101 protein-coding genes and 6 pseudogenes (1 of these 107 cut by a window edge) are annotated in these 114,234 nt (G+C 69.8%); 60 read left to right on the top strand and 47 right to left on the bottom strand.

Annotated features, from left to right (window positions below; genetic code table 11):
* The 5 genes and pseudogenes from ACGFNP_RS47330 to ACGFNP_RS47310 all read right to left on the bottom strand — a co-directional run.
* Positions 1-12 (bottom strand): annotated as a pseudogene (locus tag ACGFNP_RS47330) (IS701 family transposase) (its annotated part extends 120 nt beyond the left edge of the window); the annotation flags it as partial.
* Between the two features lie 361 nt (positions 13-373).
* The gene (locus tag ACGFNP_RS47325) at positions 374-3,277 is read right to left on the bottom strand and encodes a BTAD domain-containing putative transcriptional regulator (protein WP_393329620.1); all 2,904 of its coding nucleotides are present in this window, start codon (positions 3,275-3,277) and stop codon (positions 374-376) included.
* A 647-nt stretch (positions 3,278-3,924) separates the two neighbouring features.
* Positions 3,925-5,037: a Tn3 family transposase gene (locus tag ACGFNP_RS47320; RefSeq protein WP_393330127.1), complete on the bottom strand. Its 1,113-nt coding sequence runs from the start codon at positions 5,035-5,037 to the stop codon at positions 3,925-3,927.
* A complete protein-coding gene (locus ACGFNP_RS47315; protein WP_393329618.1) occupies positions 4,940-5,449 on the bottom strand; it encodes a Tn3 family transposase in 510 nt (169 codons plus the stop codon). The genes ACGFNP_RS47320 and ACGFNP_RS47315 overlap by 98 nt, the downstream gene beginning before the upstream one ends.
* Positions 5,422-5,871, bottom strand: a complete 450-nt coding sequence (locus tag ACGFNP_RS47310) for a DUF4158 domain-containing protein (RefSeq protein ID WP_393329616.1) — start codon at positions 5,869-5,871, stop codon at positions 5,422-5,424. Before ACGFNP_RS47310 ends, ACGFNP_RS47315 begins: the two co-directional genes overlap by 28 nt.
* A 1,064-nt stretch (positions 5,872-6,935) precedes the next feature.
* On the opposite strand from ACGFNP_RS47310, the gene ACGFNP_RS47305 reads away from it, so the two are divergent.
* Positions 6,936-7,634: a hypothetical protein gene (locus ACGFNP_RS47305; RefSeq protein WP_393329614.1), complete on the top strand. Its 699-nt coding sequence runs from the start codon at positions 6,936-6,938 to the stop codon at positions 7,632-7,634.
* Positions 7,635-7,694: 60 nt separating this feature from the next.
* On the top strand, positions 7,695-8,090 hold the full coding sequence (locus ACGFNP_RS47300) for a VOC family protein (protein ID WP_393329612.1): 396 nt from the start codon (positions 7,695-7,697) through the stop codon (positions 8,088-8,090).
* Between the two features lie 333 nt (positions 8,091-8,423).
* Here ACGFNP_RS47300 and ACGFNP_RS47295 read toward each other — a convergent pair whose 3' ends face one another.
* The 3 genes from ACGFNP_RS47295 to ACGFNP_RS47285 all read right to left on the bottom strand — a co-directional run bounded on the left by ACGFNP_RS47295 (position 8,424) and on the right by ACGFNP_RS47285 (position 11,454).
* On the bottom strand, positions 8,424-9,383 hold the full coding sequence (locus ACGFNP_RS47295) for a LysR family transcriptional regulator (protein ID WP_358327204.1): 960 nt from the start codon (positions 9,381-9,383) through the stop codon (positions 8,424-8,426).
* Positions 9,380-10,075: a hypothetical protein gene (locus tag ACGFNP_RS47290; RefSeq protein ID WP_358327202.1), complete on the bottom strand. Its 696-nt coding sequence runs from the start codon at positions 10,073-10,075 to the stop codon at positions 9,380-9,382. Before ACGFNP_RS47290 ends, ACGFNP_RS47295 begins: the two co-directional genes overlap by 4 nt.
* A 734-nt stretch (positions 10,076-10,809) precedes the next feature.
* Complete coding sequence (locus ACGFNP_RS47285; RefSeq protein ID WP_393329608.1) at positions 10,810-11,454, bottom strand: TetR/AcrR family transcriptional regulator; 645 nt, start codon at positions 11,452-11,454, stop codon at positions 10,810-10,812.
* Between the two features lie 92 nt (positions 11,455-11,546).
* Between ACGFNP_RS47285 and ACGFNP_RS47280 the strand changes: the two genes are divergently transcribed.
* From ACGFNP_RS47280 to ACGFNP_RS47270, 3 genes are all read left to right on the top strand, one after another.
* Positions 11,547-12,512, top strand: a complete 966-nt coding sequence (locus ACGFNP_RS47280) for a ketopantoate reductase family protein (protein ID WP_393329607.1) — start codon at positions 11,547-11,549, stop codon at positions 12,510-12,512.
* Positions 12,513-12,671: 159 nt separating this feature from the next.
* Positions 12,672-13,877 (top strand): cytochrome P450, encoded by a 1,206-nt coding sequence (locus ACGFNP_RS47275; RefSeq protein ID WP_393329605.1) that lies wholly within the window; start codon positions 12,672-12,674, stop codon positions 13,875-13,877.
* 38 nt (positions 13,878-13,915) lie between these two features.
* Positions 13,916-14,110, top strand: coding sequence for a 4Fe-4S domain-containing protein (locus ACGFNP_RS47270; protein WP_358327194.1), 195 nt, complete (start codon positions 13,916-13,918; stop codon positions 14,108-14,110).
* Positions 14,111-14,545: 435 nt separating this feature from the next.
* Here the strand turns inward: ACGFNP_RS47270 and ACGFNP_RS47265 are convergent, their stop codons facing one another.
* Together ACGFNP_RS47265 and ACGFNP_RS47260 are read right to left on the bottom strand one after the other, a co-directional pair.
* The gene (locus ACGFNP_RS47265) at positions 14,546-15,715 is read right to left on the bottom strand and encodes a cytochrome P450 (protein ID WP_393329603.1); all 1,170 of its coding nucleotides are present in this window, start codon (positions 15,713-15,715) and stop codon (positions 14,546-14,548) included.
* A gap of 12 nt (positions 15,716-15,727) precedes the next feature.
* Positions 15,728-16,444, bottom strand: coding sequence for a helix-turn-helix domain-containing protein (locus ACGFNP_RS47260; protein WP_393329602.1), 717 nt, complete (start codon positions 16,442-16,444; stop codon positions 15,728-15,730).
* 1,215 nt (positions 16,445-17,659) lie between these two features.
* Here ACGFNP_RS47260 and ACGFNP_RS47255 point away from each other — a divergent pair.
* Genes ACGFNP_RS47255 through ACGFNP_RS47220 form a run of 8 tightly spaced genes read left to right on the top strand, consistent with a single transcriptional unit; the run spans position 17,660 to position 39,512 of the window.
* A complete protein-coding gene (locus ACGFNP_RS47255) occupies positions 17,660-19,684 on the top strand; it encodes a S8 family serine peptidase (RefSeq protein WP_393329601.1) in 2,025 nt (674 codons plus the stop codon).
* A complete protein-coding gene (locus tag ACGFNP_RS47250) occupies positions 19,681-21,621 on the top strand; it encodes a S8 family serine peptidase (protein WP_393329600.1) in 1,941 nt (646 codons plus the stop codon). Before ACGFNP_RS47255 ends, ACGFNP_RS47250 begins: the two co-directional genes overlap by 4 nt.
* Positions 21,618-23,591 carry a S8 family serine peptidase gene (locus tag ACGFNP_RS47245; RefSeq protein ID WP_393329598.1) on the top strand — a complete coding sequence of 658 codons (1,974 nt, stop codon included), beginning with the start codon at positions 21,618-21,620 and terminating at the stop codon, positions 23,589-23,591. Before ACGFNP_RS47250 ends, ACGFNP_RS47245 begins: the two co-directional genes overlap by 4 nt.
* A 17-nt stretch (positions 23,592-23,608) precedes the next feature.
* Positions 23,609-28,240 (top strand): DUF6603 domain-containing protein, encoded by a 4,632-nt coding sequence (locus tag ACGFNP_RS47240; protein WP_393329596.1) that lies wholly within the window; start codon positions 23,609-23,611, stop codon positions 28,238-28,240.
* The gene (locus ACGFNP_RS47235; protein WP_393329594.1) at positions 28,237-29,421 is read left to right on the top strand and encodes a Kelch repeat-containing protein; all 1,185 of its coding nucleotides are present in this window, start codon (positions 28,237-28,239) and stop codon (positions 29,419-29,421) included. Before ACGFNP_RS47240 ends, ACGFNP_RS47235 begins: the two co-directional genes overlap by 4 nt.
* Entirely contained in the window at positions 29,418-32,501 is a 3,084-nt protein-coding gene (locus tag ACGFNP_RS47230) for a hypothetical protein (RefSeq protein ID WP_393329592.1), read from the top strand. The genes ACGFNP_RS47235 and ACGFNP_RS47230 overlap by 4 nt, the downstream gene beginning before the upstream one ends.
* On the top strand, positions 32,498-37,723 hold the full coding sequence (locus ACGFNP_RS47225; RefSeq protein WP_393329590.1) for a hypothetical protein: 5,226 nt from the start codon (positions 32,498-32,500) through the stop codon (positions 37,721-37,723). Before ACGFNP_RS47230 ends, ACGFNP_RS47225 begins: the two co-directional genes overlap by 4 nt.
* Positions 37,716-39,512, top strand: coding sequence for a hypothetical protein (locus ACGFNP_RS47220; RefSeq protein WP_393329588.1), 1,797 nt, complete (start codon positions 37,716-37,718; stop codon positions 39,510-39,512). The genes ACGFNP_RS47225 and ACGFNP_RS47220 overlap by 8 nt, the downstream gene beginning before the upstream one ends.
* Positions 39,513-39,640: 128 nt before the next feature.
* Here the strand turns inward: ACGFNP_RS47220 and ACGFNP_RS47215 are convergent, their stop codons facing one another.
* Complete coding sequence (locus tag ACGFNP_RS47215) at positions 39,641-40,951, bottom strand: MFS transporter (protein WP_393329586.1); 1,311 nt, start codon at positions 40,949-40,951, stop codon at positions 39,641-39,643.
* A gap of 133 nt (positions 40,952-41,084) precedes the next feature.
* Here ACGFNP_RS47215 and ACGFNP_RS47210 point away from each other — a divergent pair, with 133 nt between their 5' ends.
* From ACGFNP_RS47210 to ACGFNP_RS47160, 11 genes are read left to right on the top strand one after another with little or no spacing between them, the layout of a single operon-like run.
* The gene (locus tag ACGFNP_RS47210; RefSeq protein WP_358327163.1) at positions 41,085-41,879 is read left to right on the top strand and encodes an alpha/beta fold hydrolase; all 795 of its coding nucleotides are present in this window, start codon (positions 41,085-41,087) and stop codon (positions 41,877-41,879) included.
* 49 nt (positions 41,880-41,928) lie between these two features.
* Positions 41,929-42,891, top strand: a complete 963-nt coding sequence (locus ACGFNP_RS47205) for a PDR/VanB family oxidoreductase (RefSeq protein ID WP_393329584.1) — start codon at positions 41,929-41,931, stop codon at positions 42,889-42,891.
* Positions 42,892-42,929: 38 nt separating this feature from the next.
* Positions 42,930-44,114, top strand: a complete 1,185-nt coding sequence (locus tag ACGFNP_RS47200) for a Rieske 2Fe-2S domain-containing protein (RefSeq protein WP_393329582.1) — start codon at positions 42,930-42,932, stop codon at positions 44,112-44,114.
* Positions 44,104-44,955 (top strand): alpha/beta fold hydrolase, encoded by an 852-nt coding sequence (locus ACGFNP_RS47195; protein ID WP_393329580.1) that lies wholly within the window; start codon positions 44,104-44,106, stop codon positions 44,953-44,955. The genes ACGFNP_RS47200 and ACGFNP_RS47195 overlap by 11 nt, the downstream gene beginning before the upstream one ends.
* Complete coding sequence (locus ACGFNP_RS47190) at positions 44,945-45,094, top strand: hypothetical protein (RefSeq protein WP_393329578.1); 150 nt, start codon at positions 44,945-44,947, stop codon at positions 45,092-45,094. The genes ACGFNP_RS47195 and ACGFNP_RS47190 overlap by 11 nt, the downstream gene beginning before the upstream one ends.
* Positions 45,094-46,404 (top strand): M20 family metallopeptidase, encoded by a 1,311-nt coding sequence (locus tag ACGFNP_RS47185; protein ID WP_393329576.1) that lies wholly within the window; start codon positions 45,094-45,096, stop codon positions 46,402-46,404. The genes ACGFNP_RS47190 and ACGFNP_RS47185 overlap by 1 nt, the downstream gene beginning before the upstream one ends.
* Entirely contained in the window at positions 46,401-47,342 is a 942-nt protein-coding gene (locus ACGFNP_RS47180) for a hypothetical protein (protein ID WP_358327149.1), read from the top strand. Before ACGFNP_RS47185 ends, ACGFNP_RS47180 begins: the two co-directional genes overlap by 4 nt.
* 2 nt (positions 47,343-47,344) lie before the next feature.
* On the top strand, positions 47,345-48,193 hold the full coding sequence (locus ACGFNP_RS47175) for an alpha/beta fold hydrolase (RefSeq protein ID WP_358327147.1): 849 nt from the start codon (positions 47,345-47,347) through the stop codon (positions 48,191-48,193).
* Positions 48,190-49,233, top strand: coding sequence for an LLM class flavin-dependent oxidoreductase (locus ACGFNP_RS47170; RefSeq protein WP_358327145.1), 1,044 nt, complete (start codon positions 48,190-48,192; stop codon positions 49,231-49,233). The genes ACGFNP_RS47175 and ACGFNP_RS47170 overlap by 4 nt, the downstream gene beginning before the upstream one ends.
* Positions 49,230-50,489 (top strand): MmgE/PrpD family protein, encoded by a 1,260-nt coding sequence (locus ACGFNP_RS47165; protein WP_393329574.1) that lies wholly within the window; start codon positions 49,230-49,232, stop codon positions 50,487-50,489. Before ACGFNP_RS47170 ends, ACGFNP_RS47165 begins: the two co-directional genes overlap by 4 nt.
* Before the next feature lie 48 nt (positions 50,490-50,537).
* Positions 50,538-51,227 carry a TetR/AcrR family transcriptional regulator gene (locus ACGFNP_RS47160; protein WP_393329572.1) on the top strand — a complete coding sequence of 230 codons (690 nt, stop codon included), beginning with the start codon at positions 50,538-50,540 and terminating at the stop codon, positions 51,225-51,227.
* Between the two features lie 29 nt (positions 51,228-51,256).
* Here the strand turns inward: ACGFNP_RS47160 and ACGFNP_RS47155 are convergent, their stop codons facing one another.
* Genes ACGFNP_RS47155 through ACGFNP_RS47145 form a run of 3 tightly spaced genes read right to left on the bottom strand, consistent with a single transcriptional unit; the run spans position 51,257 to position 52,209 of the window.
* Entirely contained in the window at positions 51,257-51,760 is a 504-nt protein-coding gene (locus tag ACGFNP_RS47155; RefSeq protein ID WP_393329570.1) for a hypothetical protein, read from the bottom strand.
* A gap of 27 nt (positions 51,761-51,787) precedes the next feature.
* Positions 51,788-52,045, bottom strand: coding sequence for a Tn3 family transposase (locus tag ACGFNP_RS47150; RefSeq protein WP_393329568.1), 258 nt, complete (start codon positions 52,043-52,045; stop codon positions 51,788-51,790).
* Positions 51,964-52,209 carry a Tn3 family transposase gene (locus ACGFNP_RS47145; protein WP_393329566.1) on the bottom strand — a complete coding sequence of 82 codons (246 nt, stop codon included), beginning with the start codon at positions 52,207-52,209 and terminating at the stop codon, positions 51,964-51,966. Before ACGFNP_RS47145 ends, ACGFNP_RS47150 begins: the two co-directional genes overlap by 82 nt.
* Before the next feature lie 57 nt (positions 52,210-52,266).
* Between ACGFNP_RS47145 and ACGFNP_RS47140 the strand changes: the two are divergent.
* Both ACGFNP_RS47140 and ACGFNP_RS47135 read left to right on the top strand, forming a co-directional pair.
* Positions 52,267-52,914, top strand: a pseudogene (locus ACGFNP_RS47140) (Tn3 family transposase); the annotation flags it as partial.
* 200 nt (positions 52,915-53,114) lie between these two features.
* A complete protein-coding gene (locus ACGFNP_RS47135) occupies positions 53,115-53,912 on the top strand; it encodes a maleylpyruvate isomerase family mycothiol-dependent enzyme (RefSeq protein ID WP_393330124.1) in 798 nt (265 codons plus the stop codon).
* A 138-nt stretch (positions 53,913-54,050) separates the two neighbouring features.
* Here the strand turns inward: ACGFNP_RS47135 and ACGFNP_RS47130 are convergent, their stop codons facing one another.
* Together ACGFNP_RS47130 and ACGFNP_RS47125 are read right to left on the bottom strand one after the other, a co-directional pair.
* On the bottom strand, positions 54,051-54,284 hold the full coding sequence (locus tag ACGFNP_RS47130; protein ID WP_393329564.1) for a Tn3 family transposase: 234 nt from the start codon (positions 54,282-54,284) through the stop codon (positions 54,051-54,053).
* 271 nt (positions 54,285-54,555) lie between these two features.
* Positions 54,556-55,308: a DUF6461 domain-containing protein gene (locus ACGFNP_RS47125; RefSeq protein ID WP_393329562.1), complete on the bottom strand. Its 753-nt coding sequence runs from the start codon at positions 55,306-55,308 to the stop codon at positions 54,556-54,558.
* Between the two features lie 331 nt (positions 55,309-55,639).
* Here ACGFNP_RS47125 and ACGFNP_RS47120 point away from each other — a divergent pair, with 331 nt between their 5' ends.
* Complete coding sequence (locus ACGFNP_RS47120) at positions 55,640-55,801, top strand: hypothetical protein (RefSeq protein WP_358327127.1); 162 nt, start codon at positions 55,640-55,642, stop codon at positions 55,799-55,801.
* A 181-nt stretch (positions 55,802-55,982) separates the two neighbouring features.
* On the opposite strand, the gene ACGFNP_RS47115 is transcribed toward ACGFNP_RS47120, so the two are convergent.
* Positions 55,983-56,912: an alpha/beta hydrolase gene (locus ACGFNP_RS47115; RefSeq protein ID WP_393329561.1), complete on the bottom strand. Its 930-nt coding sequence runs from the start codon at positions 56,910-56,912 to the stop codon at positions 55,983-55,985.
* 113 nt (positions 56,913-57,025) lie between these two features.
* On the opposite strand from ACGFNP_RS47115, the gene ACGFNP_RS47110 reads away from it, so the two are divergent.
* Positions 57,026-57,439 carry a MarR family winged helix-turn-helix transcriptional regulator gene (locus tag ACGFNP_RS47110; RefSeq protein WP_358327123.1) on the top strand — a complete coding sequence of 138 codons (414 nt, stop codon included), beginning with the start codon at positions 57,026-57,028 and terminating at the stop codon, positions 57,437-57,439.
* A gap of 758 nt (positions 57,440-58,197) precedes the next feature.
* Here ACGFNP_RS47110 and ACGFNP_RS47105 read toward each other — a convergent pair.
* Positions 58,198-58,503 carry a hypothetical protein gene (locus tag ACGFNP_RS47105; protein WP_393329559.1) on the bottom strand — a complete coding sequence of 102 codons (306 nt, stop codon included), beginning with the start codon at positions 58,501-58,503 and terminating at the stop codon, positions 58,198-58,200.
* 343 nt (positions 58,504-58,846) lie between these two features.
* On the opposite strand from ACGFNP_RS47105, the gene ACGFNP_RS47100 reads away from it, so the two are divergent.
* Positions 58,847-59,692, top strand: coding sequence for a sugar phosphate isomerase/epimerase family protein (locus tag ACGFNP_RS47100; protein WP_393329557.1), 846 nt, complete (start codon positions 58,847-58,849; stop codon positions 59,690-59,692).
* Between the two features lie 28 nt (positions 59,693-59,720).
* Here the strand turns inward: ACGFNP_RS47100 and ACGFNP_RS47095 are convergent.
* From ACGFNP_RS47095 to ACGFNP_RS47075, 5 genes and pseudogenes are all read right to left on the bottom strand, one after another.
* Positions 59,721-60,020, bottom strand: a pseudogene (locus ACGFNP_RS47095) (phosphotransferase); the annotation flags it as partial.
* Positions 60,021-60,055: 35 nt separating this feature from the next.
* A pseudogene (locus tag ACGFNP_RS47090) lies at positions 60,056-60,166 on the bottom strand (phosphotransferase family protein); the annotation flags it as partial.
* A 73-nt stretch (positions 60,167-60,239) separates the two neighbouring features.
* A complete protein-coding gene (locus ACGFNP_RS47085) occupies positions 60,240-61,976 on the bottom strand; it encodes an ABC transporter permease (RefSeq protein WP_393329555.1) in 1,737 nt (578 codons plus the stop codon).
* Between the two features lie 3 nt (positions 61,977-61,979).
* A complete protein-coding gene (locus tag ACGFNP_RS47080; protein ID WP_393329553.1) occupies positions 61,980-63,137 on the bottom strand; it encodes an ABC transporter ATP-binding protein in 1,158 nt (385 codons plus the stop codon).
* Between the two features lie 97 nt (positions 63,138-63,234).
* On the bottom strand, positions 63,235-64,296 hold the full coding sequence (locus ACGFNP_RS47075; RefSeq protein ID WP_358327112.1) for an extracellular solute-binding protein: 1,062 nt from the start codon (positions 64,294-64,296) through the stop codon (positions 63,235-63,237).
* A 135-nt stretch (positions 64,297-64,431) separates the two neighbouring features.
* Between ACGFNP_RS47075 and ACGFNP_RS47070 the strand changes: the two genes are divergently transcribed.
* From ACGFNP_RS47070 to ACGFNP_RS47055, 4 genes are all read left to right on the top strand, one after another.
* Positions 64,432-65,253, top strand: coding sequence for a glucose 1-dehydrogenase (locus ACGFNP_RS47070; protein WP_358327110.1), 822 nt, complete (start codon positions 64,432-64,434; stop codon positions 65,251-65,253).
* A 67-nt stretch (positions 65,254-65,320) separates the two neighbouring features.
* Positions 65,321-65,944: a TetR/AcrR family transcriptional regulator gene (locus tag ACGFNP_RS47065; RefSeq protein WP_393329551.1), complete on the top strand. Its 624-nt coding sequence runs from the start codon at positions 65,321-65,323 to the stop codon at positions 65,942-65,944.
* A gap of 30 nt (positions 65,945-65,974) precedes the next feature.
* Positions 65,975-66,172 (top strand): hypothetical protein, encoded by a 198-nt coding sequence (locus ACGFNP_RS47060; RefSeq protein WP_393329549.1) that lies wholly within the window; start codon positions 65,975-65,977, stop codon positions 66,170-66,172.
* Between the two features lie 29 nt (positions 66,173-66,201).
* The gene (locus ACGFNP_RS47055) at positions 66,202-66,378 is read left to right on the top strand and encodes a hypothetical protein (RefSeq protein ID WP_393329547.1); all 177 of its coding nucleotides are present in this window, start codon (positions 66,202-66,204) and stop codon (positions 66,376-66,378) included.
* A gap of 32 nt (positions 66,379-66,410) precedes the next feature.
* On the opposite strand, the gene ACGFNP_RS47050 is transcribed toward ACGFNP_RS47055, so the two are convergent.
* Positions 66,411-67,451, bottom strand: coding sequence for an NADP-dependent oxidoreductase (locus ACGFNP_RS47050; protein ID WP_358327102.1), 1,041 nt, complete (start codon positions 67,449-67,451; stop codon positions 66,411-66,413).
* Positions 67,452-67,679: 228 nt separating this feature from the next.
* On the opposite strand from ACGFNP_RS47050, the gene ACGFNP_RS47045 reads away from it, so the two are divergent.
* The 4 genes from ACGFNP_RS47045 to ACGFNP_RS47030 are packed head-to-tail and all read left to right on the top strand — an operon-like array spanning position 67,680 to position 72,241.
* On the top strand, positions 67,680-68,852 hold the full coding sequence (locus ACGFNP_RS47045; protein ID WP_393329546.1) for a thiolase family protein: 1,173 nt from the start codon (positions 67,680-67,682) through the stop codon (positions 68,850-68,852).
* Positions 68,842-69,252 carry an OB-fold domain-containing protein gene (locus ACGFNP_RS47040; RefSeq protein WP_358327098.1) on the top strand — a complete coding sequence of 137 codons (411 nt, stop codon included), beginning with the start codon at positions 68,842-68,844 and terminating at the stop codon, positions 69,250-69,252. The genes ACGFNP_RS47045 and ACGFNP_RS47040 overlap by 11 nt, the downstream gene beginning before the upstream one ends.
* Positions 69,249-70,037, top strand: coding sequence for an enoyl-CoA hydratase-related protein (locus ACGFNP_RS47035; protein WP_358327096.1), 789 nt, complete (start codon positions 69,249-69,251; stop codon positions 70,035-70,037). The genes ACGFNP_RS47040 and ACGFNP_RS47035 overlap by 4 nt, the downstream gene beginning before the upstream one ends.
* Positions 70,022-72,241 carry an acetate--CoA ligase family protein gene (locus ACGFNP_RS47030; RefSeq protein WP_393329545.1) on the top strand — a complete coding sequence of 740 codons (2,220 nt, stop codon included), beginning with the start codon at positions 70,022-70,024 and terminating at the stop codon, positions 72,239-72,241. Before ACGFNP_RS47035 ends, ACGFNP_RS47030 begins: the two co-directional genes overlap by 16 nt.
* An 8-nt stretch (positions 72,242-72,249) precedes the next feature.
* Here the strand turns inward: ACGFNP_RS47030 and ACGFNP_RS47025 are convergent, their stop codons facing one another.
* Complete coding sequence (locus tag ACGFNP_RS47025; RefSeq protein ID WP_358327092.1) at positions 72,250-73,359, bottom strand: NAD(P)-dependent alcohol dehydrogenase; 1,110 nt, start codon at positions 73,357-73,359, stop codon at positions 72,250-72,252.
* A 69-nt stretch (positions 73,360-73,428) separates the two neighbouring features.
* Here ACGFNP_RS47025 and ACGFNP_RS47020 point away from each other — a divergent pair, with 69 nt between their 5' ends.
* Complete coding sequence (locus ACGFNP_RS47020; protein WP_393329544.1) at positions 73,429-73,887, top strand: aldehyde dehydrogenase family protein; 459 nt, start codon at positions 73,429-73,431, stop codon at positions 73,885-73,887.
* Between the two features lie 363 nt (positions 73,888-74,250).
* On the top strand, positions 74,251-75,408 hold the full coding sequence (locus tag ACGFNP_RS47015; protein ID WP_393329543.1) for a serpin family protein: 1,158 nt from the start codon (positions 74,251-74,253) through the stop codon (positions 75,406-75,408).
* A 621-nt stretch (positions 75,409-76,029) separates the two neighbouring features.
* On the opposite strand, the gene ACGFNP_RS47010 is transcribed toward ACGFNP_RS47015, so the two are convergent.
* Entirely contained in the window at positions 76,030-76,179 is a 150-nt protein-coding gene (locus ACGFNP_RS47010; RefSeq protein ID WP_393329541.1) for a hypothetical protein, read from the bottom strand.
* Between the two features lie 843 nt (positions 76,180-77,022).
* Entirely contained in the window at positions 77,023-77,925 is a 903-nt protein-coding gene (locus tag ACGFNP_RS47005; protein ID WP_358342336.1) for a LysR family transcriptional regulator, read from the bottom strand.
* A gap of 77 nt (positions 77,926-78,002) precedes the next feature.
* Here ACGFNP_RS47005 and ACGFNP_RS47000 point away from each other — a divergent pair, with 77 nt between their 5' ends.
* From ACGFNP_RS47000 to ACGFNP_RS46990, 3 genes are read left to right on the top strand one after another with little or no spacing between them, the layout of a single operon-like run.
* Positions 78,003-79,121 carry an aminotransferase class V-fold PLP-dependent enzyme gene (locus ACGFNP_RS47000; protein WP_393329539.1) on the top strand — a complete coding sequence of 373 codons (1,119 nt, stop codon included), beginning with the start codon at positions 78,003-78,005 and terminating at the stop codon, positions 79,119-79,121.
* Positions 79,118-80,740, top strand: coding sequence for an APC family permease (locus ACGFNP_RS46995; protein WP_393329538.1), 1,623 nt, complete (start codon positions 79,118-79,120; stop codon positions 80,738-80,740). The genes ACGFNP_RS47000 and ACGFNP_RS46995 overlap by 4 nt, the downstream gene beginning before the upstream one ends.
* A gap of 30 nt (positions 80,741-80,770) precedes the next feature.
* Entirely contained in the window at positions 80,771-81,835 is a 1,065-nt protein-coding gene (locus ACGFNP_RS46990) for a Leu/Phe/Val dehydrogenase (protein ID WP_393329537.1), read from the top strand.
* A 1-nt stretch (position 81,836) separates the two neighbouring features.
* Here the strand turns inward: ACGFNP_RS46990 and ACGFNP_RS46985 are convergent, their stop codons facing one another.
* A complete protein-coding gene (locus ACGFNP_RS46985) occupies positions 81,837-81,974 on the bottom strand; it encodes a hypothetical protein (RefSeq protein WP_393329535.1) in 138 nt (45 codons plus the stop codon).
* A 135-nt stretch (positions 81,975-82,109) separates the two neighbouring features.
* Here ACGFNP_RS46985 and ACGFNP_RS46980 point away from each other — a divergent pair, with 135 nt between their 5' ends.
* From ACGFNP_RS46980 to ACGFNP_RS46970, 3 genes are read left to right on the top strand one after another with little or no spacing between them, the layout of a single operon-like run.
* Positions 82,110-82,580 carry a SigE family RNA polymerase sigma factor gene (locus ACGFNP_RS46980; RefSeq protein WP_358342343.1) on the top strand — a complete coding sequence of 157 codons (471 nt, stop codon included), beginning with the start codon at positions 82,110-82,112 and terminating at the stop codon, positions 82,578-82,580.
* Positions 82,577-83,827 (top strand): TolB family protein, encoded by a 1,251-nt coding sequence (locus ACGFNP_RS46975; protein WP_393329533.1) that lies wholly within the window; start codon positions 82,577-82,579, stop codon positions 83,825-83,827. The genes ACGFNP_RS46980 and ACGFNP_RS46975 overlap by 4 nt, the downstream gene beginning before the upstream one ends.
* Positions 83,828-83,854: 27 nt before the next feature.
* The gene (locus ACGFNP_RS46970) at positions 83,855-84,112 is read left to right on the top strand and encodes a MaoC/PaaZ C-terminal domain-containing protein (protein WP_393329531.1); all 258 of its coding nucleotides are present in this window, start codon (positions 83,855-83,857) and stop codon (positions 84,110-84,112) included.
* 553 nt (positions 84,113-84,665) lie between these two features.
* On the opposite strand, the gene ACGFNP_RS46965 is transcribed toward ACGFNP_RS46970, so the two are convergent.
* A complete protein-coding gene (locus tag ACGFNP_RS46965) occupies positions 84,666-85,052 on the bottom strand; it encodes a transposase (protein ID WP_393329529.1) in 387 nt (128 codons plus the stop codon).
* Between the two features lie 15 nt (positions 85,053-85,067).
* Here ACGFNP_RS46965 and ACGFNP_RS46960 point away from each other — a divergent pair, with 15 nt between their 5' ends.
* Positions 85,068-85,493, top strand: coding sequence for a hypothetical protein (locus ACGFNP_RS46960; protein WP_393329528.1), 426 nt, complete (start codon positions 85,068-85,070; stop codon positions 85,491-85,493).
* A 342-nt stretch (positions 85,494-85,835) separates the two neighbouring features.
* Here ACGFNP_RS46960 and ACGFNP_RS46955 read toward each other — a convergent pair whose 3' ends face one another.
* Both ACGFNP_RS46955 and ACGFNP_RS46950 read right to left on the bottom strand, forming a co-directional pair.
* Positions 85,836-87,428, bottom strand: coding sequence for a hypothetical protein (locus ACGFNP_RS46955; protein WP_358342364.1), 1,593 nt, complete (start codon positions 87,426-87,428; stop codon positions 85,836-85,838).
* The gene (locus ACGFNP_RS46950) at positions 87,425-88,339 is read right to left on the bottom strand and encodes an ATP-binding cassette domain-containing protein (RefSeq protein ID WP_393329526.1); all 915 of its coding nucleotides are present in this window, start codon (positions 88,337-88,339) and stop codon (positions 87,425-87,427) included. Before ACGFNP_RS46950 ends, ACGFNP_RS46955 begins: the two co-directional genes overlap by 4 nt.
* Positions 88,340-88,421: 82 nt before the next feature.
* Between ACGFNP_RS46950 and ACGFNP_RS46945 the strand changes: the two genes are divergently transcribed.
* Positions 88,422-88,889 (top strand): MarR family transcriptional regulator, encoded by a 468-nt coding sequence (locus ACGFNP_RS46945; protein WP_358342367.1) that lies wholly within the window; start codon positions 88,422-88,424, stop codon positions 88,887-88,889.
* Between the two features lie 822 nt (positions 88,890-89,711).
* On the opposite strand, the gene ACGFNP_RS46940 is transcribed toward ACGFNP_RS46945, so the two are convergent.
* A complete protein-coding gene (locus ACGFNP_RS46940) occupies positions 89,712-90,437 on the bottom strand; it encodes an acyl-CoA dehydrogenase family protein (protein WP_393330121.1) in 726 nt (241 codons plus the stop codon).
* A gap of 190 nt (positions 90,438-90,627) precedes the next feature.
* Here ACGFNP_RS46940 and mihF point away from each other — a divergent pair, with 190 nt between their 5' ends.
* Positions 90,628-90,939 carry an integration host factor, actinobacterial type gene (mihF, locus tag ACGFNP_RS46935; RefSeq protein WP_393329524.1) on the top strand — a complete coding sequence of 104 codons (312 nt, stop codon included), beginning with the start codon at positions 90,628-90,630 and terminating at the stop codon, positions 90,937-90,939.
* Positions 90,940-90,963: 24 nt separating this feature from the next.
* On the opposite strand, the gene ACGFNP_RS46930 is transcribed toward mihF, so the two are convergent.
* The 6 genes from ACGFNP_RS46930 to ACGFNP_RS46905 form a co-directional block, all read right to left on the bottom strand.
* The gene (locus ACGFNP_RS46930; protein WP_393329522.1) at positions 90,964-92,070 is read right to left on the bottom strand and encodes a recombinase family protein; all 1,107 of its coding nucleotides are present in this window, start codon (positions 92,068-92,070) and stop codon (positions 90,964-90,966) included.
* Positions 92,071-92,672: 602 nt separating this feature from the next.
* Positions 92,673-93,365 carry a TetR/AcrR family transcriptional regulator gene (locus tag ACGFNP_RS46925; protein WP_358342372.1) on the bottom strand — a complete coding sequence of 231 codons (693 nt, stop codon included), beginning with the start codon at positions 93,363-93,365 and terminating at the stop codon, positions 92,673-92,675.
* A gap of 40 nt (positions 93,366-93,405) precedes the next feature.
* Positions 93,406-94,161 (bottom strand): SDR family oxidoreductase, encoded by a 756-nt coding sequence (locus ACGFNP_RS46920; RefSeq protein WP_358342374.1) that lies wholly within the window; start codon positions 94,159-94,161, stop codon positions 93,406-93,408.
* Between the two features lie 72 nt (positions 94,162-94,233).
* A complete protein-coding gene (locus tag ACGFNP_RS46915) occupies positions 94,234-94,350 on the bottom strand; it encodes a hypothetical protein (RefSeq protein WP_364006868.1) in 117 nt (38 codons plus the stop codon).
* Between the two features lie 305 nt (positions 94,351-94,655).
* Positions 94,656-95,024, bottom strand: a complete 369-nt coding sequence (locus ACGFNP_RS46910) for an MmcQ/YjbR family DNA-binding protein (protein ID WP_358342375.1) — start codon at positions 95,022-95,024, stop codon at positions 94,656-94,658.
* Complete coding sequence (locus tag ACGFNP_RS46905; protein ID WP_358342377.1) at positions 95,021-95,416, bottom strand: MmcQ/YjbR family DNA-binding protein; 396 nt, start codon at positions 95,414-95,416, stop codon at positions 95,021-95,023. The genes ACGFNP_RS46910 and ACGFNP_RS46905 overlap by 4 nt, the downstream gene beginning before the upstream one ends.
* A 527-nt stretch (positions 95,417-95,943) precedes the next feature.
* Here ACGFNP_RS46905 and ACGFNP_RS46900 point away from each other — a divergent pair.
* A complete protein-coding gene (locus ACGFNP_RS46900) occupies positions 95,944-96,474 on the top strand; it encodes a helix-turn-helix domain-containing protein (protein ID WP_393329520.1) in 531 nt (176 codons plus the stop codon).
* 54 nt (positions 96,475-96,528) lie between these two features.
* On the opposite strand, the gene ACGFNP_RS46895 is transcribed toward ACGFNP_RS46900, so the two are convergent.
* A complete protein-coding gene (locus ACGFNP_RS46895; protein ID WP_393329518.1) occupies positions 96,529-97,521 on the bottom strand; it encodes an aldo/keto reductase in 993 nt (330 codons plus the stop codon).
* 124 nt (positions 97,522-97,645) lie between these two features.
* Here ACGFNP_RS46895 and ACGFNP_RS46890 point away from each other — a divergent pair, with 124 nt between their 5' ends.
* Positions 97,646-98,266, top strand: coding sequence for a TetR family transcriptional regulator (locus tag ACGFNP_RS46890; RefSeq protein ID WP_393329517.1), 621 nt, complete (start codon positions 97,646-97,648; stop codon positions 98,264-98,266).
* 250 nt (positions 98,267-98,516) lie between these two features.
* Here ACGFNP_RS46890 and ACGFNP_RS46885 read toward each other — a convergent pair whose 3' ends face one another.
* Both ACGFNP_RS46885 and ACGFNP_RS46880 read right to left on the bottom strand, forming a co-directional pair.
* Positions 98,517-99,539 (bottom strand): alcohol dehydrogenase catalytic domain-containing protein, encoded by a 1,023-nt coding sequence (locus ACGFNP_RS46885; RefSeq protein ID WP_393329515.1) that lies wholly within the window; start codon positions 99,537-99,539, stop codon positions 98,517-98,519.
* Between the two features lie 72 nt (positions 99,540-99,611).
* Positions 99,612-101,048 (bottom strand): carboxylesterase family protein, encoded by a 1,437-nt coding sequence (locus tag ACGFNP_RS46880; RefSeq protein ID WP_393329514.1) that lies wholly within the window; start codon positions 101,046-101,048, stop codon positions 99,612-99,614.
* A 940-nt stretch (positions 101,049-101,988) separates the two neighbouring features.
* Here ACGFNP_RS46880 and ACGFNP_RS46875 point away from each other — a divergent pair.
* The 7 genes and pseudogenes from ACGFNP_RS46875 (at position 101,989) to ACGFNP_RS46845 (ending at position 106,721) form a co-directional block, all read left to right on the top strand.
* Positions 101,989-102,834 (top strand): DUF4158 domain-containing protein, encoded by an 846-nt coding sequence (locus ACGFNP_RS46875; RefSeq protein WP_393329512.1) that lies wholly within the window; start codon positions 101,989-101,991, stop codon positions 102,832-102,834.
* A 294-nt stretch (positions 102,835-103,128) separates the two neighbouring features.
* Positions 103,129-103,488: pseudogene (locus tag ACGFNP_RS46870) on the top strand (carboxymuconolactone decarboxylase family protein); the annotation flags it as partial.
* Between the two features lie 563 nt (positions 103,489-104,051).
* The gene (locus ACGFNP_RS46865; RefSeq protein WP_393329510.1) at positions 104,052-104,591 is read left to right on the top strand and encodes an ABC transporter transmembrane domain-containing protein; all 540 of its coding nucleotides are present in this window, start codon (positions 104,052-104,054) and stop codon (positions 104,589-104,591) included.
* Positions 104,592-104,908: 317 nt separating this feature from the next.
* Complete coding sequence (locus ACGFNP_RS46860) at positions 104,909-105,148, top strand: hypothetical protein (protein ID WP_358341578.1); 240 nt, start codon at positions 104,909-104,911, stop codon at positions 105,146-105,148.
* Entirely contained in the window at positions 105,055-105,477 is a 423-nt protein-coding gene (locus ACGFNP_RS46855; RefSeq protein ID WP_393330118.1) for an ATP-binding cassette domain-containing protein, read from the top strand. Before ACGFNP_RS46860 ends, ACGFNP_RS46855 begins: the two co-directional genes overlap by 94 nt.
* A gap of 55 nt (positions 105,478-105,532) precedes the next feature.
* Positions 105,533-105,964: a DUF4158 domain-containing protein gene (locus ACGFNP_RS46850; protein WP_393329509.1), complete on the top strand. Its 432-nt coding sequence runs from the start codon at positions 105,533-105,535 to the stop codon at positions 105,962-105,964.
* Positions 105,965-106,067: 103 nt separating this feature from the next.
* Complete coding sequence (locus ACGFNP_RS46845; protein ID WP_393330156.1) at positions 106,068-106,721, top strand: hypothetical protein; 654 nt, start codon at positions 106,068-106,070, stop codon at positions 106,719-106,721.
* A 102-nt stretch (positions 106,722-106,823) separates the two neighbouring features.
* On the opposite strand, the pseudogene ACGFNP_RS46840 reads toward ACGFNP_RS46845, so the two are convergent.
* From ACGFNP_RS46840 to ACGFNP_RS46825, 4 genes and pseudogenes are all read right to left on the bottom strand, one after another.
* A pseudogene (locus tag ACGFNP_RS46840) lies at positions 106,824-107,087 on the bottom strand (class I SAM-dependent methyltransferase); the annotation flags it as partial.
* 185 nt (positions 107,088-107,272) lie between these two features.
* Entirely contained in the window at positions 107,273-107,971 is a 699-nt protein-coding gene (locus tag ACGFNP_RS46835) for a DUF998 domain-containing protein (RefSeq protein WP_393329507.1), read from the bottom strand.
* 141 nt (positions 107,972-108,112) lie between these two features.
* Positions 108,113-109,528 (bottom strand): tyrosine-type recombinase/integrase, encoded by a 1,416-nt coding sequence (locus ACGFNP_RS46830; RefSeq protein WP_393330116.1) that lies wholly within the window; start codon positions 109,526-109,528, stop codon positions 108,113-108,115.
* The gene (locus ACGFNP_RS46825) at positions 109,500-110,159 is read right to left on the bottom strand and encodes a hypothetical protein (RefSeq protein ID WP_393329505.1); all 660 of its coding nucleotides are present in this window, start codon (positions 110,157-110,159) and stop codon (positions 109,500-109,502) included. Before ACGFNP_RS46825 ends, ACGFNP_RS46830 begins: the two co-directional genes overlap by 29 nt.
* Before the next feature lie 84 nt (positions 110,160-110,243).
* On the opposite strand from ACGFNP_RS46825, the gene ACGFNP_RS46820 reads away from it, so the two are divergent.
* The 3 genes from ACGFNP_RS46820 (at position 110,244) to ACGFNP_RS46810 (ending at position 112,462) form a co-directional block, all read left to right on the top strand.
* A complete protein-coding gene (locus ACGFNP_RS46820) occupies positions 110,244-110,795 on the top strand; it encodes a TetR/AcrR family transcriptional regulator (protein ID WP_393329503.1) in 552 nt (183 codons plus the stop codon).
* Positions 110,796-110,802: 7 nt separating this feature from the next.
* Positions 110,803-111,180, top strand: a complete 378-nt coding sequence (locus ACGFNP_RS46815; RefSeq protein WP_393329501.1) for a DUF5360 family protein — start codon at positions 110,803-110,805, stop codon at positions 111,178-111,180.
* 178 nt (positions 111,181-111,358) lie between these two features.
* The gene (locus ACGFNP_RS46810) at positions 111,359-112,462 is read left to right on the top strand and encodes an IS5 family transposase (protein ID WP_393330113.1); all 1,104 of its coding nucleotides are present in this window, start codon (positions 111,359-111,361) and stop codon (positions 112,460-112,462) included.
* A 7-nt stretch (positions 112,463-112,469) separates the two neighbouring features.
* On the opposite strand, the gene ACGFNP_RS46805 is transcribed toward ACGFNP_RS46810, so the two are convergent.
* Both ACGFNP_RS46805 and ACGFNP_RS46800 read right to left on the bottom strand, forming a co-directional pair.
* A complete protein-coding gene (locus ACGFNP_RS46805) occupies positions 112,470-112,841 on the bottom strand; it encodes a hypothetical protein (protein ID WP_393329499.1) in 372 nt (123 codons plus the stop codon).
* Positions 112,838-113,911 carry a tyrosine-type recombinase/integrase gene (locus ACGFNP_RS46800; RefSeq protein ID WP_393329497.1) on the bottom strand — a complete coding sequence of 358 codons (1,074 nt, stop codon included), beginning with the start codon at positions 113,909-113,911 and terminating at the stop codon, positions 112,838-112,840. Before ACGFNP_RS46800 ends, ACGFNP_RS46805 begins: the two co-directional genes overlap by 4 nt.
* Between the last annotated feature and the right edge of the window lie 323 nt (positions 113,912-114,234).

The raw sequence follows: 114,234 nt of genomic DNA, 5'->3' as shown, positions 1-114,234 counted from the left end.
CAACCAGAGGTCCCACGCGTACGAGTACGCGACGGGGTTGTTGGCGACCGTGCCGGTGGGGCGGTCGTCGAGCTACCGGCCGGCAGCGAGCCGAGCGCGATGGACCCGGCCTGGGTGACGTAGATGTGACGGACCTGGTCCCAGGGCGTGTATCACTCCGTCCGTTCCGACCACCTGGGCGGCTGGCGCGCCGGCCGCTGTCAAGTCCTGGTCGGTGAAGTGTCCTTTGCCGGCGTGCGCTGCAGCGGCGGTCGCCGTCACCTGGCCGGCCGTTACCAGCCCGATGGCGAGGAGTCTCCGCCCGATGTGGACTCGGCGCGGTGCGTGGAGCAAGGTCGCGGTCCGCTTCCAAGCCGCTCCACCATTGCCATCATCACCGAGTGGCTCTGACCGGCTTATGAACACGCCTTGGCTGTCCGGCCGGGGACGTCGCCCTGCCCGTGGGGCCGAGTTTGGCGCGAAGCGATTCGACGTCCGGCAGCTTCTTGTAACCGTCGGATGCGCCGAGACCGGAGGATTGGTGATCGAGTGTTTCGATGATGTCCAGCGCCTGCTGCCAGGCGTCGCGGGCCAGCTCGGGTTCGCCGGCCGCGTCGTGGGAATCGCCGAGGTGGGCCAGTGCGACGGCCCCGTCGTGTCGGTTGCCGACCTGCTGGCACAGGTCCACGACCTCCCGGTAGTAGTCCTGCGCGAGCTGGTATTGAGCGAGGTGATGGTGGGCGCCGGCGATGGTGTCGAGGATGGACGCCTGGCATTGCCAGTCCCGAGTGTGTCGTGGGATTGCCAAAGCCCGCTGGCTGTAGACGAGCGCCTGCTCATATTCTCCGGCCTGGACATGTATCCAGCCGAGGGCGTTGAGGGCGATCGCCTCACCTCGTTGGTCACCCGCGTGCCGAAAGCCTTCAAGCGCTTGCCGTGCACTCTCCAGCGCGTCTTGTCTTCGACCTTGAGACGTGAACACGATGTCCAGGTTGTGATGACAGTACGCTTCATGAACCGGGTCACCGAGCCTGCGGTAGAGTGCAAGGGCGCGCCGGAGGTGGTGTTCGGCCAGTTGATGGTGACGGAACAGCGTCTCGGCGTAGGCGAGCGCGCGGTGCGCCATGGCCTGTGCCGCGGGGTCGGCTGCCCGTTCGGCCGCATCGAGCGCGAGCTGCTGGACCTGGCGCAGATCGTGCCAATGTCCTTGCAGGGCCAGGAAGTCCTGTAGAAGACTGGCGAGTTGCCAGCAGTGGGTGAAGAACGCGTTGTCCCTGGCCTGCGCGATCGCGGCGACCAGGGACGCGCGCTCGGTGACGAGCCACGTCAGCGCGGGCTCAGATCCGGTGAACTCCTCCGCGTGGTCTCCCGGTTGGGCCGCCGCCCAGGCTTCGAGACTGGGAACGGTGTGTTGCAGTGCGACGGTGGCCGCGTGCGTGGTGTGCAGGTAGTGGTCAAGCAGGCGCTGCAGCGCGGCCCGCCGGCCCCGTTCGCTGTCGATCTGACCGGCCAACTCGGCGGCGTAGGCGCGCAGCAGGTCGTGGAAGGCGAACCGGCCGGGGGCCAGTTCGATCAGCAAGTGCATCCGGGCGAGCTGAGTGATCAGCGGTCGGACGTGCGTCGACGAACGGCCGGTGAGGTTGGCGACGGCCGCGATCGCGATTTCGGGGCCGGAATGGAGACCGGCCAGGCGGAACAGTCGTGCGGCGTCCTCGCCCAGGATCTGGTAGGACCACGAGAATACCGTGCGCACGTCTGTGGCCGCGTCGTCGCCGGCGAACAGGTCCAGGCGTTCCCGCGTGTGGGTCAACTCATCGGCGACGGCGGTCAGGGACAGGTTCGGATTGGTCGCCAGGCGAGCTGCCACGATGGACAGAGCCAACGGCAACCCGGCGCAGCTTTCGATGAGCTGCTCGGTGGCGGACGGGTCGCTCGTCAGCCGGTCCACGCCGAGGCGGAGGGACAGCAGGTCGTGCGCCTCCACGACGGAGAGCAGGTTGAGGGTCATCGGACGGGCGCCCTCGGCGGTGACCAGGCCGACGAGTTTGTTGCGGCTGGTCACCACCACCAGGCAACCAGGGGCCCCGGGCAGCAGCGGACGGACCTGTTCGGCGTCGCGCGCGTTGTCGAGCACTACCAGCACCCGCCGCTCGGCCAGCAGCGTGCGGTACAGGTTGACCTGAGCCTCCAAGCCATCTGGGACCTGTTCCGCCGGCACCCCGAGCCCGGCCAGGAAACCCTGCAGCACCGCCGACGGGCTTTTCGGCGCGGCGGCCGGGTCGAACCCGTGGAGGTTGGCATAGAGCTGGCCGTCCGGGAACCGGTCCTGAACCCGATGGGCCCAGTGCACCGCCAGCGCGGTCTTGCCGATGCCGCCGGCGCCGCCGATGGCGGCGATCGGCATGGCACCGTCGCTGGTCGGGATCAGCGCGTCGAGCTCCGCGAGCGACGCCGCGCGGCCGGCCAGTCGGGCAACCGGGGCCGGAAGCTGCCGCGGGATCAACGCGCGGGCCGGCTCCGGTCGGCTCGGAACGGGGGCGCCGATCTCGGCCGCCGCCTGCAGTGTCGAGTCGTCCCGGAGGATCGACAGGTGCAGCTGCCGTAGCTGCGGGCTCGGTTCCAGACCGAGCTCGTCGGCGAGGACGACGCGGGTTGCCTCGAAGGCCGCGGCTGCCTCAGCGCTCCGGCCGCCCGCGGCCAAGGCGCGCATCAGCTGTCCGGGGAAGGTCTCGCGCAAGGGGTGTTGACTGATCAGCCCACGGAGCTCCGCAACGATTCCGTCGTGCCGCCCGAGCGCGAGTTCGACCTCGAAGCGCTGCTCCAGCGTTTGGAGCCGCAGCTCCTCCATGCTGGCGGCATCGGCGGCGAGCACCGGTGCGGACTGAAGACCGGCCAGCGCGGGCCCGCGCCACAGATCTAGCGCCGCGTGGAACAGCTCGCCGGCCCGGACCGGCTCCTCTGCCGACACCGCGCGCCGCCCCTCGGTGACGAGCGCTCGGAACCGATCGACGTCGAACTCGTCGGGCGCCAACCGCAGGACGTAGCCTTCCGTGCGTCGATCGATCCGGGCGGTGCCCACCGCTCGCCGCAGATGGTGCACATAGACCCGGAGACTCGCCTCCGCCTGCCGTGGGGGAGTCGGTCCCCACAGCGAGTCGACGAGCACCTCGGGGGACACCGGACGATTGGCACGGCACGCCAGCACCGCCATGAGGACCCGCGGTTTCCGGCCGGGAAGCTCGACCGCAGCGCCGTCATCCGCGATGATCTCCAGCGGTCCGAGCAGGCCGACCTTCATCGAACCACTCCTTTCGGTCACCGTTAACGCAAAATTGTCCGGACCGATCGCCAAGCAGGATGACGGACGTTTCTGGCAAATCTCTGGCAAAGGCGTGGGATCCGGCACCAACGCAGCCCGCTTCCGCTCTTGGTTTCGGGGGGTGACGTCAGCTTCCGGGTGTTTAGGCAGTCCTGGGCGCGGGCCTCGCGGCGGGGCCGCCACCACGCCCACCAGGGGCGGCGGGGGCGGATGGCGGGCCCGCCTTCCCTCATGGGCGGGTGGCGCCACCTCGAGCACCCTGGCTCCGCGCATTCCTGCCACGGGTCGCCGTGGCGGCGGGAGATCATCCAGTGGCATTCCTGGCCGGGGTGGGGGTGGGTGGCGGGGTAGTCGTCGGCCAGGACCTGGTCGCCGTCCGCGAGTGTGGGCAGCATGCTGGGCCCGTCGATGCGTACCGGGACGAGATTGCGACGGGCCCACCACAGCGCCAGGAGTCCGGCCGTCACTTGACGAGCAGGGTCTGGGCGACCGGGAACAGGACGCGGTCCTCGCCCTGGCCTGCACCGGAGGAATCGAGCCGAACACCGAACCCAACGCCGAATGGCGCTACTTCGAGGGGCAACACCGTGTGGCGGCCCAACTCGACCAGGGGGTGCGGCAGACCCTCATGCAACGGTGGGAGCCGTTCGACCCCGCCACCGGCCTGCCGATCCAGTAGTAGCGATCCGGCAGTACACGGCGGGACCGACAGGGCTGAGCGGTGCCGCCATGTCGGCCCCGTGCGTCACGGGGCGCTGGATCCGCCCGAACGGAACGCCGTCCAGCTCCAGGTGGCGACTCATGTCGAGCTCGAAGCGGCCATACAGGTTCAGATGGGACCAGAACAGAGCCGTCAGCCCGCGCCGGTCGGCCGGGCTCAGCCGTTTTCGCCATGCCGGATCGCGCAGAACGATCTGGATCAGGTGCGTGTTGAGGTAGGTGATGGCCGCGGCGATGAGGTGCAGCGCCAGTGCGGAGACCTCGACATTCTCGCGGTCGTCGCCGGTCAGGTCGCCGGCCTTGCCGTAGAACAGGTCCTTGCTGGCGGAATTGAAGTTCTCCACCACGTTCAGGCCCTCGTTGATCTCCCTCCTGAGTTCCTCATCCGCCAGATACTCACAGATGAAGATCGTCCTGATCACGCGGCCGAGCTCCTCGATCGCCTGGTAGGTGGGGTGCTTGGGGCCGCCGCGGGTGAAGCGCCGCAGCATCTGGTGGGACTCGGCGGTGCGCAGCCGCAGCGCGGTCGCGTACTTGATCATCTGATCGTAGTGGCGGGCGATCACATCCCAGTCGATGGTCTTGTTCGACAGCACCGCCTCCAGGCGCGGCCACGCCTCATCCTCGCCGGTTCCCGGCCGGTACAGCCGCGCAGAGCCGATGTTCTTCAGCCGTGGCAGCAGCTTGAAGCCCAGCAGTTCGGAGAAGGCGAACCCGACGATCGAGGCGCCGTGGGTATCTGTGTACTGGCGATCGATCTCCGCGTCGGTCAGGTGCCGTAGCAGGCCCTCGATCATCGAGGCCACCTCGGAGGCGGTCGTGCTGGTCACCTGGCTGTAGATGCACACCGAGCGCCGTTCGACGTGCCAGTAGACCATGATCCCTGGCCCGTGGTAGCGCTCATGCCACTCGGTCATGAAATTAGCCGACCACGACCCGAACTTTCGCGAATCGGACGCGCACGAGGTGCCCTCGCCCCACAGCACCGTGTCGCGCGCCTTCAGGGTGGCGTTGACGATGAGGCGGATCGCCTCGCGCAGGTTGTCGCGGTTGATGAACAACCGGCGGGTGCGCCGCCTCGTTGTCGATCTGCCCGGGCGGTAGCGCGGCCGCGGCCACGCCGTCGGCCACCCGCTTGATCCCGACGTTCGTCCCCAGCCCGTACAGGCAGAGCAACAGCCGTCTCTGCAGCACCGCCGGGTCGATGACGATCCGCGAGGCCACCGAGGTGAAAGCGTCGGTGTAGTCGGTGACGTGGGCCACGTCCTTGAGCACGTCCAGCAGGTCGATCACGCCCCACCGGCGGGAGATCTCCGCCTTCAACGCCTTCAGGCCTGTCGGCTCCTCCTGCTTGCCCAGCGGCGGGACGCTGATCCACGGCTCGCTCTTCTTCCGAGTGATCTTTACGCCGCCGGTGGTGCCTTTGCGCATCGCCTTGTCCAGCCGGTCGAGGGCGGCGGTGTGGCGGCGCTGTAGGTCGGCGACTCCCGCGAGGTCTCCACCGGGCAGATCTTGTCGGCCAGCCAGAACGTCAACTTGTCCCCATCGGCGACCGTCGGCTCGCGAAAGCCATGGAACCGGCGGATCTGCGCCCGGTGATACTCGATCGTGCTGCCCGACCAGCGATACTCGGCGAACAGCGCCGCATCGACCTTCACCTGCCCCGCCACGTAGTCCACCGCGGCCTTCGGCACGTCCTCCCGGCGCGGAAAGCGGCCCTCCAGCTCGAAGAACTTCAGCATCAGTGCGAATCCGAGACGGGTGGCACCGCTCTTGTTCGCCAGTAACTCGGCCTCGGCCGCATCCAGTGTCCGGCACTCGATGAGGTCCTCCAGTTCCCACTCTCTCCGCATCGGCAGGGATCCTTTCTCCCCCGATCGCTTTAGATGCGCAAAGCACCCTGCTCCGCACCGATGTCGCTACGGTCCGGTACCGCCCATCTGTGACCGCTACGTAGCGCTTCCGAGATATTACAAAATGTTACTTTGGGGCTGGTCGCGCGGACCCGAGTGAGGGGCCTACTACACCGCGGGGTTGTGCCAGCGTTGCCACAAGTACGCCCCCGCCCTGCCTGAGGACTGCCCGTATTGCCTGGCCTGGGGTCTGTTCAAGACCAACGGCGGAGTGTGCCCCGCGTGCCGAGATTGGAGATCCCGCAACCCTGGAGAGGATCTCTGCCCTGGCTGCGGTCGGCTTCAGTCGCTGAACAAGACCGGCCTGTGCCGCCTGTGCTGGCGCCGTGCCCGCGCTCCGGCCCGTCAGGACGACTTCCCAGACCAGCCGGAAGCCCAGCTCCACGGCCACCAGTTGTTCATCAGCGACCTGGAGCAACACCTCGCGCTGGCCACCCCCGCCGATTGTCGGCCGCCACCACGCCGCAAACCCATCCGAACCCGGCCTCGCGCGCGGCCGAGACCGCGGCCCTTCAGCTTGGCCACTCACCGCCAGACGACCCTGTTCGACATTGCGCGGGACCTGACCCGGCTTCGCCGATTCCCCGACCCGCCGCTGCCCGAGCTCTCGCTCGCTCTGGAGGCCCTCGCGTTCGAGCATGCCGACGCGTACGGCTGGGCCGTCAACACGATCTCGGCGGTCCGCCGCGGCCTGCGTCTGCTCCTGGCCCTGCAGGACACGCCCGGTGCCCCGATCAAGGCCAGCGACGTCCACCTGCTGCGGCAGATCGGGCTTCCCGTCGGACCCACCCTGGAGCTTCTCCGCAACGCCCAAGCGCTTGAGGACAACCACCGGCCCGCCATCGTCTTGTGGTTCGAGGACCGCGTCCAAGGCCTCCCGGCCGCCACGCGCCAGGAGCTCTCCGTGTGGTTCACGATCATGAGGCAGGGCAGCACCCAGCCTCCCCGCTTCGTCCCGCGGGCCGAACCGGACGACCCGCAACAACCTCACCTATGCCCTGCCCGTGCTGCACGAGTCGGCCCGCGCCCACGAGTCCCTCCGAGAGATCACCCGCGACGACGTCCAGCGAGCGCTGGCGCAGAACCCGGCCCGCCGGATCGACGTCCTCCAAGGTCTGCGGGCGATCTTCCGCGTGCTCAAGGCTCGCAAGCTGGTCTTCGCCGACCCCACCGCCCGGATCTTCTCCGGGAGCCCGCCCCGGACCATCCCGACGCCCCAGCGGCCTGCGGACCTGCGCGAAGCCCTGAACTCGACCAACCTCACCCGAGCCGCGATGGCCAGCCTGCTCATCTTCCACGGGCTGCGCCCGCAGCAGATCCGCCAGATACGCCTCACCGACCTGCGTGACGGCCGACTCCACCTCGACCAGCGCGTGATCCCTCTCGCGCCGCAAGTCAGCACCCGCCTCACGGCCTACCTCAACTACCGCGGCGAACGATGGCCGAACAGTGCCAACCCGCACGTCTTCATCAACGTGTCCACCGCACCCAAGACCGCAGAAGCCCACTACAAATGGGTCAACAAGACCCTTGGGATCACCGCGCAGCAGCTCCGCGAGGACCGGATCCTCGACGAAGCACACGCCAGCGCCGGTGATGTACGCCGCATCTGCGACCTCTTCGGGCTCACCGTCGGCGGCGCCCTGCGCTACATCGATGCCTTCGAGCACCCAGACCTGAGCGGACCGGGCGCCGGTGCCTGAGAGGGTGCCTTCGATCCCGAGTGCAAGATCGTGATCTGGCCGAGCTACGCTCGGTTGATCATGACTGACCTGCTCGGAATCAACCATCTGACACTGTCCACGACCGAACTCGACCAGCTCGTGGCGTACTACACGGAGTTGCTCGGAGCAACGCTTGCGTACGAGCGCGCTGCAACCTCTGCTGATCCTCGGATCGCAGTCCTCGATGTCGGCGGGGCCGACCATCTGATGATCGTCGAAACCGCTACCGTCCCCTCCCTCGATCTTGATCCCCTGAACCGGGCGGGTTGGGGACTGCGCGTGGGCACATACGAACAACTGTGTGAGCTTCGCGAACGGATTCTGGATGCCGGGCGGCCGGTCGGACAGATCGAGACACTGCCAACGCAATGGACGATGACGGCCCGCGATCCCGATGGACGCCCTGTGGATATCCGGGCCCATCGCCCTCGATGACATTCCCCGTGCAAACAAGGTCTTTCCGGCGATGTTGCCTTCCCCGGGCCAGATCACGATCTTGCGCTCGGGATCGAAGGCACCCTCTGAACCTGCGGCCCTGGGCTCCGCCCACCGGCCGAATATCCTTGGGTTCCGGCCAGCTGCCCCGTCGGTAATCCTGAACTCGCGGAAGACGGTCATCGGGCAGGCGTGGGCCTCCACGCGGAGGTAGTCGTCGTCGCGCACCCCGAGGTGATCATCTATGAAACGGACGGCGCATGCCACGATGTTCGGCCCGCTATCACCACTGGACGCGGCACGCGCTCGTGGCGGCGAACGGGAGCCTCCGCCTCATACGACGGAATCCTGGACCGGGCCCGCGAATTCCCTGCCGGGACCCGTCCCTTCAGCGCGGCTGGGTTGGGGTGTGAGGGTAATGGCCAATTCGGCGAAGGCGGTGGCCGTTGGGAGCGGGTTGGCGGGCAAGGCGAGAAGGATGGTGCGCTCAGCAGCCGGGTCCAGCGGGATCGCGTGCACGCCCGGGCGATGGGCGGGCAGCGACAGTTCAGGGACGATGCTCACCCCGAGCCCTTCGGCGACCATGGCGAGAATGCTGTTGGTGTCGCGCACCCGGTAGTGGCACTTCAGGCTCGCCCCCGCCGCCCGCGCGAGTGCCGTGATCAGAGGCTCACAGCCGCCCGTGGACATGATGAACGGCTGCCGGGACAGTTCGACCATCGGTACCGAGTCGCGGACGCCCAGTTCGTGACCGCTGGACAGGACAGCCAGCATGCGGTCGGTGGCGAGTGGTCGCGCCATCAACCCTGCAGGGAGCGCGGCCGTGGTGGCCCGTGCGCCCGCCACTCCGGCTGACACAGTGGCGATATCCGCCGCTCCCGTTTCGAGCCACTCCAGCACCTCGTCGTCCGAGCCTTCCATCACCGTGAGCCGCACCTGTGGATGCGCATCCTCGAACCGGCGCAGGATCGGCGGCAGCAGCCGGACGTTGGCGCTGGGGATGACACCGATGCGTAGGCTGCCACGCTCATGCTTCCGGGCTGCGGCCACCTCCTGCTCCAGCGCTTCCACCTGGGTGAGGATGAGTGTGGCGCGGCGGCACACGGCACGCCCAGCCGCCGTCAGGCTCACCCCGTGGTTGCCCCGCACCAGCAGCGCGACCCCGAGTTCGCTCTCCAGGGCGCGCAGCGCGTGGCTGACGGCAGACTGCGTGGTGGCCAGTTCTTCGGCGGCCCGGGTCATGTTGCCGGTGCGTGCGACCGCCTGCAGGATCCTCAGTTGGGTGAAGGTCATAGCGCCGCGCGCAGCAGGCCGACGACCAGCGGGTGCGGGGCCTCAGGACGCGAGCGGGTTTGCGGCACGAACAGTGTGGCCACGTAGTAAGGGTGGCCGGGAATCTCCAACACCCGGGCCTCGCCGTCACCGTCCACTCCTGTGACTGAGAAGCCACCGTCGTGCAGGGTCTCCTGTCGGCTGGGGTCGAGACCGAAGTTGCAGTAATACTCCTCTTCGACCTCGGTCCGTCCGTACAGTGCGGCCACGCGGGTTCCGGGGACCAAGGTGACAGGCATGGTCTTGCCGGCCAGCGAGCAGGCCAGTTCCGACACGAAGAGGGTTGAGGCGTATGGGTCGTACTCTGCGTGCTGGGCGTCCTCGTAGCCGAGCACGTGGCGGGCGTACTCGATGACCATATGCTGGCAGCCGCCGCATGTCCCAAGGGTGGGCACGCTGTGCTCGCGGCCGTGCCGAAGCGCGGCGAGGGCGCCGCGCAGGCTGCGGTACGGACTGCCGGGCGCGCACCACAACACGTCGGCGGCCTTGACCTCGGCCAGGTCAGATTCGAGCGGTTTGGTGGCCAGCCAGCGGACGTCCACCTCGATGCCGAGGTGCGCGGCGGCGTGCCGCAGCGCGTCGTCGGTAGCCACGTGCGGAGGAAAAGCCAGGTCGCGGTCGCCAATGACCGCGACGCGCAGAGATCGGTCCATGGCCCCACTATGCGACGTTCCGGCCTGAGCACCAATACCAGACCATGCGTGCGCCATGAGCAATCGCTCATATCCAGGCGGGAAGCCTCGCGGGTTTCGGAACCTCCGTCCCGCACTCACCCAACCGGCCAGCGCACCCAAACCCGCCAGACCCGGCCTCGGACGCCCACCCGGCATCCCTACCCGCCGACCCGCGCCCCGCTACGACGTGGGCAAGACCGTCAAACGCGGCCGCACCCTCGCAGCACTACAACAATCCGGAGGATAAAGAACAAGCTTCGGCATTGGGGGAGAAGGGGGAGCTGGCGGGCGATGGGGAGTGGGCTGGTCGCTGGCGGCCGATGGGAGTGGTGCTCGCCGTGTCGGTGCGGGCGCGGGGGGTTCAGGCTGTGCAGGCTCGCCGAACACGGCCGTCACTGCTGGCCTCCGAGGGTGGCCAGAGCGCCGATGGGAGGTCGCAGGGGAGCAGGTGCGGCAGCGAGACCGGCAACTCCCGTAGCGGCAGCCGGTCCGCCGGTTATCTAGGGTTGGAGGACCCTTCCAGCAGGAGAGGACCTGGCCGACCTGGCCACCGACTACAGCGTCGGACGCTCCACCATCCACCGCATCATCCACGAGCCAGAAACCCCCACGTAGAACGCAGGATCATCGTCCCCCAAGCGATCACACACCGGCGTTGGGCGTCACTCTTCGCTCAAAATCATTCTCATCGCCAACGGCTGTTCCTGGGTTCCTCAACTCGATGCCGTGCCGCTGTTTGCACTTCGTGCACCTCTCCTTCCGGAAGGCGTACGGATGGCCGCCTGGGCTGAGTGCGAGCTGCGCAGCCCGTCCAGCACGAGGGTGATGACACCGTCGGCCTCGGCCCGCCAACCGGGGCGGTCATGGGCCGCGCCGATGCCGTGCAGCGCCATCATCACGGCACCGGCACCCACGTCGTCGCGAACGGCGCCGTCCCGCACGGCGGCGGCCACCAGGTCGGTGACAGCCTGCTCCAGCGCCCGGCTGCCCTCGGCGAGGGCACCCGAGCGATCGGCCATGAGCGTGGCCAACGTCCGGGCCATGCCCTCGTGGGCGTCTATGTGGTCGACCATGCCGTGTAGGAAGGTCGCCAAAGCCTCCGCCGCGGGCAGCGTGGCCTGTAGCTGGCGGGCGCGGTCGCACAGCGCGGCGACTTCCCCGTGGTAGACCGCCTCGGCCAGCGCCTCCCGGGTGGGGAAGTGGCGGTACAGCGTGCCGGTGCCCACCCCGGCCAGCTGGGCGAAGTCATCGAAGCGCAGGTCGAAGAAGTCCCCGGCGTCGAAGACCTCTCGTGCCTTGGCGATCAGGACATCGCGGTTGCGTTGGGCGTCGGCCCGCAGCGGCTTGTCGGCGGTCATGCGCTACCTCGCGTTGACAAATGGAGATGATCTCCATATCTTGAAAGAAGTGGAGATTGCCTCCAAATCGATCGTACCCCACGAGGTGCAGCGTGAAGATCCTCATGTTCGGCCGAGGCGTGATCGCCACCATCTACGGCTGGGCCCTGGAACAGGCGGGGCATGACGTCGAGTTCTACGTCCGGCCCGGCCGCGCGGCGACGTACGGGGACGCGGTGGACCTCGACCTGTTCGATACGCGGCGCCGGCTGTGGGGGCAGCGCGTCGCCGAGGAGTGGTCGGTGCGCTACCGCGAGGCGCTGGAGCCGGACCACGACTTCGACCTGATCGTGCTCAGCGTGCCGCACCACCGCCTCGCGGAGGCGACGGCCTTCCTGTCCTCGCGTGTCGGCCAGGCCACGGTGCTGGTCTTCGGCAACATCTGGACCGAGCCGCCGGCCGCGATCGGCGCACTACCGCTCGACCAGATCGCCTGGGGCTTTCCCCAGGCCGGTGGCGGTTTCGGCGCGGACGGCGTGCTCCACGGGGCGCTGCTGCCGTCGGTCATCTTCGGCACACTCGGCCAGCCCCCGACCGACCGGGAACGGGCCGTGCGCCAGGCGTTTCGCGAGGCCGGGCTCCGGATTAAGGAGCAGCCTGACTTCCGCGGCTGGCTGTGGGTCCATTTCGTGTCGGATGCCGGCCTGTTCTCGCAGGGCCTGCGGCTGGGTTCCCTGTCCAAACTGGCCGGGGCAACGGGCGACCTGCGCGAGGGGCTGCTGGCCGGCCGCGAGCTGCTGCCGCTCCTCCAGGCGCGCGGCCTCGACCTGCGACGGCACCGGGGCGGTGTGCTGCTGTTCCGGGCGCCCACCTGGCTGACGGCACCCGTGCTCGCCTGGCTGACTGCTCATGTCGCGCCCGCGCGCGTGAGCCTCACGGCGCACTCCGACCCCGACGCCGAGGAGCCGCGCGAGGTCTGCCGGGACACCCTGGCCGAAGCACGACGGTTGGGCATCTCGGTACCGCGACTGGAAGCGGCGGAACCGAACTTCGCCCGCGAGGGGACAGGTCGAGTCTGAATTTACCGATGTCGTCGGTCCCGGTGGTTCATTGCGGCTCCTTGGTCCACCGCATCCCAGAGCCAAACCCGGTCGCACCGGTCGGCCAACTGCCGTTCACACACGGCTTTCGCTGTCCAGCCTCTAGCGCCTGTCCGTGACGTCGTGGAAGGAAAAGTCATGACTACCGCCGAGAAGCACGAGTTCCCCATGGCCCGTACGTGCCCGTTCACGCCGCCGCCGGCGTACGAAGAGATCCGCGAAGAAGAGCCGGTCTCGCGGGTTCGTCTGCCCGACGGCGGGTGGGCCTGGGTGGTCAGCCGCCACGAAGACGTGCGAACCGTGTTGAACGACCGGCGGTTCAGCGCCGACCGGCAGCATCCGGAGTTCCCGCAGCTGGTCAAGGGCGAGGCGGCGTCCCGGCGGCCGGACGAGGAGCGCTTCCTGATCGCGATGGACGCGCCCGAGCACGGGCCGGCGCGCAAGGCCGTACTCGGCGAGTTCACGGTGCGCCGGTTGGAGGCGCTGCGGCCGCGGATCCAGGAGATCGTCGACGGGCAGATCGACGCGCTGCTGGCCGGGCCGCGGCCCGGTGACCTGGTGGACTCGCTGTCGCTGCCGGTCCCGTCACTGGTGATCTGCGAGATGCTGGGTGTGCCCTACGCCGACCATGAGTTCTTCCAGGAGCACACGGTGAAGGTGATCAAGCAGTCGACGCCGCCCGAGGAGCGGTGGGCGGCCGCGAAAGCCGTCCAGGGCTATATGGCCGACCTCATCGCGGAGAAGGAAGAGAACCCGCCGGACGACCTGCTCGGGCGGCAGATCATCAAGCTGCGCGCGGACGGCACCTACCGGCGGACGTCACTGGCCGGCATGGGCTTCCTGCTGCTCGTGGCCGGCCACGAGACGACGGCGAACATGATCTCGCTGTCGACCGTGGCGTTCCTGCGCAACCCGGAGCAGCTCTCGATGATCAAGGCCGACCCGGGCAAAACGCTCAACGCGGTCGAGGAGATGCTGAGGTACTTCACGATCATCGACGTGGCGACGGCCCGGCTGTGCGTCGAGGACATCGAGGTCGGCGGGCAGCTGATCCGCGCCGGCGAAGGAGTGCTGGCGCTAGGTTATTCGGCCAACCGGGACCCGCGGGCATTCGAGAACCCGGACGAGCTCGACATCGAGCGCGGCGCGCGCCACCACGTCGCGTTCGGGTTCGGGCCGCACCAGTGTCTGGGCCAGAACTTGGCTCGGATGGAGCTACAGATCGTGTTCGACACGCTGTTCGGCCGCGTCCCCACGCTGGAGCTGGCGGTGGATGTCGACGAGCTGCCGTTCAAGGACGACGCGAACATCTATGGCCTGTACCAGCTCCCGGTGACCTGGTAGCGGACGAACTGCCATCCCCATCTCAGGAGGAGAGGGCCATGAAGATCATCGTGGACACCGGCAGGTGCGTCGGTGCCGGACAGTGTGTGCTCACTGAGCCCGAGCTGTTCGACCAGAGCGAGGACGACGGCACAATCATCGTGCTGAACGAGACGCCGGAGGGCGAGCTGGTCGAGAAGGCCCGCGAAGCGGTGCACGTGTGCCCCAGCCGGGCCCTCTCCCTGGAGGAGTGAGTCAATCCGTGGATGGTCTTACAGCCTGAAAGGATCACGCTGATCGGTGTGGGACGCCGAACGGCGCGTCTCCGCTCAAACAGGGAGAACTCTCACAATGCGGCACTAGGTCGTCACTGCCGTGTGACATGTGCGCCGGTCCGACTCGGATCATGCTGACGTCGTGGCCGGCGCGTTGATGGAGCTTGTCTTCCAGCTCGGCGCCGGTTGGCGGGGTCGGCCTCGGCCGTGAGCGCGATTCGAGGGCCCCCGGCGAACGCGGACGAGTTCGTCGGCTTCCAGCCCGATCCGCTGGCCCGGTTCGTGCTCGATGCCTGCTTCGGCAAGGCGCTACGCGAAGCCAAACCTTCCACCCGTACCGGCCGAGCAGTCGCGCTGACGATCTGCTTCCCATTCCCGGAGCCGCACCACCACCTCGGTCCTGGGATCAGTCCCCTACGAGCTGACCAGCGCTAGATCGAGCACGTCGATGCCGACTGGGGTGCGCTCGGTCGCGATCCGGCTCATCGACCACGGACCGGGGAAGCGGTGCAGCAGTGCGTGAACCGCGATGGCGACCTCGTGGCGGGCCAGGTGCGCGCCGAGGCAGAAGTGCACCCCGTGGCCGAAGGAAAGGTGTTCGTTGGGCGTTCGGTCGGGCCGGAACTCGTGCGGCTCGGCGAACACCCGGGGGTCCCGGTTGGCCGAAAGCACCATGGCGATTACCCGCCGGCCGGTCTCGATGGGGTGCCCGGCGATGGTGGTCGGACCGGTGGTGAACCGGTCGGTGCCACCGATCGGGGGTAGGAACCGCAGCACCTCCTCGATGGCAGCGGGTATCAGTCCAGGGTCAGCACGCAGCCGGGCCAGTGCTTCCGGGTGAGCCGCCAGGCACAGCACGATGTTGACCAGCAGGGTTTTGGTCGTCTCGTGGCCGTTGATGAGCAGCAGCGTGCAGAAGTTGAGCAATTCCTCGTCGGAGAGCCGGCTGCCGTCCGGTTCGGCGGCCAGCAGAGTGTCGATCACGTCGCCTTGGGGTCGGGCCCGGTGTTCGGCGAACACCTGGCGAAAGTACTCGGCCAGTTCGGCGTGCGCGGTGCGGAACGCGGCCTGACGCACCGGGTCCTCGCTGAACGAGCCGGCGAAGGAAGTGATCGCCTCGGTCCAGCGCACGAAGTCCGGTTGCCGGTCCGCTTCCACTCCGAGCAGCGCGGCGATGGTGCGCACCGGCAACGGGAGACCGAGCCGGCCGATCACGTCCAACTCACCGTCCACCTCGGCCAGTTGGGTCCGCACGGTATCGGTGATCGAGGGAAGCAACGCCCGGATCGCGCGGGGTGTGAAGGCCCGGCTGACCAGCCGGCGCAGCAGGTGGTGCCGGGGCGGGTCGATCGCCGACAGGCCGCCGAGAATCGGGTTGTCCCGGTGTGGCACGGGTTGCGCGCTGTAGCGCAGCTCGTCGGACGAGAACGCCGGGTAGTCGGCGAGCACCTGCTTCACCTCGGTGTAGCCGTGCACCACCCAGGCCTCGAACGGTTCGACGAAACTCACCCCGTCCCCGGCGAGACCGTCCCGTGCGCTCTGCCGGTACCAGTCGAGGATCTCCCTGACAACATCATCAGCCATGCGTCGAGTGTGTTAGCCCCGGCTGGTCGAGGCTTGGAGAAAACGGACATCCGGCAGCAACGTGGTCGGCGGCGCCCCCACCGCGTACCGGAACTCGGCCAGCAGGTGCGCCTGGTCGTAGCAGCCGCTGCGCACAGCGATGGCCGCCCAGTCCGGACGCTCGCCCTTGGCCACCGCGGCGAGCGCCGCGGCGAGCGCGTGGTGCAGCCGCACCACCCGCACGTAGGACTTGGGCCGCAGCCCGACCGCCACCCCGAACCGCCGCCGTAGTTGCCGCTCGGACAACCCGGCCCGGGCGGCATGCTGGACTACCGGCGCACCTGGCGCCGCGTGCATCGCCGCCAGTACGACGCGCACCCGCTCGTCGACCCGGCATTGCCCGGCCCGCGCCCGCACCAGTGCCAACGCCCCGGCCAGCCGCTCGGTCACCGACCCGGCCAGCTGCCCGACCTCGATGGGCGCCCCGGCCAGCGGCACCTCATCGGCTGCGACCCCAAACAGTCCGGTCACCGTCCCCGGTCGCAGCTGCACCCCGACCAGGGGCCCGCCCTCGGGCGGCGGTCCCTGCCGGACTCGTGTCTCCGGCCCGGCCAGCCAGCATGCCCCGTCCGGCATGACCAGCAGGTCGACGGCAGGTTGCGGCAACCCTCTCGGCACCGCGTCGCCATCCAGCACCCAGCTCCCGGCCACCAGATGGGCCAGGTCGGCAGGCACGGCCAAAGCGGTCACCAGTGCAGTCAACCCGGCGACCGCCTCGTTCGCCAGCGATTAAGCGGACCACGGACGCGGGACGGAGCACGCGGGAGGGGCTCCGCAGGATCGGGCCGGCCTCAATCTCCCCGAACTCACGCCCTTCGTGCGCCCCGACCCCTGAATGAAAGGCCGTGAGTTCCGGCTGAAGAGCCTTGAACAACGTCGAACCCACGGCCGACGTGTCGGTAATGAAGCTGTCATGAAGTACACGCGATCGCGTCCGCCCAGGTCAGCGGGATGCGTGTAGGGGGACAGAGTTACCATCCCGTCGGGTGTACTCGTTCGGTCGTGGGGTCTGCCACCAGGTCAACGTGATCGCGTGTACCTGGTGGGACGGATCATCCGCCGTGGCCCCGGCTATTCGGTCCGTGTGGTGGCCCCGCTTGCGCTTCACCGCGCCGTGCTGGAGCAAAGTGCGGCCGCTGCCGGCAGTGCCGGCCCGGCTGAGCGCAAGGCGCACCGGGTGTACGCCGCCCGCGTCGCAGCCGTCCAGGCAACCCGACTGCATGGGGGCATGACCTGCGGAAACCCTCCGGCGAGACGCATTCGAACGAAAGTCACGGCAAGCCGCTCAACTCTGCTCTGCTGATGGGACTTTTCGCTGTGGCTGATTCGTACCGTCTACCTGGCCCCTGGAGCCGACCCCACGTCGTTGACCGGCCCCTTGGGCGCCCACCCGTCTCCGGGCCGCTGACGTCCGGGCCACGGTCCTCGCCACGGATCTTTGCCATGGACAGCGTCACGAAGCGCGCCAAGGCCAGGGCATACTGTTCCGCCGCCCGGCACGCCTCACCGAGGATGAGCCCGGCACATCTCGGGGTGATCGGTATCCGCTGATCGGACTGCGAGGCGGGCCGCATCGGCACATCGGTCGTGGGCGGTCCGGCGTCGTTGAAGTGCCGTTTCGTCTGAGGGATTTGTGCGCGTTGGGCGCTCTCTCCCGCAGGGCCGTCTGGACAGGTCGGGGTGTTGGAACGGGCGGTGGAACGCGGTGGAACGCCCTTCTAGGTAGGGCGGCTCTGCCTCGGGGTTATGCCATCGCGGAGCCGCCGGGGGGTTCATGCCGGCCACCGGGGTGCGTGGTCGGCGCCGGCTCGTCCACTCCAAGGAGGATGCAGTGATCGACCGTGTCCAAGACCGGTCCGGCCGAGGCTCGCGGATCGAGCCCGCGGCCGGAGAGCGGGATGAGCGATGACGGGGGAGCCCGTTCCCGGGATGCGGGATTTCCGGCTGATGGTGGCGCCGGAGCCGTTCGACCCCGCGGAAGCGGAACCGTCCCACCGAGAACCGCCCCCCAGCGAGTCGTCCCAACGCGAGCGCCCCGCCGCGGCGGGCGTGGCGCGAGGGACGGTCGTGCAGGTCGCGGCGTTGCTGAGCGAGCCCGACATCGCCCGCCTCAAGGCGTCGTACGGCCTGCGCCTGGACAAGTTCATCCCGAACCTGGCCTACCTCGAACGACTCGACACCGCGACCGCCGACCGGGTACGCGCGGACTTCCTGGTCCGGGCGGTCATCCCGTTCCCACAGGCGTCGAAGCTCGCCCCCACGATCCCCGCCACCGGGCCGCTCGACCTGACGATGGTGCTGTTCGAGGACTCGGACCCCGTCGCCGTCACGGCGAGTCTGACCGCGATCGGCGCGCGTGACATCGCCACGACCGACGACCGGGAGAGCGGCGGGCGGTTGCGGTTGCACCTCACGCTCGACGATCCGTCCAGGGTCGCCCAGGCCGCGGCGATCGACGACGTCATCTGGATCGAGCCCGAGCCCGAGTTCACCCTCATGGACGCCGGGGCGGCACGGGTGATCCAGTCGGGCGACCCGTCCAGCGGCCCGGTCTGGATCCACAACATGCACGGCGAGGACCAGGTGATCGGGATGATCGACCAGGGCGGCGTCGACCTGGATCACTGCTTCTTCGCCGACAACCCGCCGAACAAGCCCGGTCCGAACCATCGCAAGGTGGTCCGGGCATTCAACGAAGGCGTCGTCGGCCGGCACTTCATGTTCATGGCCGGCATCATCGCCGGTGACCAGCTCGGCTTCTCCGGCAATCACCCGAACCGTGGCGGCGCGTGGGCCGCCAAGCTCGTCACCCGCAGCCTCGGGGACCTGAAGCGAGAGAAGATCAGTACGGGTTTCCTGGCCTTCAGCCTGGAGACCCTGCTGAAGGCGGCGAGCGACGAAGGTGCGCGCGTCCACAACCTGAGCTGGGGGACCGGCAAGGTGGCGGCTTACGACGTGATCGCCCAGGACGCGGACAAGTTCAGCTTCGAGCACGAGGAGCAGTTGCTGGTCGCGGCCGGCCAGAACGTGGAGGACGGGCCGGAGAACCTGCCGCCCGGGATCGCGTTCAACACGCTCTGCGTCGCGGCCACGAAAGCCTTCCCCGACCACATGTCGCGGGGAAACGGGGTGAACGGGCCGACGCCCGACGGCCGCCGCAAGCCGGACCTCATGGCGGTCGGCTGCGGCATCACCACCTCGACGATCCCTACGCCGCCTCCCAAAGGCCCGTTCTGCGACGTGGAAACGATCGCGTGCGGCTGCAGCGCCGCGACGGCGAACACGTCGGCCGCGGCCGCGCTGGTGCGCCAGTACTTCCAGAGGGGCTTCTACCCGGCTGGCGAACCGCGCCAGGACAAGGTCATCAAGCAGCCGTCAGGAGCGCTGATCAAGGCGGTGCTGCTCAACTCGACCGTCCGCATGACCGATCATCCCGGCTACCCGAACGACATCACGGGCTGGGGGATCATCCAGCTCGACCGGACGCTGTTCTTCAAGGACTCCTCCACCCGCAGGCTGATCGTCAAGGATGTCCCGAAGAGCGCCGGCCTGCGGATGGACGAGACGCGTACGTCCCAGTTCTTCGTCAACAGCGGCTCGGAGCCGCTGAAGATCACTCTGGTGTGGGTCAACCGGCCGTCGTCCGACCAGAACATGCCGCATCCCCGGGTGGACGCCATCAGGTTCGAGGTGGAGGACTCCCAAGGCAACTTCTACATGGGCAACGACTTCGACGGGATCGCCGGGGTCTCGCGGAAGCTGGCCACGGCCCCGGCCAACCCGCCGGACGCGATCAACAACGTCCAGATGGTCATCGTGCAACAGCCCACTCCAGGGACCTGGAGGATCAGGCTGCGCCAGTCCGGGCACCGGGAGAAACAGCGCTACGCGCTCGTGGTCTCCGGTGACGTCCTCGTGGACGAGCTATGACGGGCCGGAGCCCCGACTTCCGGCTGCTGGTGGGGCCGGAGCCGTTCGATCCCGTGGAGCTCGTACAGGAGAGCGCGGCGGCTGGGGCGCGGGCGACGGTCGTGCAGGTCGCGGCGTCGCTGAGCGAGCCGGATATCGCCCGGCTCAAGGCGTCGTACGGCTTGCGGCTGGACCGGTTCGTCCCGAATCTGGCCTACCTCGAACGGCTGGACACCGCGACCGCCGATCGGGTGCGCGCGGACTTCCTGGTCCGGGCGGTCACCCCGTTCCCGCAGGCGTCCAAGCTCTCGCCCGACATCCCGGCGACCGGGCCGCTCACCCTGGTGGCGGTGCTGTTCGACGACTCGGACGCCGATGCCGTCACGGCGAGTCTGACCGCCATCGGCGCACACGACGTCGCGACGAGCGACGCCCGCGAGTTCGGCGGCAGGCTGCGCCTGGTCTTCGGGCTCGACGACGCGACCAGGCTCGCCCAGGTCGCGGCGCTGGACGACGTCACGTGGCTCGAACCGGCGCCCGCGGTCGAGAACCAGGACGTGCCGTCCGCCCAGACGCTCCAGTCCGGCGACCCGGCCCGGGGCACCGTGTGGGATCAGCACCTGCACGGCGAGGAGCAGGTGATCCAGATCATCGAAGAGGGCACGCTCGACCTCAACCACTGCTTCTTCGCCGACACCGCCCCGAACAGGCCAGGCCCGGGTCATCGCAAGGTACGCGCGCTGTTCAAAAGGGCCAACACCGCGCTCGACAGCCACTTCATGAAGGTCGCGGGCATCCTCGCCGGCGACGAGATCGGCAACTCCGGCCAGCACCAGGACCGCGGCGGCGCCTGGGCCGCGAAGATCGTCGGCAACGACAGCGCCGCGCTGCGCGACCTGGGCCCGAATCACCGCAGTGTCCACCAGTTCCTGGAGGACGGGAGGGGCGTCGGCGCGACCATCCACAACTTCAGTTGGGTCAACGCCATCACCGTCCGCTACGAGTCCACCGCCCGGGACGTGGACGCGTTCTGTTTCGCCCACGAGGAGCAGGTGGTGGTCGCCGGCGGGCCGAACACGCGGCCGAACGCGAAGAACCTGCCGCCCGGCATCGCGCTCAACGCGATCTGCGTCGCGGCGGCCAGGGCCCACCCCGGCCACATGTCGCGGGGCAGCGGCGTGGACGGGCCGTCGTTCGACAGCCGCCGCAAGCCGGACCTGATGGCCGTCGGCTGCGGCATCAGGACCTCCGTCCTGCCGCCCGCGCCGCCCCAGGGCCTGTACTGCGACACCGCCCTCCAGGCGTGCGGCACCAGCTTCGCGACGCCGAACGCGTCGGCCGCCGCCGCCCTCGTACGCCAGTACTTCACGCAGGGCTTCTACCCGAACGGCAAGGCCGAGCAGGACAAGGTCGTCAAGCAGCCGTCAGGCGCGCTGATCAAGGCGGTGCTGCTGAACGCGACCGTCGACATGACCGGCCACCCCGGCTATCCGAGCGACATCGAGGGCTGGGGGCTCATCCAGCTCGACCGGGCCCTGTTCTTCGAGAACGGCACGCGCAAGCTGATCGTGCACGACGTCCGGCGCGCCGCCGCCCTGGGGACGTCCACGACCCGCTCGTACGGCTTCACCGTCGACAACGCGGGCGAGCAGTTGAAGATCACCTTCGTCTGGACGAGCAAGGCGATGACCGAGGTGGCGCCGTTCACCCCGGACCCCATCCGGTTCGAGGTGGAGGACCCCGCCGGGGGCTTCTACATGGGCAACGACTTCGACGTGCCCAACGGCGTCTCGCGGAAGCTGGCGGCGCCCCCGAAAGCGCCGCCCGACATCGCCAACAACGTCCAGATGGTCGTCGTGAACAACCCCGCTCCCGGCGCCTGGACGATCCGGCTCCGCCCCGTGCTCACGCGGGCGCCGCAGGGCTTCGCGCTGGTGATCACGGGGGGTGTGCGATGAGGAGTGAAGGACAGGACTTCCGGCTGCTGGTGGGGCCGGAGCCGTTCGATCCCGTGGAGCTCGTACAGGAGAGCGCGGCGGCTGGGGCGCGGGCGACGGTCGTGCAGGTCGCGGCGTCGCTGAGCGAGCCGGATATCGCCCGGCTCAAGGCGTCGTACGGGCTGCGCCTGGACCGGTTCATCCCGAATCTGGCCTACCTCGAACGGCTGGACACCGCGACCGCCGATCGGGTGCGCGCGGACTTCCTGGTCCGGGCCGTCACCCCGTTCCCGCAAGGGTCCAAGCTCTCCCCGGACATCCCGGCGACCGGGCCGCTCGACCTGGTGGCGGTGCTGTTCGACGACTCGGACGCCGACGCCGTCACGGCCGCGCTGACGACGATCGGTGCGCACGACATCGCCACGGTCGACGGCCGGGCGTTCGCCGGGCGGCTGCGGCTGCGTCTCACGTTGGACGACGTGGCCAAGGTCGCCCAGGTCGCGGCGCTGGAGGACGTCACGTGGCTCGAACCGGTGCCTGCGATCGTCGACGCGGACGTGCCCTCCGCCCAGACGACCCAGTCCGGCGACCCGGCCCGCGGCACGATCTGGGCGCACGACCTGCACGGCGAGGGGCAGGTGATCCAGGTCATCGAACGGGGCACGCTCGACCTCAACCACTGCTTCTTCGCCGACGCCGCCCCGAACAAGCCGGGGCCGGGTCATCGCAAGGTCCGTGAGCTGTTCAACCCGAGAGGGGCCCCGCCCCGCGACCACTTCATGAAGGTCGCGGGCATCGCGGCCGGTGACGAGCTGGGCAACTCCGGCCAGCACCAGGACCGCGGCGGCGCCTGGGCCGCGAAGATCGTCGGCCACGACGCCAACCTGATCCTCGCGCCGCCGGACAAGACCTCGCCGGACAAGGACCGCCGCCCGCGCAGCCTGCAGGAGCTGCTGGAGGACGGGAGGGGCGCCGGCGCGACCATCCACAACCTGAGCTGGAGCACCAATATCCGCTACGACGTCGCCGCCCGCGACCTGGACGCGTTCTGCCTCGCCCGCGAGGAACAGGTGGTCATCGTCGCCGGCGAGAACACGGGGGTGAGTCCGAAGAACGCCTCGCCCAGCGTGGCGTTCAACGCGCTCTGCGTGGCGGCGGCCAAGGCCCACCCCGACCACATGACGCGGGGCAGCGGCGTGGACGGGCCGTCGTTCGACGGCCGCCGCAAGCCGGAGCTGATGGCCGTCGGCTGCGACATCAGGACCTCCGTCCTGCCGCCCACACCGTCCACGGGCCTGTACTGCGACACCGCCGTCCAGGCCCGGTGCCACACCAGTTTCGCGACGCCGAACGTCTCGGCCGCGGCCGCCCTCGTACGCCAGTACTTCACCCAGGGCTGGTACCCCAAGGGCAGGCCGGTGGACGGCAACCGCATCCCCAGCCCGTCAGGAGCGCTGATCAGGGCGGTGCTGCTGAACGCGACCGTCGACATGAGCGGTCATCCCGGCTACCCGACCGACACCGAGGGCTGGGGGCTCATCCAGCTCGACCGCACGCTCTTCTTCGACGGCGCGGGCGCGAGCACCCGTTCGATGGTCGCGATCGACATCCCGAGCCGAGCCGGTCTGCGCATGGCCGAGAACCGCACGTACCGCTTCTTCGTCCATGACGCCCACGAGCCGTTGAAGATCACCTTCGTGTGGGCGAACCGGCCGCCGTCCGAGAACCAGACCACTCCCACCGTGCAGACGATCAGGTTCGAGGTCGAGGACCCCGCCGGGAACCTCTACGCGGGCAACGACTTCGACGTGCCCAGCGGCTTCTCCCGGCAGCGCAAGACCAGCCCGCCCGTTCCGCCAGACATCACCAACAACGTCCAGATGGTCGTCCTGCCGAGCCCCGTCATCGGTACGTGGATGATCCGGCTCCGCCCGTTCCTGAATCTTGACACCCAAGGTTACGCGCTGGTCATATCCGGCGGCGTGATCTAGACCGGAGGTATCCCGCGATGGCATTGTCCGTCGAATCCCTGATGCTCGAGGTGGGCAAGGCGTTCGCCCCTCTGGAGCAGCGGCTGCGCGGTGACGAGATCCCGCTGCTGTTCGCCGAGATCGGCCTGCCGGCGCCCGGCGTCGTGCTGGCCGCGCAACCCGTACGCACTGCCGTGGAAGGCGCGGCCACGGCGCTGAGCGGGCTGCCCCGCTCGCTGTCCGACCTGGCCGCGGCGATCGAGGCCGAGGACGCGGACCGGATCGCGGAGAGCGTGGCCGCGATCAGCAAGCTGGTCACGACCGTGGCCGACGCGGTCGGGGTGGTGGCCGGCGCGATCCGGGCGGCCGCGGCGGCGGCCGGGCCGAACCGGGCCGAGGTGGAGGCGTTCGCCGGTGAGCTGGCGGAGCGGCTGTTCGGCTTCGCGCTGATCACCTACCTCCAGGACAGGAAGCCGATCGTGGCGAACGTGCTGGAGCTGATCGGCGTCCTGGAGTCGACGCCGATCGCCGCGACCCCCGCGGCGCCCACGCACGTGCGCCGGGTGCTGCGCCTGGACCGGCTGAGCGGCTTCCTGCGCGACCCCGTCGCCACCCTGACCGAGCTCTACCGCTGGGGCGGCCCGGACTTCGACTGGGACCTGCTGCTCCAGCGCCTGTCGATCTTCCTCACCACGGTGTCGCACTTCGCCTTCCCGCAGCCGGGGCCGCCGCCGTTCCTGCGGGTCGCCGGCGTGGACATCGGCAGGACCGATGACCAGATCCCCGGCGTGGCGGCCACGCTGCGGCTCGACGCCAAGGACCATCTCGAGCTCATCGTGCCGGTCAACGACTCCGTGGCGCTGGTCGCGACGGCCGACGCGGCGATGGAGGCCGGGGCGGCCGTCGAGCTGCTGCCGCCCGCCGGCCTGCGGATCGTGCCGCCGTCCGGAGAGGTGCGCGGCTCGGTGCGGTTCGGCGTCCAGGCGCCGCCCGCCGCCGGCGGCCCGCCGCTGGTCATCCTCGGCACCGCGGGCGGTTCCCGCGTCGAGGCGCGCTCCCTGCGCATCACGGGCGGGGCGGACCTCGACTGGAACGCCGCCGCCGGCCGCGCCGAGGGCGAGCTGGTGCTGGAGGCCGCCGTCGAGGGCGGCAAGATCGTGCTGAACCTGGCGGACGCGGACGGCTTCCTCGGGACGATCCTGCCGTTCGGCTCCATCGAGCTCGACGCCGACGTGGGACTGTCCTGGTCGAGCGCGACCGGGCTGCGCTTCCGCGGCACGGGCGGGGTCGAGGCCGACATCCCGGTCGACCTCCAGGTCGGCCCGGCGGAGATCCGCTCGCTCCACCTCGGCCTGCGCCTGACCGACGACGGGGTCGCCCTGGAGGTGTCCGGCACGGTCGGCGCCCAGCTCGGCCCGATCGCGGCCGTGGCCGACAGGATGGGAGCGGTGATCAAGCTGTCGCGCGAGGACGGCGCCCTCGATCTCGACGTCGGCTTCAAGCCGCCCACCGGGGTCGGGCTGAAGATCAGCGCGAACGGCGCGTCCGGCGGCGGGTTCCTGTCCTTCGACCCCGACCGCGGCGAGTACGCCGGCGCGCTGGAACTGGAGATCGTCGACCTCATCGCGGTCAAGGGCATCGGGCTCATCACCACCCGCCAGCCGGACGGCTCGCCGGGCTTCTCGCTGCTCATCGTGCTCACCGCGGAGTTCCCCTCCGGCATCCAGCTCGGCGCCGGATTCACGCTGCTGGCCGTCGGCGGGCTCCTGGGACTCAACCGGAGGATGGACCTGCAGGCGCTCATCGAGGGCGTGCGGACCGGGGCGATCGAGTCGGTCGCGTTCCCGAAGGACGTGGTCGCGAACGCGCCGCGGATCCTGTCCGACCTCGGCCGGTTCTTCCCCGCCCAGCAGGGAACGTTCCTCATCGGCCCGATGGCCAAGATCGGGTGGGGCACGCCGCCCCTCATCACCGCCTCGGTCGGCCTGATCATCGAGGTGCCGGGCAACATCGCGATCCTCGGCGTCGTACGGGCCGCGCTGCCCTCTCCCGAGAACCCCCTGCTGCTCCTGCAGGCCCAGTTCCTCGGCGCGCTGGAGCGGGACAAGGGACGGCTGTGGTTCTTCGCCAAGCTCGTCGAGTCGCGCATCGTGGGGATGACCGTCGAGGGCGGGATGGGCCTGCTGGTGGCCTGGAGCGGCGACCGCGAGCTGATCGTGACCGTCGGCGGCTTCCATCCCGGTTTCCGGCCGCCGCCGCTGCCCTTCCCCACGCCGGCCCGGCTCGCGGTGGACCTGCTCAACCGGGGCGGGCAGCTCATCCGGGTGACCGGCTACTTCGCGCTCACCCCCAACACCGTGCAGTTCGGCGGCGGTGTCGAGGTGCGGCTGGGGTTCAGCTCGTTCGGGGTCGAGGGCCATCTCACCCTCGACGGGCTGATCAACCGCGACCCGTTCCGCTACAAGGCGCACAGCTCGGGGCACGTCTCGCTCAAGGCGTTCGGCGTCGGCGTGTTCAGCCTCAGCCTGGACCTCACGCTGGAGGGCCCGGCCCCGTGGCGGGTGCACGGGCGCGGCTCGATCGGCTTCCTGTTCTTCTCCATCTCCGCCGACTTCGACTTCTCCTTCGGCGAGGAGCTGGCGCTGTTCGTGCCGACGGTTCTCGGGCTGCCGCTGCTGGTCTCGGAGATCGCCAAGAACGAGAGCTGGGAGACCCGGCTGCCGGGCGGCGGCGTCCGTACGCTGGTCTCCCTGCGCAGCCTCCCGGCGGGCGACGACCTGGTGCTGCACCCGCTCGGCACGCTCGTCGTCCGGCAGCGGGCGCTGCCGCTGGGCGTCCGGGTGGACCAGGTCGGCGGGCAGCCGATCACCGACGGGCGGCGCTTCACCCTCACCACGCCGCAGAACGGCGGGTTCGTCGAGAAGTCGGTCACCGGCGAGAAGTTCGCGATGGCCCAGTTCCAGAAGATGTCCGACGCGGCCAAGCTGTCGCGGCCCTCGTTCGAGACGCAGGACGCCGGGCTGGAACTCACCTCCGACCAGGGCAATCTCGCGACCGCCCGGGTCGTGCGGCGCGCTGTCCGGTTCGAGCTGCACCTCATCGACAGCGCCGCCGCGCAGCCGGCCGGAGTCGCGCTCGCAGCCGCCACCAGCGCGCCGGTACAGCGCTTCCACAGCGTCAGCGAGCCGGTGTTCGACGAGCTGCTGCGCGGTTCGAGCACCAGCCGGTCGGGGCTGTCGGCCCGGCAGGCCAGGCAGCGGCAGCCGTTCCTGGCCGAGGACACCGTGCGGGTCGACGAGCAGCGGTTCGTGGTCGCGTACGTGAAGAGCAACCGCCAGGCATTCCCCCCGAGCCGCCCGGGCACGAGCACGCGCCGGGTGCCCTCGACGTTCCGCAGCCGCGCGACGGCCGAGGACGCGCTGGCCGGATTCGTGGCGATCGACTCGAACCTGGCCGGGCAACTGCACGTGATCCCGGCGGCCGAGGCGGCCGTCACGCCGGGCGTGCCCGGCACGTGGTCACCCGCGGGCGTGCTGCCGGCACCGGTGTCCGAGGTGGACCTCGTGCCGCTGCAGAACGGCCGCGTCCTGATCGCCGGGGGCACCGCCCCCGACGGCTCGCCCATCCAGGTCACCCAGTTGTTCGACCCGGCGGGCGACTCGTGGTCCACCGGACCCGCGCTCGGGGCCGCGCGCAGGCGGCACGCCACCACGCGCCTGCCCGACGGCCGCGTGCTCGTCACAGGCGGGCAGGGCGGCGGGCAGGGCGGCGGGCAGGGCGGCGGGCAGGGCGGCGGGCAGGGCGGCGGGCAGGGCGGCGGGCAGGGCGGCGGGCAGGGCGGCGGGCACGCGCCGCTCGCCTCCGCCGAGCTCTTCGACCCGGCCGCGGGCCGGTGGACCCCGGCTGCCGGCATGGCCGTCGCCCGCCACGGGCACTCGGCCACCGTGCTGGGCGACGGCCGGGTGCTGGTCGCCGGCGGCAGCGGCGCGCGGGACGGGCAGGAGGACGGCGCGCTCGCGTCCGCCGAACTGTACGACCCGGCGACCGCCACGTGGACCGCCACGGGAACGCTCAGCAGCGCCCGCACCGGCCACCAGGCGGTCCTGCTGGACGACGGCCGGGTCCTGGTCACCGGCGGCCTGCTCCCCACCGGCGCGGGCCGCGCCGAGCCGCTGGCCTACTGCGAGGTGTTCGACCCGGCCGGCGGCGAGTGGAGCACCACCGGCAGCCTCGGCACGGCACGGGCCGGGCACCAAGCCGTCCTGCTGACCGACCACCGGGTGCTGGTGACCGGCGGCGACCCTGTCGTGGCCGCCGACGGCACGCTGGACCCGCACAGCCTCGCGAGCGCCGAGCTGTACGACCCGGTCAGCGAGGTCTGGAGCCCGGCGCAGCCGATGCCGGCCGGCGGCCGCTCCGGCCACCGCGCGATCCCGCTGCGCTCCGGCGAGGTGCTGGTGACCGGCGGCACCGGCGCGCCCGAGCGGAGCGCGGGCTTCCGGTCCGTCATCTCCTACGACCCCCGGTCCGGGACCTGGCGCACGCTGGGCGGCCTGCTGCTGGGCCGTAGCGCCCACGCCGTCGCCGAACTGCCCGACGACCGGGTGCTGGCCGCCGCGGGCGTGGCCGGCACCGACCCCACAGGCACCGGCGAGGTGCTGATCCCATGACTAACGAAGGAATGACCATCATGCCCAAAGCCACCGAGCCACCCGCCGGAACCTGGAAAACCGCGGGTGACCTGCCCACCCCCGCCGCCTGGCACGGCCAGCACGACGGGCCGGTGCTACTCGTCGACGGCACCGTGCTGGTGGCCGGCGGCGCCGACGCGGCGGGCGGCTCGCTCGCCGACGCGGCCCTGTTCGGCAAGAAGCAGGGGGCCGATCACGACACCTGGGACCGGGCCGACCCGATGGGCACGCCACGGCGGCTGCACTCGCTCACCCGCCTGGCCGACGGCCGCGTCCTCGTCGTCGGTGGCCTGAACGGCAGCACCGAACAGGGCTCCGCCGAGCTGTACAACCCGGCGACGGGACACTGGACCCCGACCGGCGGGCTCATCACCCCCCGCTGGGGACACAGCGCGACGCTGCTGGACGACGGCAGCGTCCTGATCGCAGGCGGCAGCGCGTCGCGCCCCTCGGGCGGCACGGTCGCCCTGCGCTCAGCCGAGCGGTTCGACCCCGGCAAGGAGAAGTGGCGCTCCGCCGGCTCCATGAGCGACGCGCGCACCGCCCACACGGCGGTCCCGCTGCACGGCGGAATCGTCCTGGTCGCGGGCGGCACCGCGCCGGTCGGCGCCCCCGACGACCCAGCGCTGGCGTTCTGCGAGCTGTACGACCAGGCACGCGACAGGTGGACGCCCACCGGCAGCCTGATCAGCGCACGCAGGCACCACCGCGCGGTCCGGCTGTCGGACACCAGCGTGCTCATCACCGGCGGCACCGCGCCGGGCTCGCCGGGCACCGCGCCGTACGACCCGTTCAGCCGGCGCACGGCCGAGGTGTTCGACCTGGACACCGGCAAGTGGACGGAGGTGACCGCGATGCCCTCCGGGCGCGCGCTGCACCGCGCCGTCCTGCTGCCCGGCGGCCAGGTCATGGTGGCGGGCGGCGCGTCGGGCGACCGCGACGAGTCCGGCTTCCGCAGCGTGCTGGCCTACGACGTCACCGGTGACGCGTGGGCGTCCGTGCCGGGCCTGGTGACGGGCCGCTGGTCGTTCGCGGCGGTCGTGCTGGCCGACGACAGGGTGCTGGTCGCGGGCGGCGTCGCCCGCTCCGGGCTGGCCGCCGCCGACCCGGCGGCCGTCGAGCTCACCGCGACCTCCGAGGTGTTCGGGGAGACCTCGTGACCGCCAACGCCTACACCTTTCTGCCGTGGTTGCGTGCCGGGATCAACACCCGGATCACGGCGGATCCGGGCACGGCCGCGCGGGCCAGCGTCCAGATCCCGCTCACCGTCTCCGGTGAGGGGCTCGAAGGCGGCACGATCACCCACGACGCCGGGCGTCCCGTGCAGTTGTACGGGCCGGGCGACGTGGTCGGCGTGGACCCGCGGGCGATCTCGCGGACCGAGCCGCGGCCCGGCACCGCCAACGTGGAGCCGAACTTCCTTGCGCACATCGAGTTCGTGGAGGAGGACTTCGCCTGGCGCTACAGCCCCGCGCCGTCCGGGCCGTCGACCGCGCGCCTCACCCCGTGGCTCGCCCTGGTGGTGCTGGCCGTCGGCACCGAGTTCGCCGACGCTCCCGGCACGGATCCGCTGCCCGCCATCGACATCGTCGACCCGGGCCGTACGATGCCGCCCGCCGACCAGCTCGGCGCCTGGGCGCACGTCCACGTGAACGGCTCGCTGGCCGGGCCGGTGGTCACCGACAGCACGGCCGGCCCGCTGGCCGCCCTGGACACGGTGCTGACCACCGACCCGGACAGCGCCTGCTCGCGGCTGATCTGCCCGCGCCACCTGCGGCCGGAGACCGCGTACGAGGCGTTCCTGGTGCCGGCCTTCGAGACCGGGCGGCTGGCCGGACTCGGCTTCGACCCGGCCGGAGCACCGGGCGCGGTGTACTCGAGCTGGGGCCCGCCGTACGCCAACCGCCCGGTCGGCAACCGCATGCCGTACTACCACCGGTGGGCGTTCCGCACCGGTACGGCCGGAGACTTCGAGTTCCTCGTACGCCAGTTGCAGCCCCGCCGAGCCGACGCCCGGGTGGGCGTCCGGGAGATCGACGTGCACGCCGGCCCCGGCTTCGACCTGCCCGGCATCCCCGACCAGGGCGGCGTGCTGCCGCTCGGCGGCGCGTTGCGCGTGCCGGAGAGCGTCGATCCGAGGGAGAACTGGGACCACTTCGCCGACCCGCCGTCGCCGTCCCCGCTCTACCCGCACCCGTTCGAGCAGGAGCTGGCCCGGCGCATCAACCTGGCCGACGACTTCCAGCACCGCACGTCGGGGCCGGACCCGATCGTCACCCCGCCCCTGTACGGCCGGTGGCACGCGCTCACCCCGCGCCTGCTGTTCGGCAGGGACGGCACACCGGTGTCCACGGAGGAGAGCCACAACTGGATACACCGGCTGAACCTGGACCCGCGCTTCCGCGTCGCCGCCAACCTCGGCGCGCAGGTGGTGAAGGACCACGACGAGGAGCTGATGGCGGCCGCCTGGGCGCAGGTCGGCGACGTGCTGGCGGCCAACGGCCGGATCCGGGCCGCCCAGCTCGCCCGCGAGGTCGGCCACGCGCTCCAGACCCGCCACCTCGAACTGCCGGCGGGCACGGCGCGGACCGCGGCGGCCGCCGCGCCTTCGGGACGCGCGCTCACCCTCACCGCCCCGGCCCACTCCCGGGTCACCACCCCCGTCACCGCCGCGAACTCGCTGGTGGCGGGGCAGGACAGTGAGATCGCCGTCGGGTTCCACGTGGCCGGCAGCCGGGTCGCCGCCGCGCCCGTCTCGCCCGCCATGCGGCGGATCATCCGCCCCGGCTCGCGGCTGATGCGCTCGCTGGACTTCCCGGAGGGGCGGCGAGCGGACGGCCTGCTGTTCCGCATGGACGACCCGGTCACCCCGGTCGTCGCCGCGCCCGTCAAGATCACGCCTGGCGCGCTGGTCACCCCGGCCGACGTCAACGCCGCGCTCCACCCCGACCGGCCGCCCGGCACGGACCCGGTCGACGTCCTCGCGCACAGCCCCGACTTCGTGCTCCGCACGCCCGGCGACCCCGTCACCCCGCACCCCGGCACCGCCGACAGCGCCGAGGCGACCCGGTTCAAGACCGCGCTGCGCGAGCTGCACCAGGCGATCGACGCCGGTGTGGCGGTCGGCCAGACCCCGCCGCCGAACGCGCTCGACCTGACCACCACCACGACGGCCACGCTCACCGGCCTGCGCTCGGACACGACCGTGCCGCGCGCGCTGCTGGACGGCTCCGTCAGCCTCCCGGAGCGCCTGCGGCCGTTCGCGGAGGCGTTCACCGAGGCCATGGCGTACCCGGTGTTCGACACGCCGATGTTCCGGGCGCTGCTCGGCAGCTCGCTCGACGCGTTCGTGCCGAACCTGAACCTGCTGCCGCAGAACACGCTGACGCTCCTGGACAACAACCACGAGTTCATCGAGTCGTACATGGCGGGGCTCAACCACGAGATGGCCCGCGAGATGCTGTGGCGGGAGTTCCCGACCGACCAGCGCGGCACCCCGTTCCGCCAGTTCTGGGATCCCCTCACCGCCCTGCCGGAGCCCGGGGTGTCGCCCGCGGACCGCCGGGAGCGCGACTACGACATCCCGCCGATGCACCGCTGGCCGCTGACGGCCAGGCTCGGGGAGAACTCCAACCCGCACGACGGGATCGTCCTGACTGTCAGGGGCGAACTGCTCAAGAAGTACCCGACCACCGCCATCTACGCGCACCGGGCCGAATGGCCGCCCGGCCCTGACGGCCTGCCCGACAAGTCGCAGCAGCGCCGCCTGGTCACGATCATCGGTCAGCCGACGACCGAGCAGATCCAGCTTCCCCGCGTCGAGGCCACTGTGGACCCGGACATCTACCTGATCGGGTTCGGCCTCACCGCCGACCAGGCGATCGGCGGTCCTGACGACCCCGGCTGGTTCTTCGTGCTGAAGGAACGTCCGGGCGACCCCCGCTTCGGCCTGGACGACCGGGACCCCGGCGCGCCCGCCGGGCCCATCGAGGTCTGGAACGACCTGACCTGGAGCGACGTCGACCCCGCAGGACGCGGGTTCCTCACGCTCGACCCCGCCGTCACCGTGCCGCTTGCCGGGCTGGACGGATCCGACGACGCGGGCAAGCTCGACCAGCACGACGAGGACGAGAACCTGCCGCTGTGGTTCAGCGGCCTGGGTTCGGCCGATCTCGCCTACATCCTCCTCCAGGTGCCCGTCATGGTCGCCGTCCACGCTCAGGAAATGGTGCCCCGATGACCGCGCTCAGCGACGCGTTCCCGGTTCTGCTCGCGCCGGTGCGGGTCGAGACCCGCTTCACCGCCACGGAACTGCTGGTCCGGATCTTTCCGGACGAATGGGCCGTGGACAAGTTCGAGTCCAAGCCCACCGATGCCGAGATCACCGCGATCGACGCGTACTGGACGGCCCGCTGGGCGGCCGGCGGCCGGGCCGCGCGGCTTCAGGCCGCCTGGCAGGAGCTGGCCACCCGGATACCGCCGGGCCGCGCGGCGTGGCTGCTGCGCGGCCGTACCCCGGCGAACCCGGCCGAGGAGCCGGCCGGGGCGGCCGACGACGCTGTGGTGCTGGTCATCCGGTCCGCCGTGGCTCCGGCCGCCAACAACCGGCAGCCGTCGATCGTCTATTGGAGCGCGGTGTGGCGGGCGCACGGCGACCGGCTGCGGTTGCGCCAGGCCGACGCCGCGCTGGTCGCCTCAGTCGGAACCGCCAGGGCCAACACCATCCGCGCCAACCGGCCGTTCGGGCTGGACGGCGCGCTGACGAGCCCGACCGACAACGTGATCGTCGCGTTCCTGGTGATGAAGCCGCCCGACCCCGGTACGACGGCGACGGACGCCTGGACGCAGGGCGCCAAGGCCGGCCTGCTGCCCGACCGGTTCCAGGTGCTCGGGTTCAACGGCACCCGCCAGGTGGTGTCGGTGACCGGCGCCACGGTGCCGGCCACGCTCGCGGTGAGCCCGGACCCGGGCTCCGGCGACCAGATCTCCGTCAACGAGCAGACCGGCGTCCTGCACGTGCCGGACGCGCTGCGCTGGCTCGTCGACTTCGACCGGGCCGTGGCCGTCGGCATGGGCGTGCGGATCCCGCTCACCGACGAGATCCGCGGGGGAGTGGAACGGCTCGTCGTGCTGGGCCTGCGCGAGCAGGCGGCGCCCACGAAGACGGCCGCCGACCTCACCGAGCTGATCAAGCGCCATCTGCGCGGCCCGGACGGGTTCGCCCTGCTGCCGCAGGGCACGCCGACCAACAACTCCGAGGTCCGGCCGGCCGGTCAGGACGAGGAGGACGCGGCCGCCGCCGCGCTGCGTTCCTCCCTGGGGATCGCCGCCGCGGCGGCGCAGGACTGGACGACGAGGACCGACGGCAGGCAGCTCACCGACCTGCTCGGCATCGACCCCGGCGTCCTGTCCGGCATGCCGAACGCGGACGGAACGGACCAGCGCGACGCCCGCGCGGCCAACACCGCGCTGTGGCCGGCGACGTGGGGCTCCTTCCTGCAGACGGCGCTGCACCCGCTGCTCGGCCCGGACGCCGTCGCCAAGACCCGCGACTTCTTCCAGAAGTACGTCTCCGGCCGTGGCCCGCTGCCCGTGGTGAAGATCGGGCGGCAGCCGTACGGGATCCTGCCCACCACCGCCTTCTCCCGGCTCGCCTTCCCGGACTCCGCGGGGCACCGGCGGGCACTCAACCGGGTCCTCACCGAGGCGGGCAAGGACTGGGCTGCCGCCGCCGCTCACGTGCCGCACATGGGCGACGGTGCGAGCGACGCGCACCAGCAACTGCTCGACCTGGTCGCGCTGCACCCGACGTCGGCCGAGTACCACCAGCGGTACGCGCAGAGCCTCGAGGACCTGTTCAACCGGGAGAACCTCGCCGGGCTCGGCGCCACCGTCGTGTCCACGGTGGAGCAGCTGGGGCTGGCCGCCCCCGTGCGCGCCCTGCTCAGCCGCTTCGGTGCGGACACCGGCCCCGGCCGCGACCCGGACCTGCTGCGACGGCTGTTCACCGACTTCCACCAGCCGATGCTGGCGCCGCTGGTGGACGACCGGCCGCTGTCGGAGAGCGCCCGCATCCGGCCGTACACCACCGACGGGCGCGACTATCTGACGTGGCTGGCCGCGCTGGCGCGTACCAGCCTGAACGGCATCCGGCTGGAGTCGGGCTTCGCGGAGGGGCAGCGTCCGGCGACGCTGCTGTACCTGCTGCTGCGGCACGCGATCCTGCTCGGCTGGGACGAGGCGGCCCGCGCGCTCACCACCGCGGCCGGCCAGCCGGCCGGGCCGCCTGTCGATCCGCCGTTCATCCACGTGCACCTGCCCGGGCCCGGTGAGGACGCCACCAGCGAGAGCCGCTTCCGGCTGCTGTACTCGCCCGCCCCGCTGGTCACGGGCAGCCCTGATCAACTGCTGGTCAACTTCATCCCGTCGGCGCTGAGCAAGCAGGCGCCGGACCAGCCGGGCCCGACGGCGGCGCTCGCCGACCAGGCCCGCGCGCTGGACGTCCTGGCCACCCTGCCGACCGCCCGCCTGGAACGGCTGCTGGCCGAGCACCTCGACCTGGCCACGTACCGGTTGGACGCGTGGCGGCTGGGCCTGGCCACCGAACGCCTCGCCGAACTGCGGTTCGCGCCCGACGGCACCGTACGGCCCGGCCTGCACCTGGGGGCGTACGGCTACCTGGAGAACGTACGGCCGCATGCCGTCGACCGGCTGGAACCCGTCCCCCTCACCGGCCCGCTGGCGACGGTGTTCGCCGGAGCCCAGCCGCTGCTGCACGACCCGGAGAACGAGGGCTTCGTGCACGCGCCGTCGCCCGGCCACGCCCGTACGGCGGCCGTCCTGCGAGCCGGGTACGTCGCCAACGCCGACCGGCAGAACCCAGGCCCCTTCGCGGTCAACCTCGGCGCGGACCGGGTCAGGCTCGCACTGTCGATCCTCGACGGGATGCGGCGCGGCCAGTCGCTGGGCGCGATGCTGGGTTACCGGTTCGAGCGTGGCCTGCACGACCGGAGCGGCCAGGCCGAGGTGGACAAGTTCATCGGGGGGCTCAGGCTGGCCTTCCCGCTGCGGTCGGGCAAGATCCCGCAGTCCGTAGCCGCAGATCAGGACAAGCCTAACGAGATCGGGCAGGTCGAGGCGCGCAACGTGATCGACGGCCTGGCCCTGGCCCGCCATCTGACCAGGAGCGGCGCGACGCGCACGTACCCGTTCGGTCTCAAGGGTCTGCCGGAGGCGAACCCCGATCAGACCAAGGCGATCAGCGAGGAGGCCGACCGGCTGCTGGCAGCCAACGACGCGGTCGCCGACCTCGCCGTCGCCGAGGCCACACACCAGGCGCTGGGCGGCAACCCCGAGCGCGCCTCCGCGACCCTCGACGCCTACGCCAAGGAAGGGCTGCCACCCGAGCCCGAGGTGGTCAGGTCGCCGCGCAGCGGCACCACGCTCACCCACCGGTTCGGGCTGCGGCTGAAGGCCGGACTACACCCCGGGAACGGCGACACTCCCCGCGCGCAGGCGGAACCGGCCGTGGACGACTGGCTGCCGAGCCTGCTGCCGCGGGACGAATCCGTCGCCGCGCGCGTCACCTGGACCGACCCGGTCAACGGCCGTGCTCACGAGAGCGTGGTCACCCAGGACGACGTCGACCTCGCGCCGATCGACCTGCTGTGGACGGTACGGCCGACCGACCAGGCGGCGATGACCGACCTGGACGACCGGATCATCGGCGTCGTCGTGAACAGGGAGGACCCGCGCCCGGACGCCCAGCTCACCATCCGCTACACCGACCGCGTCAACGGCAAGGTCACCTTCTTCGAGCTGTCGCCGCTGATCACCGCGCTGCGCACGCTGCTGACCACGGGCCGGCCGCTCAAGCCGACCGACCTGGTGCCCGCCTCCGGTCCCGTCACGCTCGACCGTACGCTGGACGACGCCGTGTCGGTGCCCAGGCAGCGCCCGGTCGCGGTCCGCGAGTCGCTCGACGACCTCGGCGACGACGTGGACGACCTGCAACGCGACCTCGTCCGGCTGTACCCGCCCGCCCCCGCGCAGCCGCGGCGCGACGACATCGTGGAGGGCATCGACACGCTGCTGACCCGCTACGCCCGGCTGGTCACCACCGCGGCGGGGTTCGGCATGGTGCGCAGCGGCTGGGGCGAGGTGACCGCCTGGCGGCGCGGCGTGTTCTCCGAGGTGCTGGCGGCCGTCGCCGTGACGGCGGCCCGGATGGGACGCACGCTCGCGAAGGCGGACGCGCTGCTGGCCGCCTACGACGCGCTGCCTCGGCGCACCCCGGACGACGAGCGTTTCCGCAGGTTGCACGAGGTGGAGCCGCTGCTCACGACCGCGCCCGACCCCGACCCGCCGGACCGGCCCGACCGGTTCCGCAGCGCCATCGGGCGCCAGCGCGACATCTTCGCCCGGCGCCAGGACGATCTGGAGGACGTCGCCAGGACCGGCCGTACGAAGCTGAGCGGGCTGCTGGAGCAGGTCGGCGACCTGCTGCCGCTGACCGGACTCGACCCGGCCGGGCTGGACCTGACCCCGGTGCTGGACAAGGTCGTCGCGTTCGGCGCGGAGCTGCTGTCCAGGACGCGGGCGCTGCGCGAGGAGATCACCGCCCGCCTCGCCGCCGCCACCGCCGCGCTGACCAGCGCCGACAACGCCGTCACCGCGCCCGACCGCGCGAAGGCGACCATCGAGGCGCTGCGGGCGCTGCTCGGCCCGGACGCGCTGGTCGTACCGGAGTACATGCTGCCGAAGGATCTCGGCGACGACCTGCATGACGCGCTCGACGACAGCGACGACCTGGTCAGGCACCTCACCCGGGCGCCGATCTCCCGGGACTTCCCCGTCGACGACTGGCTGCACGGCCTGGCCCGCGTACGGGAGATGCCGCGGTTGTGGGAGCGGGTGACGCTGCTCAGCGACGCGCTCAGGAACGACGACCTCGAGGACATCGAGGACCGGGAGCCGCGGCTGCGGCCGATCCAGTTGCCCTTCGCGAACGGCGACCACTGGCTGGCCATGGAGCTCGCTTCGGGCGCCACGATCGACCAGGACCGCCTGCTGTTCACCGCGCACTACGCCGACGACCCGCCCGGCGGATCCGGGCCCGCCAGCGGCCTGCTGTTCGACGAGTGGACCGAGGTGCTGCCCACCGACCGGGAGACGACCGGCATCGCCGTGCACGCCGACAGCCCCGACTCCGAGCCGCCGCAGAGCATGCTGCTGGTCGTGCCGCCCGTGACCACCGGGTCGTGGCGGGCCGAGGACCTCGTCGCGGCGGTCACCGAGACGTTCGACCTGGCGCGTACGCGGCTGGTGGAGCCCTCGCAGCTCGACGGCACCGGGTACGCCCAGCTGCTGCCCGCGACCCTCCTGTCCGCGACCCGTCAGCCCATCACCATCAGCACCGATCTCGCCGTCGCCAACACACGATGGAAGGCCGACCATGAGTGAGCCCCGCATCGCCGACCTCCCCGCGGCGCTGGCCCATCGGGACTTCCCGACGGTGGGCCTGTGGAACCGCCTGGAGGGGCGTCCCCGTACCACCGACTTCGGCAGGGCGCTGCGTGCCGAGGTCCGTGACCCGCTGTGGCTGCTGGCGCGGCAGTGGCAGCTCGGCGAGTTCCGCGCCACCGACGGCGGCTCGCCGGTGACGGCCACGTACTCGGTCGTGGCCAGCCCGTTGACCCGCTTCCGCCCCGACACCGACCCGGTGAGCCCGCCGGGCGCGTTACCCGCCGGGCGTCCCTTGGAGACGGTGGTGGAGAGGCGGCCGCTGCCGTTCGCGTTCGGGGCCGAGCCGATCTCGTTCGACCTGCGGCTGTCGCTGGGCCGCCGCTGGCTGAAGCTCGTGGCGCGGGCCTCGCTCCAGCACAACCGCGAGGTCGCCGAACAGTACGTCGCCCGCTACCGCATCACCCTCCCCGACCCGGGCGCCGAGGCCGACGCCCAGCGCGTGGCGCACCCGGAGGTCTGGGCGGGCACGCAGGCGGTGGCCGGCCGCCGGATGGACGGCTACCTGCTGTACCAGCACGTCAAGGGTGGCGGAACGGCCGCCGACGGGATCACCGGGCTGCGCCGGCAGGACCGCGACGCGCTCAATGCCCTCGGCCCCCGCCTGATCGCCTGGTTCGACCAGCTCATCGACCAGCCGGGCGCGGTCAGCCCCTGGGACCCGCGACGGCTGGAGCACCGCTTCTCGGTCGCCGCGGCCGGGCCCGGCGGCGAGGCGGTGCTGTCCGCGCCCGAGTACCCGGGCGGCGAGCTGGACTGGCACGCGTTCTCGACGGCCCACAACGACACGCTCGGCGGCGCGGGCGCCACTCCGGCCGCGCTGAACCGCACCGTGTTCCCCACGCCCGCCCGGTTCACCGGCATGCCGCTACCACGCTGGTGGGCGGTCGAGGACGGCCGTACGAACTTCGCCGCCGTCACCCCCGACAGCACCGACCTGGCCCGGCTGATCTTCCTCGAGTTCGCGCTGGTCTACAGCAACGACTGGTACATCCTGCCGTGCGACGTGCCGACCGGCACGTTCGCGGCCATACAGGGGCTCGCGGTGACCGACGTGTTCGGCGCGCGCCGCTGGATCACCCCCGCGGGCGCTGGGGCCGCGCACGACTGGCAGCAATGGTCGATGTACGTCCACGGCGACGCGCCCGGCCTCCTGCTGCCGCCCGGAACGCCGAAGGTGGCCGACGGCCCGGCGCTGGAAGAGGTCCTGCTGGCCCGGGACGAGAACGCCAACATGGTGTGGGGCATCGAGCAGACCGTCCGCATGCCCACCGGCGACCCGCGCCCCGGCGCGGAGGCCGCCGCCGAGACCCTCGCCTTCCGCCGCCGGCTGCGCCCGCCGACGCGGCCCGACGACCCTCGGGCGGCCGTCGCGTACCGGGTGATGAGCTCGGTCCCGGAGCACTGGATCCCGTTCATCCCGGTCCACGTCCCCGGCGACAGCCGCAGCGTGCAACTGCAGCGCGCCACGATGCCCAGCGAGGTGGACGGCAGTCCCGTACCGGCCAGGACTGCCCTGCTCCGCGAGGGGTTCGACGCCGGGAACAGGTACTTCATCAACGAGGAGGAGGTCCCTCTCACGGGCACCCGCCTGACCGCCGCGTACAACCGCACCCGCACCCGGACCGGCCAGGTGATCGTCTGGCTCACCGTGCGGCGGGACACCGGCCGCGGCGGGCGCTCCAGCGGGCTGGCCTTCGACCTGCTGACCGACACAGCGCCCCAGTGACGTACGGGCCGCAGGACAGTCGCGCCGCCAAGCCGTTCCGCGACGCTCCTTCTGGCCGAGGAGCGCGACATCGCTTCCTGAGCGAACGGCGGGACATCGGGAAACCGATGCCCCGCCGTTTTCCTAGGTCACTCGGGCTGCGCCACGGAGACGGCGTGATCCGGCTCGCCGGCGGGCTCCTCCGGCACCCGCAGGAACACTCCCGCCACGAGCGTCACCAGGGACGCGCCCGCCATGTAGGCGGCGATGGGAATCCAGCCGCCGGTCGCGGCCAGCAATGACTGCGAGACGGCCGGAGCGATGGCGTTGCTGATGATGAGCCCGCAGGTGAAGGCGATGGACAGGCCGCTGAAGCGGACCGCGGACGGGAAGACGGCCGAGAAGTACGCCGGGACCACGGCGTAGTTGGCCGCGTAGCCGACGAACAGCAGCGCGAAGCCGAGCAGCATCAAGCCGTACTGCCGGGTTTCCAGCAGCGCGAACCACACGAAGGGCAGCACGATCAGCGCGGCCGCGCCGCCCATGAAGACCGGCCGCACGCCGATCCGGTCGGACAGGCGCCCGAACAGCGGCACGCAGACCAGCACGACCACGATGGCCGGCAGGAGGACCGTGAGCATCCGGTCGCTGGGCAGGCCGAGGCCGGACTTGCCGTACGTGAGCGAGAAGACCGTGGCCATGGTGAAGGTCGTGCCCGCCCCGACGATCCCGAGCGCGACCAGCAGGACGGTACGCCAGCAGGTGCGGAACAGATCGACGACGGGCAGCCGCCGCACCTCCTGATGCCGTTTGACCTCGTCGAACTCGGGCGTCTCCTCGACCGCCATCCGCAGCGCGAGCCCGACCACCACCAGAACGGCGCTGAACAGGAAGGGGATGCGCCAGCCCCAGCTCCGCACGGCGCTCTCGTCCAGCACCAGGAGGAACGTGAGGTTGGCCAGCAGGAGCCCGGCGGTCGTGCCGGTGTTGACGAGCGAGCCGAAGAACCCGCGCCGGGCCCGGTCGGAGTGCTCCACGGTCATCAGGATCGCGCCGCCGTACTCGCCGCCGGCCGAGACGCCCTGCAGGATGCGGGCGGCGATCAGCAGCGCGGGCGCGGCGACCCCGATCTGGTCATAGGTGGGCAGCAGGCCGATCGCGAAGGTGGCGGCACCCATCAGCACGAGCGTCACGATCAGGATCGTCCGGCGGCCGACCCGGTCGCCGAAGTGCCCGAAGATCAGGGCGCCGAGCGGCCTGGCAACGTAGCCGACGGCGAAGCTGGACAGCGACAGCAGGGTCGCCACCAGCGGATCGCTCGCCGGGAAGAACAGGCCGGGGAAGACAAGGGAAGCCGCGATGCCGTAACAGGCGTAGTCGTAGTACTCGATGGTGGTGCCGATCCAGCTGGCGAACGCGGCTTTTCTGCGTTGGCGCGGGGTACTGATCGTGGCGGTCATGACGCCCTCCGTGAGGAGCAGGAAAGGGTGACCAGGTCACCTGGAGCTGGCCGTACTATGTACGGTTCTTTGAACGAATGTCAAGGGTTACTCCGTACTTGACTTCGTACTATGAACCGTACATAGTACGGGCATGCCAGCCAGAGCGTACGCATCCACCCCTCACGGGCTCATCCACTACGCGGAGCAGGGCGAAGGCGCGCCCGTCATCCTGCTGCACCAGACGCCGCGTTCCTGGGACGAGTACCGGGACGTGCTGCCTCTGCTCGGTGTCCGGTATCGGGCGATCGCGATGGACACGCTGGGATTCGGCGCGTCCGACCGGCCGGCGCAGGAGTGGAGCGTCGAGCTGTTCGCGAAGGGGGTGCTGGCGCTGTGCGACGCCCTGGGGCTGGAGCGGGTGGCGCTGGTCGGCCATCACACCGGCGGGGTGATCGCCACCGAGGTGGCCGCCCGCGCGCCCGAGCGGGTCAGCGCCCTGGTGCTGTCAGGGGTGCCGTACGTGGACGCCGCCCGGCGGGCCGAGGTCGCGCACCGGCCGCCCATCGACGCGGTGACCCCGCGTCCGGACGGCTCGCATCTGCTCGACCTGTGGAACAACCGGCGGGCGTACTACCCCGAGGACGGCTCCGACCTGCTGAACCGCCTGGTGCGGGACGCGTTGAACGTTCTGGACCGGGTCGAGGAGGGGCACCTCGCCGTCAACGCCTACCGGATGGAGGAGCGCATCGGCCTGGTGCGCGCGCCCGCCCTGGTGCTGTGCGGGGAACTGGACGAGTTCTCCAGGCCCGACATGGCCGCCCTGGCCGGGCGGCTGCCGGGCGCGCGGACGGAGCTGCTGCCGGGCACCGGCGTCCCGGCCGTCGATCACCGCCCTGATCTGTTCGCGGCGGCCGTGATGCGCTTCCTCGACCACCTTCTCCCGTAACTCAGTACTGCAAACCGTACAAAGTACCGTGCAATTCACGGAGGTCATCATGAACGACGACCCGGATGAGGGCGTCCTCGACCTGCGCGTCGAGCAGTTGCGCCGGGCGGCCGACGGGGTGCTGTCGGTGACCCTCGCCGATCCCGAGGGCGGGCTGCTGCCCGCGTGGGAGCCGGGCGCGCACATCGACCTGGAGTTCCCCGGCCTCGTCCGGCAGTACTCGCTGTGCGGCGACCCCGCCGACCGGTTCACCTACCGGGTCGCCGTGCTGCGCGAGCCGGACTCCCGGGGCGGCTCCGCGCTGGTCCACGACGAGCTGCGCCCAGGCGACCTGGTGGAGGTGGGCGGGCCGCGCAACCACTTCGCACTGGTGCCCGCCGAGCGCTACCTGTTCATCGCGGGCGGCATCGGCATCACCCCGATCCTGCCGATGATCGCCGCCGTGGAGGCGGCCGGCACCGAGTGGCGGCTGGTCTACGGCGGCCGGCGCGGCGCGACGATGGCGTTCCTGGACGAGCTGGCCGCCTACGGCGACAAGGTCCAGGTCGTCGTCGAGGCCGACGACGGCCCGCTCGATCTCGCCGCCCTGCTCGGCACCCCGCAAGAGGGCACCGCCGTCTACTGCTGCGGCCCCGAGGGGCTGCTGAACGCGGTGGAGCGGCGCTGCGCGGGCGGCTGGCCCGAGGAAGCGCTGCACCTGGAACGTTTCAAGGCCAAGGTGTTCGACGTCGACCCGGCCGCGGAGCGGGCCTTCGAGGTCGTCTGCGCGCGCTCGGAGATCACCGTCCCGGTGCCGGCCGACCGCCCGATCGTCGACTGCCTGGACGAGGCGGGCGTGGCGGTGCCGACCGCCTGCCGCGAGGGCATCTGCGGAAGCTGCGAGGTCAAGATCCTGGACGGCGTCGCCGAGCATCGCGACTCGCTGCTGTCCCACGCCGAGCAGGAGGCGGGCAGGACGCTCATGGTGTGCGTGTCCCGGTCCCGCTCCGACCGGCTGGTGCTCGACCTGTGAGCGCCGTTCCCACTCCGAAAGGATTCTGGAGGTCCGCCATGGCCGAGCCCGCTCGTCGCCGTCCCCGCCGCGCCACCGCCACGGCCGTGCAGCCGCCGTCATCTCCCGGGCAGGACTGGTCGGCCTGGCCCGCCTACAACGACGCCGCCCTAGGGTTCCGTGACTTCTGGTACCCGGTGGAGTGGGCCGCGCGGATCGGCTCGAAACCGGTCCCGATCACCCTGCTCGGCGAGAAGATCGTCCTGATCAGGGACGGCGACGTCGTCCGGGCCCTGCACGACCGCTGCCCGCACAGGGGAGTGCCGCTGTCGCTGGGCCGCCGCCAGTTCGACGGCACCATCAGCTGCCCCTACCACGGGTGGACGTTCGACCTGGACAGCGGCCGCCTGGCCGCCGTGCTCACCGACGGTCCCGAGTCGCCGATCTGCGGCAAGGTGTCGGTGCGCACCTACCCCGTGGCGGAACGTCTCGGACTGGTCTGGGTGTACGTGGGTGACGGTGACCCGCCGCCCGTCGATCGCGACATCCCCGCCGAACTGACTCAGAACGTCTTCGTCATGGGCGGGCGCGCCGACATCCGCGAGGGCAACTGGCGTTTCGCCGCCGAGAACGGCTTCGACGAGGGCCACGCCAAATACCTGCACAACACGGCGTTGTGGCGGCTGTTCAAGGTGATGCCCGCCTGGAACAAGACCCGGGTCGTCGAGTCGGACACCGGCGGCTGGATCACCCGGGTCCAGGACGAGGTCCACTGGGAGGCCGACTTCCCCGGATATGGCACCTGGAGCAACAAACGGTGGTGGAAACGGATGCCGCTGCCGGACGCCCCCGGCAAGGCCGCCGACGTCAACCCGGTCATCAAGAACATGGATCTGCCCGGTTTCGTGTCGATCCGCCTGCCAGGGCTGCTGCGCGTCGCCTATCCGCACTTCATCCACTACGAGTGGTACGTGCCGGTGGACGCGGACCGCGTGAGATATGTCCAGATCATGGTGCGGTTCGAGGACGGGCTGAAGGCCGCGCTGTTCAAGGCCAAGTACGTCAGCTGGATCCGCTGGCTGTTCCACGGCCAGTTCACCGCCCAGGACGCCTGGATGGTGGACGTGATGGACGCGCCGCCGGAGAAGCTGTACCGGCCGGACCTGTCCATCACCGCCTGGCGCCGGCTCGTCGAGAACGGCGACCTGAAGGTGCAGCGTCCAGGGGGTCCCCTTGCCCGCTGACCCGCCGCCCGGACGGGACGTCGAGGTCGGCGGGGTGCGGTTGCGCGTCACCGAGTTCGGCTCCGGCCCTCCCACGGTGCTGCTGCACGGTGGCGGGCCGGGCTGCACGGCCTGGACCGACTTCGCCCCGGCGACCGCGCTGCTGGCCGAGGGACGGCGGCTGATCCTCGTCGATCTGCCGCAGTACGGTGCCTCCGCGGCCCCTGCCATCAGCGGTCCCGCCGTGTCCTACCACGGCGAGCGCGTGCTCGGCCTGCTGGACGCGCTCGGGGTCGACCGGGCCGACTTCGTCTGCCAGTCGCTGGGCGGCGCCGTGGCGCTCGCGCTGGCCGCCCGGCACCCGGAACGGGTCCGGCGGCTGGTCGTGACCGGCAGTCAGCCGGTGCCCCCGCCATGTGGCGTCTGGTCCGACACCACGCTGGGGCCGCGTGCCCGCGCCGGCTACTACGGCGGCGAGGGGCCCACCCCGGAGAAGATGCGCGAGCTGATCGCGGACCTGGAATGGCATGACCCGTCTGGCCTGCCCGAGCGCACAGTCATGCTGCGGTACGAGGCCAGCGTCACGCCGTCCGCCCTGGAACTGGCCACCGACCCGGCCCGCCGTGGCGTCCCCGAAGACCTCACGGCCGACCTTCCCGCCGTACAGGCCCCCGTGCTGCTGCTGTGGGGCGAGCACGACCCGTTCGCGGGTCCCGCCTACGCGCACGCCCTGGCGGCCCGGCTGCCGCGCGGGGACGTCGCCGTGCTGGGCCGTACGTCCCACCATCCGGCCGAGGAGCGGCCCGCCGCGTACGCGGCGATGGCGCTCGCCCACCTGGAGAGGTCTTCCCATGTCACGTAACACCCTGCTGATCGCCTCCCTCACCTTCGGAATCGGGGTGGCCGTCGCCAAGCCGCTGCGCCGCGCCGCGAGCCAGGCGTTCCTGTACGCCACCGGCACCGTTGTGCGGAACGAGCGGCCCGCACCCGGAGGTCGCTGATGGACCCGAGACGCCGCGCCTGGGCCGAGGCGGCCTGGGCGAAGATCGACGACAAGCGGCTCACCGCGTTGATCGCCGGGATGGTGGACATCCCCAGCCCCACCGGCGAAGAGGGCCCGCTGGCCCGCTGGCTGGCCGAGCGCCTGCGCGAGGCCGGGCTGGCGGGCAGATACCAGCCGATCGACGACGACCAGGGCAACGCGGCCGGCCGGCTGCGCGGCGACGGCACCGGCCCCGACCTGCTGCTGTACGCGCCGATCGACACCCTCAGCGTGGGCACCGAGGAGGAGGACGTCCCCCAGGTCGGCCCGGTATTGCGCGATGACATGCGCCCGTCGGCGGTCGTGGACGGTGACTTCGTCATCGGCCTGGGTGCCAGCAACCCCAAGGGGCATGGCGCCGCGATTATCGCCGCCGCCGAGGCGGTGGCCGCGGCCGGGATCCCGCTGCGCGGTGACGTGCTGATCGGGCTCGGCGCGGGCGGCATGCCCACCAACCGGCGCAACGTCCCCCAGGCCCGCCGCCACAACGCGGGCCAGGGCAACGGCTGCTCGTTCCTGCTCGAACAGGGCGTCCATGCCGACTACGCGGTCATCGCCAAGCCCGGCTGGACGGCGGCGTGGGAAGAGGTCGGGCTCTGCTGGTTCGAGGTGGTGGTGCGAGGCACCTACAGCTATGTGGGCAGCCGCCATCGGATGCCGTACCGCAATCCGATCGTGAACGCCGGCACCGTCATCGCCGGGCTGGAGGAGTGGTTTCCCGGCTACAGCGCGCGGCACACCGACGGGCTGGTCGCTCCGCAGGGCAACATCGGCGGGATCGAGGGCGGCTGGCGGCGTACGGCGTCGCTGTCCCCGGCGAGCTGCCGCTTCCACGTGGACCTGCGGATCAGCCCGCGTACCACGCCGATGCGGGCCAAGCGCGAGTTCGGCGCGGCGATCGACCGCATCCGGGCCGCGCATCCCGACATCGACCTGGACTGGGAGATGACCCTGGCCATCCCGGGGAGCCACACCCCCGAGTCCGACTGGATCGTGCGCGCCGCCAAGGCCGCATGGGAGGAACTGGAAGGACGCCCCCACGAGCCGATCCTGGGCAACAGCGGCGCCACCGACGCCAACATCCTGCGCCAGTGGGGCATCCCCACCGTCCGCACCGGAATGGACCGCATCGGCGAGGACGCCCCGATGGCACTGGACTTCCCCGCCGGGATGAACGTCGTGGACGTACGCCAGGCCCGCAAGCTGACCCGCGCCCTGATCCACACGATCGTCAACACCTGCACCCGCACCCGCGAGGAGATCGCATGAGTCAGATCGTTCTGGGGGTCGGGGCGTCCCACAGCACGCTGATGAACACCCACTGGGCCGAGGTGGATCACCTGCCGGGCGCCCATCGCTTCCGCGACGGCCTGGACGAGGCCCGCCGCCTGGTCGAACGGGAGCGGCCCGACGCCGTCGTCATCGTCGGCTCCAACCACTTCCGGGGCTTCTTCCTGGACATGATGCCGGCCTTCACCGTCGGCGTCGGTGAGGTGAGCGGTGCGGGAGAGGCGGGCACGCCCGCCGGGCCGTTGCCGGTCGACACCGGCTTGGCACGTCACCTGGTGGACACCCTGGTCGGCGACGGGTTCGACCCGGCGTTCTCGCTGCGGCTGACCGTCGACCACGGCATCACGCACAGCCTGCAATACCTGACGCCCGAGCTGGACGTCCCGATCGTCCCGGTCGTGGTGAACATGTTCGCGCCGCCGTTGCCCTCGCTGCGCCGCTGCCACAGCCTCGGCGCCGCGATCGGCGCGGCCGTACGCTCCGACGGCCAGGACAAACGGGTGGTGGTCATCGCCTCGGGCGGGCTGTCACACCGGCTGCCCTGGCCGAAGTGGTTCGACGCACTGAGCGACGACGACAGGTTCCTCGTCCAGGCGTGGCTGAACGGCCGCGACTCCTGGAGCGAGTACGAGGTCCGCCGCCGCCAGATCATCCGCGCGGCGGAAGCCGACATCAACCCCGCCTTCGACGACCGCTTCCTGAGCCTGCTCCGCGGCGGCGACCTGGAGGCGATCCTCGACCTGAGCGACGACGAGCTCACCGCGGAGGCCGGCAACGGCGCCCACGAGATCCGCGCCTGGATCGCGATGACCGCCGCCGTGGGCCGGGCCACCGGCCGGACCCTCGCCTACACGCCGATCGATGCCTGGCTCACCGGCATGGGCGTCGCGGCCCTGCATCCCTTCAAGGAGGATTGATCATGACCATCTGGAGCGATCTGACCGGTGTCGGCTACGCCGTCCGGTACGTCGACGTCAACGGGCTGCGCACCCGCGCCCTGGAGGCGGGCGACGGCGAGGCGGTGGTGTTCCTGCACGGGACGAGCGGGCATTTGGAGGCGTTCGTCCGCAACATCCCGGCGCATGCGGAGAAGTACGCCTGCCACGCCATCGACATGATGGGCCACGGCTACACCGACGGGCCTGATGAGCCGTACCGGATCCCCGGCTACGTCCGGCACGTGCTCGGCTACCTGGAGGCCCGCGGGATCGAGCGGGCCCATTTCGTCGGGGAGTCGCTGGGCGGCTGGGTCGCCGCGCGACTGGCCGCCGACCATCCCGATCGGGTGGGCCGCCTCACCCTGGTCGCTCCCGGCGGCAGCGTCGCCAACCCCGCCGTGATGGAAAGGATCAAGACCAGCACCCGGGCCGCGGTGCAGACCGACGACATCGACCTCACCCGCGAGCGGCTGCACCTGCTCATGCACGACCCGGCCGCGAACGTCTCCGAAGAGCTGGTACAGGTCCGGCACGCCATCTACCACCGGCCCGAGTTCGTCAAGGCCATCGGCAACCTGCTGTGCCTGCAGGAGATGGACAACCGCACCGAGGACCTGCTCACCCCCGAGCAGATGGGCCGCATCACCGCGCCCACCCTCATCGTGTGGGGCGCGCAGAACCCCTTCGGTGACATCCCGGAGGCGCACCGGATGAACGAGGCGATCCCCGGCTCCCGGCTGGAGATCTTCGGCGAGTGCGGCCACTGGCCGCAGCACGAGCACGCCGAACGGTTCAACGAGCTGAACCTGGCCTTCCTGGGGGAGTCATGACGGCTCCGAAGATCGGCATCCGCCTGCCGCCCTGCGTGCCCGCCCATCACCTGACCCGGACGGTCCGCAGGGCCGAGGAACTGGGCTTCGACCAGGCGTGGTTCCCCGACTCGCAACTGCTGTGGCGGGACGTGTTCACCACCCTGACCGCCGCCGCGCTCGGCACCGAGCGGATCGGGCTGGGCACCGCCGTCACCAACCTGGCCACCCGGCATCCCGCCGTCCTGGCCTCGGCCGCGCGCAGCGTCGCCGAGCTCGCGCCGGGCCGCTTCACCCTCGGCCTCGGCGTCGGCAACAGCTCCGTCGGGCCGATCGGGATGCGCCCGTCCACCGGTGCCGAGATCCGCTCGGGGTTCGCGCAGCTGCGCGCCCTGCTCGGCGGTGAGAGCTGGGACTTCGGTACGGCGACCTCCCGGTTGCGCGACCCGTTGCCGGTGCCGCTGTACTTGGCCGCCAGCGGGCCACGCAACCTGCGGCTGGCCGGTGAGATCGCCGACGGGGTCATCCTGCTCAGCGGCGTCTCCCCGGAGACCCTGGCCGGCGCGTCCGCGCGGGTCCGCGAAGGCGCCTCGGGGCGCGGCCCGGTCCCGCTGGTCGCCTCGGCGTTCTGCGCGGTGACCGACGATGTGGAACGAGCCGCCCGGCAGCTCAAGCCGATCTGCGCCGCGATGGCGCAGACCGGCGGCGCCAAGGCGCTGGCCCTGTCCGGTATCACGCTGGACCTTCCTGACCGGATCGACGGCGTCTATCCCGACCTCGTGCACGCAGAGGATTGGGACCGGGCCGTGGAGATCTGCTCCCGCTGGGTCAGCGATGCGGCCGCCGTCGCGTTCGCCCAGGCCTTCTGCCTGTTCGGGACGGCCCAGGAGATCCATGCGCGGCTGCGCGAACTCGGCGATGCCGGGGTGGACGGCGTCTACCTGCAGCACGTCGGCTCGTACGACCTGCCCGAGGAACTGATCGAGACGGTCGGCCGAGACGTCCTGCCCGCCCTGCGAGAGGACGACGTCCTACCGCCCGGCCGTCAGGCCGGCACGTGACGCTCCTGACCGACCTGGCCGCCCGGGCCGCACAGGCGCCACGGCGCGCGGACGCGGCGGCCCGGTCCCTCACCTCGCTCCACGTCCTGGACACCCTGGGCTGCGTCGCGGCCGGCGCCTCGCACCCGCTGGCCTCCGTGCTGCCCGCGCTCGGCGTCCCCGGCGGTGGCGGCACGCTGACGGTGACCGGGCTGCCCGGACGGCATCCGCTGCGCACGGCGGTGCTCGTCGAGTCGGTCCTGGCCCACGTGGACGAGTTCGACGCGCTGCACCCGGCCGCCGCGCTGGTGCCGCCCGCGGTGACCGTGCCCGCCGCGCTGGCGGTGGCCGAGCAGGAGGGGCTGCCCGGCCGGGCGGTCGTGGACGCGGTGCTGGCCGGGTACGAGACGGTCGTCGAGGCCGGGCTGCGCTTCGGCGGCCCCCGCCTCTACCAACGGTCCTGGTGGCCGACGGCCCTGTTCGGGGCGCTCGGCGCGGCGGCGGCCACCGCGTCCCTGCTCGACCTGGACGAGCGGCGCACGGCCCACGCGCTCGCCATCGCCGCCGCCGGGCTCGGCGGCCTGCTCAGCTCGGACGCCCTGGGCCTGGGCCACTACCTGCTGGCCGGTCGCGCCGCCGCCGACGGTGTAGAAGCCGCCTACCTGGCCCGAGCCGGCGCGACCGGCTCGCTCACCCTCCTCGACGCCCCCGCCACAGCCGCGCTGAGCACCACCCCCACTGATCCCCGCAAAACCGCCCTTCACCTGACGACCTGCGTCTTCAAGGCCTACCCCTGCGCCCGCCCCCTCCACGCCGCTCTGGACGCCCTCCGAGCCATGGACATACCGCTCTCCACAGCCCAGCGCATCGAGATCGAACTACCGGACCCGCTGCTGCGCTTCGTCACAGCCGACCGGAACCCGCCCGGACCCACCGAGGCGGCGGCCAGCGCCGCCTTCGCGGTGGGCACCCTGCTGTCCGGCGCGCCCGACGACGTGACCTTCTACCGAGGCCCGCTGCCCCCGGACGTCCCCGACATCGCCCTGCTGCCCGCCCCCGACCTCAACAGCGCCCTCCCGGACCACTGGAGCGCCCGCGTCACCGTACACACCGGCTCCGTCGTGGTCCGCGGAACCTGCGACCAGGCCGCCCCACCCACCGCCGACGCCGTCATCGCCAAGTCCCGCCGCCACCTCGGCGGCGCCGCCATCGAGCGATGCCTGGCTTTGGACGACCTACCTCTCGTGAATGTCGTACGCCGCCTCGTCCCGTACTAATTGCCGTATCCTGTACCGGACAACCATTCTGGAGACAGAGGAGTCGACATGGCCCGCGGGGGTGCACGGCGTGGCAGCCGAGACCTCAGCCTGGAGAGCATCGTCAAGACCGCGCTGCAGATTGCCGACGACATCGGCCTGGAGGAGCTGACCATCCGCCGGATCGCCGCCGAGCTCGGCGTCGGCGCGATGACCCTCTACAGCTACGTACGCAACAAGGACGAGATCTTCGACGCGATGGCCGACCATGTCCTCGGCGGCATCCGCATTCCCGAGGCCGACCCCACCGACCCGGCCGCGGTGCTGCGCGCCGCGGCCACCGGCTTCCTCGACATGATGCGCAGGCACCCGAGCATCGTCCAGCTGATGACCAGCCGTGTCACCATCAGCAGCCACTCCATGGAAGGCGGCATGGAGGGCATCCTCGTCCGGTTCCTGGAGGCGGGCCTGACGCCGGAGACCGCCGTTCGCTGCTACTCCTTCCTGATCACGTACGCGCTGGGCTTCGCGGGCTACCAGCACCCCCGCCCATGGGGCCACGCGGACCGTACCGACAGAGCCGAGCTGCGCCGGCAACGCGCCCACTTCTACGCCTCACTGCCCGCCGACAAGTTCCCCAGCGTCGTCGCCATCGCCGACCACCTCGTGGACCTCCCGGCCGACGACCAGTTCGACTATGCGGTGGAATCGTTCATCACTTCGGTCCTGGCCGCGGAAGCCCAGAAGACGTCGGCCTGACAGGCGATACACCACCGAAACCGGTTGAATCAGCCCGGCCGCCCCCTGCCGCTCTCGGTCGTTGCTCGCCGTTCCTGCCCCCAGCCCCGCGCCTGGTCTCGGGTGAAGGCGCGGCCCGAGAACGGCGGCCGCGCCTGCCACTTGCCCTTTGGCCGCGCCGCCAGTTGGGCGGCAGACCAGACTCGGAGCAGAGCACGATGAACGAGAAACGCGCCATTGATGGCGCGGACGGTGACGCCGAGCCGGCGCCTCCTGGCTGAATACAGGTGGAACGCTGGTTCGCCCTGATCACCGACGATCTTCGACGGCGCGATACCGTCCAGCCACGCGTCGGTGTCGCCGAGCACGTCCACCTGATCCAGCCACGCCACCTGATCCCGCAGCCGCGACCAGGTGGCCCGCTGGGCGGGCTTCTTGAGCCGGTTGAACGCCGATTTCCCATCCGGCCCGACGACGAGCAGACCCTCCATCCCGGGCCCGGGAACCTGAGTCTCCATGACGGGGTGGCCGATGACACCCTCAAGTTCATTCACCGGCGCGTCCTGACCTCACAGCCGCGTTCAGTCGTCATCCCATTCGGGCTCGTCCGGGTTGCGCAGCTCCCGCATGCCGGCAGGGCCGAGATCGGGCAGCGCGAAGGTGTAGGTGCCGATCACGTTGATGTGCCGGCGGCCGAACGGCGACAAGCGGGCGACATCCTCCTCCGCGAACAGGCAGCCCGCCTCCCGCAGAGCGCTCAGAGCCTTGTCGACGTAGAAGGTGTTCCACAGCGTGACGCAATTGAGCACCAGGCCCAGCGCGCCGAGCTGGTCCTCCATGCCCTTGTAGTAGCGCCTTGCGGGTTGCGGATGCCCTTGATGTCACGCCAGTACGGTTCCTCCACCGCGTAGGTGAGGATGTGAAGCGTCTTGAAAATGCGGCCGTAGGCGGCGATCGCGTCCCCGAGCGGGGTGGGGTTGCCGTCGCGCTGCAGCATCCTCATCACGTCATAGGCGCGGATCCGGCCGGTGTAGATCGACACCACCACCCGCAGGATGTCGCCGGGATCGGGCAGATGGTCGTGCCGGGCACCCCGCGCGACTCGCTGCACATCCTGGACACCCTGCTGAACCTGGACGCCGGCGCGCGGCCGGAGATGGTCGCCACCGACAACGCCTCGTACTCCGACATGGTGTTCGGGCTGTTCTCGCTGCTCGGCTACAACTTCTCGCCCCGCTTCCGGGACCTGGCCGATCAGCGGTTCTGGCGGGCTGAGCTGCCCGGGGTGGCCACCGGCGGGTACGGGCCGCTGGCCCGTACCCGGGTCAACCTGAGCAAGGTGGTCACGCACTGGCCGGACATGCTGCGGGTGGTCGACCCGGTGGACGACACCTACCGTCAGCTCACCGTCCAGGAGTCCAGGCACAAGCTCGCCCGCGACATCTGCCACGGCAAGCGTGGGCAGATCATGCAGGCCTACCGGACAGGGCAGGAGGACCAGCTCGGCGCGCTCGGCCTGGTGCTGAACGCTGCGGTGCTGTGGACCACCCGCTACCTGGACGCCGCCGTCGCCGAGCTGCGGGCCCTGCCCGCCGACCAGCGCGAGCACCAGGTGCTGGACGAGGACGTGGCCCGGCTCTCCCCGCTGCGGCACGCCAACCTGAACGTGCTGGGCCGCTACAGCTTCCGCGGCTCCACCCCGGCCGGCGGCGGCCTTCGCCTCGGCCGGGCTCTGGGCCGGGTCGAGGGCTTCCTCGTCCGGGGTGCAGCAGACGGTGGTACCGCAGCAGGCCTCCTGTGCGCTGTCGGCGCTCTTTTCTCCGTGGTGGTGAGGGTCCGCCCGCGATGGCGGCTGTGAACCTCGATGTCCGATGTGTCGGAACGCAGTGATAGAGATTCAGGGTGACAATGACACTCAAGTTCCCCGTTCTGCTGCGACTGATCGACGAACGGTCGACTGCCTTTCGCGCTGCGGTCGCCTCCGCGCCCAGCCTCGACGTACAGGTGCCGACCTGCCCCGAGTGGACGCTGTTCGATCTGGCGCAGCACATCGGCGAGGGGCGCCGCGACTGGGCCGCCACCGTCGCCGCAGGGCCTGCTCCGGCCAAGTCCGCTGCGGAGGGCGCCCCGGCTGCGCCTCGGGAGCGCGAGGCCCTGCTGGCCTGGTTGGCGGAGTCCACGGAGCAACTGCTGGACGCATTGCGGAAGGCCGGCCCGGATCGCGGTTGCTGGACGTGGTGGGGGACGTCGCAGTCGCCGCAGACCTCCGGTGCCGTAGCTCGGCACCAGCTCCAGCAGATGGCGGTGCACACGTACGACGCCCAGATCACCGTAGGTGCCCCGCAGCCGCTGCCGGACGAGGTGGCGCTCGACGGTGTCGACGAGTTCCTGTCCACCTGCGTCGCAACGACAAGTGCCTGGCCGCACAAGCCCGCTGCCCTCGACTTCCACGCCTCCGAGGGCCGCTCCTGGCGCCTCTCGCTCTCCGCCGACGGCGCACGGACCGCCCGCCTCCCCGGGCCGGGCACCATGCTGACCACCGCTGCCGGCCAGGACCCGGACGCGGCCGCCGCCTTCTTCTCCGCTCGGGGCACGGCCAGCGAGCTGGTCCTCATCCTGCACGACCGTATCCCGATCAACTCCCTGAAGCTCGACGGCGACCGACGTCTCTTCGAGCAGCTCAGCGCCTGGGACCCGGATGAGTAGGACGTGACGATGCGCCACCTCGTACGCCCCGGGGCATGCCTTGGGGCCGCGGGGGAGCAGACTGTCACGGCTGCGAAGCGGCTGACCAAGGCGGCGGCTCACAAGCTGATCGGTGCGCCTGGTCGGCACCTGACGCCGTCAGTTCTCACCGCCGTCCTCGTCGTCATCGAGTCCCGCCGCGTCCGGGTCGCGCAGCGGGCGCAGGGTGCCGGCCGCCGGCTGAGTGGGGGTGAAGCTGTAGCGGCCCAGGACGTTGAGGTTCTTGTGCTTGAGCGGGGACAGCCGGGCCACGTCCTCGTCACGGATCTCATGACCCTCCGCGCGAAGCTGGACGACGGTGGCGTCGATGTAGCGGGTCGTCCAGAGCACCACGGCGTTCAGGACCAGGCCTCCTCGTCATCGAGGAAGAAGAACCGCTCCAGCTCGGGCCTCGTCGGCACCTCGGCGAACTTCCCGTACGCCTCAGCCTGCTCATCAGTCAGAAATTCCACCGGCATGCGGCGGACGGTAGCCAGCCCCCGCCAGCGATCGAAGAGCTTCCGGAAAACCCCCGCAATAGCCCGATCGCCCGTGCTAGACGACCAAGATCAAGTGCTTAGCGCCAACGGCTGTACCACTGGTCCAACCAGTCAGTACCGGAGGCTCATGGGGGGTAAGCGGCGCCGTGATCAGACTCAGGGCCGCTTACCGCTTTCAGCTGCTCGAGTAAAACACCGAGGCTCTTCCCGGGCTGAGGCTCTTGTGACGGTGGCAGGTCGGCGATCGCGCCCACCAGGAGTGGTCCGTCCAGCAGGTCGGCGGTGAACGTCACACCGGTGAGACGGGCCGCCATCGCGAACATCCGCGCGAGGCCGTGCTCGGACAAGCCGTCGTAGCGCTGGTCCCAGTCCTCGTCCGAGCCCTCCTCCAAAGGCAGGCCGAACTCGCGCATGAGGCCGGCAAGCCGGTCGGTGTCGGCACCAGAGCGACGCTCGGGAAAAGTCGGGTCGAAAGCCGTGATCACCATGCCGTCTGCGGCGTAGTGGAAATAGTTGCAGGCGTAGTTATGCCGTAAGACGGACACCACGTCGGTGCCGACCGACAGCCGCGCCAGTGTCGGGTCGTCCGTCCCCGACCAGCCGTACGGCTCCACCGCCGCGCACCCGTCGCCGGTGGCGACCACTCCGACATAGCCACCGCCGTCACCGCCGTCGGTCGCCACCGTGAAGTCGGAGACCGCCAGCCCCAGCTCGGCGAAGCTCATCTCCGTGCTCGTGCGGGCGCCGAACCGGCGCAGCACCTCGGTCGGGTCGAGCCCACGCACCAAGGTCACGCAATAGATCTCGCCGAGCAGGTCGCCCCGATCGCCGTACGGCGGTTGCAGCCAGCGGAACGGCGTCAGTGCATCGATTGTCATGGCGAGATCTTGGCAGGCCCTACCGACATAGTCAGGCCTACTTCGCCCTTCCGCGCGAACCTGCTGTCCGAGAGCCGGGCTTGTTGCCGCCGACATCACGGAAAGCCACTACCACGGCCCTCGGCATCGAGAACTCGCGATAGTCGAATAGGTGACTCCACCAGTACCAACGTCGGCTACCGCCAATATGCCGTTCGTCCTGCCCGGTGGCCAGGCTCCCCGGAGTGACAGCAGCTCAGCCGGGGGTGAAGCTTAGCGCTAACGGCTGTCCCGTTGATCCCCGAGGCCGGAGTACGCACGCACCATCAAGCAGGCCGTCCCGCATCAGCGGGTGATCTTCACCGACCTGCTCATCCAGTCCGTCCTCAAGGACCCCGCCTGGCAGCAGCGCCTGACCGACGCCGACAAGCGCGGCCTGTCGCCGCTGTTCTGGTCCAACGCCAACCTGTACATCGACATGGGCCGCCGCCTCGACCTGGGCCTCGCGGCCTGACCATCAGCGGCAGGTTCTTGGTCGCCGTCGTCCTGGCCGCTTGATCATGGCGTCCCGCACTGCCCGCGCGCGGCCGGCCGCGCCACGCACGTCAGGCCAGCGCGTGTCCGGTCAAATGCCTTCTAGTTGCGGCGTCACGACCCGCGAAGTACGGAGCCAGAACGCCCCTTCGGCTTCGGGCTCAGCCCAGATGCTTGTCGAAGAACTTGTCCAGACGCTCAACCGCCTGCGCGATGTATTCGGGCTCGTCGTACATCTCGTAGTGGCGTGCGCCCTCGATGACGAGGATGTCCTCCGCCTCACGTGCCAGATGGGTCAGTTGCCGACCGTCTTCAAGAGAGCCGGTTGACCCGCCCTCGCCGGCGACGATGACCTGGACGGGCTGGGTCAGCAACTCGTCGGCGAGGTGGAACGCGTCGAAGCCCAGGATCAGCGCGTCGCTACGGTAGTGGCGGCGGTTGGTCGAGTGTTCGTGGCGGCCGCGCGGGGTCCGATAGTAGGTCACGGCCTGGAGCACGTCGATGTCGGTGACGCCGGCGGATTCCGCGTCCCGCACGGTGTCGGGGATCCACGGGTGCCGGACCGACTGTCCGCCGCGCGCTTCGGCGGTGGCCTGCCGAGCCACGTCCTTGAGCAGGCCCGCGACAGAGCCGGAGGCTGTCATGGCCGCTCGGAAGGCACGGCCGATATTGACCGGGACCACGGTGCCGACCGCCTTGATGCGGTGCTCGGTCATCGCGGCATTGACGGCGTAGCCGCCGCCGGCGCAGATGCCCAAGACCCCGATGCGCTCCGCATCCACGCGGTCCAGCGCAGTGAGGAAGTCCACGGCGTAGCGAAGATCGGCCACCCGTTCGGCGGGATCCTCCAGGTCCCGGGGCTCCCCGCCGCTCTGGCCCTGGAAGGCGGGGTCGAACGCGAGAGCGACGAAGCCTTTCTGTGCCAGGGCGCGGGCGTAGTTGGCGCCGATCTGCTCCTTCACGCTGCTGCCCGGCGTGGCGATGATCACGGCCGGGTGCTTCCGGCCTGTGTCGAAGCCCTCGGGGAGATGGAGGTTCCCGGCGAGCTCGAAGCTGCCGCGGGAGATGGATGCGGTCTGGATGGAAGCCATGATCCCGTTCCTGTTGTATCCTAGTACGGAAACAGTGCTAGTACAGTTACCGATGTTGTACGAAAATAAACTATATCAGGGATTGTACGATCTGGGGAAGGAGTGCCTGCGAGGTGAATACCGCCGCGCGGATCTGGGGGCTCAACCACCGGCTGCTGACCGCGGTCATGAACAGCTGCAGCGAGCAGCTCGACGAGCTGGGCCTGGACACCAAGGAGTTCTTCGTGCTCGGCGAGGTCGACGAATGTCGCTACCCGGCCGAACTCGCCGCCCGACTGATGATGCCCAAGGCGAGCGTGACGGTGTACCTACGCAACCTTGTGGCCAAGGGCTTCGTTCAACGCCAGATCGACGAGGGCGACCTACGCCGCCACCGCCTCGTGGTGACTCCGGACGGCAAAAAGGCACTCGATCGCGCACTGGCGACCCTGTCCGACAACTTCGAGCAGTGGCTCGCAAGACTCGAAGCGCAAGAGCGCGACGAGCTCCAGCGGCTCTTGGAGAAACTTCTTCGGCATCAGCAGTGAGCCGCCACCTTGGACGGCCGGCCCTTCGGCCAAGGTCCACACCGTATGACGCGGCCCTTGACCAACAACCGAACGGCCAACGGCGATAGCGAGCCCCGTTTCGGGCGGAGTTACCGCCGTCCACCGTTCGGATGCGGGTGGCCCATTTCTCGATCAGGACCGAGGGGGCGGGATCCTCGGGTCGGGCGGCAGGTCTGCCAGTGCGGTGCGCACGGCGACTCGGCTCACCCCGTGCTCACGCGCGAGACCCGCGATCGAGGCGCCCTCGTCACGGAACGCCGCCCGCACTTCCTCAAGCTGATCTCCGGCGAGTGCGGGTGGCCAGTAAAGGCGGGAATCTTGGAGGTGGTCGCTAAACGATCCGCACCGGCGCTCCTCGGTAGTGCGGAGCCCCGTTCTATCTATCTGTCGGGAATCCTGTCGTCAATCAGCACCCGGATCGAATTGCCCGGCGGGGTGTTTCATTCCCTTCTGTCCGATTTCTCTTGGTCCCCTCGGCGGCCTTCGCATGGGTGTGTCGTCAAACCTTCTAATTCCGACACCCCACGGACAGACCGAAGACCGGCGGATCGGCTACCTGGCGGCTGGGGTCACGTTGGGAGCTGTCCTGTCTCGCTGAACTTGGCGTGCGGGCGAGGCTCTGACCTGCGGGACGCCAACTTGATTGAGACACCGGGAAGTCCGTTTGTCTCAGGGGACATGGCGTGCCGGGCGGAATGTCGCAAACCACCTGGCGCGTGATCATGGAATGATGCCGTTCATGGTCGTGAGCCAGTCAGGAGGAGGAACAGGGGGCCGCGCTGGCGACGTGCGAATTCGGCCGTGTCGCCGTCAAAGCGATCGTGGCGAGGGGCGCATTCGTGTAGCGAGGTGATGGCAAAGCCGGCCTGTGTCAGGGCGGTGACGTAGTCCTCGATGGTCCGGTGATACCAGGTGACGGTGTTACCCATCCAGTTGCGCTGGCGTGCGTGGAAGTAGTCGTCGACGACCCAGTTAGTGCGCGCCTCGTTCGTGGTCCGGAGAGCATCATGGGAAGTGATCACGGGGTGGACGACCGTGATCACCAGCCGCCCACCTGGCGACAGAGAACGCCGGCAGGCCGACACAACGGCGTCGAGAACACCACGTCGGGCCGGCACTGCTCGATCAGGCCGTGGCCATGTTCGATGGTGGGATGGCGTGCATCGATCGGCCGCGTCAGATCATTGCCGGGCCGTGAACGCGGCGCTAGGATCGCCTAACTGAACTGAACTGAGGTCAGGCATAGGAGCCAGCATATGGGCCCCTCTCACAGTGTCAGGTGCCCCGTGGAGCGCACGCGGCCACACGTTGACCACCGCCGCCAACACGCCGGCCCTTCTCGATGTCATCTGAGCTTGCTCGTCCGGCCCTCGGCGAAGTGATCCCGTGCCTTACCTGACGTTCCCGACCGTGAACTGCCTGCGGATGCCCGATCGGGCGGGCGGCGAGCCCACCGTCCTGGTCAAGCTGGAGCGGATACTGGCTGGGGTGGCCGAGGCGGGCCACAGCCACGTCAGCGTCGATGGATTCACCGTCGGCGGCTACGACCATGATCGGCTCGCCGCGCTCCTGTCCCGCTACGGGCTCGAATGCTCCGACGTCGGTGTCCTGCGGATCGGGGAACCAGCCGCCACCGTCGCCGCAGCGCGGACGCTCGCGGACCGCGCGCGGGCCGTCGGCGCGAGGATCTGTGTCACCGCGGTCGACACCGACCCGGCCGCGGACGGAACCCGGGAGTTGCTGGCGCACTGTGCCGATCTGCTCGGCGAGGTCGGCGTGCGGCTGGCGCTGGAGTTCCTGCCGTATACAGGGCTGGCCACCCTCGCCCAGGCCCGGGAGCTGTGCGCGGCGGTGGGCTGGCTGCGGTGCGGCATGCTCGTCGACTCCTGGATGTTCTTCCGGGGCCCGAATTCCTGGGACGACCTGGAAGGTCTCACGGCCGACCAGGTCGCCTACGTGCAGATCGACGACGCGCCCGAGGCAGTTGGCAGCGATCCCGTATTCGAGAGCCGCCATCGTCGGGTACTGCCCGGGCAGGGCGCCTTCGACCTCAGAACGTTCGTCGCGGTGCTGGAGCGGATCGGGTTCGACGGGCCGGTCAGTGTTGAGGTCTTGTCCGATCGGTTCCGCGACCTGGAACCGGTCGAACAGGGCCGTGCGGCAGCGGTCGCGGCGAGGGACATCTGGCCCCGGCTGTTTCATCAGGATCGATCAGCGGGAGACCCGGCCTGATCACCGACGCCGGCGCCGTGGCACGCGGTCACCACCCGCAGCAGTCGCCGTGCACGATCGAGGCCCTGACCGGCGGCAGCGTCGTCCGGCCGAACCCGCCGCCGACGCCCGCGTCGAGGGCGCGGTCCAGCCGACGGTGGGGAGTGTCCAGGTCGGGCAGGTCGCGGGTGGCGACGCGGTCCCACTGCCTGCGCCACAGCCGAAGCTGCCGCTCCAGGTAACCGGCGGGCCGGCCGAAGTCGCGCAGCCCCACCTGTACGAGGTCCAGCGCGTGCAGGTGGACCAGCGTGTCACCAGGGTCTCGGCACATCGCCGCGCGACCGCGGGCTCCAGCGCGGACGCGTCGTCGCCGTCGCGCAGCACGGTGCCGTCCACGTACGACATGACGGTGAACGGGACGCCCAGCACGTCCGGGTCCGCGCAGTCCCGCACCGCGCCCGCCACCGGGATGCCGGTCGGCCCCAGCGCGGCCATGTCCACCCCCGCGACCTCGTCGCTGATGTCGAACGTGTGGGGCACGGTCGTCTCCTTCCCGGAGCCGAGACGGTCAGAGCTTGTCGAAGACGTCGGGGCCGGCGGCGGCCATGGCCGCGAAGACACCGGCCGACGTCACCAGCGTCATGACCAGGGCGATGGCCGCGACCGTCGGATACGACCCGTTGGACCAGTAGTCGAACAGGATCGTCCCCATCACCTGCGTCGTGGGTGCCCGCACCAGCAGCGACGCGGTGAACTCGTGGGTGAGCAGCACGAAGATGAGCGCCGCCGCGCCCGCCAGCGTGGGCCGCATCAGCGGCAGCACGATCTCGGCGTTCGTCCGCAGCGGGCCGGCCCCGCTGGTGCGGGACGCCTCCTGGTAAGTGTCGCCGAGCGCCACCATCCCGGACAACTGCATCCGGGTGGTGAAGGGCAGCATCAGCGTGACGTACACCAGCACGATCACCTCGTGCGTGCCGTACAGGATGAACGGCTCGCGGCTGTACGTCAGCAGGAATCCCGCCCCGAACACCACGGCCGGGATCCCGAGCGGCATGGCCACGATGAAGTCCACAGCCGTCCGGACGGCCCGGAATCGTCGCCCCTTGAGCAGCAGCGTCGCGGCGATGAAGCCCACGGGCAGCGCGATGGCGACCGAGATGACGGAGATGGTGAGGCTGTTGACGATGGCGTCGGTGATGCCGGACTCGGCGAAGACGCGCCGGAAGTTGTCCAGGGTGAACCCGCTCACGTCGATCGTGCCGCTCCAGAAGGACGACAGCGACACGATCGCGAGTGCGCCCAGCGGCAGCCCCATGGCGACCAGGCCGTACAGGACGATGGCCACGACCGCGAGCCGCGACGGCCGCCCGCCGCCCTTGAACCCCTTGCCGCCGTGGGTGACGAAACGGCTGTGATCGCCGAGCATCACCTTCTGGCACAGGACGACCGCGATGCCGACGAGCAGCAGCGGCGACCCGATCGCCGCGGCCTTGCCGAAGTCCACGGGGCTCTGCGACACCGCGACGTACATGTCGGTGGTCAGCACGTTGATGCCGGTGGTACGGCCGAGCAGCAGCGGCCCGGTGAACTGGCCGAGCCCCAGCAGCAGCGCCACGAACCCGCCGTACACCAGCACCGGCCGCAGCAGCGGCAGCGTCACCCGGAAGAACACCCCGGTGGCCGACGACCCGCTGACCTGCGCCGCTTCGATCAGCTCGGAGTTGATTCCGGCGAAGCCCGAGCTGACGAACAGGTAGACGAACGCCGTCAGCCCGAAACCGGTGATGATCACGATCCAGGGCAGCGAGTAGATGTCGACCGGCCCCTCCTCCAGGTGGCTCCACCAGGGCAGCTGGCGCATCAGCGCGTTCAGGTAGCCCGGCCGGGGCGACAGCAGGAACGCCCAGCCGGTCACCGCCGCCACGGCCGGGACCACGATGGGCAGGATCGGCAGCGCGCGCAGCAGGCGCAGGCGGGGCGGGAGCCGGGTCGCCGCCCACGCGAGCAGCGTCCCGAGGACGAGCGCGATGACCAGCGAGCCCAGCGCCAGCCCCACGGTGGTGCGCAGGGTGACGCCGATCTGCGGGTCGTCGAAGGCGGCGGCGTAGCCACGGCCGCCGTCCTCGAACGCCAGCCACTGCAGGCCGATCAGGGGCGCAAGGACGAGGTAGCCGATGACGGCCAGGAAGGTGAGCGCGCCCAGCCACGGCAGCAGCCGCCGCGCGCGGGCCAGGGCCGGGGTGCGCGCCGGTGGCATGGTGGCGGGCACAGCCGTCGCGACGGGAGGGGCAACGGGTGCGGCCACGTCTCACGCCCCCACGGTGGTGGCGGTCGGGTGCGCCTCGACGCGCGCGCCACCGGAGTCGTAGCAGATGGCGGCCTCGGCGGGGAACCAGGCGGTGACCTGCTGGGCGGGCGCCAGGTTCCGGGCCCACTGGCTGCCGGTCAGCGCGGCGCGGGCCTGCAGACGGTTGCAGGCGACCGAGATGGTCACGTCCATGTGCCGGCCGCCGAACTGCGCGTCCACGACCTGCGCGGCGAGGCCGACGCCGCCCGCGGGCGGCTTCTGCCCGGCGGGTGCGAGCTGCACATCGTCGGGTCGCAGTCGTACGGCGATCTCGTCGTACGGGCGTGGCACCGGCAGCTCGCCGGCGATGTCCTGGGGCGGCTCGTCCCCCTGCGGGCTCAGGCCCCAGCCGTCGCCGTGGCGGCGCAGCGGGAGCCGGTTCGACATGCCGATGAAACCGGCGACGTACTCGGTGGCCGGGGCCTCGAACACCGTCTGGGGTGTGTCGAGCTGCTCGATCCGGCCGGCCCTCATGATCGCCAGGCGGCTGCCGAGGGCGAGCGCCTCGCTCTGGTCGTGGGTGACGAACACCGCGGTGAAGCCGAGCCGGGTGTGCAGCTCGTGCAGCTGGGCGCGGACCTGGTCGCGCAGCCGGGCGTCGAGGTTGCTGAGCGGCTCGTCGAAGAGCACCAGGTCGGGCCGGGCGACCAGGCCGCGCGCCAGTGCGACCCGCTGCTGCTGGCCGCCGCTGAGCTGGGCCGGGTAGCGGTCGAGCAGCGCCCCGCAGTCGACGAGCTCCGCGGTCTCCTCGATCCACTGCCGCGACTGCTCGCGGGCCACGCGCCGGGCCCGCAGCGGGTAGCCGATGTTGCGGCGCACCGTCATGTGCGGCCACAGCGCGTACGACTGGAACACCATCCCGATCCGCCGTTTGTTCGGCGGCAGGTTGAGCTTCCCGCGCAGGTCCAGGACCGTCTCCTCGCCCAGCGAGATGCGCCCCTCGTCGGGCGTCTCCAGGCCGGCCAGGCAGCGCAGCGTGGTCGTCTTCCCGCAGCCGCTGGGGCCCAGGAGCACCACGAACTCGCCCGGTTCGATCTCCAGTGACAGGTCGTCCACCGCGACGGCGGGCGGCTTGCCGGCGAATCGTTTGGTCAGACCCTCGATGCGCACGTGGGACATGGCGAAAATCCTTATGTGGGGAGATCGGACCAGGCAGGCGCCCGCGTGGCGCGGGTGCCTGCCATGGCGTCCATCGCTGGACGGAGCGGGAAGGGGGTTACTGGAAGAGTGACTTCCACTTCTTCTGGTAGGCGGTGACGGCCTCGGGCGTCAGCTTGGCCGGGTCCTGCAGCCGCACCTTGTCGTTGGTGATCAGCGTGCCGGGGATGTCCGGCAGCACCGCGCCGGCGGCCAGCGCGATCAGCTCCTGGCCCTTCGCGGTGACCATGAAGTCGGCGAAGAGCTGGGCCGCGTTGGGGTGCGTGCCGCTCTTGAGCACCATGCCGTAGAAGCGGGCGCCCCAGGCGCCGGTGGGGGCCATTTTGAAGTCGACCGGCGCGCCCTTGGCCTTGGCGGGGACCAGCGACGACGGTGCCACGAAGGCGCCGGCGGCGATCTCGCCGGAGGAGAGCGCCTCGGACATAGGCAGGGCGCTGGGGTAGATGCGCGGCTTCTGGGCGGCCAGCTTCTGCACGAAGTCGGCGCCGTAGGTCTCCTCCAGCCAGAGGTAGAAGTCGACGATGGAGGCCGCGGTGGGCTCGATGACGCCGATCTTCCCGCCGGACAGGGCCGGATCGAGCAGGCCGGTGTAGTCCGTCAGGCCCTTGGCGTAGAGCTTGGTGTTCCAGCCGAAGGTGAGCACCACGGAGTTGGTCTCGAAGTAGTTGCCCGGGTGGACGTACTTCTTGATGTCGTAGGCGCCCTTGCCGGTCAGCTCCGGACCGGTCGGCGCGAGGAAGCGGCCGTCCTTGGCGTACTTCTGCACCCAAGGCAGGCTCGCGCTGACGAACATGTCGGCGATGCCCTTGCCGGTCTGGAACTCTGTCTCGATCTTGACGCTGAGGTCGCCGTCGACGCCGCGGACCGGCTCGACGTCGATGCCCGGGTACTTCTTCTCGAAGGCGGAGGCCAGAGCGTTCAGGCGGTCCAGCGCCTGGGCGGAGTAGACGGTGATCTTGCCTTCCTTCTTCGCCGCCTCGATCAGCGCGTCCACGCCCGCCGAGGCGGGCACGGCCTGGACCTGCGTCTCGCCGCCTCCGCCGCACGCGGCCAGGGACAGGCTGGTCATCAGCAGCAGGACGACGGGCAGTGCACTGGGCCGTCGCGGGTGTGCTCGCATTCTGGGCTCCTCAGATGAACCGGCTCCCAGCTGAACCGACGTGCCCCCGTGCTGACTTCTTGCTGGTTTGTGGCCGCTGGCTTAGATTTCCTGGAAGTTACCAAACTGAACTCAGTTTTAGCAAGGGAGTAACCCATGGGCGCTCAGCTGGACGGCATGACCTTCGTGATCACCGGCGCGGCACGGGGCATGGGCGCCGCCACGGCGCGGATGGCGGCCTCGCGCGGGGCCGCCGTCGTCGTGGCCGACCTCGACGACGTGGCGGGCGCCCGTACCGTCGAGGAGATCACCGAGGCCGGCGGCAGGGCCCGCTACCAGCACTGCGACGTCACCGACGCGGACCAGGTGCGCGAGCTGATGCGGGCCGCGGCCGAGGCGTTCGGCGGGATCGACGTCCTGCACAACAACGCCGGCATTCACGAGACCATGCTCGGCGTCCCGCTCTCGATCGAGGAGATGCCGCTGGAGGCGTGGGATCGGGTGATGGCGGTCAACCTGCGCGGCTCCTGGCTGTGCGCGAAGTTCGCGGTGCCGTACCTGAAGGAGAGCACGCGCGGGCCGTCGATCATCAATTGCGGCTCCACCGGCTCGTTGGTCGGCGGGGTGTCGAGCCTGGCGTACGGGGCCAGCAAGGGCGGGGTCGCGCTGCTCACCAAGAACCTGGCGGTCGAGCTGGCCAGGTATGGGATCAGGGTCAACTGCTACTGTCCGAGCGCGACGGAGACCAGGATGGTGAGCGACTACCTGGACGCGGGGGACAACCGGGACGAACGACGGCGCATGCTGACCCGCACCCAGCTCGTGGGGCGCATCGGCACCCCGGACGACATCGCGGCCCTGGTCTGCTTCCTGGCCGGCGGGGAGGCGGCGTACGTCAACGGCGTGGTCTGGCTCGTCGACGGCGGCTCGCTCGCCTGGCGCGGCACGGTCGACACCCTCGGACTGGACACGGTCTGATCATTTCGCGGTATGAACCAACCTCAGTTCAGTAGACTACGACGCGATCATTCCGAGAGGAGGAGGCGTGGCGGGGAAGTCTATCGCTGACATGGACGCGGGACCGCGGTCCAAGCGCGGCGCCATCCTGGAGGCCGCCGTCGGCTACTTCGGAGAGTTCGGCTACGAGGCCACCAAATGGTCGGCCGTGGCCGACCGGGTGGGCATCAGCCAGACGTCGCTCTATCACTATTTCGAGTCGAAGGCGCACTGCCTGCTGACCATCATGCACCACGAGCTGCACCGCTCACATGAGCACTTCCTGGAGGCCGCGGCCGGCGTCGACCCGGCGGAGGGGCTGCGGGCCGCGCTGTCCGGCGCCTTCGACGTCACCCAGCAGGAGGTGCTGCAGATGCGCATCCTGCAGAACCACATCGGCCTGCTGGAGACCCCGCGCAGCTCCAAGCGCGAGGAGGAGGCCCGGCAGGCGGCCCGCGTCCTCGTCCACAACATAGAGGTGGCGTGGACCGGATTGCTGGAGCGCGGGATGGAGGCCGGGGTGTTTCCCCGGCGCGACCCGCACACCCTCGCCCAGGCCGTGCTGGGGCTGCTGGTCAGTGTCTGGCGGTGGTACCGCTGGGGCGGACGGCTCACCCTCAACGAGGTGCGCGACTTCTACGTTGGGTGCGCGCTGCGCATGGTCGAGAGCTAATGGAGAACTAACGGCTGGAGGTCCGCTGCGATGCGACTGACCGACTGCTACGCCTGTCTGGACGGGCCGGACCCGGAGAGCGGGCTCAAGCTCGTCGCCCCGGACATCCGCTTCCTGATCACGCTGCCGGACCGGCGCATCGCCGGTGAGGGCCGCGACGAGCTCGCCGGCTACATCCTCGGTCGCAACGGGCTCCGGGTCCGGCGCCGTCGAGTTCGCGCTCGGTGAGGTGATCCGGTGGCGAAGGGTAGAACGCCGTGTACGACCTCGTCCTGCTCGCCTCCGGCCCGCCGGAGTGGAGCCATGAGCGGTTCATCACCTGGTGGCGCGGCGAGCACGCCGACCTGACCCGCCTGCTGCCTGGGCTGCGGCGCTGGCGGCACGTCGCCATCGACCGGGCCCTCGAACCCCAGCCAGTGAGACCCAGCCGGTGAGCCCTGACGAGGGCTCACCGGCTGTCGCCGTCTCAGCCGGCGGCGTCGATCCGTACCAGCGTCTTGCCGATGTTGTCGCCGCGCATCAGCCCGGCCAGCGCCACCGGCGCCCGCTCCAGGCCCTCGATGACCGTTTCCCGGTAGCGGAGGCGGCCCTCCCGGATCCACGCCCCCACCTCCCGCGTCATCTCGGGCAGCAGGTGGGCGTTGCTGCTGGCGCGGAAGCCGCGGATCGTCAGGTCGTTCGTCACCGCCAGCATGAGGTTGGACGGCCCCGGCGGCGGTTCGGGGGCGTCGTACTCGGAGATCATGCCGCAGATCGCCACGCGGCCCCCCTTGCGCAGCGCGCCGAGCGCGGCCTGCAGGTGGTCGCCGCCCACGTTGTCGAAGTAGACGTCGATGCCGTCGGGTGCCGCCTCGCGCAGCGACTCCGGGATGGAGCCGGCCCGGTAGTCGAACGCGGCGTCCAGGCCCAGCTCGTCCAGGAGGTAGCGCACCTTCTCAGCGGAGCCCGCGCTGCCGATGACGCGGTGCCCGCGGATCTTCGCCATCTGCGCCACGAGGGCGCCGACGCAGCCCGCCGCCGCAGAGACCCACACGACGTCACCCTCCCGCAGAGCGGCGATGTGGAAGAGCCCGGCGTACGCGGTGAGCCCGTTGGCGCCCAGCACACTGAGGTAGGCCTGCGCGGGCACGCCCTCGACGTCGAGCCTGGTGAGCGTGCCCACGCCGCCCAGAGCCTGGCCGCCAGCCTCGACGAGCGAGTAGTCGCGCCACCCGGAGGCGTGCCAGACGGTGTCACCCGGTGCGAACCCGTCGACGCGCGACGCGACGACCTCGCCGACCGTCATGATGCCGTCCATCGGCGCGCCGAGCGGGAAGGCCGGGAAGTAGCCCGGCGGCGACTTCTCCCTGAGTCGCAGCCGCAGTGCGGCGTCGGCGGAGGTCCACGTGTTGCGGACGAGCACCTCGCCCGGCCGCGGATCCCGCACGGGGACCTCGACGACGCGGAAGTCCGACGGACGGACCTCGCCGCGCGGGTACGCGACCGGCTGGACCTCATGGCCGATCATGGCCGCACGCCTTCGCGTGCCGCCCCGGCTGGCGGCAACTCGGTGGTCCTGCCGCACCTCTGGCCAGAGTTTTTCATGAACTGAATTCGTATCATGCGGTGTTCGGCCCGTCCATATCTGGTGGTCCGAGTGTGGAGCGGTGTACGTGGCGAGCGAGGCATACGTGCGGCCAAAGTTCTTGAATTGAAGTAGGTTTGATTTGCCTGGACTTCGGATAGCTTCACGGTCGTGAAGGCGACACCATGGAAGACCAGCGCTACGATCGTCGGCCTCGGGATCACCGAGATGGGCAAGATCTACGGCCGGAGCGCCGCCGACTTCGCCGCCGAGGCGATCGCGATCGCGCTCGCCGACGCAGGTCTGGACAAGACCGACATCGACGGCCTGCTGGTCAACGGCAACGGCAACGTCGACATGGAGCCGCGCCTGCAGATGACGCTCGGCTTCCAGGATCTCGCGATGCTCAACGTGATGAGCGCGGCGGGTTCGACCTCCGGAGCGATGGTGCAGTACGCCGCGCTCGCCCTCGATGCGGGCATCGTCTCCCACGTGGTGCTCGTCTACGCCGACGCGCCGCTGCGGCAGGATGTGGGCGCCGCCGCGGCCTACGCCCGCCGAGGCGCCTGGAACGGCATGAACGGCCTTCGCGCCGCGTACGGAGAGTTCGGCGGCAATCCGCCGTACGCGCTGGCCGCCCGCAGGCACATGCACGAGTACGGCACGACGAGCCGGCAACTGGGCGCGATCGCCGTCGCGCAGCGCGAGTGGGCGCGGCTGAATCCGCGCGCGCAGATGACCAAGCCGATGACTATCGACGACCACCAGAGCTCCCGGATGGTCGTCGACCCCTTCCACCTGTTCGACTGCTGTCTCGTCTCCAACGGGGCGGTCGCGGTAGTCATGACCACGGCCGACCGCGCGAGGCATCTCCGTCAGCCGCCCGTCCACCTGCTCGCCGCCACGCAGGCCGCGCCCGGAGACAACCAGCGGGCCGGCCGCGATCCGGGGATCGACACGGGCGCCCGGCGGGCCGGTGAGACCGCGTTCGCGATGGCCGGCATCACGCGCGACGACGTCGACGTCCTGCAGCTGTACGACTGCTACACCTACACCGTGCTCGTCACGCTGGAGGACTACGGATTCTGCGCCAAGGGCGAGGGCGGCGCTTTCGTCGAGGACGGCAGGCTCGGCCCCGCCGGCTCCTTGCCCACCAACACCGGCGGCGGGCAGCTGTCCGGTTACTACATGTGGGGCTTCACACCGCTCTCGGAGGCGGTGATCCAGGCGCGGGGCCAGGCGGGCGAGCGGCAGGTCGGCAGGAACGACATCGTGCTCGCGAGCGGTAACGGCGGCGTTCTCAACTACCACTCGACGACGATCTGGAGCAAACATGCCGCCTGAAGCCGCCGCACAACGGCCGATACCCGTGCCTGACGAGGCCAGCGCCCCCTTCTTCGAGGGGGCCGCCAGGGGCGAGCTGATGCTCCAGCGCTGTGGCTCGTGCGGAGCTTTCATGTGGCCGGTCAAGCCGCGCTGCGTGGAGTGCTTCTCGGGCGAGGTGCGGTGGGAGCCCGCGAGTGGCCGGGCTTGCCTCTACAGCTTCGTCGTGGTGCACCAACGCTATCCGGGCTTCGAGGAGTCGTACGTCGTCGCCACCGTGGAAACCCCCGAAGGGGTCCGCTTCAACACCAGCGTCGTCGGCGCCGCTCCCGGCGAGCTGAAGATCGGGATGCCGCTCGAGGTCGTGTTCGAGCCCGTCTCGGCCGACGTCGTCGTGCCGAAGTTCAGGAGGGCAGCATGAGCTACGAGTTCGTACGGTACGAAAAGCGCGGTCGCGTCGCGTACATCACCCTCAACCGCCCCGAGGTGATGAACGCGCTCCACCTGGAGGCGCACCTGGAGCTCAAGGAGATCTGGGAGGACTTCCGCGACGACCCCGAGGTCTGGGTCGCGATCCTGACAGGCGCCGGCGAGCGGGCGTTCTCGGCGGGCAACGATCTCAAGGCGACGGCGCAGCGCACGGCCGCCGGGGGCGAGGTCCAGGGCAACGCGCGACCGCCGTTCGGCCGGATCACGCGCGACTTCGACTGCCCGAAGCCGATGATCGCCGCGGTGAACGGCGTCGCCGTCGGCGGCGGCTTCGAGATGGCCCTCGCCTGCGACATCGTCATCGCGGCCGACCACGCGCGGTTCGGGCTGCCGGAGCCGCGGGTCGGGCTGTTCGCGGGCGCGGGCGGCATCCACCGGCTGGCGCGGCAGGTGCCGTTCAAACACGCGATGGGGCTGCTGATGACCGGCCGCATCATCAAGGCGGAGGAGGCGCACCGGATCGGGGTCGTCAACGAGGTGGTGCCGATCGCGGAGCTGATGGCGACCGCCGAACGCTGGGCCGCCGAGATCCTCCAATGCTCTCCGCTCTCGGTACGGCTGACGAAGGAGGCCGCCTTCGACGGTCTCCTGCACAGCGTCGACGACGCGTTCGAGCGCGATCACACCCGCCGCGAGACCCTCCTGGCGTCGGCCGACTATGTCGAGGGCCCCAAAGCGTTCACCGAGAAGAGAAAGCCGCAGTGGACGGGCCAGTAGGGGAGAGCGCGCCCGGCGCCTCGCGTGACGTCTCCGCACGTGACGTCTCCGCGCGCCTTCGTGCGCTGCTGTCGCCGAAGAGCGTGGCCCTCGTCGGCGCCTCCGACCGGCTGGGCTGGTCCACCGGCTCGTTCGCCAACTTCGCGCGGCTCGGCTTCGAGGGCTCCCTCCACCTGGTCAACCGCAACGGCGGTGAGGTGCACGGCCGCCCATCCGTCACGAGCTGCACCGAGATCGGCGAGCCCGTCGACCTGGCTCTCATGCTCGTCGGCGCGAACGCGCTGCCGGTGGCGTTGGCCGACGCCGCGGCGGCCGGCATCCGCTCGGTGGTCGTGCTCGCCGCCGGATTCGGTGAGACGGGCCACGAGGGCGTACGCGCCCAGCAGGAGCTGGCCGAGCGCTGCCGCGAGCTCGGCCTCATGTGTGTCGGCCCCAACTGCCTCGGGTTCGTCAACGTCGTGGACCGGGCGCCCGCCTGGTCGGGGCCGATGCCTTCAGTGGCTCCCGGCGGCGTCGCGGTGGTGTCCCAGAGCGGAGCGACGGCCTACACGATCGCGTCGTTCGCCGCCAGGCAGAACATCGGGCTCAGCCACGTGATCTCGACCGGCAACGAGGCCATGGTCGACACGGTCGACATGGCCGCGGCCGTGCTCGAGGACGACCGCGTGCGCTCGGTGGCCATGTTCATGGAGTCGATCCGCGACGTCGGGAGCCTCCGGCGGCTGGCCGCGCGGGCGGCAGAGCTCCGCAAGCCGATCGTGGTGATGAAGGTCGGCACGAGCGCCCTCGCCGCCGAGATCGCGCTCACCCACACGGGCGCGCTGGTCGGTGACGACCGGCTCGTGGACGCGGCGCTGCGGCAGTTCGGCGTCGTCCGCGTGGGGTCGTTGGAGCAGCTGGCGATCACGGCGGGGCTGCTCGCGCGTACCGGACCGCTGGTGCCCGGCGGGCTGGGCGTCGTGTCGATCTCCGGGGGCGCCTGCGACATCATCGCCGACCGGGCCGAAATCGCCGGGGTGCCGCTGGAGCCGCTCGCCGAGGAGACGCAGGAGCGCCTGTCGCGGTTACTCCCTTCCTACGGCGCACTGCGCAATCCGCTCGACATCACGGGCGCCGCGTCGGAGAACCCCCAGCTCTTCGCCGATGCCCTCGCCGTGTTCGCCGACGATCCCTCCGTGGCGCTGCTCGCCGCCGTCTACGTCCTGCCGACGGAGCAGCGCTCCGAACGCATCAGGCACAAGGTCGAGATGATCGCGAAGGGGCTGCGCGCCGCCGGAGGCCGTGGCGTCCTCATGGACCAGACCTTCGACACGATCAGCCCGCACACCGCGGCCGAGCTGGAGCGGATGGGGGTTCCCCACGCCCTCACCGGTCTGCGCGACTCCATCGACGCGATCGGCGCGGCCATGCGCTGGTCGGCCTGGCTACGCCGACGACGCATGGCGACGCAAGCCGAGACCGGCCCGCAGGCCGACGGCCATGACGGCCCGTCACGAGAGGAAATCGGCGGCACGTGGCCATCGGCAGTGGCCGGCCCGCCCCCGGAGGCGGGCGATGGCCCGTGGTCGGAGGCGCGGGGGCTCGGGCTGCTCGCCGAGCACGGAATCCCCGTCGTCCCGTGGCGGGCGGCGGCCACCCGGGAGGAGGCCGTCGCGGCGGCTCGCGAGCTCGGGTATCCCGTCGTGCTCAAGGTCGTGTCGCCGCAGATCCTGCACAAGAGCGACATCGGTGGCGTCGCCCTGGGTCTGCGCACGGACGCGGAGGTGGGCCAGGCGTTCGACCGGGTGACCGCCGCGGGCGCGCGCGTGGCCGGCGCGCACGTCGAAGGGGCTCTGGTCGCGCCGATGCGCGCCGGCGGGCTGGAGCTGATCGTCGGACTGGTTCGCGACGCGCACTGGGGGCCGACGCTGGCGGTCGGGTTCGGTGGCGTGTGGGTGCACGTCGCCGACGACACCAGCCTGCGGCTGCTGCCGGTGGACGAGAGCGACGTACGTGACATGCTGGGCGAGCTTCGCGGCAAGGCGCTGCTCGAAGGCGTTCGCGGGTCCGCGCCCGTCGACCTCGACGGGCTGGTGCGGGTGATCGTCGACTTCGCCCGGATGGCCGGACGGCTCGGGCCCGGGCTGGCGTCGATCGAGATCAACCCGCTCAGGGTCGACGGCGCCGAGATCGAGGCGCTCGACGCCGCCGTCCTCTGGCTATGAGAGACGGCCTACTGGTCGAAGACGAGCACGGGCTTGATCGTTTCGCCGGACTCGGCGTCGCGCACGGCCTGTTCGACGTCCTCGAAGGGGTACGTACGGATGAGCTTCTCCACGGGGAGCAGGCCGCGCGCGTGCAGGTCCAGGAGCTTGGGGACGAACTCGTGCGGGTCGGCGTCACCCTCGATGCTCCGGCGCAGGGACCTGCCGCCGGAGAGCCGTTCCATACCGAACGTGAACGGCGGCGTGTCGACGCCGAGCGCGACGCACGTGCCCCGCGTCGCGAGGCAGTCGAGCGCCTGGAACAGGACGTCGACGATCGCGGTCGTCTCGATCGAACCCGTCGCCCCGCCGCCGGTGTGGTCGCGAACGGCCTCGACCACGTTCTCGGCCTTCGGATCGATCGTGGCGGAGGCGCCCAGCTCGACCGCCAGCCGACGGCGGCTCTCCACCGGGTCCACCACGATCGTCGAGACGCCGAGCGCCCGCGCCGCCATGACCGCCGAAAGCCCCACCCCTCCGGCTCCGAACACGACGAGCGAGGAGCGCTCGTCGAGGTCGAGCACGTTCATGACGGTGCCCGCCCCCGTCTGCACGCCGCACCCGAACGGCGCGACCACGCTGGGGTCGACGTCCGGGCCGACCACCACCGCATTGTCCTCGTAGGCGAGCGCGTACGTGGCGAAGCTCGACTGTCCGAAGAAGGAGCCGTACACGGCCCGGCCGCCTGCCCGCAGGGTCGTCGAGCCGTCCGGCCGGACCCCGCTCGCGTTCAGCGCGCCGAACCGGCGGCAGTAGTACGGATGGCCGGCGGCGCATTCGGGACACGCGCGGCAGCTCCGGTAGCTCAGCACCACGGTGTCACCCGGCCGGACCCTCGTGACGCCGCAGCCCACCCGCTCGACGATGCCGGCGCCCTCATGCCCGAAAACCACGGGAGAGCGTTTCTCGTTGCCCGGGATGCGCGGCCAGACCCGTCGCATGCTCAGGTCGGTGTGGCAGACGCCACAGGCGGCCAGCCTTACCAGGATCTCGTCCGCCCGAGGCTCGTCCAGCTCGACGTCCTCGACGGTGAAGCCGGGCTCGCCGGCGTGCGCGATGATGGCTCTGGCGTCGATCACGGCCTCCTGGTGACGGGACAAAACCCTAAAAGCCTGCCGACTTTTAGGACATTGTATTAGGAGTCGTACATGGGTGCCGAGCAGGTCGTACGTGATTTTCTTTACGTGGACGGCGAGTGGGTCGAGCCGGAGAAGGGCCGTACCACTGATGTGATCTGTCCCTTCACCGAAGAGCCGATCGGCCGCGCGGCGCTCGCCGGGCCCTCCGACGTCGATCGCGCGGTACGCGCCGCGCGCGCCGCGTTCGACCACGGCCCGTGGCGGCACACCACGCCCCCCGAGCGCGCCGAGGTCCTGCGCCGTGCCGGCCGCGGGATCGAGGCCCGCTCGGAGGAGTTCACGCGGCTGGCGGCCCTGGAGGTCGGATCCCCGATCCGGGACGCGGCGCAGCAGGTCGCAGCGGCGAAGATCTTCCTCGACTGGCATGCAGGCCAGGCCGAGACCTACCCCTGGGAGGAGGACCGGCCGGGCCGCGCCACCACCCACCCTGACCACGCACGTGAGACCGGCACACTAAGGGGCCATTGAGTGAGGCTCCTCAGTGTCCCGCCGTCGGCAGGCCGGTCAGCTCCAGGCGGCGGTCGGTCCGCAACTGGATCTCGCCGTACGGCTCATGTTCGAGTGGAAGAGCGGAGTCAGGCCGCGCCGGTCAGCGTCGATGAGCACGTCCTGCCACTCCGCCAGGACGATGGCTGACCTTTATGCATCACTGAGGCACCCACCGAACCATTCCTCGTCGGCGAACGTCTTGGAGTTATGTCGCTCGACTTTCCTGTGGGCCCGCGGCGGCGGGAGTTCCTTGCCCTGGCCCTGCTCGCCATATCCGCGTCCGCTTGTGGCGGATCGGAGGACACCGTACTGATGGCTCAAGGGGTCAGCCGGGAGGTGCCGGTGGACCCTCCCCTCGCCGAGGTGGTGCGCGGACTGACCGCCTTCGGTCACAGCGTGTACGCAGCGGCGGTCGAGCCGGGCAAGAACATGGTGCTCTCCCCGCTCAGCATCGCCTACGCGCTCGGCATGGCGAGGGCTGGAGCGGCCGGGGCCACCGCGGCGGCGCTGGACAAGGCGTGCGGCTTCCCCGCGGCGGGGCCGCACACCGCGTTCAACGCCCTTACGAGGAAGATCGTCACGGTTGCGGGCGTGCCGCCGGAGCCCACCTCAGGAGGCGAGAGGGACGCCCAGAACAGCGAGCCCGCCGACCCCGTGGTCGGCATCGCCAACGGGCTGTTCGCGCAGCAGGGCTTGTCGGTCAAGCAGCCGTTCCTGCGCACCCTGGCCGCGCAGTACGGCACGGGCGTGCGTACCGTCGACTTCCGTGAGAACGCCACCGCCGTCATCGACGCCTGGGTCGAGGAGCAGACCGCGGGGCGCATCAAGAAGCTGTTCGACCAACTGGACGAGGCGACACGGTTGGTCATCGCGAACGCCGTCTACCTCAAGGCGGACTGGGAGCATTCGTTCGCCGAGGGTCCCCACGAGGAGAACGCCGCGTTCACGCGCGAGGACGGCTCCACCGTGCGCACGAAGCTGATGCGGCAGACGGGGGAGTTCCGGTACGCCTCAAGGGCGGGCTGGCAGGCTGTCGAACTGCCGTACGCGAAGAGCGACCTGGCGATGTGGGTGCTGCTGCCCGCGCGGGGCGGCTCGCCGGGGGAGCTGATGAAGCCCGGCAGGCTGGCCCAGGTGGCCGCGGGCCTGAAGCCGACGGCGGTCACGGTCAGCCTGCCGGGCTGGGACTTCGCCACCGACCTCGACCTGGAGGAGCCGCTGCGCGCGCTCGGGCTGGGCGTACTGTTCGACGGCGCCGACTTCTCCGGCATCGCGGACGACCTTTTCCTCGGCCAGGCAGTGCACCGGGCCAACATCTCGGTGGACGAATGGGGCACCGAGGCCGCAGCGGTAACAGGGCTGGCGTTCCCGACGTCCGGCCTGGCGGGCACGGTGACCGAGTTCCGCGCTGACCACGCCTTCGCCTTCGCCATCATGCACCGTTCGACGTCCACCCCTTTGTTCATCGGTCACGTCAGCGACCCCACCGCTTCCGCGTGACACGCTCTCGCCCCATTCGGGGACACCTCATGACCACGCCGACGCGTACCTGACGGACCTGCGCCTCCCCGCCCCGGCACCCCCTGCCGCCCCGCGACCACGTCGTGACGTAGCACCGCGGCGACACCATGGGCAGCCGGGTGAACCGGCATCGGATCGCGAACTCGCAGGAGGAGCGGCAGGCGGTCTCCGGGCCGGACCGGGCCAGGGTCCGGGAATTGGAGCGGGAGAACGCCGAGCTGCGCGAGAAGTTGATCTTCCTGAAAAGGGCGGCGCGCCGCGGCGAGCACTGCTCGGCCGAGCTGGTTCGCGCCCTGATGCGCGAGCAGGGCTTGGTCCCGGCCCAGGTCCTGGCGTTCCGGCCGGCCACCACCGCGCGGGGCGACTATCGTGGCATCCCCGACCTGGTGGGCCCGCGACTTCACCGCCGCCTGGCCGGGCATCAAGCTGGTCGGCGACATCACCTATATCCCGGTGCGGGGTCCGTTACAAGATCGCGACAACGACGAGAAGCAGGCCGGGATCCTCCCGCCGAGCGTCAGCTTTCTGTCCGGCGTGCCATCAACTTCTGTTCCCGCGGTTCCGTACAAGCTGGTAGCGGCCTCGGGATTGGGCCTTCCGCTAACACCAGACGACGCTGTCGAGAAAGGCCTCAATGGTCGTCGTCACCTGACCGAGCACCTCGGCGGATCTGTGCAGCGGCCCCGGCACCTTCATGCCATGATCGGCGCCGGCGACCTCAAGGACGTGCGGCGTCGACTCCCGCGCCAACGCACCATCCCAGAAGTCGTCCGCGGTGCCGCCGACGAGCGTCCTCGTCGTTCGTCTTGCTCTGCGGATGAAGGCGGGGAGGCCGGAGTTGGCGCTGACTGTGGTGAAGGATCTGCGGTGCCCCGGCCACTGCGGACGAGCTGGCAGCGTTCGAAACCGACGTGTTGGCCGGGTTCGTGCTCGCCCGTGCGGCCGCCGGACTGTCGGACGCGACGATCAGCTCTGATGGGATCAGGACAGCGACGTAGGCCTGCGGGCTCGGGCCGCCGCGGCAACCATCAGGGGCCACGTCCTACCACAGGACATTCGCGAAGCTGAGGCTGACCGCGGTTACACGCTTGCCGGGCTTTCGGAGTCGTAGTCGTGGTTGCCGTGGTCGGCAAGCGCATCGAGGAACTGCAGGTTGCCTCCGAGCCGACGCAGTCGAGTAGGTCACGGTGTGGGATATCGTCAACTGCGTGTTTGTATCGCCTGGTCAAGAGGTCACGCATCGCTTCCTCGCCGGGCGCTTCCTGTCGTCTGTGGAGCTTCCATCGGCTGGCAACTGCAGCGGTCAGCATGTAGATGCGCATGTCGATGAGGTCGTCTGCGAACGCTGACAGCGGCATTTCCGGGGATTCTGCAGTCTCGGGTTTGGAGGCGCTCGAGGCGGTCTCAGCCCATCACGGCAACAATTACCTGCCGCTGCTGGACCAGCACTATCGCTCGCACCGCTCAACGTTGTTCACCCTGGTGGAGTCGATCGACCTGGAGTCGGCCAACGCCGAGCGCAGCGTTCTGGACGCAGTGGAGTACGTGACGGCCCAGAGCCGCCCCCGACAATCGGCCACTTTGAGCGGGAGCTCATCCGCCGTTACGGGCCAGCAGGGCGAGCCGCATGGCTTTGACCGCTCCGCTCTGAAACCCCTGACGCCGCTCGACCAGCACCACGGGAATCGAGGAGGAGGCGGCGGCGACGTCCAGGACGCGTAGCCAGCCCGCGTTCAGTTCCCGCTCGACGGCGCTGCGCGGCACCATGGCCAGCCCGAACCCCGCTTCCACCAGGCTGATCTGAGCGGTCAGGCTGTCGATCGGCACGATCTCGGTCGTGTCGGCCGCTTCCTGTCCCAGCAGTGCGCGAAGGGCGTTGGCATAGGGTTCGCGCGTCTCACCGGTGCGTGGCGGAAAGGTGATCCAGGGATGTGCCGCCAGTTCGTCGCGGGTCGGGTGCCGTGAGGCGGCCAGTGGGTGCTCGGGTGCGGCGATGGGCACCAATTCCTCGTCGTAGGTCCGCGTGGAGAGCAGGTCGGGATGGTTGTCGTCGTCGTACCGCAGCCCCAGTGCGACCTCGCCGCGGCGGACTAGGTCGCTGACGCCGTCGCTGGTCGCTGTGCGGATCCGCAGCCGCACGCCCGGGTGTGCGCGCTGGTAGTCACGCAGGCGCCTGGTCAGGCCCGTTCCGGCTAGCGTGCCGACGAAGGCGAGCGCCAGTTCTCCGGTGTGTCCGTGGTGCAGTTCGCGGACCGCGTCGAGGCTGTCGCGCATCAGGGTGACGAGCGTCTCGGCGTACGGCAGGAACGCCCGCCCGCCCTCGCTGAGCATCACGCCCCGGCCGACCCGTTCGAAGAGCGGGGCGCCCAGTTCCTGTTCGAGCAGGCGGATTCGGCGGCTGATCGCGGGCTGGGAGACGTGCAGCGCCTCGGAGGCCCGGGTGAATCCGCCCTGCCGGGCGATGGCCAGGAAGGCCGTGATTTGATCCACTTCCATACACATCAATTTAACTGATGATATGCCTTAAATAGATGCATTGGACACATATTGCCTGCTCTTCCTATGTTGACCGTGTGCCGAAGATACTCAGCATCCGCGATCTGTTCCTCCTGGACCCCGCGATCACCCATCTGAACCATGGAGCCTTCGGCGCCTGCCCTCGACCGGTTTTCGAGATATATCAGGCCTGGCAGCGCGAACTCGAACGCTCGCCCAGCCTGATGTTTGACACGCGGCTGGCCGACAGCCTCGCCCATGTCCGTATCCTGCTCGGCGCCTACCTCGGCGCCCAGGCCGACGATCTCGCCCTGGTGCTCAACGCCACTGTGGCGATGAGTACGGTGCTGCGATCCCTGCGCCTGTCACCCGGCGACGACATTCTCACGACCGAACACGAGTACGGAGCCGTGGAGAAGGCCCTGGACTTCATCGCCGCGCGAAGCGGCGCGCGGATCGTGCGGGCCCCGGGCACTTGCGCGTCTGAGATCTGGTCTCACGCCTCCGAACGCACCAAGGCTCTCGTCTTGAGTCACATCACCTCGCCCACGGCGCTGCTGATGCCGGTGGAGGAGCTGTGCCGCCTGTCTCGCCAGGCCGGCGTCTTGTCCGTCGTCGACGGCGCCCACGCGCCCGGCCATCTCGCTCTCGACCTGGACGCCGTCGGCGCCGACGTCTACATCGGCAACTGCCACAAGTGGCTGTGCGCCCCCAAGGCCGCGGCCTTTATGCAGGTGCGTCCCGAGATCCAGCCCACCCTGGAGCCGCTCGCCCCGGGCTGGGGGACCGGCGAGGACGATCCGCCCTACGAGCCGAGCCAGGACTGGCGCAGCGCCCGCGACCCGTCCGCGTACCTCTCCATCCCTGCCGCCATCTCGTTCGTCAGCGTCCACGCCCGCAACCTCGAATGCCGGGACCTGCTGCTCACCGCCCGCGGCCTCATGGCCGCAGCCGGGTTCGAGCCGTTCGCCGAGCCGCAACCCCTCCAGATGGCCTATTTCCGCGTCCCCGCATGCGACGCGGCGGCCACCACGGCCCGGCTGCGTGCCGAATTCGCCATCGACGCACCTGTCCGCATGTGGAAGAAGCAGTCGTTGATCCGGGTGTCAGTCGCGCCCTACAACGACCTGCACGACATCGAGCGCCTTGTCCGAGCCCTGACCACGATCTTCGCACCCCCCGGGAAAGCACTGTGAAACTACGCCGCGACGTCCGGCTCGTCGGACTCCTGTTCACCTCAGTCGGTGCCATCATCGGCTCAGGATGGCTCTTCGGCGCCCAGAGCGCCGCCAACACCGCCGGCCCCGCCTCCATCCTGTCCTGGATCATCGGCGGTTTCATGATCATGACCATCGCCCTGGTCTATGCGGAACTGGGCACCATGTTGCCCCTCTCTGGAGGAGTGACCCGCTTCCCGCACTACGCGTTCGGATCCTTCGCCAGTTACGGCTTCGGCTGGATTCTCTGGATCACGTGTGGATCGGCGGCCGCCATCGAAGTCGAAGCGGCCATTCAGTACAGCTCCGTGCACTTCACCTTCCTCATGCACGAGGTGGACGGTGTGGCGGTCCTCACCTTCCCCACCGGGTTCGCGGTCGCCGTCGTGCTCATGGCCCTGCTCACCGTCGTCAACCTCTACGGCGTCAAATGGTTCGCCCGCGCCAACAACCTGCTCGTCTGGTGGAAGATCGCCGTCATCGTGGCCGTCATCGTGGCGTTCGCCTTCACCGCCTTCCACAGCGCCAACTTCACCCTGCCGGCGGCCGGGGGCTTTGCTCCTTTCGGGATCGAGGGCATTCTGTCCGCCATCGCCACCTCAGGCGTTGTCTTCTCCTATCTCGGTTTCAGGCAGGGCATCGAACTCGCCGGGGAGACCGACAACCCCCGCCGCAACGTCCCCATCGCCGTCGTCGGATCGGTGCTCCTGACCGGAGCCCTGTACATCCTGCTGCAGATCGTCTTCATCGGCGCTCTGTCACCGGAGTCCCTCGCGGGCGGCTGGGGAGACATCGCGCTCGCCTCCGGCTCCGCCACCGGCATCTTCGGCCCTCTGGCCGCCCTGGCCACCATCCTCGGGCTCAACTGGCTCGCCGTGGTCCTCTACGTCGACGCCGTCGTCTCACCCGCCGACAGCGGTCTGATCTACACGGTCAGCACGTCTCGCGTCATGTACGCGATGGGGCGCAACAAGAACGCGCCTTCCGGGCTCGCCCGTCTCGACAAGCGTGGCACCCCGTACATCAGCCTCATCCTGACCTTTTTCGTCGGGGTCGTCTTCTTCCTTCCGTTCCCCGGCTGGCAGTCGCTCGTCGGGTTCGTCACGGCCGCGACGGTCCTGTCCCTGGGCTCCGGCGCGCTGGCCCTGGCCGCCCTGCGGCGCTCTCTGCCCGAGCACCCCCGGCCTTTCAAGCTCCCGGGCAAGGATGTCATCCCCTTCCTCGCCTTCTTCTCCTCGAACCTGATCATTTTCTGGACCGGCTGGGAGACGTACTGGAAGCTGTGCGTCGCGGTCCTTCTCGGCTACATCGTCTTCTTCGCCACCCAGCCCTTCATCAAGGACGGTCCCGCCATGGAACTGCGCGCGTCGTCGTGGTTCCTTCCCTGGCTCGGCGGCCTGGCCCTGATCAGCTTTATGGAAGAGAGCCTCGGCTTCGCGTGGGGATCCGTGGCCATCGGGGTCTGGAGCCTCATCGTCTACGGATGGGCCGTCCGGACCAGACTCTCCGACGGCAAGGTGTCCGAACTGCTCGACTCGGGATTCGTCGGAGAGGAGGAGACCCTGGAGCCCGTGCCCGCCGCGACCGCCCAGCACTGACACACCGCCTCCAAAAGGGAGATCATCGCTATGGATCTGTTCGACCGCATCGAACAGCACGCCACCGAGCAAGTCGCCATCGGCGCCGACCCCGCCAGCGGGCTCCGCTCGATCATCGTCATCGACGACACCACCCTCGGCCCGGCCCTGGGCGGAGTACGTATGTGGCCGTACGCCGACGAAGATGAGGCCATCGCCGACGGCCTGCGCCTGGCGCAGGCCATGACGCTCAAGGCCGCGGCCGCCGGGCTCAACCTCGGCGGCGGCGCGAGCCTCATCATCGCGGACCCCGCGCACGACAAGAGCGAGGCCCTGCTGCGCGCCCATGGCCGGTACATCGCCACGCTCGGCGGACGGTTCATCCCGGTCAACGACGTCGGCACCACCCAGGCCGACATCGAGGTCATCGGCTGTGAGACCGCTCCCGTCTGCGACAGGGGCGACCCGTCCCCGTACACCGCGCTGGGGGTGCTCGAATCCATCCGCGCCGGGCTGCGGGCCACGCACGGCTCCGGCGACCTGGCCGGCGTGAAGGTCGCGATCCAGGGGACGGGAAACGTCGGCTCCCACCTGGTCCGCCTGCTGCGCGCCGAGTCGGCCGAGACGATCGTCGCGGACCTGGTCGCCGAGCGGGCGCACGAGGTCGCCGACCGGTACGGAGCGAAGGTGGTGCCCGCGGGAGAGATCATCTCCTCCGACTGCGACGTGCTGGCGCCGTGCGCGCTGGGAGAGGTGGTGACGGAAAAGACGCTCCCGCGGCTGCGGTGCCGAGTTATCGCCGGGGGCGCCAACAACGTCCTCGCCGCTCCCGCCCTGGCCGGCGCCCTGGCCCGTGACGGCATCCGGTACGCCCCGGACTTCCTCGCCAGCGCCGGTGGGCTGATCTACCTGGAGGAACAACTCCTCGGTCACGATGACCAGCGGGCGACGGCCAGGGTCCGGCGCGTGGGGAACATTGTCGCGGAGGTCTTCGAACGGGCCAGGCGCGAGGAGATCACAACGGTCGAGGCGGCTACGGCCCTGGCACTGGCCCGGCTCGCGGCCCGCCGCAGCCACCCGCCCTACCTCGGCTGCGGCCTACACGGAATGGGTTAGGTCAGTCAACGGCGCGGCGACAGTACTCGCGCAGCCGCGCGATCATCTCCGACGCGGTCGTCTCGCGCACCACCGGCCCCGACTCGGCGCTCTGCCCTGCCTGGTCATCGGGCTGCGCAGGCTGTTCCTGCTGGGTCATCGGGGTGTCCAGCGCCGCCCGCAGCGCCAACACCTAACCGGCAATCAATCACAAACTTCGCACTTCAGGCGCCCTCTTAGATTTCGAGCAAAAGGTCTTTGCAACAGGCCCGGCCTCGGGGGGCGTCTTGTAGGTGTGGAGTTCGAGAATTTCGTCCGGGCGCGCGGGTCCGCCCTACTCAGATACGGCCACTTGCTGACCGGCAACGCCGACGACGCCGCCGACCTGGTACAGGAGGCACTGCTCAAGCTGAGCGACAGCTGGCGCAGAGTCCGCAACAAGGACGATCCAGAATCGTACGTACGTACGATCATGGCCCGGCAGCACATCAGCTGGTGGCGCAGGCGGCGCAGGGAGCACCTGACGGACGACGTACCAGAAGGCTCCTACACCGACAGCCACTCCTACGGCGAGCTGTGGAAGGAACTGGCCACGCTGCCGCGCAAGCAGCGTGCCGTCCTGGTGCTGCGCTACTACGAGGACCTGTCGGATCAGGACATAGCCAAAATCCTGGGGATCTCCCGGGGAACCGTGCGCAGCCAGGCGTTCCGGGCGCTCAACACGCTGCGGATCAAGCCGGCGATACTTGAAAGGGGACGATCGTGAGGACAGAGAACGAGTTGACCGACGCGTTGCGGTCGGCGGCGGAGTGGGCTCCACAAGAGTGCGACCTGCTGGCGGCCCTCGCGGTGCGCAGGCATCGCAGGCACCGGCGGCGCACGCAGGTGCTCGCGGCCGGGGCCGTGGTGGCGATACTGGGTGTGGGCGCGGTGGGAATCAGGGGCTTCTCCTCCGGCGGGGGCCACGCCGCCGTGTCGGCGGCGACGCCCACGAACATGACGGTCATCACCACGATGCCCCCGAACGTGGCGCTCTCCCCGCCCGCGCGCTCGAAGGTCGTGGACGCCGACAAGCTCTGGCCCGGCGCGGTCTTCACGATGCCCGCCAAGAACGCCGACGGCTGGCACTATCGCCCGATCACCAGCCTCAGCGCGACGGAGGTGCTGCTCAGCGCCGAGTCGTCGTTCGAGAAGGCCGGGGCGTTCGAGGTGTACGACTCGGCGACGGGCAAGTCGCGCGTGGTCACCACGGTGCCGCGGACGCCGGGGCTCGACAAGTACATCCCGCAGACCGCCACCACCGATGGCCAGAGCCTCGCCTGGTTCGCGTACGGCGAAAAGGATGGCGCGGCCGTGCGCGAGATCTGGACGGTCCCGCTGGCGGGTGGCGAGCCCAGGCTGCTCGGCACGTTCACCGGGAAGCACGCGCAGATCGACGCGATCGGCGTCGACGGCGACCACGTCTACTGGTCCGAGCTCTCCGGCGGCGTCTGGAGCATCCCCCTCGCGGGCGGCGAGGCGGCGCGCGTGCCCGACAGCGACGGGCTGCACCTGATGAAATGGCCGTACGCCGTGGACGTGGCCGACGGCCCGAAGGAGCACGACCGCAACCAGACCAAGCTCGTGGACCTGGCGCGGGGCGCGCAGACCAAGATCAACGTGCCCGCGTCGGCGCGGGGCCTGCGGTGCGGGCCCTCCTGGTGCGTCGGGCGTAACGGGCAAGGCCCGTTGTACCAAGGCTCGTTCGTACAGTACCTCGACGGCACGAACACGATCGCCCTCGACGGCCTCAGCGACGTCTCGACACTGATCCAGTTCCCGATCCTCGACCGGTTCCTGTTCGACGGGAGCACCGTCTACGACGCCGCCACCGGCGAGGTGGCCGCCATCGGCAAGGGCAGCGGCATGTTCGGCGTGGGCACCTCCTCCGAGCCCAGCACGATCATCTACTGGGACGGCGAACCCGGCACGTTCACGGTGCTGAACTTGGCAGCCGTCCCGCCCGCGCAATAGCGTTCGGGACCACGCGGACCTTCGCGAATGTTCAGGAGCTCAAGACGGCCGTCGGCGAGAAGTTCGGCCCTACGGAGTGGCGGAGGGTCACTCAGGACCAGGTCAACCCTCTTCACCGATGCCACCAATGATCATCAGTGGATCCACCTGGACGCGGAGCGGGCCAAGGAAGGGCCGTTCGGCGGCACGATCGCCCACGGCTGTCTGAGCTTGTCGTCGCTGCCATCGTTCATGTTCGAGATGGTCGAGGTGGGCGGCATCGCGATGGCGTCGACCACGGCCTGAACAAGGTCCGCTTCTCCAGGCCCGTGCCTTTCGGCGCGCGCATCAGGGCCGTGGGCGAGCTCACCGACGTCAAGGGCACGCCGGCCGGTCGGCTACCTGTCCAACCTGAAGATGACGATCGAGATCGAGGGCGAGAAGCGGCCTGGCCAGTACGATCCAGGTGTCCCTGAGCAGGCATTTGCTTCGGGACAACCCGGTTCGCCGCGCCCTCCAGTACCTCGCGAACCCCGGTTGCGGTCACCTGTTTCGACTCCTGTCATGGGAACCTCACCGCCAGGAAGGAGCGCCGTCGCGGGTCAGGCGGCGGGCCATGACGGCCGTCATCGCCCGATGCACCCGTGATTCGGAGCTGGCAGGCAGGTGTTCGTCGTCGCGGGGTCGGGCGCCGGTGCAGCATCAAGGTGCCATAGGTCTGCTCGGCGATCCATCGTTTCGGCTCGGGGACGAACCCGTGGTCGGCGGGGGTTGCGTGCGACGACCTCCACGTCGATCCCGAGGCGGGCACCGTGATCGACGACCGTGTTCTTGAACCCCTGGTCGACCAAGGCTTTGGTCACCGTGCCGGGCGTCTGGGCGGTGACTCGGTCAGTTGGCTGATCCCGAAGGTGCTGTCGTGCGTGGCGGGGACCCCGGCTGCGGCGTGGACGCTCTGGGTGTCCAGCACGACCAGGCTCGGATCGGCTGATCGTCCCTTCTTCTCCCGCACGTGCCGGCACAGCAGGTCGTGGATCTTCTGGGTGGTGCCGTCGTCGCGCCACTTGGCGAAGTAGTAGCAGGTCGCGTTACCGGGTGGTAGGTCGTGCGGCAGGCAGTCCCACTGGCAGCCGGTCCGGCCTTGGCAGAGGAAGGATCGCGTTGACGATCTCGCGCATCGCGTAGTTGCCCTGAACCATTCGAGGACGCCCGAAAGGAGATCGCGAGTACGTGCGTTCGCTGGCATCGCCGGGCCTCGATCGTGATTGAGAAAGGGAAAAACCGGACGTTGAAAGAAATCATCAAGAGCCTCGCCGCGCTGTTCGGCGGCTATGACGACGTTCATGACGGTGACGACGCCCAAGCGATAAAGAATCTGGCGATGGACCTGGAAGAGGCGGGCTGCCGGGCGCGCTATCTGATCCGAGATCGGGATGGGAAGATCCCCGCCCTCATGGACGAGATCCTCGCCGAGGCCAGCATCAAGACCGTACTCACCGGCATTCGGATGCCGCGCATGAACTCCTCGAGCGCTGCCTCCTCTGGAACGAACGCCACCTGCGGCACGCCCTACGCGAGTACGAACTGTGCCACAACCAGCACCGAGCCCATCAAGCCCTGGACCAAGCCGCCCCGCTGCGTCCCGTCCCCGACCCGATCACAGACCCCGAGCGAATCACCGACCTGAACATACGCCGACGAGACCGGCTCGGCGGCATACTCCACGAGTACTCATATGCAGCTTGAACTGCATGGATGTAGTTTTCGGCGGGCGCAGCGTTCCCGAACGACCTCCCAGGTACCCTCGAAAGGGCGGCGAGCCGGTGCTGACTGATGGCGGCGCCGGGCAAGGGGGTCGTCAGAATGGCTGGCCGGTCGATCGCGGGGCGCGCCACAGGATCGTTCACGATTCCCATCCTGGTCTGATGCAGCCGGATTTCACGGGATTCCCAACGTGGTTGGGGAGGAGACCGCCCGAAGAAGGTCGCGTCCCGGGCATCGAGGCGCGACCTTTGTTCCAGTCCGGTGACTAACCCAGGTCGCGGCGGCGGAGCGCGGTCATCCCGGCGGCCGTGAGGGCGGCCGCCACCACAAGCAGCACAACCAACGGCGTCGTCGTGAACTCAGCCACCGGCAGCCCGGGGGTTTGCGCATACGGCGACACGTTCAGCAGCGAAGGATTGGCGTGCAGCAGTTCGACCGCGAACTCCAGCAGGAAACACAGGCCCAGCACCGTGTAGGTGCCAACCGCGGCGATCCTCGGCAGCAGGCCATACAGCAGCACCGCAACGGCGGCCAGCACCAGCACCGACGGTAGCCGCGTCAGGCTCGCGCCCAGCATCCGGGCGATCTCGCCGCCCGGATCTCCCGTGGACAAGCCGTAGACCAGGCCCATCCCGAGGCCGAGCCCGGCGAGCACGATCGCCGACCCGGCCGCGACGATCGCCAGGTGACCGCCTGCCCAGCGCAGCCTGCCGACCGGACCGGTCAGTATGGCGTCGGCGCGGCTGGAGTCCTCCTCCGTGTGCAGTCGCAGGACCGCCTGGATCGCGTAGATCGTGATGACCTGGCTCGTCAAGTAGATCACGAAGGCGAAGAAACCGTCGACGGGACGGCCGTCGCTTCCGAGCCGATCGATCATGCCCTGGAGGGCTTCGCTCGCGTTCAGTTGCTGGGCGGCGCTCAGCGCGGCGCCGCCCAGCCCGGCACCGAAGGCGGTGAACGCCAGGGCCCAGGCCAGCAGCGTGCCCCGCTGAAGCCGCCACGCCAGGGCGAACGAGGTGCGCAGGCCTGGCGCGGCGTCCGCGGGTCCGAGCCTGGGCGGGAGGATCCCGGCCGCCAGGTCCCGGCGTGCTGACATCCGGTAGGCGGCGGCCACCAGCACCACGAGCAGGCCGAGGACGGGCAGGAGCGGCCAGTAGTGGTCCCCAGCGAAGGGGCGCATGTGCTGGGTCCAGCCGAACGGCGACAGCCAGGCCACCCCGGGACTCTGCTCGAGGTCAGCGATCGCGCGCAGCGCGTAGAGAATGCTCATCGCCGTGGCGGTGATGCCGGCCGCCGTACGGGAGCTCTCGGTCAGCTGGGCCGCCAGGCCGGCGAGCGCGGCGAAGACACAGCCGGCGGCGCCGACGGACAGGCCCATCACCAGCGAGCCCCCCGCAGGCAGGCCTTGGCCGGTGAGCCCCAGAGCAATGACGAGGGCGGTAACCAGGTTGGCGGCGAACGCCACAATCAGCGCGGCCGTCAGCGCCGCGTGCCTGCCGACCACGGTCGAACCGAGCAGCTCGCTACGGCCCGCCTCCTCCTCCCCGCGGGTGCTGCGGATCACCAGGAAGAGGCTCGCCAGCGAGATCAGTAGGGCGGCCTGCCCGCGGACGCGCCATGCGGCGAGCCCTGCGGAGGAGGAGTCGTAGATGGGGCCGATCATCATGAGCTGCGTAGGGTCGCCGTTGGTGGTGTGGAGGAAGGCCTGGCGCGCCTCCTCTGTGGGATAGGCACCGGCCACCGAGCCGGCCACGCCGAGCACGAGCAGCGTCACGAGTCCGTACCAGACGGGCAGCCGCACCCGGTCGCGTCTCAGGATCAGCCGAATCAATCCGCCGGTGCCGGTGAGGGTGCTCATCGCTGGGCCGCCGCGTGCTTGCCGGGGAGGTCGCTCTCGTAGTGACGCAGGAACATCTCCTCCAGCGTCGGCGGCTGGCTGACCAGGCTCCGCACGCCCACCCGCACGAACTCGCGCAGCAGCGGGTCCAGCGCGTCGCCGTCGACCTGGCAGCTCAGCCGGTTGCCCTCCGCATACAGGTCGTGTACACCCGTCGTACTGGCGAGCCGGGGAACGGGGCCGTCGAGCTCGGCCGTGATCGAGGTCCGCGTGAGATGGCGCAGCTCGGCGAGCGTTCCGGTCTCCACGGTACGACCGTTGCGGATGATGCTCACCCGGTCGCAGAGGGCTTCGACCTCGGCGAGGATGTGGCTGGACAGCAGCACCGTGCGCCCCTTGCGCCGCTCTTCCTGGACGCACTCCTGGAAGACCGCCTCCATCAGCGGGTCCAGGCCCGAGGTGGGCTCGTCCAGGATGAGCAACTCGGAATCCGAGGACAGCGCCGCAACCAGGGCCACCTTCTGCCGATTGCCCTTGGAGTAGGCCCGGCCCTTCTTGCGCGGGTCCAGTTCGAACGCGTCGAGCAGCTCGGCCCGGCGTTGGGGATCCAGCCCGCCGCGCATCCGGCCGAGCAGGTCGATCGCCTCGCCTCCGGACAGCGTGGGCCACAGGGTCACGTCGCCGGGCACGTACGCCAGGCGGCGGTGCAAGGTGGTCGCGTCGCGCCACGGATCGCCGTCCAGCAGCTGAGCGGTGCCCGAATCCTGACGTAGGAGGCCCAGCAGGATCCGGATGGTCGTGGACTTGCCGGCCCCGTTCGGGCCTAGGAAGCCATGCACTTCGCCGGCCCGGACCGACAAGTCCAGGCCGTCGAGTGCGCGCGTCCGTCCGAACGTCTTGACCAGACCGGACACGGAGATCATGTTTGACATGTTTTGCACAATACATCAACTTCACGAAATTTGTGAACTGTCTGATATTCTGTGGTCTAAGGCCATCGATTGAGAGGTGTGCATGACCGATGAGGCGCGGCGGTTCCTTGAACGTTTCGCGGTGATCATGTCCGAGGTCGGCTATCCACGCATGGCGGCACGCGTGCTTGCCGCGCTCCTCGTCGCCGACGACGGGCGGCGCACCGCCGCCGAACTTGCCGACCTGCTCCAGGTGGGGCCGTCGGCGGTTTCTGGCGCGGTGAAGTACCTGATGCAAGTCGGGATGGTGATCAGGGAAAGGGATCCCAGGGAGCGGCGCGACCGTTACCGCGTCGACCAGACGGCGTGGTACAGGGCAGCGGCGTCGAGCGACGAGGTGTTCCGCCGCTTCGAGGAGGGGGCGAGCGACGGGGTGGAGGTGCTTGGCATCGACACGCCCGCGGGACGACGCATGGATGAGACCCGGCGCTTCTTCGCCTTCCTACGCCACGAAGTCCCCCAACTCCTCCACGAGTGGAACGAACTGAACGCCGGCACCGGATCCTCATAACAAGCAGGCAAGAACAAGGCGAAGCCCGTATCGCTCGATGCTCCAGCCTCGGGCGGGATCTCGGCGACTGCGAGCTCCTGCACCGGCTGGGTGCCGCACCGCGTAGCCGGTCGGGATGGCTGAGTAGGAGACGTGCCAGGCGGCGCGCAGGTTGAGGCTGCCGTTGTAGCCGACCTTTGGTCTCTCAGAACAGCCTGAAGGGTGTCATAATTGGGGCCCAGACCCTGACTGACCTGCGTATTTCATGACTGCACTCCGGTGGTCAGCCAGCTCGCCGGTACTCGCTGATCAGCGCGCCTGCCGAAAATTCCATCCATGCACGTCAAGCAGGCTCTGCATCGCTTCCGAAGCGACTACAAGTCATCCTGGCGAGTAGACGCACATCGCCTACCGATGACTGCTCGGTGGTTGCTCGCGTGTACGCGGCACAGCCCGGCATCCATCACCACCTCCCGGCACGATGTTGGGGATGATCGCGGACAGAGTGATAGAAAACGTCATCCCGCGGCACTGAGCGGCACCAATCGAACCGACTCATAATCCGTGGGTCGTGGGTTCAAGTCCCACCCGCCCTACTCTTCAATACCGCGTTCGACCTTGGGTTTCTCGGTTTTCGCCGACCTCCGAGTTTGCTGTTGACCATGGTTGGTTGCTCGGGTCCTTGCGCCGTACTTCTTCGACCGGCGGCAGCGCCTTGGTGTCCTTGAGCTCCGACAGCAGCAGCTCGGTGTACGGTCCCTGTCGGGTGGCCGTCGTCCACGAGCCTGATGCGGCCGATGGCCGTTGTAGTGGACGGCATACTGAGAACCGACGTCCTGCGTGTCAGCCGAGAAGCTGAGTGGCGACGAGTTCGCGATGGTAATCGGGAGAGCCGAACATGGCTTGGGTGGATTGGGCGCGGCGAAAATAGAGGTGGGCGTCGTGTTCCCAGGTGAAGCCGATGCCTCCGTGGATCTGGATGGTGTCCGCCGCGACCTGGAGGTAGACCTCCGAGCACAGCGCCTTGGCCAGGCTGGCGACCGTCAGCAGCTCATCCGCCTCCTGGTCGGCCGCCTGGGCGGCGTGGTAGACCGCCGACCGGGCCCGTTCGATCGACAGCAGCATGTCGGCACACCGGTGCTTGATGGCCTGGAAGCTGCCGATCGGGCGCCCGAACTGCACACGCAGCTTGGCGTACTCGACGCTCATGTCCAGGCAACGCTGGGCGCCGCCGACCTGCTCCGCCGCCAGGGCGATGATCGCCGACCGCAGGGCGGACTCCATCGCCGCCCGGGCCGGCCCGAGACGGCGGGCCGGCACGAGGGACAGGGCGGCCTGCTTGCGGGTCAGATCGATGGTCTGCAAAGGTCTGCGGGTCAGTCCGGGGGCGTCGGCGGCGACGGCGAACAGGCTCGGACCCGACTCTTCCCCGGCCACCACCAGCAGCAGGTCGGCCGTGTGCCCGTCGAGGACGTAGGTCTTGTGGCCGGTCAGGACCCAGGTGTCCCTGTCGGGGACGGCCACGGTTCGTAGGCCGTCCACGCTCCAGCCCCGGTCGTCCTCGACCAGAGCTACCGTCGCGACGGTGGTCCCGTCGGCGATACCCGGCAGGAACTGGCCTGCCAGTAGGAGTGGAACGGTGAACCGGGTTTAGTGTCACATCTGTTGACGCTGTGCGGGATGATGATCGGCGGCGGTCCCGTCGTGATCTATGGCGGTAGCCACTGACCAGCCGATATCTCTACAGGAGAGGTGCCTGATGGCCCTGCTGGCGATGATGGCGGAGCAGCGTGCGAAGGTGTTGGCGAAGGCGGCCCAGGCGCGTACGGCGCGTCGGGCGCTGTTGGCGGAGGTGGCGTCCGGCGTGGTGAGTGTGGCGGAGGTGTTCGAGCGAAGCGGGCAGGATCTGGTCGGCCGAACACGAGTGGTTCAGGTCCTGCGGGCCGTTCCCGGGTATGGGCCGGCCCGGGTCGCGGCGTTGTTGGCCACCTGCGGGGTGCAGGAGAAACAGCGTGTTGGCGCGCTGAACGAGCCGCAGCGTGAGCGGCTCTTGCGGGCTTTGATCGGCTGACAGCGCCGGAACTGATCGTGTGAGCTATCGCTCCGCGTTCGGGTGAGGTTGGCTCTGCAGGCGATGGCGAAGTTCGGCCTCCTGCGCCGTCAGCGCCTGGCCCGGGCGTCGGATGCGGGCCGGGCGGGGTCGGGGGATGTCTTGGCCTTGCAGGAGGGCGAAGTCGGCGTGGGCCGCCTCGACGGCTTCGGGGTAGGCCTGCTGCTTGGCGTGTTCGGCGAGTGCGCGGTAGATGCTGGCCGCGCTGGGGTTGCGGCCCTTGCGCTTACCGGTGGGGATGATCAGGTCACCTCGGATGGATTCCACCGTCTCGCCGGTGGCGCGGCGGCGCAGCACGGTGTGCAGCATGTCGTCGGTGATGACCGGGGGCCGGCCGCCGTGGTTGCCGTTGCGGGCGGCGGCATCGAGTCCTTCCAGGGTGGACTCGCGGATGGCTTCGCGTTCGGTCTCGGCCATCGCGGCGAAGAACGCGAACAGCATCCAGCCCGGCCCGGACGGGTCGTAGATCCCGGCGAGCGGCCCGGCAAGCATCTCCAGCACCAGGCCATGCGCGGTCAGGTGGTCGGCCAGCGCGGTCAGCTCGGCGGCGTCGCGGCCCAGCCGCTTCATCTCATACACCGTCAGGATGACCCGGCAGTGCGGGGCGTGCGCCTTGATCTGCCGGGCCAGCGCGAGCGCCGCCTCGAACTGCGGGCGCACCTTCACCCGGGTCGAGATCTTCTCGGAGAAGATTTTCTCGCGACCGATCCCGTGCGCGGCCAGCGCGTCCAGTTGCGACTGCAGTTCCTGGGTGAGCGCGGAGCAGCGGGCGTAGCCGATCCGGATGTCCGCTGACGGCCCACTGAGCGGCGCGGGCGGCGGTGTGCCCGGCCGCCATGGCTGGCCCGGGTTCCGGTCGGCCGGGGTGATCACCCGCAACAGCTTCGCCAGCCGGGCCACCTTGGTGAACCGGCCGGTGTGGTAGGTGCCGGCCACCGCGCCCGAACGCGACCGGCACGGCGAATTCGGCGCTACCGCGCATCGCGGACACGGGTGACGCTCCACCTCATCAGCATCACGGGGGCCTTCCCCGGCGATAGCGGACAGGGAGATGGATTCGGCGCGTTCGTCGGGTTCCGGGGCCTTGGTCATGCCCCAGATGTTCTCACAAACATTTCCCAGAATCCGGCGATCCGCCGACTTGCATGAGAACGAGTTCTGAGAAAGAAATCAGCCTCTCCGGGACTCAGACTGGCGCTCCGTGGCCTGCTGGTGATCTTCTCTGGCAATCGGGTTTATGAGAATCACGTCCCTGGCTTGGAGAGGATTGTGGGTTCGGCTCGGCCGGGGCTTGGCTTTAGTGAAGGAACTGCTGGGTGAGTTCGTGGTGGCCAGTGACTCGCGCGCCGGTCGTGTCCAGCTGGAAGTTCCGATCACGCGATGTTTGCGGGTGGCGCTGAGTAGCCGGTATAGCCGCGGTGGTCGACGCCGCAGAAGGCCAACACCGTCACAGCGGGGCCGACGTCGCCCCGGGTTCGCACGTGCTAGAGGATTTCGTCGATCATTTGTCGGTGGTCGCGCCACCGAGCGCAACGCCGGGGGCGCACGCCAGCAGTACCGGGAGGCCACGGTCCCAGCTCAGCTGTCGGCCGCTGTCGGTTGCTGAAGGACCGGTCGCGCTCGCCCGTATTCGTTGTCGGTCCCGGTAGGGCGACGTATCGGGGTCCTGGCAGCGTGAACTGGTAGTCCGGGGTTCAGGATCCGGTGCGATAGCGGGTGAGCATGAGGGCGACGGCTTCGTCCACGATCGTGGTGTCGGTGGGGTCGGGCGGGACGAAGTCGGTCCGTACGAGTTGAGGCCACAGGAGCTGGCCGCAGATCATGCCGAGGAACTGTTCGGCCACTGCGGATGCCGGCTGTGTCTGTCCGTCGGCCGAACGGAAGTCGAGTGTGCCGGCCTGTGCTTCGGCGTCCAGGTAGTCGCGGAGCCGGTCGAAGAAGGGTCCGCGGTCGATGGCGAAGCCGGTGCCGACGATGTCGGCGAGTTCCGGCATCTGGGGAAGTTCGGTGATGATGAGGCGGCACAGCGCCGCTGTGCCGGGCCGCGAGACCAAGCAAGCGTAGTCGCGGCCGATGTGGTCCAGACCGTACCGGGGATCACCGGGCGGGGGCGGTTCGGCGTACTGCACGTCCAGCTGCCACTGTTCGGAGGTGACGGCCGCGAACAGCGCAGCCTTGGAGGGGTACCGCTTGAAGAGGGTGCCGGTGGAGACGCGGGCCTCCCTGGCGATCTGGGCCAGGGAGGTCTTGTCGTATCCCCGGGCGAGGAAGAGGTCGCGGGCGGCGCGGATGATGCGCGCGCGGTTCTCCGCTTTGATCTGCGCGTGATACCCGGCCTGGCACGTATCGCCACCGGTTTCCGCTCGGTCACGGTCCGCCACCGACATACCCACGCCCCTCGCCCGTCTCCCAGCCGCATCCTCGCTGTCAGAGGACGGTCTGGCCGCCGTCCAGGATAAGGTCCTGGCCCACAGCGAAGGCGGAGACATCGGAGGCCAGGTACACGACGGCTTCCGCGACCTCCTCGGGCATACCCATGCGACCCAGCGGGATGCCGGAGCTGATCGCCTCCAGAACCGCCGTCTGCTGCGCGGGGTCCTCGATCCCGAGCTTGGAGTACAGCGGGGTGTCCACCGGGCCGGGACTGACCGCGTTGAACCGGATGCCGTGCGACCTGAGCAGGTCCGCGTTCCACGACCGCATCAGGGAGCCGACAGCCGCCTTCGTCGCGGCGTAGGCGTTCGACTGACCATAGCCGCCGTGCGCGCTGCTGGACGCGTTGAGGATGACCGAGGACGGGTTGGCCAGCACGGGCACCAGGGCCTGTGTGAGAAAGAAGACGCTCTTGACGTTGATGTCGAAGAGCCGGTCGAAACTGTCCTCCGTGTGGTCCTCGAACGGCCGCCAGTCCGAGACGCCGGCGTTCAGGAACGCCACGTCCAGCTCCCCGAAATGCTCACGCACCCGCTCCGCCAGGCCGCGCTGCGCATCGAGATCGCGCGCATCGGCCTGCACCACCGGCACCTTGTCCCCGAGGATCTGCCGCGCCTTGTCGATGCTGGCCGGGGTGACGCCTGTGACCAGCACGTCGGCCCCCTCCGCGATAAAACGCTGCGCGGTCTCCAGACCGATCCCACTCGTGCCGCCGGTGATGAGGGCGCGCTTGCCCGCAAGACGATTCATGTTCATTGTTCCTTGCCGAGTCGTAAGGTAAGTCGATGGACTCACCACCTGAAGGTAACTCCCTCGCCATCCTTAAGGCAAGTCGATCAACTTACCATCGGTGGCCTGGAGCGGTTCGGCCACGCCGGAGAAGGTGGCCGACACCGGCTCGAAGGCCATGTCGCTGCCGTCCGCGAGGAGCCGGGCGATGGTGGTCTTCCCGACGCCGGGCGGCCCCGCAGGATGGTGGAGCTGAGCCGCTGCTGGGCGACCATGGGGGCCCAGCAGCGGCGTCCGCGGCCAGGAGGTGGTCCTGCCCGGCGACGTCTTCCAGCTTTGCGGGGCGCAGGCGGTCGGCGACTGGCCGGGAGGGCTCCTCGTCGAAGAGCGGCAGGATCACTGCGGTCGGTTCCATCGGTCTCTCGGGTCGCAGGCGGGCGTGTGCGGACGGGGCGAGCCCTTGCACGGGACGCTGACGAGCGAGGGCTCGCCGTTCGCGGGGAAGCTCGCGGCGCTCATCGGGCACTGGGGCGGTCGCGTCGCGGCAGCCGCCCGGCGACCAGGTCGTAGGAATCCTCGATCGCGTCGGTGATCAGCCGCTCGGTGATGCCGGGTCCCGGCCCCAGTGAGATCCAGTGGCGTTTGTCGAGATAGCGGCCCGGTGTGATCGAGGCGTAGCCGCGTTCTTGCGCGCGGGCGTGTTCGGGTTCGCACTTGACCGTGATGATCTGTTCGTCCGGGTCGTCGGTGACGATCAGGAACACCTTGCCCGCGACCTTGTACACGTCGAGTCCCGGGGTGAAGGGGTATCCGTGGCTGACGTCGGGGAGGGCCAGGGCCGCCTGACGGGCGGTGTCCTGGAGCCGGTCACCGGCCGCGTTCACCGGGCCGCCCGTGCGCCGATGCCGTAGGTGTGCGGGTCGACGGGCTGCTCGGCCTTGGGCAGGTGGGCGACGACGAGCCGGTAGGAGTCGGTGACGAGCTCCCTGACGAGCTCATTGTCGACGCCTTCTCCGCTCTCCAGGGTGATCCAGTGCTTCTTGTTCATGTGGTAGCCGGGGGTGATGTGGCTGTACTGCTCCCGCAGGGCGTGGGCCTCGCCGGGGTCCGCCTTGAGGATCACGACGGGCCGCCCCGGGACTTCGGTCATCAGCATGAACACCTTGCCGCGTACCTTGTAGACCTCCCAGGCGGGGCCGAAGGGGTGCTCCAGCTGGGCTCCGGGGAGTTCCTCCGCGCAGTCGGCGGCGGTCTTGTGCAGGGCCGATCCGTTCATGGGTGGTGAGCCTTCTCAGGTGGTGACGGACTGTGGCATCGAAGGAGGCGGAGGGCGCGCCGCGCGGGCGCGGTGGCACGTCCCATCCTTCCGCCGAAGCCGACCGGAAGGGCGGTAGGCTGCGGACACGTGATGGTCGACAAGCGACACTCCGGGCCGAGCGGGCAGGCCGGACCAGCCGCGGTTCCGCTGTACGGTTTCCAGCCCCCGGTCGGTACTCCCTACGGCCTTGAGGTGAGTACCGTCGAGGACTTCTTCGCCCAGCACGACGACTGGCCGTGGAACCCGCCCCGTCCGGGCCGTGCCACCTTCCACTACCTCATCGCGATCACCGAGGGTGAGCTGCGGCACGACGTCGACCACGTCACGCGGACCGTCGCCCCCGGCCAGTGGCTGTGGGTGCGTCCCGGGCACGCGCAGCGCTGGCATCCGCCCGGCGCGGCCCGCGGCCCGTTCATCCTGTTCGAACCGGACGTGCTGCGGCCCGACCTCGCCCGTCTCCTGGCACCGCGCACGAGGCCCCCACCGTGCTCAGCCCGCACCCCGACGACACCGCCTGGCTCCAGCAGACGGCACTCCAGCTCCTGGACGAACACCGCGCACTGGGGCGCCGCCCCCTCGACATCCACCACGCCCTGCGGCGCAGCCTGCTCGAATCGCTGCTACTGCGCCTGGCCAACTCCCCGGGCATCGCCCCCATCGGCACGGCCACGGCCGGCACCGGCCGCGCCCACAGGTACGGGCGCTTCCTGGACGCCTTGGAGCTGCACTTTCGCGAGCTGCACCAAGCCGCGGACTACGCCGAGTTGCTCGGCTGCTCGGTCCGCACCCTCAGCCGCGCCGCCCGGGACGTCACCGGCAAGGGAGTACGCGAGCTCATCGACGAGCGGCGCCTCCTGGAAGCCCGGCGCCTGCTGGGAGGTGCCCGGTGGGATGCCCGGGCTGTGGCCGTCCACCTCGGCTTCACCGATCCCGCGAACTTCGGCCGCTTCTTCCGCGACCGCACCGGCCTCACCCCGGCCGCCTTCGCGGCCCGCGCAGTGACGACCGACGCGTGACGGAAACGCGGCGGAGGCCCCTTGCCCGTCGGGAGGCGATGACTCCCGGCGCGGTCAGTCTGTGGTGAAGCTGGACAGCATCGCAGCGGGGTAGCGGCTGCCTGCCGAGCCGTGGGGAAGGATCTCAGTGATGCGGGCCAGATCGGCGGCCGAGAGCTGGACGTCGACGGCGCCGGCGTTCTCCTCAAGGCGCTTGGTGCTGCGGGTGCCGGGAATGGGCGCGATGTCCTCGCCCTGGGCGAGCAACCAGGCCAGCGCGAGCTGGGCGGTAGTGATGCCCCTGGTGTCGGCCAGATTCTTGAGCTGTTCGATGGCGTGCACGTTGTACGTGTAGTTCTCGCCCTGCCAACGCTCGTCCCAGCTGCGCATGTCGTCCGCGGCGTACTCGCTCGCGGGCTTGACCTGGCCGGCGAGGAAGCCGCGGCCGAGCGGGGAGTAGGGCACCAGGCCGATGCCGAGTTCCCGCAGAACGGGAAGGATCTTCTCCTCCACCTCCCGCTCGAAGAGCGAGTACTCGTACTGGAGCACGGAGACCGGGGTGACGGCGTGGGCGCGGCGAATGTACTGGGGGCCGACGTTGCTCAGGCCGAAGTACTTCACCTTGCCCTCGGCGATCAGTTCGCCAACCACGCCGGCGACCTCCTCGACCGGAACGGCGGGGTCGGAGATGTGCTGGTAGAAGAGGTCGATGTGGTCGCTCTGCAGGTAGCGCAGGCTGTTCTCGGCGACCTTGCGGATGTTTTCCGGGCGGCTGTCGAAGCCGGGGCTGAGCAGCTCGGCGGTCATGTCGAAGCCGAACTTGGTGGCGAGGACCACCTCGTCGCGGAAGTCCTTGACCGCCTTGCCCAGGAGGATCTCGTTGCTGCCGGTACCGGCGCCGTACAGCTCGGCGGTGTCGAAGAAGTTTATCCCGAGTTCGTGGGCGCGGCGGATGGTCGCGATGCCCTCGTCGTCGTTCGAGGCGCCGTAGGCCATGGACATGCCCATGATCCCCAGGCCGAGCGCCGAAACGCGCAGACCCTGAGAGCCCAGATTGCGGTGCTGCATGAGTTCACTCCCTCAGTGTTTCGCCGGCTTCACCCGCAGAGGTCAAACCGAACTGTTCCGTTTGACTCTATGCGCCGATCGCCCGGATGCCAAACCAAACGGTTCGGTGCTCTATCCTGGGGCCATGCCTCAGTCCCGCGACTCCGGCCAGACCGCAGCGCCCGCCGCCGCCGGCGACACCACGCGCGAGCGCATCCTTACCGCTGCCATGGAGGAGTTCGCCCGCCACGGCATCGCCGGCGCCCGCGTGGACCGCATCGCCAAACTCGCCAAGACCAGCAAAGAACGCGTCTACGCCTACTTCCGCAGCAAAGATGCGCTCTATGCCGACGTCGCTGCACGGGAGCACGTTGTCATCGCCGAGGCCACCCAGATGGACCCCTCCGACCTCCCCGGCTACGCGGGCCGCCTGTTCGACTACTTCGTCGCCCGTCCGGACCACCACCGCCTGATCACCTGGGGCCGCCTCGAACTGTCGGGCACCACAGCCGCTGCCGACGATCCCGCCCAGGCATTGATCGCCCGCAAAATCGACCAGCTCCGCCAGGCGCAGCAGGCTGGACAGCTCGACCCCGCCTGGGACCCGGCCGACGTCCTCGCCCTGGTCAACCAGATCGCCACAACCTGGGCGTCGCAACCCGAACACAGCGAGGCCGCCGCCGCACACGCCGCGGACCCCACCACCGCCGCCCGCCGCGCCGCGGTGGTGACCGCTGTCGAGCGGCTTTTCCCTCGAGCGCGCTGACGTCCCCCGGACCGGCGGCAGCCCTGCCCGAACATTCCCCAAACGGCGCCGTCCGCCCTTGCTGCTCACCAATGGGCGCATCCTGCCGACGAATCAGCGCTCCTGGGCCAGGGGAACAGGTGCCGGGTGGGGTAGGCACGGGCGCCCCTTGCGCCTCACGCGGTGTCAGGATTTCGTGCTCTCCGGCGCTTATGTTGTCGGCCCTCGCGCATCGGGGGTGGTTGGTTGTCGTTTCTCAGTTGCCCAGGTCTCAGTCGTCCAGGACGACGACGTGCTTGCCCGGCGTGGTGCCGGACTCGACGCCGGCCTGGGCGTCACGGACCTGGTCCAGGCCGTGGTAGACCTTCGCGACCGGGACTTTGAGACGCCCTGCGGCGATGGCCTGGAGTTGGCGGGCGAAGACGTCGGCCGGGAGGTCGGCGGACTGACCGCCGTAGGAGGTCAGGCGTACCCCGTTGGGGATCAGGAACGGGGTGAAGTCGGGGATCGTCCACTGGCCCGCCAGGGCTCCGGTGAAGCAGACGGTGCCGTGCCGGCGGACGGTGCGGAGGGTGTCGGCGAGGACCGAGCAGCCCACCAGTTCCAGTGCGGCGTCGACACCGTCGGGCACCAGTTCGCGCACCTGGTCGGCGATGGTGCCGTTGTCGACGAGGGGATGGTCGACGCCCGCGGCCCGCAGTTCCCCGGCTCTTTCCGGGCCGCGGGTGGTGGACAGCACAGTGGCTCCGAGGTCCTTGGCGATCGTGGCCGCGCTCAGCCCGACCGTGGAGGTGCCGCCGCGGATCAGCAGCGTCTGTCCTGCCTGTAGGCCGAGGCCGGTGGCGAGGGAGCCGTAGGCGGTCTGGAACATCTCCGGCAGCGCACCGACGACCTCCCACGGCAGGCCGGTCTCAAACGGGATGACCTGCTCCGCGGGGACGGTCACGTACTGGGCGTACGCGCCGTCGTACGAGCGGCCCATGCCACCCATCATCGTGGCCACCTGCCGTCCCGGCCGCAGCCCGCTGTCCTCGTCGGCCTCATCGACCACGCCGACGCCCTCGATGCCAGGGACGCGCGGGTAGGTAACCTCCGCATCCGACTCGCCCATGCGGGTGCTGACCTCGGACTCGTTGACGCCGAACGCCTTCACCTTGATCCGCACCCAGCCGGGCTCGCGCACGGGCACCGGCACATCCTTGATCTCCAGTGCGTCGAGGCCGCCGGGCCGGGTGACGACGACGGCCCGCATCGTCGCCGGTACGGCGTCGCCGGCCGCTGTCGGTTGGCTCATGCCGAGCTCCTTGTCGTGTTCGTCCCCGGGATGTGGAGGTGGAGCCGGGGTATTGGTATCGCCCGGTGACCGTCAGGGGCGGTCGATGTTCTCCCACAGGTCGAGGGCCGCCTGGTAGTGGGCGCCGGCCTCGAAGGGCAGGTTGCCGACGCTTTCCGAGGTGGGCCGGTCGGTGACGGCGGGCCACGGACGGGTCTGCTCGCCGGTGGTGAAGTCGAGCACGATGTCGCGGATACGCGTGTCACGCTCGACCTGTTCGGGGCTGCGGCCCGGCTGTTGCTGGCCGACCAGGGCGTACATCTCGGTGCCGTGCACGGCGGGCGCGCCCTCGGCAGGCCCGATCGCGAGGAGATGGGCGTTGCCGCCCGCGGCGGCGTGGGCCAGGGCGGCGCGGGCCGCGGGGAGCCCGAAGATGTAGTCGGTCAGGAGCGCGGCACGGACCTCGGCGGGGGTGCGGCCGTCTTGGTCATAGGCCTCGACGATCTTCTTGGCGCGGGAGCGGGGAATGCGCCAGCCCGCGACTTCGTCCGTGATGCGGTCGACGGTGTGCGGGTCGAACCGGTCGAGGTCGTTCGCCACCCACCAGCCCATGTCGTCGCTGGCCATGCTCAGGAGTACATCGATGTCCCGGTGCGTGCCCGAGGCGATGACGTCCATGGGGTGGGCGTGCAGCACTGCGTCGGGCTGGTGGGTGTCCAGGACGACGCCGAGGCTCCGGCAGTCCATCCCGCCGCGGACTCCGAGGTCCGTCGGGGTGACCTTGTGCAGCGCGGCGACCAGGGAGGCCGGGTCGAGGTCGATCAGCTTGTCGGGGTTGCTCGCGACGCCGAGTTCGGTGACGAACCGCTCCGCGAGTTCTTCGGCCCACCAGGCGGGCTGGAGCCGGGAGGGTCCGGCGGAGAACCCGGCGAGCCGCCGGTACAGCCCGTCCGCGGCGGACGCACCGAGCAGCCCGAACGTGGAATAGGCGCCGGCGCTGTGGCCGAAGACGGTGACCTGGCCGGGGTCGCCGCCGAAGGAGACGATGTTCTGCTGGATCCAGGTGAGCGCGGCGATGATGTCCTGCAGGCCGAGGTTGCTGGCCTCGGCGAGCCGCCCGCCGTACTGCGAGAGCGAGACCGCACCGAGTGCGCCGAGCCGGTAGTTGACCGACACGCCCACGACGCGTCCCGTCGCGGCGAGACCGGCGGCGTTCGAGGTGGTCTGCGTGTTCGCGCCGAACTCGAAGCCGCCGCCGTGGATGTACACGGCCACAGGCAGCGCCTTCCCGGTCGGCTGCTCGGGAGCCCACACGTTCAGGTTCAGGCAGTCCTCGCCCATCCCGCTGTCCGCTTCGAGCCAGTCGCCGCTGTCGGGCTGGACAGAGACGATGCCCTTGCGGCCATAGGGGCGGTCCGGATCGAAATCCGCGACCACGGGGCGGCGGTATCGCTCGGCGGTGGCGAACGGGATTCCCCACCAGGACCGCACCCCTGGTGCAGTCGGAGCCTTGGGCGCGGTCGCGGTCATGGCGTGAGATTCCTTCCGGTGCGGTTCGGGTGTTTCGCGCGGCGTGTCGGCGGCTGATCGCTCGCGGTGACGCTCTCCAAGCATTCCCTGGACTCCGATAAATCGCCGAGCGGACAGCAGTCACCCGGTGGTCATCAGGTGACACTTTTTCTGTACCTCCTTCTCGTAGCCAGGCCGCTGCGGCGGCCTGGACGGCCTGAGGTCCTGCCGTCAGCGCGCCCGGTGGACCATCGCGCAGGGACCGCTCGAACGTGAGCTGGCCAAGGTGCTCGGCATGCCGTACGAGGAGGTCATGCTGGCGGCCTTCATCCCGCTGGCCCGTATCCCGCGCAAGGAGGTCCTGCACTGGGACCGGTGGTGAGCGCGCTTGCCAGGCCGCCCCGACCTCAGGGGCGGCCTGGCAAGCGGATCAGACGCAGACGGAGATGCCCTCGCCCCACCGATCCCGGGCCAAATCCGCAGGTCCCGGTGTGCGGAGCTGTCGCAAACCGTGACCTTCACGGGTGTGGTGGGCATCGGCTGTGGGGACGGAGATGGCAGGGTGAGCACTGTGAGTGAACAACACGCACAGGCCAGGCCGGACAGCGGGCGCTCCGGGGACGTGCCCGGGCGCGCCCTGGCTATGAGCCGGTATGAGGTGCTTGCAGCGGTGGCTGGCCGGCTACCGGCGCGTGGAGACATCTGCCTTCGGAAAACCGCGCTCAATGGCCAAGCGTTCTGGACCCGGAGCCAGAGCACAGGCGCGAAGTTCGGACTCGCGTGCGACCCGACTGTCATGAGCTGGACGACGGTGATCATGGCTGGCGTGGGACTGACACAATTCAGCACGTAATCGGTCACGTCCGATCATCTGACCTGGCCGCTGCTGATATCCGAGGGCGCCTCCACCGCGCTGCGCGAGGTGAGGGCGCGCCCTCGGATGCCTGGAGGCACCCTTTTCATGCCGGTCAGTTTCCTCACCACCGAGCAGCGCAGCCGATACGGCGTCTTCAACGCCGTCCCCGACGTCGCCCAGCTGGGCGCCTTCTTCCGCCTGGATGCCGATGACCGGCGCCGGGCGATGGCCGCCAACGGCGCGCGCAACCAGCTCGGCTGGTCCGCGCAACTGGGCACCGCACGGTTCTTGAACTGCTTCCTGGACGATCCCGAGGACGTTCCGGCAGCGGTGGTCGACTACGTCGCCGAACAGCTCGGCCTGCAGGCCGCTGACCTGAAGGGGTACGGCAGCAAGGAGGCCCGCTGGGATCATCAGGAGCAGATCCGCGGCGGCTACGGCTTCACCGCCTTTGCGGGCGAGCAGTGGTTCGCGCTGGCCTGCTGGCTCTACAAACGCGCCTGGACCACGGGCGAGCGCCCGATCGTGCTGTTCGACCTGGCCACCCACCGCCTGGTGGGGGCCAAGATCCTGCTGCCCGGCGTCACCACCCTGGAGCGGATGATCGCCGCTCTGCGCGAGCGCGTCGCCGCCCGCCAGTACGCGCTGCTGGCCGCCGCCCCCAGCCCGGACCAGGCCGCCGTGCTGAAGAACCTGGTCAAGATCGAACAGGGCCGGCGCGTCTCCCGGCTGGACCGGCTACGCAAAAGCCCCACCGACGTCAGCAGCACCGGCCTGGTCAAAGCCCTGGACCGGCATGTGGAACTGCGCGACCTGGGCGCGGCCGGCTGGGACCTGAGCGCGGTGCCGCCCGGCAAGATCGCCGCACTGGCCCGCTTCGCGCACGCCGCCCGCGCCCAGGCCGTCGCCGAACTGACCGCCGTCGCGGACTTCTTCACCACGCATCTTTGACACGACGGCTTTCACACGACGGCGGCGAACAGGACATCGACGTGCACGACACGACCACTCCCCGACTTCCGAAACTGACCGAAGCCAAGCTGAACGAGGAGCAGCTGGCCCTCTACCAGCAGATCACCTCGGGTGTCCGCGTCACAGGACCCCAGCACTTCGCGCTCCAGGACCAGGATGGGGCGCTGAACGGACCCTTCGGCATGATGCTGTACGCGCCTGCCCTCGGCGGCCGACTCCAGGAACTGGGAGCGGCGGTGCGCTACCGCACGCGGATGAGCGCCCCGCACCCGCGAGATCGCGATTCTCGCCGTCGCCGCGGCAACCGGGAGCGACTTCGAGAGGTATGCCCACGAGCGGGTGGGACGCGCGGCAGGACTCACCGAAGAGGAGCTGTCCACTCTGGCCTGCGGCACCTTCACCTCCGAGGATCCCACCGAGGCGGCGGCCTACAGCCTGTGCCGGCGGCTGCAGGACGACCCTCGCCCCTTGGACGACGACGAGTACGAGGCCGCGGTCACACCGCTCGGACGCGAGGGTGTGGTGGAGCTGGTCGTCCTCATCGGGTACTTCCGCACCCTCGCGCAGCTGATGGAGGTGTTCGCGATCGGTGCGCCGTCCTCCCGAGCGGAATCCACCCGTGACCGAGCTTGACGCCGATGTGAGCGTCGTAGGGGCTGGGCCCGGCCTGACCGTGGCCACCGAGCTCGGCCAGGAACTGCAGGATGGGCTGGCGGGTGGCCAGCACGGCGAAGGAGAGCAGCGTATACAGCAGAGGCTTGGGCTGGCTGCATGGGTTGAGGGATGTAATCCGGGGCCTGGCCGTCCTTGAACATCAATCGCAGGCTGGCCGCTGTTGGGAGAAGCGGGGGCTCTATCTTCGTTCTCATTAAAAATCTACAATGTAAAGGCGCTCGGCTGATGAACCACTAATTACCCCGAACACAGCAGGAACGGGCTTCGCCCGTACGCTCCAACACAAACTAGCCCTGATCGTTTAGCCGGTTGGTGAGGAGGAATGCCTGGACCTGCGCGGAGAGCGCTAGGCGGGCATCTACGAGTTCGCGTAGCGAGTCGGGAGTTACGGCCGCTCAAGGAAGTCAGCGTATTGATCGCGGACAGGAGCCGCGGTCGTCTCAACGGGCCAGGCCAAGAGCGATCATCGTCGACTCGGGCGGCACCCGATACATCAACGAGGCGGGGCTCCTCCATAGAGGTTGGCCAGCGCATGTACCGGCGCCAGCTGGAGACCGGCGGCGGCGTGCCATCCTGAGAAGCTGCGGGCGCTGCTCGGCAGCACGCCCGCGGACGCCGTGCCCTGGCTGGTCGCGTTCGGGTCCGCGGTCGCCCTCTACGCTGTGCTGCGCTACATCAGCGACTTGTCCGGTATGCGGGTCGGGACCACCATGTTGCGCGGCATGTATCACCGGCTCGGCGAGCATCTGGCCCGCCTCCCCCTCGGCTGGTACAACGCCGCTCGCATTGGCGAGGTGTCCGTCCTCGCCGGCTGCGGCCTCCTGCAAGCCATGGGCGTGGCCGCGCATCTGCTGGCACCGTTCATCTCTGCCCTGGTCACGCCCCTGACCATCGTGGCCGTGATGATCGCCTTCAACTGGCGGATGGGGCTGGCCGCGTTGCATGCCGCACTCGTCGTGGCGGCGATCCAGGCCTGGACGGCACGCGCGACGGCCGCCGCCGACGCCGAGCGTCACGAACGCGACCAGGAGGCCGGCGGGCGCGTCATCGAATTCCTCTAGGCTCAACCGGTGCTGCGGGCCGGCGGCCGGACCGGCGAACGCTTCCAGCTGCTCGACGACTCGCTGCTGGATGCCCGACGCGCCTCCCGCCGTACCGTGCTGGCGACGCTGCCCAGCGCCGTGGGGCTGACGCTCACCGTGCAGACGATCTTCACCGGGCTACTGGTCCTGGGCGCCTACCTCGCGCTCGGCGGGAACATCGGCGCGGCGGAGATCCTGGCGATCCTGGTGCTGGCCGCCCGCTGCGCCGACCCGCTGCTGTCGCTGTCGGCGGCAAACTCCGCGGCGCGCGTTCGGAGCTGGCCAGACTCGAGACGGTGCTACGCACCGAGCCGCTGCGGGAACCCCGCGAGCCGATCCAGCCGGCGCACCACGGCCTGGAGTTCGACGCCGTCGCCTTCTGGCACGGCGTGCACACGGTGTTCGACGAGGTGTCGCTCACCGTCCCTGAGGGACAGCGGCTCTGCCCGGCGGATGGGCGGCGAACGTCGGCGAGGGCGGCGCGCTGCTGTCAGGGGGCGAGCGCCAGCGTGTCTCGATCGCGCGGGCGCTGCTGAAGAACGCGCCCATCGTGCTGCTGGACGAGGTGACCTCCGCGCTGGACCCGGTCAACGAGGCGGCCGTCCACGAAGGCATCCAGCGCCTGGTGGCGGGCCGGACGGTGGTGATGGTGGCGCATCGGATGCGGACCGTCCAACGCGCCGACCGCATCGTCTTTCTGGACGGCGGTCGGATCGTAGAGGAAGGCAGCCACGACGAACTGCTCGACCACGGTGGCCGCTACGCCGACTTCTGGAACATCTCCATGGCTCCCGCTGCGCGGAAAAGAGCCGGAGTATGGGGGTCAGCCCACATACGCCCAAAACCCACATTGAGTGGATCTTGAAGGGTTGAGTGGGTGGGTTTGATGAAGCTGTGATCTTCTTCGCCTGTTGTGTCGCGTGTTCGTCTCGCTACGGTGTGGCTCGTCGGTTGGCGGGTTGAGCCGGGAGGCACGTGCGGTGACGTCGGTCGAGCGAACCGCCTATCGGGTGTTCCCGCGGTTGATGATGACGCGCGAGTTGTACCTCTTCTACTCCCTCTCACAGGAGGAGATGGCGTGGGCGCGGGAGAAGACCGACGCCGATGAGCACCTGCTGGCGTTGACGCTCGCGCTGAAGTGTTTTCAGCGGCTGGGCCGTTTCGCCAAAGGCCCGCGAGGTGCCGGTCGTGGTGGTGGAGCACGTACGGCGATGCCTGGAGCTGGGCGAGGACGTGGCGCCGGTGTATGCCTCGCCGCGTACGGCGGAGTCGCATCGGGTGCTGGTGCGGCCGCCGGGAGGGGGTGGCCTATGCGCCGGGCAAGGCTCGCAAGATCGCGGCCAAGGCGATGACCCGGGCGGCGTGGGTGAAGAATCATCCGCCGGATCTGATCAACGTGGCGTTGGAGCGGCTGGCGCAAAGGAGCAGGCCGCTCACCTGGCGTGGGTGGAAGGATTGTGCGACACCGAGGCGGTGCTGGAGGGCATCGCCGCCTCGAAGGTCGCCGATTTCGCCGGGGAGGCCGACGCGGCCGACGCCGATGTGCTGGCCCGGACCTACACCGTCGATGCCAAGCGGGTCGCGTTGCTGGTGTGCCTGGTGCACACCGCCCAGGCGCGGGCGCGTGATGATCTCGCCGAGATGTTGTGCAAGCGCATGGCGGCCACCGCCAAGAAGGCCAAGGCCAAACTGGAGGAGATCCACCTGCGGCAGCGGCAGGTGGTGGAGAGCTTGATCCTCACCTACAGGGGCGTGCTGCAGGGCCTGGTGCCTGGCGGGGCGGTTGAAGCGGCCGAAGCCGCAGCCGCCCAGATGGTGATGATGGCCCTGACCGCGCTGACCGGCCCAGTCGGTCACGCAGACGTAGACACCGAGGCCGGCAGCGAAGCGGGCCGGGAGGCTGGCGGGGAAACCACTCAGCCAGATCAGCGCGCCGGTCTGGAGGCCGCGGTCGAGGCGCTGGTCAAGGCAGTGCGTATGCAGGCCGCGGGGATGGGGTCGGTCCGTCAGGTCGTGGAGCGGGCTGGCGGCGCGACCGCGCAGCTGGCCGACATCGAGGAGGTGACGGCCTACCAGCACGACAACCACGAGCTGCTCATCCAGCAGTAGCTCTTCGAGGTCGCGGCCACCCACCTGCTGTGTGACGAAGAGACCATCGCCGGTCAGGATCCGGCGGACCTCGTACGGGTCGTAAGACTCGTGCCGGCTAGCCACGACCGTGAACGAGCTGTCAGCGAACGGCAAAGCGCCGTTCTCGCCAACCGCCGCAACCTCGATGCCCAGCGGCTCCAGGCGGCGACGGGCCACTGGCAGGTTGGGCGGGTAGCCCTCGGTGGCGGCGGTTCGGGACGGAAGCGGCGCAAGCGCGGAAAGGAACTCCCCGCCTCCCGTGCCCAAATCCAGCAGCGAGTCCGCGCCGAGCAGGTGTTCGCGTAAAAGGTGTTCGTAGCTCCACAGCAGCGGTTCCTCAACCATGCGCCCGCGAAGAGCGGCGAAGTGGACGCTTGCGGAAACGCCTTAGATCGCCTGCTCGTCTCGGGCTCGCTGCGACGAAACACAGAGAGTCGCGTCACTCCTATTGATCAAACAGCGTTTCCCGAGGTCCAACAACACCCTCGTACGGCTTCACCGACATCGACGGGCAAGCGGCACCCCACCGCTCACGCTGGACTCCGCCTGACCAGCCGCACCGCCAGCAGGGTGAGGAAGGCCCACCAGATGGTCATCGCGATCCGCTGGAAAAGCCCGCCGTAGGCGACCAGGGATGGATTCTGGGCGAACGCCATTGTGCACAGGACGAAGGTGGCACCGAACGCCACCGCGCTGGCGGCCGAGTAGACGGCCCACCCGAGCTCCCGCGTCCGGGCGAACCGCACCGCGAACACCACGCACGCGACGGGGACGGCGACGAAGCCCGGCAGCGAGATCAGGTCGTGCAACTCCGCGGACCGGCTGCTGTACTCCTGCAGCAGGTCAGGGGTCCCCGGCGGATACCCACTTACCGGGTCGGTGGTGAAGGCCCCCGCGCCGACCAGCATGAGCCCCCAGACCCCCACCAGGGCCGGACCCCAGAACGAACTCTTGAGCGCCCGCCGCAGTCCCACGGCGAAGGCGAGCGTCAGCAGGCCCGCCACGATGAAGTTGGCCGCCTGGATCCAGCCGTGTTCGCCCAGCTCGAGCGAGCTGACCGGGTGGCGCAGCGGGTCGTAGTGGGCGCGTACGGCGCCCTGGACGAGGAATGCGACGACGAACAGCGGTCCCGCGAGCGCTCCGCACAGAAGTAACCGTTTCGTCGTCCGGTCAGGGGAATCCGCCATCGGCGCCCCGGGAGCGGGGCTGGGCGGTGTGATAGTACGCATGCCTGTCAGGCTAGATTGACACGATCGCCTCTGTCAATCCAGCCTGACAACGTGTCGCTCGGCTCCCGACCGGCTCCGCCCCGTCAGTGATGACGTCCTGCATCACCACACTGATTGATCACCGGCTCCAAGATCACGAGTTCAGCAACACCCTCTAACGGCGATGATCGGAAGCAGCGTCGCCTGGGCCGGAATACCGATCTGCTGCGGGGTCGCACCGGATGGCGTGGGGACGTCGGCGAGACGTTCCAGAAGCTGGTCAAGAGCGGCCTGGCCGTCGTCGACCGCGGCCCGCTCGTCGTCGGTGAGCGGGACGGTGGCGAGCATGCGCTGCAGGTTGTCCTTGGCCTCCAGCAGCAGCGCCCTGGAGGAGTCCTTCGGGGTATAGAAGTCGCACTTGGCGCAGGCCATCCGGTGCGGGCACTGCTCGAAGAAGGTGTAGTTGCAGAACCCGTGCCCCAGGTCGTAGTACTGCCACGGCTCTCCCGCGGCTGCGCCCCCGCTCTCGACGGCGTCCCGGTCGACCAGCACCTCGATGGTGCGCACGTTGCGTTCGAAGTAGCCAGCGTCGCGGTATGCCTTGCACAGTGTGTTCGGAGTGATCTTGGCGTAATGCTGCGTAGTGTCGGCTGAACGGTGCCCGAGCCAGGCCTGAAGCTCGAACAGCGTCATCGGCTCCTTGGCGTTGTAGAGCTGGCTGGCGATCGTGGACCGGGCGCGGTGGCTGGTGATGTTCCCCCGGATGTCGGCGGTCGGGACGCCCGCCTTTCGACACAGGGATGGGATGATCGTTTTGTTGATGTAGACCTTGGCGACCCGGCGGGCTCGCATCGCGAACAGCAGGTCGACATGCTCGCCGGTCTTGGTGTCCAGCATCTTCGGCTGGTCGGGTCGCACCGCTTCCCATGCCTCGATCGCCTTGCCCAGCAACGGGTCCACTGGCTTGGTGAACGCGGTTCCGGTCTTGTGGGAGGGGATGTCCAGCAGGCAGACAGCGTCCTGGGCGAGCACGTCGGCAGAGCCGCCCAGAATAGGGGTGCCGTCGTGCTGCCAGCGAATACAGCCGACCCGCAGTCGCGAGATCTCGTCGCTGCGCTGCCCGGCGAACAGCCAGGTCAGCGTGATCGCGCGGATAAGCTCCATCGGGTAGCACGGGCCACTGGCGTTGGCGGGCAGGTCGTCGGCCTCGATATTCAATCCGGCCCACAACAGCTTGGCCCAGACGTCGTCGGCGATGACTCTGGGGTTCGGGCCGATGAGCGCCAGGACGCTGCGCGGGGTGGCCAGCGCTCGTGCGGGGTCGAACCGTCGCGAAATCCACTCCCACTCTTGCAAGTCCCGGAAGAACGCCCTGGTCGCAGTGAGCATGCCGGCCTTGGTGCGTGGGCTGACGGGCTGGCCAGAGCGCTTGGACAGGCCGACCGTGCGCTGGATGTAGTCGCCGACGTTCATGCGGTCGACCGCCGCGACCCACGCCGCGCAGGTCTGCCGCGTCCACTGGTCCGGCGTGGTGATGCCCGGGTGGTGATCAGCTAACCAGCGGCCGGCCTTGGCCATCACTCCCCGGACGATGCCGCGAACTTTCGGGGGTCAGGGTGGAGGTGTCGTGCCAGCGTTCGATCCATTCTGTCCAGGCCGCTGGCGCGCCCTCGATGGCGGGCATCGTGCCGTGCGCGGAGAACGATGGAGGTTCGCAATATCCCAACGCGGCGACGGCCCGTTGGAAACCGAACAGCGCTCCGAGATGCCATCGCCGCATGCCCGTGCTCTGGCGAAGCCGATCGAATGCCTCGGTGGTCAGATCCTCCAGCAGAGGGCTGCGGTTGAGCAGCAGCGACTGGCAAATCACGGTGGCCATGCGATGGTCGGAGTCTCGGCCGAGACGGTAGCCCCATTGCTCCAGGAGGCCGGTGATCTGTTCCTGCGCCTGGTCGACGACGTCTTTGCCGAACACCCGCCAGGACAGGGCCAGCCGGTTGAAGCCACCGAGCTGGTCGAAGCTGGTGAACCCGCCCAGCAGGTAGGCGTAGGCGGCGACGTAGGGGCGGACGGTGCCGTCGATCCAGCCGGGCCAGGGATGCCCGAACTCGGCGACGCTAAGAGCCTGCTGACAAAGGATTTGGTCGCCGAGGCCAGAGGCCGGGATGGTCTGGGGAGTGTCATCTGCAAGCGATGTGCCCGCGGCCAAGAGCGGGCTCCTGATCAGAGCGGTGTTGTCAAAGAAGGAGAGCCTCCTCTGAAACTGTACCGGCCGACCGGTATAGTATTGAGTATGCCACGACCAAGCTCGAAGGACCGTCTCCTCGACGCCGCCGCTGACGTGCTGCTGTCGCAGGGAGGTGAGTCGCTCACCCTCGAAGCCGTCGCCAAGCGGGCCGGGGTCTCCAAGGGCGGACTGTTCTACCACTTCCCTACAAAACAGGCCCTGGTAGGCGCCATGGTCGACCGGCTGACCAAGGCCTTCGAGGACGCGCTCGCTCAGGCGGGCACCCACCCGGGCGACTTCTTGCGCGCCTATGTCGAGGCGACCATCCCCGAGCGGCACACCACCGCCACGGTGCCTGCCGACCGCGTCACCGCTGCGCTGCTTGCTGTAATGGTCGTCGACCCGGCGGAGCTCGAGCCGTTGCGTGAGCGGTTCGCTGCCTGGCAGGCCAGGCTCGCCGACGACGGCATCGACCCCGCAGCGGCGACAGCCGTACGGCTGGCCGTGGACGGGTGGTGGGCGGCCAGGCTGCTTGGGCTCGGCCCTCCTGGACCTGACCTGCATGAGGGGACCCGCCGCTACCTGATGGAGGCTATCGACCGTGCTGCGCGCTACTAAGGGCCTGATGCTCGTCACAGATGTCGGCTTCGTGGTCTATTTCGCCGTAACGGCTCTCGGGCTGATCCCGCTGGAATGGGCGTTCGCTGACTACACCAACCCGCTGATGATCGACTGGAACTGGTCATTCCTCTGGATCGACCTGCTGGCCAGCCTCACCGGGCTGACCAGCCTGTGGCTCCTGCGCCGCGGCAGGGCGAGCGGTCCGTCACTGATGCTGGTCTCACTGGTGCTGACCATGGCCTCAGGACTCATGGCGATCGCGTTCTGGACGTTGCGGGGAGACTTCGCACTCGCCTGGTGGATACCGAACCTCTACCTCATGCTCTTCCCCGTTCCCGGGATCATCTGTCTGACGAGCCAACCCGTTGGGAGTCGCGCATGATCTTTTAGAGCCTGCTGACGAAGGGGTTTGGCGTCGGGCGTGAGTCAGGAGAGCGCCGGGGTGTGGTCATCGTTGGGCTGTTAGCCCGTGAACGGGAGCGGGCTCCCGGTAGCTGAGGTGTTGTCTAAGCAGCTCAGCGGCCAGGAGCCCGTGGTTGTCTGTCTACACGCCTGCGGCCGTGAACGCCAGCGGTTGCGCCTCACCGGGATGCGCATGTCGCGACCGGAAACCGGCATACCCGTCGGATCTGGCCGATGCCGCATGGTTGGTGCTGGAGCGCGAGGCACGGGGAGTGATGATCGAACTGGTCGCGGTCGCGGGCAGGCCGATGGTGCATGACCTGCGCGCGATGCTGGACGCGATCAACTACGTGACCCGGTACGGGATCGAGTGGCGGGCCCTGCCAGTCGACTTCCCGCCGCATCAGGCGGTGTATGCGTTCTTCCTGCGCTGGTCCCGTCGCGGCCTGCCCGAACGGCTGGCCGGACGGCTCCGCGGCCGGCTGCGCATCCTGGCCGGACGGGCGGAACTGCCGACAGCCGGCTGCGTGGACTCCCAGACGGTCAGGGCGGCCGAGACCGTCGGAGCGGCCGCCTGCGGCTACGACGCGGGCAAGAAGCTGAAGGGACAGAAGCGGCATATCGTGGTCGACACGCTCGGGCTGCTGTTGTGCGTGATCGTCACCGCCGCGTCGGTGCAAGACCGTGACGGCGCGCATCCAGTGCTGGCGCTGCTACGGGAGAAGTTCTCCACGATCCGTCTGGTCTGGGCCGACGGCGGCTACGCCGGCCGGTTGCAGGCCTGGGCCGGGCAGGTCCTCGGCCTGGCCGTCACGATCGTCCGGCGCAGCGACGACCTGCGCGGCTTCGTCGTGCTGCCGCGCAGGTGGGTGGTGGAGCGCACGTTCGCCTGGCTGGTCCGCTACCGCCGCCTGGTGCGGATCTATGAACGCAGGCCCGACCACCACGAAGCCCTGATCTGGTGGGCGGCCGTGCACCAGATGACCCGCCGCCTGACCCGCGAACTGGCAGGCCGGCCGCCCGCGAGCCGCTGGAGCGCCCCGCCGCCGCTTCCGGACCTGACCAGCTCCGATCGGCGCGGCAAGGTCCTGCAACTCCTGGCCGCTCAACCCTGGCGAGCGTGGAAAGGAGCCGAACTGGCCGCCATCCTCGGAATCGAGAACGTCAACAGCTTCCGCGTCCAACTGTCCCAATGGTCTCATCAGGGCCACATCAACAAGATCGGACCAGCCCTCTATGGCCCCATGCCGACGAGCACTTAAGCCTTCGTCAGCAGGCTCTAACACCGATCAAACGTAACCAGTCCTGCTCGGACCAGGCCCAAAAGCTGGTGTTCTCCTCGGCGCAGCGCAGCAGCACCAGGCCAATCGCGTCGGTAATTGCGCGCCGGTGATGCGGGGTGTCGGGGCACCACAGCGCGGCCCGCGCCAGCGGGCACAGCAGCCGACTGATGACGGGCCATCCTGAGTGGTCCCGGTCGTAGCAGCGACGCCGACGCAGGTTCAGCCCGAGCCGACGCAGCGCTTCCAGTTCCGTCTCGGTGAGATCTGGCCGGCGGTCGTATCCGGCCAGGTCGACCGGCCAAGGCCAGCCGGGAGCTGCGGCCGTCACGCTGACGGCCGCCGATGTCATCGTGGTCACCGGCCCGCTGCCTCCGTCGCCGACCTGTCGAGGCGGGCCAGCATCTCCACCCGCCAGGCATGGATCTGCCCCATGCCCTTGTTGAGCTTGTCAGCGAGATCGCGGCCGGACAGGTGAATGTAGGTCAAGGTCGCGTCGGTGGTTTGGTGGCCGGCGAACGTGGCGATCGCATGCAGTTCCCACCCCATCCGGGCCAGGTCGGTCAGGCAGAGATGCCGGCTGGTGTGCGTGGAGAAACGCGGAATCCCCGTAGCCAAGGCGATCTTGCGGACAACTTTCGACCAGGTCCACAACGTCAGCGGCTGGGCGTGGTTGCGGCGGGACTCCGACAAGAACAGCGGCCCGCGTGCCCGGCTGATTCCGGCCCGGTGAGCGAGATAACTGGAGAGCGGTGCGCCGGTGGGCGCAGAGTACGGCACGACGCGTTCCAGCCGGTTCTTCGTCGTCTCGGCTCGGATCCGCAGCATGCGATGGCCCGGGTCGAGATCGTCGGTGCGCAGGGAGCACAGCTCCTCGCGGCGCAACGCCGCATCGTAAGCGAGCGCCAACATGACGCGGTTGCGAACGCATTCCCCTGCAGCGACGGCGAGGATATCCCTCCACTGCTGCTCGGTGGGGATCCACGGCAACTTCGTCAGCTTGGGAACAAGGCCACGCTGATGTCCGCCGCCCCTACGCCCAGGTGTGTAGCGGCCCCGGCCGACCGGATTGGAGTCTCGTATCCCCTCCTCCATCAAGTAGTCGTAGAACAGCCGCACGGGCACCAATCGCTGCTGGATCGTGGCGTTGGCCAGGCCCGAACCGGAGTCGATCGATATGACGTTCGCCCCTCGGCGACTGGGCCGGGAGGTTAGTTCACGCACGTACACGGCGACGTGGGCGCGGTTCGCGGTGACCGGGTCGATGCCCTCGCGGTCGCACATCGTCAGGTACTCGGCCAGGCCGCGGGCGTAAGCGTCGATCGTTCGGGGCGCTCGCCCCAGATCCGTCCATATTCGCAGCCACTCGGCCGCCCGCTCGTGCCGGTCGAGCACCGGCCACTTCTCCTCCAGCACCACCGTGCTGCCCAATGGATCTCCTCAGTCCGTGGTCCGATAGGAGAATGATCATTCCTACCGTCAGATTCCACGTAACTAATACGAACGTGGTGCGCGCCGCACGGCCGATCTCCAGCATCGCCTGGTAGGCCGGGTGCGAGGCGGTGCGGGTGAAGCGCGACAAGATGGCCTCGGTGGACGCGGTACGGGTGCGGATCGCGGTGGCGTACTTGAGGACCTGGTCGGGGTCTTGGGACTATCCGGCCGGAATTGAACGATAAGCCTTCGCCGCAGGTCAGGCAGGGTTGCGAAGGGGTGTTGGTGGATGGGGGCGCCCACGGTGGGATACGTCTGTC

It is taken from the genome of Nonomuraea sp. NPDC049269 (assembly GCF_043197155.1).
In the GTDB taxonomy this organism is placed as follows: Bacteria; Actinomycetota; Actinomycetes; order Streptosporangiales; family Streptosporangiaceae; genus Nonomuraea.
Note: the sequence above shows the minus strand (reverse complement) of the source record. Positions and strands in the feature narration are given on the sequence as shown.

Bases quoted from the DNA above. Each gene is read 5' to 3' on its own strand.
- ACGFNP_RS46965 (WP_393329529.1), bottom strand. From the start codon at position 85,052: ATGCCAGCGAACGCACGTACTCGCGATCTCCTTTCGGGCGTCCTCGAA.
- ACGFNP_RS46830 (WP_393330116.1), bottom strand. From the start codon at position 109,528: ATGGCCAAGGCCGGCCGCTGGTTAGCTGATCACCACCCGGGCATCACC.
- ACGFNP_RS46890 (WP_393329517.1), top strand. From the start codon at position 97,646: ATGCCTCAGTCCCGCGACTCCGGCCAGACCGCAGCGCCCGCCGCCGCC.
- ACGFNP_RS47215 (WP_393329586.1), bottom strand. From the start codon at position 40,951: ATGACCGCCACGATCAGTACCCCGCGCCAACGCAGAAAAGCCGCGTTC.
- ACGFNP_RS47220 (WP_393329588.1), top strand. From the start codon at position 37,716: ATGAGTGAGCCCCGCATCGCCGACCTCCCCGCGGCGCTGGCCCATCGG.
- ACGFNP_RS47180 (WP_358327149.1), top strand. From the start codon at position 46,401: ATGAGTCAGATCGTTCTGGGGGTCGGGGCGTCCCACAGCACGCTGATG.
- ACGFNP_RS47225 (WP_393329590.1), top strand. From the start codon at position 32,498: ATGACCGCGCTCAGCGACGCGTTCCCGGTTCTGCTCGCGCCGGTGCGG.
- ACGFNP_RS47275 (WP_393329605.1), top strand. From the start codon at position 12,672: ATGACTACCGCCGAGAAGCACGAGTTCCCCATGGCCCGTACGTGCCCG.
- ACGFNP_RS46985 (WP_393329535.1), bottom strand. From the start codon at position 81,974: ATGACCCAGCAGGAACAGCCTGCGCAGCCCGATGACCAGGCAGGGCAG.
- ACGFNP_RS46885 (WP_393329515.1), bottom strand. From the start codon at position 99,539: ATGAGCCAACCGACAGCGGCCGGCGACGCCGTACCGGCGACGATGCGG.
- ACGFNP_RS46945 (WP_358342367.1), top strand. From the start codon at position 88,422: ATGACCGATGAGGCGCGGCGGTTCCTTGAACGTTTCGCGGTGATCATG.
- ACGFNP_RS47270 (WP_358327194.1), top strand. From the start codon at position 13,916: ATGAAGATCATCGTGGACACCGGCAGGTGCGTCGGTGCCGGACAGTGT.
- ACGFNP_RS46920 (WP_358342374.1), bottom strand. From the start codon at position 94,161: ATGAATCGTCTTGCGGGCAAGCGCGCCCTCATCACCGGCGGCACGAGT.
- ACGFNP_RS47210 (WP_358327163.1), top strand. From the start codon at position 41,085: ATGCCAGCCAGAGCGTACGCATCCACCCCTCACGGGCTCATCCACTAC.
- ACGFNP_RS46930 (WP_393329522.1), bottom strand. From the start codon at position 92,070: ATGACCAAGGCCCCGGAACCCGACGAACGCGCCGAATCCATCTCCCTG.
- ACGFNP_RS47075 (WP_358327112.1), bottom strand. From the start codon at position 64,296: ATGCGAGCACACCCGCGACGGCCCAGTGCACTGCCCGTCGTCCTGCTG.
- ACGFNP_RS47150 (WP_393329568.1), bottom strand. From the start codon at position 52,045: ATGGAGGACCAGCTCGGCGCGCTGGGCCTGGTGCTCAATTGCGTCACG.
- ACGFNP_RS47170 (WP_358327145.1), top strand. From the start codon at position 48,190: ATGACGGCTCCGAAGATCGGCATCCGCCTGCCGCCCTGCGTGCCCGCC.
- ACGFNP_RS47240 (WP_393329596.1), top strand. From the start codon at position 23,609: ATGGCATTGTCCGTCGAATCCCTGATGCTCGAGGTGGGCAAGGCGTTC.
- ACGFNP_RS47250 (WP_393329600.1), top strand. From the start codon at position 19,681: ATGACGGGCCGGAGCCCCGACTTCCGGCTGCTGGTGGGGCCGGAGCCG.
- ACGFNP_RS47070 (WP_358327110.1), top strand. From the start codon at position 64,432: ATGGGCGCTCAGCTGGACGGCATGACCTTCGTGATCACCGGCGCGGCA.
- ACGFNP_RS47005 (WP_358342336.1), bottom strand. From the start codon at position 77,925: ATGGAAGTGGATCAAATCACGGCCTTCCTGGCCATCGCCCGGCAGGGC.
- ACGFNP_RS46970 (WP_393329531.1), top strand. From the start codon at position 83,855: ATGTTCAGGAGCTCAAGACGGCCGTCGGCGAGAAGTTCGGCCCTACGG.
- ACGFNP_RS47245 (WP_393329598.1), top strand. From the start codon at position 21,618: ATGAGGAGTGAAGGACAGGACTTCCGGCTGCTGGTGGGGCCGGAGCCG.
- ACGFNP_RS47020 (WP_393329544.1), top strand. From the start codon at position 73,429: ATGGGTGCCGAGCAGGTCGTACGTGATTTTCTTTACGTGGACGGCGAG.
- mihF (WP_393329524.1), top strand. From the start codon at position 90,628: ATGGCCCTGCTGGCGATGATGGCGGAGCAGCGTGCGAAGGTGTTGGCG.
- ACGFNP_RS46895 (WP_393329518.1), bottom strand. From the start codon at position 97,521: ATGCAGCACCGCAATCTGGGCTCTCAGGGTCTGCGCGTTTCGGCGCTC.
- ACGFNP_RS47295 (WP_358327204.1), bottom strand. From the start codon at position 9,383: ATGACCTTCACCCAACTGAGGATCCTGCAGGCGGTCGCACGCACCGGC.
- ACGFNP_RS47145 (WP_393329566.1), bottom strand. From the start codon at position 52,209: ATGAGGATGCTGCAGCGCGACGGCAACCCCACCCCGCTCGGGGACGCG.
- ACGFNP_RS47060 (WP_393329549.1), top strand. From the start codon at position 65,975: ATGCGACTGACCGACTGCTACGCCTGTCTGGACGGGCCGGACCCGGAG.
- ACGFNP_RS47200 (WP_393329582.1), top strand. From the start codon at position 42,930: ATGGCCGAGCCCGCTCGTCGCCGTCCCCGCCGCGCCACCGCCACGGCC.
- ACGFNP_RS47315 (WP_393329618.1), bottom strand. From the start codon at position 5,449: ATGCGCAAAGGCACCACCGGCGGCGTAAAGATCACTCGGAAGAAGAGC.
- ACGFNP_RS47135 (WP_393330124.1), top strand. From the start codon at position 53,115: ATGACACTCAAGTTCCCCGTTCTGCTGCGACTGATCGACGAACGGTCG.
- ACGFNP_RS46875 (WP_393329512.1), top strand. From the start codon at position 101,989: ATGCCGGTCAGTTTCCTCACCACCGAGCAGCGCAGCCGATACGGCGTC.
- ACGFNP_RS47310 (WP_393329616.1), bottom strand. From the start codon at position 5,871: ATGCGGAGAGAGTGGGAACTGGAGGACCTCATCGAGTGCCGGACACTG.
- ACGFNP_RS47285 (WP_393329608.1), bottom strand. From the start codon at position 11,454: ATGACCGCCGACAAGCCGCTGCGGGCCGACGCCCAACGCAACCGCGAT.
- ACGFNP_RS47300 (WP_393329612.1), top strand. From the start codon at position 7,695: ATGACTGACCTGCTCGGAATCAACCATCTGACACTGTCCACGACCGAA.
- ACGFNP_RS47190 (WP_393329578.1), top strand. From the start codon at position 44,945: ATGTCACGTAACACCCTGCTGATCGCCTCCCTCACCTTCGGAATCGGG.
- ACGFNP_RS47050 (WP_358327102.1), bottom strand. From the start codon at position 67,451: ATGATCGGCCATGAGGTCCAGCCGGTCGCGTACCCGCGCGGCGAGGTC.
- ACGFNP_RS46815 (WP_393329501.1), top strand. From the start codon at position 110,803: ATGCTCGTCACAGATGTCGGCTTCGTGGTCTATTTCGCCGTAACGGCT.
- ACGFNP_RS47175 (WP_358327147.1), top strand. From the start codon at position 47,345: ATGACCATCTGGAGCGATCTGACCGGTGTCGGCTACGCCGTCCGGTAC.
- ACGFNP_RS46905 (WP_358342377.1), bottom strand. From the start codon at position 95,416: ATGAACGGATCGGCCCTGCACAAGACCGCCGCCGACTGCGCGGAGGAA.
- ACGFNP_RS47040 (WP_358327098.1), top strand. From the start codon at position 68,842: ATGCCGCCTGAAGCCGCCGCACAACGGCCGATACCCGTGCCTGACGAG.
- ACGFNP_RS47125 (WP_393329562.1), bottom strand. From the start codon at position 55,308: ATGACAATCGATGCACTGACGCCGTTCCGCTGGCTGCAACCGCCGTAC.
- ACGFNP_RS47185 (WP_393329576.1), top strand. From the start codon at position 45,094: ATGGACCCGAGACGCCGCGCCTGGGCCGAGGCGGCCTGGGCGAAGATC.
- ACGFNP_RS46925 (WP_358342372.1), bottom strand. From the start codon at position 93,365: ATGTCGGTGGCGGACCGTGACCGAGCGGAAACCGGTGGCGATACGTGC.
- ACGFNP_RS46835 (WP_393329507.1), bottom strand. From the start codon at position 107,971: ATGCGTACTATCACACCGCCCAGCCCCGCTCCCGGGGCGCCGATGGCG.
- ACGFNP_RS47205 (WP_393329584.1), top strand. From the start codon at position 41,929: ATGAACGACGACCCGGATGAGGGCGTCCTCGACCTGCGCGTCGAGCAG.
- ACGFNP_RS47325 (WP_393329620.1), bottom strand. From the start codon at position 3,277: ATGAAGGTCGGCCTGCTCGGACCGCTGGAGATCATCGCGGATGACGGC.
- ACGFNP_RS47265 (WP_393329603.1), bottom strand. From the start codon at position 15,715: ATGGCTGATGATGTTGTCAGGGAGATCCTCGACTGGTACCGGCAGAGC.
- ACGFNP_RS47080 (WP_393329553.1), bottom strand. From the start codon at position 63,137: ATGTCCCACGTGCGCATCGAGGGTCTGACCAAACGATTCGCCGGCAAG.
- ACGFNP_RS47255 (WP_393329601.1), top strand. From the start codon at position 17,660: ATGACGGGGGAGCCCGTTCCCGGGATGCGGGATTTCCGGCTGATGGTG.
- ACGFNP_RS47235 (WP_393329594.1), top strand. From the start codon at position 28,237: ATGACTAACGAAGGAATGACCATCATGCCCAAAGCCACCGAGCCACCC.
- ACGFNP_RS46950 (WP_393329526.1), bottom strand. From the start codon at position 88,339: ATGTCAAACATGATCTCCGTGTCCGGTCTGGTCAAGACGTTCGGACGG.
- ACGFNP_RS46880 (WP_393329514.1), bottom strand. From the start codon at position 101,048: ATGACCGCGACCGCGCCCAAGGCTCCGACTGCACCAGGGGTGCGGTCC.
- ACGFNP_RS46820 (WP_393329503.1), top strand. From the start codon at position 110,244: ATGCCACGACCAAGCTCGAAGGACCGTCTCCTCGACGCCGCCGCTGAC.
- ACGFNP_RS47035 (WP_358327096.1), top strand. From the start codon at position 69,249: ATGAGCTACGAGTTCGTACGGTACGAAAAGCGCGGTCGCGTCGCGTAC.
- ACGFNP_RS47115 (WP_393329561.1), bottom strand. From the start codon at position 56,912: ATGGCTTCCATCCAGACCGCATCCATCTCCCGCGGCAGCTTCGAGCTC.
- ACGFNP_RS46990 (WP_393329537.1), top strand. From the start codon at position 80,771: ATGGATCTGTTCGACCGCATCGAACAGCACGCCACCGAGCAAGTCGCC.
- ACGFNP_RS47290 (WP_358327202.1), bottom strand. From the start codon at position 10,075: ATGGACCGATCTCTGCGCGTCGCGGTCATTGGCGACCGCGACCTGGCT.
- ACGFNP_RS46955 (WP_358342364.1), bottom strand. From the start codon at position 87,428: ATGAGCACCCTCACCGGCACCGGCGGATTGATTCGGCTGATCCTGAGA.
- ACGFNP_RS47160 (WP_393329572.1), top strand. From the start codon at position 50,538: ATGGCCCGCGGGGGTGCACGGCGTGGCAGCCGAGACCTCAGCCTGGAG.